Genomic DNA, 115343 nt, shown 5'->3' on the forward strand with positions numbered 1-115343 from the left:
GATATAGGAATAATTAAATCCTGAATCCGTGAGTTCAGCTCGTTGAAGTCACGGATTCAGGATTTAATTATTCCTATATCTTTGATCCAATTACTTTCAATAGTCTAAATAGATTCTTAACGCTTGCAGCATGCGCGCCCATGAAATGGAGCTGAAGGCGCAATGTAATGGGCGTCGCCGTGCCTGCACTTGTTAAATTCAGCCTGACTGATTGCCATAGAGCCTGGCCCCGTAAACGATGTGCAAATAGAAAAGAAGCGGAACAAAAAAGAGTAACGCTAAACCAACGATCCCCTGATGCTCTAGGGATTGTCGATACGTCGGTTTGATAGCTCCAAGGGAAACCGCGTAAAACACAAGTCTTGATACTGCAATGAAGGGCCAAGCCACAAGCAGAAATAGTATCCACAACACTGAAGCCACAACAAAAGCTTGGGCAAGCGACTCCAGCGTGCTGACGAGTCCCGAACTAGTGTTTTGCATAGGCTCCCTCAAATTTAACGCTGAAAGTAACCGGCGCCGAAGCGCAGCGGAGGGCACCAAAAGCACCATGCTTTTGGCGTCCGGTTGACTGCCTTGTTAGAGGCTCTGCTTGAGGTCATGCAGGTCCACGGTCCCTGGACAGATTACTGATTGCTTGTTGTCTTTCTCCGCTATTAGCTTGAAGCACGACTTCTCAGCCCCGTCTTCAATCGGCCGAACGCCGTCCAGCACACATAAAACCCCAAATAATGTCGCGTCCGCTGCCTCTCGCATTGCTCTTGCTACCATCTCGCGGTCGTCGGGCGCCAATGAATTGAACCAATTAGAGATCTGAACAAGCGTTGGATCCGGTCGCCGTCCCGGTGGAGACTCGAAGTCTTCCAGGCATCCTTCAACTGCTGAATCCCTGCATTCTCTTTCAAGGGCCGCTACGAACCGCTTTGGTTCCATGTTGCCTCTAACGCCTGCAGCATGCGCGCCCATGAAATGGAGCCGAAGGCGCAATGTAATGGGCGTCGCCGTGCCTGCATTGGTTATGTTTTTGAATACGGCTTGCCACCGTCCACCGTAGGCCAACCATATACTTTGACATGATTTATAAGCCTGCCTTTTTCCGACTGCTGTTCGGATGACAACTCGTTGCCACCCCACTCGTTGGTGAAATAGTGCTCATGGGGAAAATCCCCAGCTTTCGCTTTTCCAGCAATCTCGAGAAGCTGCTTTGCAAAATACTCAAGGCCCGCTGGATCTCCATGAACAAAGACCTGCTCACCTTCCTCGTCAGTTTCGAATGTCAGTAGGTAATCGTCCATACTTCCTCAGAAAACATAACGCTAGCGGTAACCGGCACCGGAGCGACAGCGGAGGGAACCAAAAGCGGTACGCTTTTGGTGTCCGGTTGACCGCCTGGTTAAGGGCCGGTTACCCGTGGTTTTGTTTTGGCACACGATTCCGAGTGCCTACTCCCGATACCTTGCAGCAACTCGACCCATTGCGCCAGGAACCAGAGCACCGTATGACCGGATTTGCCCAGCGGATTCGACGGATTGCCCCGCGACCTGTAAACAGATTACCGGCCAAAACCGTTGCCCGACTGAGGGCTGTTTTTTGCCTGCGGGCAACCATTGAAACCGGAGCCAAACACCATACCCAAGAACACGACAGCCAGGCCTTTAACAGCTAATTATACGAACTCGTTCGTATAACACGCATTCGTATAACTCCAAAACTCTCGGCCCGCTCAAACCCCAGCTTCACCTATAAAATCAGCAGATTACCTGAACCCACCACGGCTACCGCCGGAGTTATACGCCCGTGTTCGAGCCACCCCTGCTCCATGTTGGGGGCGTATAACTCCGCCCGCCCTGTTTTTCCTTTTCAAACTTATCAGAAGGTTAGCAACAATTTCCGGAGCCTGCCCGGGGTTTTGCGAACGCGTTCGTATAACTCCGGTTTTTAGGCCGGTTTTTGCTGCAACGCGCGGCCCAGGGAATGGAAATAGGTTCGGAAGGCGGCGTTTATCCGGTCGCGCTGTTCGCCCTGTGGATATAGCCCCAGGCGGGCTTCTTCGCTCTCTTTGGTGCCTTTCACAAGAAAGGCATTCTTCACTGCAGCGTCCTGAATAAAGGCTTCGAAGGCTCGGGCACAGAGTTCTTCTGGCTGGCTGTAGTAGTGCACGCCGGCGGCCTTGTCGGCTATTGCGGAGTTCTGGAACAGGGGGCTGGGGTTTTGGCCGGTATCGTCCAGCAGGATGACCTGGTAGCAGGCTTGCAGGCGCTGGTTCAGCGGGTGCTGGATGGCGTCCTGGCAGGTGAGCCATTGGCGGGAGGCGAACTGGCCCCGGGGTATGTTGGAAAACAGTTTGTCGCCGATGTAGTGGTCGAAGGCATGAAACCATTCGTGGGCGATGCTGCCGGGGCCGGCGTTTTTGGCCAGGGCGAAGCTGCGGGTGGCGGGGGTGTAATGGGCAGACACCCCGGGGCGGCCGCCAATGCCGTATTGCAAAGCCAGGGTACCGCGCAGGGAGATCAGGCTTTCTGTGCCGCCGAGGATGGTCATCAGGTCGCACAGAGCGTCGTAGAAAAGCGCAGCGCTGCGCTGTTTTTCAGGCTCGGTTACCCAGCGGCCAATCTCGACGGATCGAAACTGGAACCGCCGGCGCACGTCTAAAAAGCTGACCGGTGCCCCGGCGCGGTGGTCGGGGCCGGTTCTGTAGAAGGGTCTGGGCATGGCGGCATTGTACGAAGGCGCGGGCGGCTTGTCTCAGTTCAGGTGCTGCCGTTGGCGGCCAGCACCCGGTTGGCGCATTCGCCGCCGGTTTCCAGGTCCGTCAGGTTGCTGAGTGTGGTGTGTGCAATGCTTTCCAGGGCGTTGCGGGTGAAAAACGCCTGGTGGCCGGTGATGACCACATTCGGGAATGTGAGCAAACGGGCGAACACGTCGTCTTTCAGCACGATATTGGAGAGATCTTCGAAGAACAGGTCGCTTTCTTCCTCATACACATCCAGCCCCAGGTAGCCCACCTGGCCGGATTTCAGGCCTTCGATGATGGCGGCGGTGTCCACCATGGCGCCCCGGCTGGTGTTGATCAGCATCACGCCTTTTTTCATTTTGGCCACGGCCGCGGCATCAATCAGGTGATGGGTGTCCGGGGTGAGCGGGCAATGCAGGGTCACAATGTCGGCTTCCCGAAACAGTTCGTCCAGGCTCACATATTCCGCGCCCAGCGTTTGCGCCTCCGGGTTGGCGTGCAGGTCGTAACACAGCACGCGGCAGCCGAACCCGCGCATGATGCGCACCACTTCCACACCAATCTGGCCGGTGCCCACCACACCCACGGTGCGGCCCCGCAGATCGAACCCCAGCAGGCCGTCGAGGGCAAAGTTGCCATCACGAATGCGGTGGTAGGCCCGGTGGATCTGCCGGTTCAGGGTGAGAATCAGGGCCACGGTGTGTTCGGCCACCGCATAGGGGGAATACGCCGGTACCCGCACCACGGCGATGCCCAGGCGTTCGGCGGCTTTCAGGTCGACGTTATTGAACCCGGCGCAACGCAGGGCCACGGCCCGGGTGCCACCGGCGGCCAGCTGTTCCAGTACGTTGGCGTCCACCAGGTCGTTCACGAACACGCATACCGCGTCGAAGCCTTTGGCCAGTGCCGCGGTGGCCGCATTCAGGCGTGGCTCCAGGAACACCAGTTCATGCTGGTGGCTGGCCTGGTTCGCCTGTGACAGGAACTGTTCGTCGTAGGGTTTGGTGCTGAAAACCGCCACTTTCATGGGATTGGCCTCATCCGGTCTGGGTGGGTACGGGGTTCTTCAAACATAAATCAAATGCCCGGCGGCGAGCCACCGCAATTTTGTTCAATACCGGTAATAGAGCCCCGTGCACACTGGGCGCCTCCGTTGGTTCACAGAGTGCTGATGCTATGAGTCTGTCTATTATCCTGCCGATGTCGGCCTTTGCCCTGGTGGCTTCGGTATCGCCGGGGCCGGTCAATCTGGTGTGCCTGAGCAGTGGCACACGCTATCCGGTATCTCAGGGCCTGGTGTTTGTCACCGGGGCCACTCTTGGCTTTATCGCGCTGTTTATCGCGGTGGGCATGGGCCTGAATTCGCTGTTGGAACACGCGCCCGGGTTTGAGCGCTGGTTGAGCTGGGCTGGCGTCGCCTTCCTGCTGTACTTGAGCTACCAACTGGCCACCGCTGATGGCCATCTCAGTGAGGATGAGGCACGCCCGGCCCCCGGCTTTGTCACCGGCGCCCTGATGCAATGGCTGAACCCCAAGGCCTGGCTTGCTTCGGTGGCGGGTATCAGCGCGTTTACCGAGGGCGGCGACAGCACCCTGCTCTGGCTGTTTGCGGGGCTGTATCTGCCCATTTGCTGGCTGTCGCTGGCCAGTTGGGTGTATGTCGGGGTCGGGCTTCGCCGGCTGGTGCAGCAGCCGCGAATCCTGCGCGGGTTCAACCGGGTTCTGGCGCTGTTACTTGCCGGAAGTTGCGTGTTCCTGTTGCTGGACTGAGGGCTGGCGATACTGGTTCGGGGTGGCCGCCACCACGCGTTTGAAGGTTCTCTGGAAATGCGCCTGGTCGGCAAAGCCGGCGTTGAGGGCCGCGTCGGCAATACTCACGCCACGTTTCAGTTCGCTCTGCCCATGCTGTATGCGGCGGTTGATCAGGTAGGCGTGGGGCGTTAACCCGTAGCTTTGCCGAAACGCCCGCACCAGATGCCCCGGGCTGTAGCCACTGAGCCGGCACAGGTCGTCCAGCGATACCTCGTCGGTACAATGGCTGTCCAGGTACTCAGCCACCGCGGCCAGGGTGCCCGAGGGGCGCGGAATGCCCCGGGCCGGCGCTTCCGCCAGGCTCTGCATCAGGTCCAGCAGATACTCGGCAACCCGGCTCTGCTTTTCCAGCAGATCCCGGCCCGGGTCCAGCAGGCAATCGGCTATGGTGCAGTAATCCTGGTACTGGCGGGGGTCGGTGATCACTGCCGTGTCCAGGTCCTGCCAGTGTTCGCTGGGCAGCAGGCCCGCCTCAAATCTGAGCCGGGTCAGCCAGGCGGTATCCACATACAGCATCAGATACGCCCAGGGCTGGTTATCAATGGGGTTGCAGGCGTGGGGCCATTCCGGGTTCATCAACACCAGCGTGCCGGCGCTCACGTGGTGCTGGTCGGTGCGGTACAGGAACGTGCTTTCACCGCCGGTTATGGCGCCGATCGACCAGTGCCGATGCGTGTGCAGGGCATAACAGACCTCGCGCCCATCCGCGACTTTGCGCAGTTCCACATGGGGCATGCGGGCGTCGCGCCAGAAGATGGGTGTGCGAGGGTCGGTCATGGTGGTTGCCTCAAAGCGAATCGGCCAGGCCGGTGCGTATGGCACTAGCCTAGCAGAAACTTACCACTCCAGCTGCGCGCCGGTCTGATACTCAATCACCCGGGTTTCGAAGAAATTCTTCTCCTTGCGCAGGGTGGCCTGCTCGTCCAGCCAGGGCGACACGTTCTTCGCCCCCGGGAACGGTTCTTCCAGGCCCACGGTGCGGGCCCGGCGGTTGGCGACAAAGCGGAACTGTTCGCTGTGGTATTCCGCCGAGTAACCCAGAATCGGGTCCCGCAGCACGTAGTTGGCGTAGGCCATTTCCGCGGCTTCGGATTCGTCCCACATCTCACGCACCGCTTTCGGGTCCAGGGTGATTTTCTCTTCCTCGAGAATCTGGTTCACCACTTTCAGGCCGAAGGAGAAGTGCATGGCTTCGTCCCGCAGGATGTACTGCAACTGTTCGCCCGTGCCCCGCATCAGGCCCCGGCGCTGCAGGGCGAAGATGGGGCTGAAGCCGTTGTAGAACCAGCAGCCTTCGAACACGGCGGCGAAGAACAGGTAGGACATCACGAAGTCCTGCAGCTCGTCCGGGTTGCGCAGGTTCATGTCGGAGCGCATGGCGGCGTCCAGCCGGCGGTTGGCCAGCTGGATTTTGCCGTTGATCTCCGGCACCACGCGGTAGCGGTTGTAGATCTCGCTCTGGTCCAGGTTCAGGGTTTCGATGCAGTGCTGGTAGGTCCAGGTGTGCAGCGCTTCCTCGTACACCTGGCGGGCCTGGTAGATCTGCAGTTCCGGCGCGCTCATCTTCTCCATCACCGCCAGGCCGATATTGCGCATGGCGAGGATGTCGGAGGTGGTCAGGTACGCCAGCACGTTCTCGTACACGTGTTTTTCCGCCGGCGTCAGCCGGTGGTGGTAGTCGTGAACGTCCTGCGCCATGTTCACGTCCAGCGGCGTCCAGTGGTTCTTGTTGGCGTTCATGAAGTACTCCCAGGCCCAGGGGTACTTGAACGGAGCCAACTGGTTGATGTCGGTCTCGCCGTTAATCACCCGCTTGTCGTCGACATTCACGGGCGCCGGGCCGCCGGTGGCGGCGGCAGTGGTTTGCGCTTTTGGTTCGTCGTCCCAGTCCAGCATGTGGGTGCCTCCCAAATAAGTAAATGGTTACTGACAAGCTTCGCAGTCGGGATTGTCGATGCTGCACACCTGCGGCTGTGGCGCCGACACCGGCGCGGTCTTCTCGGCGCCAGTGGCCCCCAGGGAGCGCAGGTAGTAGGTGGTTTTGAGGCCACGCTCCCAGGCCAGCTGATACAGGGCATCCAGCTTCTTGCCGCTGGGCTCGGCCATGTACAGGTTCAGGCTCTGGGCCTGGTCCAGCCATTTCTGGCGCCGGGCCGCCGCTTCCACCAGCCAGCGCGGGTCAATCTCGAATGCGGTGGCGTAGCGGGCCTTGAGCTCGGCGGGGATGCGGTCGATCTGCTGCACGCTGCCATCGAAGTATTTCAGGTCGTTCACCATCACGTTGTCCCACAGGCCTTCGGCCTTGAGATCACGCACCAGCGAGGGATTTACCACGGTGAACTCGCCGGACAGGTTCGATTTCACGAACAGGTTCTGGTACGCCGGTTCGATGGACTGGGACACGCCCACGATGTTGGAAATGGTCGCGGTCGGGGCAATGGCCATCACGTTGCTGTTGCGCATGCCGTTTTTGGCAATCAGCTCCCGCACCGGGGTCCAGTCGAGGCGGCTGTTGGTATTGAGCGACAGGTCGCCGTCCCGGCGGTTGTCCTTCAGCAGGCCCACCGAATCCATCGGCAGGATGCCCTGGCTCCACAGCGAGCCGTCGTAGGTGTCGTAGGCGCCCCGCTCACCCGCCAGCGTGGCGGAGGCACGCAACGCGAAGTAGCTGAGTTGCTCCATGGCAGCGTCGGCAAATTCCACCGCTTCCGGGCTGGAGTACGGCAGGCCCAGCTGGTACAGGGCGTCCTGGAAGCCCATCAGGCCCAGGCCCACCGGGCGATGCTTCAGGTTGGAATTGCGCGCCTGCGGCACGGCGTAGAAGTTAATGTCGATGACGTTATCGAGCATGCGCACGGCGGTGTTCACGGTGCGTTCCAGGCGCGTGACGTCCAGCTCGCCATCCTTGATGTGGGCAGCCAGGTTCACCGAGCCCAGGTTGCACACCGCAATCTCATCGGCGCTGGTGTTCAGGGTGATTTCGGTACACAGGTTGGAGCTGTGCACCACGCCCTGATGCTGCTGCGGGGAGCGCAGGTTGCACGGGTCCTTGAAAGTGATCCAGGGGTGACCGGTCTCGAACAGCACGGTCAGCATCTTGCGCCACAGCTGTTTGGCCGGAATTTTCTTGAACAGCTTGATCTTGCCCTGCTCGGCCAGGGCTTCATAGTGCTGGTAACGCTCGCGGAAGGCGTTGCCGTACAGGTCGTGCAGATCTGGCACATCGCTGGGGGAGAACAGGGTCCAGTCGCGGTCTTCGCGCATGCGTTCGATCAGCAGATCCGGCACCCAGTTGGCGGTGTTCATGTCGTGGGTACGGCGGCGCTCATCGCCGGTGTTCTTGCGCAGTTCCAGGAACTCTTCGATATCCAGGTGCCAGCTTTCCAGATAGGCACAGACCGCGCCCTTGCGCTTGCCGCCCTGGTTCACGGCCACGGCGGTGTCGTTGACCACTTTCAGGAACGGCACCACGCCCTGGCTCTGGCCGTTGGTGCCCTTGATGTGGGAACCCAGGGCCCGCACCGGGGTCCAGTCGTTGCCCAGACCACCTGCCCATTTCGACAGCAGGGCGTTATCGCGAATGGCCCCGTAAATGCCTTCCAGGTCGTCGCCCACCGTGGTCAGGTAGCAGGACGACAGCTGGGAATGCCGGGTGCCGCTGTTGAACAGGGTGGGCGTGCTGGCCATGTAATCGAAACTGGACAGCAGCTCATAGAATTCGATGGCGCGGGCGTTGGGGTCGTCCTCACGCAGTGCCAGGCCCATGGCCACCCGCATGAAGAACACCTGGGGCAGTTCCAGGCGGGCCTTGTTCCAGTGCAGGAAGTAACGGTCGTACAGGGTTTGCAGGCCCAGGAAGCCGAACTGGAGATCGCGCTCCGGTTTCAGGGCGTTGCCAAGGCGTTCCAGGTCAAAGGCCGCCAGGGCTTCGTCCAGCAGTTCGTAGCGAATACCGGCGTGAACAAAGGCGCTCAGGGCCTGTGGATAAATCTCTGCCAGCGGAAAACTGTGGGGCAGGTCCAGGGCTTCCGCTGTTTCCAGCCGGAGCTGTTCCAGCAGCAGGCGGGCGGTTACGGCGCTGTAGTCGGGTTCCCGTTCAATGCGGCCCCGGGCGGTCATGATCAGGGCAGACAGGACTTCGGTCTCTTCGATGCCGTCGTAGAGGTTGCGCAGGGCGTCTTCCACCAGCGAATCGCCGTTGATGCCGTCCAGGCCGGTGGCGGCCTGTTCCACCTGCTGCTTCATCAGGCCCAGGTCCAGCGGGGCGATGCTGCCATCGGCTTTTTTCACGGTCAGATGCGGGTGCGCTTCCAGCGGCTCGTCCACGGCGCGCTGGCGGGCGTGTTCTTCACGGTACAGCACGTAGGCCCGGGCCACTTTCTGCTCTTCGGCCCGCATCAGGGCCAGTTCCACCTGGTCCTGGATGTCTTCGATGTGCACCTTGCCACCGGCCTTGAGGCGGCGGCTGATGGCCTGCACTACCTGTTCGGTAACCCGGTGCACGGCGTCGTTGATGCGGGCGGAACCGGCTGCCTGGTCCCCTTCCACCGCCAGGAAGGCTTTGGTCACCGCCACACTGATTTTGGCCGGGTTGAAACTCACCAGGGTGCCGTTTCGTTTGATAACTTGCAGGGATTGGGTATCGGTCGCGGGGGCCGGGGGTTCGGCAATGGCAGTGGCTGTCATGGTGCTCTCCTGAATTCGCGTTGGTTCCGTTTCACCCTCGCGAACGCAGTGGCACACCTTGCCCCGAATACGGGCAGGCCTGACCAATCTGCTCACCCTTGAATCGCGAAGGTGCAGTCCAGAAACCCATGGGGGGCTTCTGATCCCTGGCAGGTCTTCGGACTCAGGGGCGTGAACCTTTCAGCTCTGCCTAACGTGGCGACTTCCCGGCTTGCGCCAGTGTCATCTTGCCACGCTCGTTCCCCAATACCGCTGCGCGTCAGTTCCGGATTCTCACCGGATTCCCGACTACCTCAATGATCAAGCTTTGATCACAATATATGGTAGTTAACCAAGGACACGGTCACTATATAGGGCCGAATGCGCCAAGACAAGGCACTTTTTGCAACAGAGCCTGTCCATCTCCAGACCACCGGATTTGAGGAATGAATGTGAGAATTTCGCTGCTTTGGGCCAGTACCCTGACGCTCGGTCTCGCCGCCAGCCCGGTGTGGGCAGAAACAGACCGGCTAACCCGGTTCTCCACCATGGCCTCACTGGAAGACGGCTGGGAACCTCTGACCTTTCCGAACATTGAGACACATACCCGCTACACCCTGGAAACGGAGGACGGCCAGCAGGTGGTCCGTGCCGACGCAGACGCGAGCGCCTCCGGGCTGATTGCCCGTGTTGAGCTGGTGCCCGGCGACTCGCTTACGCTGTCATGGCGCTGGAAGGTGTCGAACATCTACGAAGCCGGCAACGCCCGCGAAAAGTCCGGTGATGACTACCCTGCCCGCATCTACGTCGCCTTTGAGTTTCAGCCGGACAAGGCCGGCTTTTTTGAACGGGCCAAGCGCAAGACCGTGGAAGTGCTGTTCGGCGAGACCCTGCCCGGCAACGCCCTGAACTACATCTGGGCCAATCAGCTACCAGAGCAGAGCATGGTCGCCAACGCCTACACCGACAAAACCATGATGATTGCCGTCAACTCGGGGCCGTCGCAGGTGGGCGAATGGGTGACCGTTACCCGGGACCTGGTGGCAGATTACCGGCAGGCCTTCGGCGAAGAACCGCCCGCCATTGTGGGCGTGGCCATAATGACCGACGCCGACAACACCGGCGTGCAGGCCACGGCCTGGTATGGTGATCTGACTCTTGTGAAATAGCCTCCCAGCAAAACTGACTGCGGGAGTACTCCGACCACCGGATTTACCGGTACTGCTCCGGAAACCCCGGCACCACATAGGTTTGCTGAAACCGTCGCACCGGCGGTACTTCGCCCTTTTCGGCCAGGCGCAGGTAAGCGTCGTCAAAGGCCTCACGCAGAATGGCCGCACGCGGATTGGCCAGGGAAAACAGCCAGGCGCCATTGCGGCTGCGCATTTCCGATTCGCGAATCTCGTTATCTTCGTTCCGGCTCAGGCTTTCCTGCACCGGTTGCCGGTAGTCCAGCAGATAATCGCCACGCTGACGTTTGAGCATGTTGAGCCCGGAGCGATGGTTCGGTGCTTCGGTAATTCGGATATCGGGTTGGGCCGTCAACCAGTCTCTGAGGCCGGCATAGGTATAGCCGCCGATCAGAATCACGGTTTTGTTGCGCAGGCGATCCATGTGATCCACCGGTGGCGCGCCCTCCAGATACCAGGCACTGAGTTCCACCGGAATTGGGCTGATCCAGCTCTCCAGAACATCGTCTTTCAGTGCAGGAATGTCGGTCATGCCCATCCACAGATCGATGGTGCCATTGGTCAGATAGAGGTAGGTACGTGCGACGGGCAGATAGATGAATTCCAGTTGGTAACCCGCCTCTGCCGCCACCTTGCGGGTGATATCCACAAACTCGCCGGCGGGCTCTCCCTGCTCGTTTCGATAGCTGATGGGCGGGAATTCAACATAGGCAACACGAACGGTTGAGGATGCTTCAGCCGATGTCTCTGAGGCGCTCAACGGTGAATGGAACAGGCTCATCCCGATGAAGACCAGGGCCACAAAAGCCAGGGGCAGTCGGGACAAACACCAAATAGATTGTTGGCAACTGCGCATGAATACCGCTTTTCGTTATCTGTTTACCTGAAGGTTAACAGATACACCCAAAACTGTGCGGTAAAATATGCAAAACCATGACTCAGAACGCGTGGGTGACCATGTACAGACCGACGCCCCCCATCACGATGGTGTAAGGCAACGCCATGATCACCATGCGCCCGTAGGACAATCGCACCAGGGGCGCAATGGCTGAGGTCAGCAGGAACAGGAACGCCGCCTGGCCATTGGGTGTGGCTACGCTCGGCAGGTTGGTACCGGTATTGATGGCTACGGCCAGGGTCTGGAAGTGCTCGTAGCTGATGCTGCCGGCGTCCAGCGCCTGTTTCACTTCGCTGATGTAGACGGTCGCCACAAACACGTTGTCGCTGATCATCGACAACAGCCCGTTGGCAATGAAGAACATGCCCGGCTGCTGGCCTTCAGGCAGCGCCAGTACGTAATCAATGATCGGTTTGAACAGGTGCTGCTCGTGAATCACCGCCACCACGGCGAAAAACACCACCAGCAATGAGGTAAAGGGCAGGGATTCCTGGAACGCCTTGCCAATCTGGTGTTCGTCCGTCACGCCGGTAAAGGAGGTAATCAGGATAATCACCAGCAGGCCAATCAATCCTACTTCGGCGATGTGGAATGCCAGACCAAACACCAGAATGACCGCGGCCACCGCCTGAATCCAGAGCGCCGCCTGATCAGACTTGGTGCGCCGAGCCTTTTCATTGTCAGCGAACTCTTCCAACACCCGTCGCACCGGCTTGGGCAGTCGACCGCCATAGCCAAACCAGCGTAGTTTCTCCAGCGCCCAGCACGTGGCCAGACCGGCGAACAAAACCGGAATACTCACCGGTGCCATGTGCAGGAAAAAGCCGGCGAAATCCCAGCCAACCACCTTGGCAATCAGCAGGTTCTGGGGCTCACCCACCATGGTGGCGACGCCACCCAGGGCGGTACCGATCGCCCCGTGCATCAGCAGACTGCGCAGAAAGGCCCGGAAGTTTTCCAGATCTTCCCGGTGCAGCTCAATCACTTCGTCGTCGCTGTTGGTGTTGTGGTCTTTCTGCTGGTAGCCCTTGCCGGATGCCACCTTGTGATAGACCGAGAAGAAACCTACCGCAACGCTGATGATGACGGCGGTGACGGTCAGGGCATCGAGAAACGCAGACAACACTGCCGCAGCGCTACAGAACAGCAGCGACAACGCCGACTTGGACCGCACCCCCACCAGAATCTGGGTGAAGGTCACCAGCAGCAGCTCTTTCATGAAGTAAATGCCCGCCACCATGAACATCAGCAGCAGGATGACCGGGAAATTGGTCAGAACCTCATGGTACACCGCATCCGCGGACGTCAGCCCGATCAGCAGGGCCTCCACCGCCAGCAAGCCCCCCGGGAGCAGTGGGTAGCATTTCAGCGCCATTGCCAGGGTAAAAATGAACTCGCCGATCAGCAGCCAGCCTGCAACGCCCGGTCCAAGCACGTACATCACGACGGGATTGGCAATCAGGAATAGCAGAATAACCTGCTTGTACCAGACGGGTGCCTTGCCAAGAAAATTATGGGTGAAGCCAGCAATTACGGTGTTGGGCATTACACAATTCTTCTGAAGATGACTGCCGGAGAAGTATGCGGCATGAAGCCGTTATCTTCCTTGATATTTGTGCCCGGGGTAATGGCCCGAAGGTGGTAGAAAGGCCCACATTCAGGTGTAGGCGGGGCGTACCCCTGGCAGGGCGCCTAGTTTACCGGGAATTGGTCAACGACGCGAGTTATCCAGCGGCGGCCCTCCGCCTTTGCCAGCGACCTTGCGGGAAGCAAGTATTCACCAACAATTTGATAAAGATCATCCCAAAGAACTATATGTCGCCAAGTTACACATAGTAAAATAGGCCGCTTTCCAGCAATACGATGTCGGCATGAAACACTCTCTGGTCCGGGTATTCCGGGCACTTCCCGTTGTTCTGATCCTGATGCTCAACCCGGCATCCGACGCTGCGGCTCAGGAACGCACGCTGGCCTATCTGGTTCCCGACATTCGTATCCCGTTCTGGGACATCATGGCCCGGGGCATTCACCAGAAGGCTACTGAACTGGGCTATGAGTTATCGGTACACAGCGCTGACAACCTGTCCCGACGAGAACTGGAAGCGACCGTTGCCGCGATTGACTCCGGCGTTGACGGCATCATCCTCTCCCCGACCCAATCCTCCGCCGCCGTCACGGTTCTCAAGCTTGCAGAACAAGCCGGTATTCCAGTGGTGATTTCAGATATTGGCGCCAAGTCGGACAACTATGTGAGCTATATCGAATCCGACAATGACCAGGGCGCCTACGATCTGGGCGAACTGCTGGTTGCCGCTCTGGACGAGAAAGGCTGGATGGACGGGACGGTGGGGATTGTCGCCATTCCCCAGAAGCGAGCCAACGGCAAGGCCCGGACCGAAGGTTTTATGCGGGCCCTGGAGGAGCATGGTGTCAGCACCGCCGGCATCTACCAGCAAGCGGACTTTTCCTACCACGAGACCTACGAATTCAGTCGACGTCTGATTCAGGACAATCCGCAGCTCCGAGCCATCTGGTTACAGGGCTCCAATCAATACCGGGGCGCGCTGGATGCCATTTGGGAATCCGGCAAAACCGGCCAGATCCTGCTGATCTGCTTTGACGCCGAGCCCGAGTTTCTGGCCATGATCCGTTCTGGCGACCTCGTGGCGGCCGGGATGCAGCAGCCATTCCTGATGGGCGAAACCGCCGTGGAGGCAATGCATCGGCACCTGTCGGGTGCACCGGTTGAAAAGGTCCAGCGGCTGCCGGTGTTACCGGTACACCGAAGTAATCTGGAGCAACTCCTGCCGACCATTCAGCGCAACGTTCTGGGTAACCGGTCGCAACCATGATGAAACAAGTGGCCGCAAACACCTCTGGTTACCCCTCGTTACTGGGCCGCACTACGTCTCTGGTAGTGGCCGTTATCGCGGGCGTATTTCTGTTGCATGCGGTCTATGTTTACAGCACCGCCCGGGCAGAGATTACGGCGGGCATCGAACAGGATGTCCACGAGACTCTTGAACGCCTGAGCCGGAGCATTGCCCCATTTATCGAAGCCTACTCGGTGCACGAATACGAAAGCCTGATTGCCACCGAGATGGCCCTGAAACAACACTTCGCGGTGATACTCGAAGACTATGAGATGGGCCGGATTCTCGGCCAGCCCTACTACCTGTATGGCCAACTGCGACAACAGAACGGCCAATACAGATTGTTCCAGGAGCGCACACCACCGGTTCAGAATGAGCTTGCCCAGGCGTTTTACCAAGCCAGTGCGCCCATAGTGGGCGGCAACGAGGAATTACTGGGTAAAATCCGGATCTACGCCTCCGATGACCTGCTGGTGGCAAAGTTGGAGCGGGTAGTGCTTGAGGAACTGCTGACGGTACTGGCCCTTGCGCTCACCCTGTCGGCTTTACTCGGCACGGTGCTTCACCGCTCGGTTTTCCGTTCGATTGTCGCCATCGATGATGCTCTCAGGAACAAGGATGCCGAGGGTATTCCGCTTCAGCCTGTGCCTCCGTTCCAGTATCGGGAGCTGGCCGTGCTGAGTGATGGCATCAACACCATGCTGGACGCCATCAAGGCCTCTCGCGAGCAACTGAAACTGGAACGGAGTCGGCTGGAAAACATTATCAGCGGCACCCGATCAGGAACCTGGACGTGGAACGTCCAGACGGGAGAAACGGTCTTTAATAATCGCTGGGCCGAGATCGCAGGCTATACCCTGGAGGAACTGGCGCCGGTATCGATCGACACCTGGATGAACCTGGCGCATCCGGATGATCTGCAGCGCAGCGCCGATCTGCTGGAGCGGCATTTCCGCGGCGAGCTGGCCTATTACGAATGTGAGGCCCGGATGCGACACAAGGACGGTCACTGGGTCTGGGTTCTCGACCGCGGCCAGGTGCAATCCTGGGATGACCAGGGCCAGCCCTTGCTTATGTACGGCACCCATCAGGACATTACGGAACGCAAGCGGGCGGAGGCCAGCCTGTCGATGGCAGCGGGTGTGTTTCGCCATGCCCGGGAAGGCATTGTACTGACCAGTGCACAGGGACGAATTCTGGACGTAAACGCCGCCTTCAGCGCGCTGACAGGATACGCCCGGGAACACGTTCTGGAGCAGTATTACGAGGATATCCTGGCCTCTGACCAGTACTCCCGGGATTTTCGGCATCAGGTGCTGGCATCGCTTGATGCCAAGGGAGTATGGAGTGGTGAGTACTGGATACGTTGCCAGAATGGCTCGTTGCTGCCCTCACTGATGACCATCGCGGCGGTGCGCAGCCGGGAGGGAGAGGTGGAGCATTATGTCACGCTGTTCGCGGATATTTCCCACCTCAAACAGACCGAAGAACAGCTTCGTCATATTGCCCACTACGATCCCCTGACCGGCCTTCCCAACCGGCTGCTGCTGGGGGAGCGGCTTCAGCACGCAGTCGCCTCTACCCGACGGCACGGGGATGTACTGGCTGTGGTGTTCCTGGATCTGGATGGCTTCAAGGCCGTTAATGACACCTATGGCCATGCCACCGGCGACGAACTCCTGGTCACGCTGGCCAGGCGAATGAAAGGCATCCTGAGGGAATGCGACACCGTTGCACGACTGGGTGGGGATGAGTTTGTGGTATTGCTGCCGGAGCTTTCGTCCGGGCCTGACTGCAAAACCATCCTGTCCCGACTGCTGTCGGCATTGTCGGAGCCGGTCGAACTGCTCGAACGAACCGTTCAGGTCTCTGCCAGCCTTGGCGTCAGTTTTTATCCACAGGTGCCGGATATTGATGCCGAAGTACTGCTAAGGCAAGCCGACATCGCCATGTACCAGGCCAAACAAAGAGGCAAGAATCAGGTGCGGTTCTTCAACGGTCTGGACCACACAGACGACACCAAAGCTGTGCCGGCCGGAGATCAGGAATAGCTCTGCCTTCAACCTTTTCGGAGCTGTTCTGCCAGCTTGGTCTGCAGCAGCTCGTTCTGTACTTCAAGCTCATGAATGCGCGCGTCCCGCGTACTTCTCTCCCAGACCAACCGATCCGCAAGCTGATCAATCTCGGCAGCAATGTCGGATACCTCATCGGTTCCGTGGTCATCCAGGCGTTGCAGGTAATCCCCCTGGTTCACGGACTTCAGAAAACGACGAATCCGGCGTAGGCGCCGGACCAGGTAATGACCGGCAAGCATGGAGAACAGCGCGGCCGTCAGCACCTCAAGCCCGGCGATCATCACGCTGTTCCGCTTAGCTCCGGCCATGGCCCGTTTCTGGCCGGATAAATCCAGTCCGATTTCCACCGACCCATAACCCAGTCCCGCCTGGGTAATCACCGCCTTCGCCATGTAAAGGTCCGGAAGTGCTTCGGCTCTGCGGGAACGCTCGAACGGCTGCTTCAAGCTCTCGGGAGAGCCCGCTTCCACCAACAGCCGGCCCTCGTAATCCAGAATACGGGCGAATTCGATGCCATCAGCACGCGCAGTGGCGCTGACCAGATCCTGCAGTCCCACTCGATTGCCAAGCAGCAGGTTATCAACGGCATTGGCTGCCAATACCCGGGCGATGGATTGAGCACGGCGATCCACCTCCTGGTGGATAGAGCCATCCATGAAGTGGAATACGGAGTACAACAGAACCACCAGTATCGCTACTTCAATGGTGCCGATACCAATGACCGCCTGGACTCGCAGTGACAGCTTCATACCCGGACCTCCGCAATTGCCCGAGCGGAATCCGGGGTGGGCCAGCGCGTTTTGGCATCCAGAAGCAAACCCAGATAGTCGTTGAATGACATCGGCTTGTGAGCGTAGTAGCCCTGCACCAGAACATCCCCGAATGACTCCACTTGCTGCCATTGGGACTCGTTCTCCACCCCCTCAATCACGCTCTTCATGAACGCCTGGTTGGCCATCGACACAATGGATGCCAGGAACCTGGCTTTGTTGGCATCCAGCTCAATGCCCTCAACGAAGCAACGGTCGATCTTCAGCCTGTCGACCTTGAGCTCCCGGACGTATTCCAGGGACGAGTGGCCGGTGCCGAAATCGTCCAGGGCAAAGGTAATGCCGAGACCATGCAACGCTTCAATCACATCATTGATGTTGCCAAACTCCAGAGCCGCGTTGTCCTCGGTAATCTCCATGCATAAGGCCGCCGCGGGGATACCGGGCTCGAGCAGTAGCCGTTCAACGTTTCCGATCAGCTTCATGGACAACATGGCTGGGTTGAGGTTGATCGAGAGGTTGCCGGTATACCGGAGCCCGGAATACAGCTGCCGGGTTTCCGCGGCAACCCTGCGGAACAGCCAACAACCCAGCTGTTCCCCCAGACCATAGCGCTCGCAGAGCTCTACCACGCGATTGGGCGGGATGAATCCCAGGCTGTCGTGTTCGCAGCGCAACAGGACTTCGGCCCCGGTTACAAGGTTCACGTCGGACGCACTGACGATGGGCTGATAGACCAGCCGGAGTATCAACGTACCAGGTTCCTCATTAAACAGGCTGAGCAGACCTGCGTGAATCTGGCGTTCTTCCAGTATCCGCCGGCGCAGAGCTTCTCCGTCAATGAAATAGGACTGGTTTTCCTCCGAGGCCTGGACCAATGCACGATGCGCCTGCTGATAGCGGATCTGCCAGTCACCTGCTTTTCCGGCGCAGGGCGGCGCCACGCCGAAAACGGCTGAGGCATGCCAGACGGAATCGCCAATCCGCCAGTCAAAGCGGGTCGCAGACACCAGCTGGTAGACCGAAGACTCAACGAACTCGGGCTCCAGGGGCGCCAGTAGAATCACAAACTCACTGGCCGACACCTGGATGAGCTGATCATCAGACGACAATTCGCGCTGGAGTTTACGAGCAAATGCCTGGGTAAGCGAAGTTGCGCCCTCCTGGCCATATTCACTGAGCACCAGCGTGTATTTCTGAATGGCGCAGGTAATGATGCTGACGCGAGGGTCCACGCCTCCGAGGGAATGCAAATAATGGCTGTTGGGCAACCCGGTGACCGGATCGGTCTTTGACTGCTTACGCAGGAATGCCATTCCCAGCGCCAGATAGCCGAAAACTACCGCCAAGGCGACCAGTGTCAGTATCCGGAGCTTGGCCAGCCTGTCCCGGGAGGCTTCCACGCTGCTCATCAACCGACTGGTTTCATCGCCCACAAAGTTATCGGTAACCAGCTGCATAACGTCCTGCCACTGCCGATGCCATGCCGCCATGGCGTCAGACCAGCCGGTAGGGTCTCCGGCGAGGCGTCGGGTAAGAGGGTCCTCCAGCGCCTGCAAACGGGTGAACAGATCCTGCAGGCGAGCCGCATTGTTGTCGTGTTCTCGGGTGGGCGCAGACTCCTTGCTGGTCAGGAGGTAATCGTAGCGGCTCCAGAGAACGTCGTACCTCAGGGTAACCTGAGCAGGCTCGCCGACACCGCGATCAAGCAGCGACAACTCCCTATCCAGGGCGCTTGCTTCGCTGCCGAGACGAACCAGGTTCCACGACGCCATTCTCAGGGCACTGAGCGAGACACTCTGCAGTTTGCGATCCTGGAGATAGGTGTAAAAACTGGCGGACAGCAAGACACCCACCACGGAGAACAACAGGACCACGGTGATGCGGGAGAAGAGTCCCGCCAGAACAGATTGGCTGTTCATTCCTGCGTGAGTTCAATCCGGTTGAGCTGCCAGACCATGTAACGGTGGAAATCCTCACTGTCCAGCTCAGGCCGCTCCGATAACGGCAACATGATCCAGTAGGGACCACGCTGGCGGATGCTCATCGGCTCGCCGTTCTGGCGGGTGGACACAATGGCGTCCAGGCTCATCAGTTCCTTCATGGACCCTGACACCTTGTAGCCATTCAGAGCCACCAGAGTGACCTCGTTGGCCCCGGTGCTGCCAAAATGCTCGATGACCCTTGCCAGCGTTGGGCCGGAGAACTCGGCGGTACCGTCGTAGTAAGGACTGGTGGTCTCGATGACTGACTGTGGAAAACTCTCCAACAGTGCCCGATCCAGCACCAGAGTCTCCTTTCCATCGGTAATTTCGAGCGTCTGGGCAGAGGCCGAGCCGAAGGTAATGAGGAGGAGAATGGCCAGGCCTAACATTGATCGGAGACGATCATTCATCGGAAACACCCATCCTGTTGATCATAATTTGGACAGGCATCATAGTGGCGGGCGCGATTTTCAGCCAGTACCACTTGGTTACACAGTGCATCTAATTTGTGAAATCGTTTAAAACACCGAGAGAACGAAAAAAGCCCGCTGGCTGATGCGCGCAACGGGCTTTTCAAACTGTGGTAATCAAATAAAGTTAGAAACTTACTGCTCTCCGAAGCCTATTAATCAATAAGATAATAGCCTTTGCAAATTAATAAAGTTGGTAACAGATTGCCCGTAAAACCCTAAAGCTATTTTTATAAAAATAATAAAGATAGTAACATTCAGAAAAATCCACTTCTACGTCACCCGATATCAGTTGACACGAATCACTTCTATTTATATAATTGACCGATCACTAAAGTAAATGGTGCTTTTATGTCTAATTTAGGTCGTCCAGTGAATTACGCGGCTCGAGAGGCCAAAATCGAAGCTATCCTTGATGCTGCCGTCCAATGCTTTGTTAAAAAGGGCTTTCATGGTGCAGGCATGGCAGAAATATCCCGTGCTGCAAAAGTCAGCCAGGCAAGTTTCTATCAATACTTTGCCTCAAAAAATGAACTCATTCTGGAAATCGCCAAGCGCTATTCTTCCAGAGATCTCGATGCTTTGAGAAGAATTGAGAGCGCTAGTGATTTCATGGATGCTTTGGAGCAAGAGGCCTATCTCACAGGCGATAAAATAGGAACTATTATGTATCTGGAGATCCTCGCAGAGTCATCCAGAAACCCAGAAATTAAGAAAGCGGTACAGGATTCAGGTCAAGAGCTCTTTGACACCTGTTGTACCATGATCAAGAAATTACAGGATAAAGATGAGACAAGTTATTTGCTCACACCCGAGCAAATAACACACTATATCTTTGCCTACATTGATGGTTTGTCCTGCCAGATAGCGACTGCGGATATCGAGTATTCGCGTGAACTTTTACGTCAGCTTGTTCAGACCCTTCTTACACCAAAAAAGTAATTAATATTTAAGCCATACCTCAAGAGGGTTTGTTATGAGTTCGCCATTTTATATACTCGAACGATCAGTTATATTATTAAGGAAATTTAGTAAATATGCATTAGTTTGCCTACTTGTCTTATTACAGGGTTGTAGCAGTGAAAGTATACCTGAGCCCACTGAACAGAACATTCGAGTGGTAACACTCAACGAAGTGGGTGCAAACGCGCATTACCAAGAATCTCGCTTTTCTGGAATAACACAAACAGAGAGCAGAGCGCAGCTCTCGTTTGGCGTTCCTGGCAAAGTGCAAAAGGTGCAGGTGGATATTGGTAGCCGGTTAAAAGCGGGCGATATCATGGCAACACTGGATTTGGAGCCTTATCAACTAGCAGTTGATAACGCCCGCTCTGAAGCCTCAAAAGCGCAGATCGCGCTTGAAGAACACCAAGCAAACTATGAACGGCTTAATCATCTCAAATCAAATAACGCAGTTTCCCAGCAAGATTTAGAGGCGGCAAGAACACTTTTCTTAACAGCTCAAGCCTCTGTGCGTGAAGCACAAAGCCGAGTCAGACTCACAGAAAGAGAACTTTCTCAAGCAGTAATAAAAGCCCCCTATGATGGTGTTGTCTCTACCAGACAAGTGGAACCCTTTGAAGAGGTGGCTCAGAATCAGGTCATATTTACTTTCGACAGTTCAGCGCAACTTATTGTTGAATCATCAATCCCCGTACCTTTGGCAAATGCTCTACGTTCTACAAATGAACAGATTATCAGTATTAGTCATCAAGGGGCGTCTTTTGAGGCTGAGTTGTCTCATATTGCAGAGCGCGCAAGTAATGGCTTGAGCTTGCCTGTTAAACTGCGTATACAAGTGCCAGAGGGAAATTTTTTACCGCCAGGTCTCGTGGTTGCAGTGAACTATCGTCTGAAAAATAGTGAAAACGTTCTCTTGGTTCCTCACGGCGCAGTTTATATTGAAGCAACAAGTAACAGCGCTTTCCTCTACTCCTTTAACGGTGAGTCCAATACCGTTAGTAAAAAACCTGTACAAATTGTCGATATTCAACCGTCAGGCTACATTATTAATGCTGAGTTGGAACTCGGAGAGAGATACGTAGCAGCCGGAGCAGCCTTTATCAGTGATGGGCAACAGGTTCGTGTTTTAGGGGAGACGCGTTAATGTCCATTACCAACTTCTCACTTGCTAACAGCCGTTTAGTGCTCTTTCTGTTTTTTATGCTTACGAGCATAGGGTTGGCGTTATACCCGAATTACCCGTCACAAGAGGAGCCCACACTCCCGATAAATGTCACTGTGATTACCGCTTATCACCCTGGTTTAGATATTTATCAAACGGAATCGCTATTGGCGCGCCCGGTTGAACGTGCTTTGCGTGAACTGGAAGAAACTAAAAATATCACCACGTCTATTCGTGCTGGAGAGATCCATATCTCTTTGGAAATTAAGGACGGAACACCAGACTACGCGCAATCATGGCTTAGAGTCAGAGCGAAAATGCAGGATGTGCAGAACTCACTTCCCGAGGGTGTATCTGGGCCTTTTGTTAACGATAGTTATGATGCTGTTGCCGTAATGACTGTTGCACTCAGTGCCCCCAATCACACGTTTGAACAACTTAGAAATAAAGCCAGTGAGTTGCGGGATTTTCTTTACGATATCCCAGGTATGGATAAAGTCACCTTGCATGGCGTTACTGAGGAGCAAGTGAACATCAATCTTAAACCGTTTGCTGCGTCGAAATTTTCGATAAAGCCTAATGATATCTACCTGCAATTACATAAAAACAATACGTTTGATGATATTGCCAGAGTGAATTTTAGCGACCAAGAGAGTCGTATTTATGTCAGAGGGAGCTATAACTCTATTGAAGATATTAAAGCGATACCTATTGTGCTGCAAGATGGCAGTCAGTTACCACTTGACACGCTAGCTGATGTGATAAGGACGACAGCACAACCGCTTAATACCGCCGCCTATTTAAACGGGGGACAGGCGATTGTTCTTGCTGGCTATATGACGCCCGGCGTAAATATGGTCGATTTCAATGATCGCCTTCGTACACAAATAGCAAAATGGGAACATGATTTACCTGCTGGCTTTCAATTGAAAATCATCACCGACCAAGGTGAAGTTGTTAATCAAGTCATATCTAAAATGATTTCAACTCTTTTGGAGACGATCCTAGTCGTGACTGTAGTCACTGTTATCGCCTTGGGTTTACGCGCTGGTTCACTGGTGGGATTAGCCGTGCCCATTACAGGGATTATGACATTAGTCGTTTTACGAGTGCTTGGTGTTGAGCTTAATGAGGTGAGTATCGCCTCGTTTATCATTGCACTTGGGATCTTGGTTGATAACCCGATGGTGATTGTTGAGGATATCTCAAAACGTATTAATCAAGGTGAGTCTGGTAAATCAGCAGCCTTACACGCCGGAAAGACACTGGGTACGCCAATGCTGATTGCTAGCCTAACGGTTATCCTGGCATTCGCCCCACCTATGTTCACCGATAATATCACTGCGATTTATATGCAGACGCTAACCATCGTTATTGGCGTCATGCTGATCATTTCCTGGTTTGTTGCCATTATGCTGGTGCCGATTTTGGCGCAGTGGTCTATAAGAAAAGGTAAAAACACTTCTGAGCAAAGTGAGCTCTCGCGCTTAATGATGATCATGTCTCGCTTTTGGGACAAAGTCATTAGCTGGCCAAAAGCATTTTTAGCAGGTGCGACAGCAAGCCTGATCCTATCGTTATTTTTATCTGCGACTATTCCAGAGGCATTCTTTCCACCGTCGGAACGCTCACAAATGCAAATATCCCTTGAGCTCCCAGCAGGTACGCCTGCAAACCGCACAGCTGAAGTTGCACAAGAAATGACGCGATGGCTTGCAGAGGAACAACGTTTTCCGCAGATTACAGGCGCTACTGCGTATGTTAGTGAAGGGGGGCCACGCTTTATCCTAGGCCTGAATCCGCCAGATCCGGCTCCGCATACCGCTTACTTTGTTATCAATCTTAGTAAAGAAACCAATGTTGCGGCTTTTGTAAGCCAACTTAGGGCTGAGATGCCTCCTGTTTTCCCCTATGCCAAGCTCGGGATTAACCCGTTTTTCATGGGCTCCACGCCTCCAGGCGAAGCAGCCATTAGAATCATCGGCAACAACCATAGTAATTTATTACAGGCTGCTGCAACGATTCAAGAGGCGCTTAGCAAAGTAGATGGAACCATTAACATCAAGCAGGACTGGGAACAACCTATCCCCAGCTTGGTGGTAAATGTAGACCAAGCCGCAGCAAGCTATGCCGGAGTCACACGAGGAGACATTTTTTCCGCTCTTAGGAAAAATACTCTCGGAGAGAGTACATCTGAGCTTCGGGAAGGAGAGTTCTTGCTGCCTATTATGCTGGCAATGCCAACAGATAACGCGTCACTGTCGCAGTTAAATAATATTCAGATTTTCTCACAATCTTCTGATAAAACCGTTTATTTATCAGAAATTGCTCGCGCTGACACAGAGTTTCATCCGTCGATTGTGAAGAAAAGAAACTTGCGGCCAACTCTGACGGTGACAGCGCTTAATCCGGCGATGACCTCTAAAGAGTTGGTTTCCAACATAGCAGAAACGTTGGAGCAGGTTCGCAATACCGGCAAAGTGCAAATCGAGTTTGGCGGAGAGATTGAGGAGAGCGAGGTCACCGCAGAAGCTATTTTTGCTTTCCTACCACTTTGTGTACTTATGATGATCATTTTATTCATCCACAAGTACAACTCGTTTCGTAAGGTGGCGATCATTGTACTAAGTATACCCTTCTGTGCCATTGGGTTACTTTTAGCACTGATCATTTTCAGGCTGCCTTTCGATTTTATGGCGAATTTAGCGATATTCGCCCTGATAGGCATTATTGTGTCGAATGCGATGCTAATTATCGAACAAATTGATATCGAGAAAGACGCAGGAAAATCTGAACTTGAATCACTCAAATCAGCTTTAATGCAACGGTTTCGCCCTATTATGTTGACACAAATAACCACTATTTTAGGGCTGCTTCCTTTGCTTATCGCCAATGATCCGCTATGGCGCTCGTTTAACGTTGTGATATTGGGCGGCCTTATTTCAGGCACCATTGCATCCTTTATCGTTGTGCCAAGCTTATATGTTTTGTTCTTCACAAAAAAAGCAGCAAGGGCAATCTAAATGAATGACTTATTACTCTATATCAGTGTCTTTGTGGGGGCGGCAATTCCGGTGCTCGAAGTTTGGATTGCCGTCCCATTGGGTGTTATTGCTGGGTTACCATGGTTTCCGTCTGCACTTGCAGGCTTTTTCGGAAATTTGCTTTCGCTGTTACCCATAATTTATGCCAGTGAAAAAGTTAAGTTATTTATGAAGCGTTGGCGAAATAAACCCGAAACTGAGCAAGCTGCCCCCGACATAATGGATCGTAAACATGTAATTATGGAAAAATTTGGTGTTCCAGGCTTGGCTTTTCTGGGGCCATTTTTGATTGGTATCCATGCCGCTGGTGCATTTGCAATTGCCATTGGGGCTAACAGAAAGGTTGTTATGTTTTGGTTTACCTTGTCACTGCTGGTCTGTTCGTTACTATTTGGATTTTTGGCGTCATTGGGGATCACTCAAATAGGAGAAGAAAAACAGCTTCCCTTTATGTAGTGGCACAAACAGAAGCTTTTCCGCTAGCCAGCCCAAGGCTGGCTAGCGTTACTTAAAAGTTACCGATGCTCATAATGGGTAACTTCACTCCTCGCCAAATTCAGGCTCATCCCCATATCTATCTCAACTATATCGGCTACACTATTAACTTAGGCTAGTATCATAGTCTAGGATAATAAGCTTCTCGATTGCTATATTGTTAAAACAGTTATGTTACGATAATCTAATCTCCTTATAAACTCGCTCAGCCCAATGTTTAATTGACTCATTTTCAAGGAATCCTTTATTTTCAGATGATGATTTTGGATGAGGCACACGCTTATATCTATCACTAAAGAGCTTTTTGATTAGCGCTGTAGGCCATGCCAGTGATTTTTTTAATAACCTGATTTCCAACTCTCGAAGAGTGCGTTCCCAATCAAATTGGACATGCGGCTTCAACAGGAGTGTCGATAGTCTGTTCTTATTATCGGAAGTATCCACTTCTATCAATGCGTACTCTTGACCATCCTTTTCAATTCGATGAAAAGCCAGACAACGTGGGTTACCATCTGCAAGCAAGTGTTTGGAGTAACCATCAATAGTGGGAAGCTTTCGGATTTCCCTGTGGATGTGGCGGTAACCCGACATGCCAACCAATTGCAGCACCATAGCGTTAAAGGCTTCAAATTTATCCGCATAGAGATGTGCGTCGTCGCTCTTGTCTTCCATGCCATCATAATCTGCTGAAGGTAATGTACCGTGAGTACTGGCCTCATCCGTACTTACTTCAAAGCCAGTATTTTCTGGAGAGTCTGACGAGTCGCCCTCCTGGCCCAAACAGCCAGTCTGTCCTTTTCCCTTACCTATGCGAGTTGTCCGAATGGGATTAGCAAACTCAAATGCGACGGCTGGCGTTTCAATCCGGATTTCTGTTTGATCAGTATCTGGCTCTTGTTCGTCATCAATTTCCAATTCTGGGCCGGATTGCGGGCCCGGTCGAACAGCATACCCCTGGCCTGCTCGCCTCTCAGCGAATCGGGGATCGATAAAATCGACATAGGCGGGACAATCACCGGTTAGATTAGAAACACCATAAATCTCATACACAAAAAACGCTTTTCGCTCCTGATCGAAATGACCTCGAAGTGTCAGCTCAGCACCTGAGAGCTTCGGTGGTTCAAACTGAAAACGCCACAGACGGTATTTGTCTGTGTCATAACCGTTCTGAAGTTGGTAACGGACAATACTTTCAAAAGATTGCCGCACATCATCATCCAATAAGATCCAAGCTAACAAACGTCTTAATGCATAGTCACCTCTGACGTACAGCGGTAGCGTGCAGATTGGTAGAATATTGATGAGCGCTTTGCTCAACTTATCTAAGCGCTGGACATCAAACTCCTGAGAGAGTCCGTTGGGGATCAAAGCTAAACGCGTTATATAGGCGTGGTGGAAGAACAGCACTCGCGCTAATTCGAGCTGAGGAAGATAATACTGCGTTCCACCAAATTCAAAATTAAAGCACCATTGCTGTCCATCATCCTGCCGATTTACCACCGGAATTGGACAGGCTTCGATAGGTTCAGTACGCCAATGACGAGTATTTTCTATCACAATACGGGACTGGAATCCGGCAGGGCGTGGTTGTTCGCTTGCATTGACCACCCTGCGTCTTGCTAAGACCGGAATTTGAGAGACACCAAAATATTGTTTCTTTTGGCCTGGTGCCAATTTGACATTAATGTGCCAATCAGGGCCATCATGGCGGCGAAATAAAGAGCCAATCTCTCGGATAACACTGTTATTTTCTACACCTTTGAACTTCATGTTCCGTATCCACTAAATTTTCCAAATACTGCCTGGCAGGCTCCATCATTCGTTCTTCACTCAATCCGGCGTTTCGCAACAATCGCCACCTTGGCGGAGAGTCAAAGAGAACCCGTAAATCGTCATAGGCATTTTGCAAACGTCGGATCTGGTACTGGGGGACACTTTCCGAATTAGCCACCAAAAATGCCGAAGTCCGTGGCAGTTGATGGAGGTTTTTCTCAAGGGTTGAGAGATTGCCAAGCAACTTAAGGTAGTTGGTTCTTGAGCGCCTGGGTCCTTGTTGATTTGCATTCAAAAACGTAGCCAGTTGTCGAAGTGCTTGCAGATATTCCCGATCCCGTTTGTCCCAATCAATACGTGGTACGTTATGGTTTGCCTTGTCTTGTGCATAACGATGGTTAACGTCCAACAGCCAGTCGCGATGACTTCGATAAAGTCTGGCATACAAGGCTGGTGATGTTTTTCTGGCTTGAAGGGGTTGACGAGATGACAACAATTCGAGCCAAGCTTCCTGATCTGGCGTTTGACTGCTCGACTGTTGCATCACAACCTTAACTTGTTGTGGCGTTTTACGTGTTGGTTTCCGGCTTACTTCATCAAGTACATCGTCTATCTGCCAGCGGCTATCCAGCAATGCCTGATGAACAACAATATGCTGAAGATAATTGAAACTTTTTCGATGCTTGCGGAAGATTGCTTTCAGCCAGTCTGAGTCATCAATATCGGAACTGAGAGGCATCAGACGGTTTAGGATTAACCAAGCGGCAGGCCACACCTTTAATACCTTATTTTTTATCGCCGAGTGGTCAACTTGAGCTTTTCCCCGGTAAAAACCCAGTCGATAAGCAAGGCTGCGATAATGCTCTGTCCATTGCTCAAAGCTGGGTGATGCTTGAGCAGGCCGAACTAACAACCGTCGCACCTGAGTGGTTATCCAGTCAGATATTCCCATTCCCTTTTGCTGTTTACTCACATGACAGTGTTCAGGTGCCGCAGCGATAAAGCGATGACGTTCAATCAAGGGGCGAGCAATCCGCGTATCCATCAGCACACCGTGTTCAGGGCACGATTCCACCCCGGCAACCTGCCATTCTCGTCGCCAAAAATACTCACCATATTGTTCACGTTGAGCGGCTATGCAACCGGGACAGTACCTGACAAAACGCGGGGATTTAATGCGAGAGGCGGCAACCCCTAATGCCAGATGAGCGGCACCCTGAGTACCCTGGTACAACCAATTCATGCACTGAAGCCGTCGAGCCTCTGGTACAAAAGGTGCGTAAAGCGGAAATAAGCTATGACTATAGATCAACCTATCAGGTGTAAACTCCTCTGGAAGCCAGCGAGAGAGCGTTGCAAGATGGTTGGGTAAGTCTATCGTTGCGATAATACTGCGAGATTCGAAGACATCATCCAACAGTTGCTTTGGGCTGGTCAGCCCTTGCCGGACACCTGCTCTGGCCACGGTGCTATACATCAACTCCTCTGTGTAAGGTATAGGAAAATTTAACACAGCCATCACCCAAAGGAATTAACCCAGTCCTGGGCATCAAAAAACAGGCCGTTGCGGCCAAGTGATTCCTGGAAGGTTTCTTCGTTTGCGGACTGAGAGAATAGGAAGCGCAAGTCTTCTGAATCCAGGGTATGCCAGTCAGCTTTCCTCACAGCCTTAAGTTTGGGTGTGGTTGACGCTGGTTCTTCTATCTCTGCATTCTGATACCAAGAGAGGATCAGCGGCATAAGGTCCTTCATCACAAGGCCCGGGTGATCCTCAAACGCTCTGTTGATCAGAGGTTCAAGCAGCTCAGAGGCATACCCCATATCAACCAGCATATTGTGCAAACGAACAGCTTGTTCATTACCCCCATACTTGACTACGGTATCAATGCTTTCCTGGTTAGAGCGCAGCAGGTGTCCCAGCTCCAGTATTTTTCTATCTACGTCGGGGATAGTCAGATCTGAGTAACGCGCTATTTTTGTTACATCACCCGACCGTAACGCATCAATCATGGGGTGGATAGGTTTTAGCTCATCCTGATATACCTTTCGCATCAAGGTGGGGGTAATGCGCTCAATTCCGGTGACAACAGCCCGGATCTGTGACAGAACAAACAACTTGATGACGACATCCATAATGCCTTGTGAAAGCTCGTACCAAGTATCTCTAATCTCATCGGTCACTTCAGGGGATGCTTTAGTCAGCCATTGATACTTCCACAAACGGCCAGTGAAGGCTCCCCACTCGGTACGGGATACCTCCTGCTCGCCTGAGGGCTTGCTTAAAGGCTCCCATAGTATTGAACCAAAACCTGCACCACGGCGAGCGGACCGCAAATCCAGTTCAAAGACAGATCTGGCCTTTGGTGTCCCCACCATGACAACCGGGACCGAAATTTCATTAACCAGTGTGACAAAGAAATTGAGCATGCGCTCGGCACCTCCTGAGTTCTTAACACTCAGATGCTGGATTTCATCAATCACTAACAGTCCAATTGCGTGGGTGTTGGCAATGTGTGCCATTACCGCAATCAAGGTTTCTACGCTATGTCGTTTTTCCACGTAGCGACGTACGTAATTCGTGGCGAGTACCGCGTCAATTTCCCGAAAGAAGTTATGACACAGGCTTTTCAACGAACCGTCATGCGGGCAGTCAATTTTAAGGAAAACGATCTGCGTGAAGTTGTAGGCTTCGTGATATATCAACTGGGGATAGGTTGCCAGAATACGGTTCAATGAGCTTGTCTTGCCTGAACCAGAACAACCGATGAAAGCCAGACTCTTAGCGGTGGATTCCACATGCTCGAACCGGAAAACAGCCAAATCCCCCTGCATGACACGCTCATAACCATTCTGGATGTGGGCATTCAGTTCGCCTGTCGCCAGATTTCTGCCAACATACCCTTGTCGAAGCATGACTGATAATTTTGACTCCAGTTCAATGTGACGGGATAGCGGCTGGAAAAAATTATCAAGTAATTGAGATATGACATGAATACGGGTCTGGCCATCAAGATAAACGTCGGTTGGGCGAAACGTAATTTGACCCGATAACCCGTCCTTTAGCTGACGCCGGTCCAGAATCGGCGGCAAAGCTTCAATGAGCGGGTTTCCTTGGTACTGACTGATCCCGGTATCATTATAAATTGCCTGCACCATGCCTTTGGGTAACGTCATTCATCATCTCCAAACAGGTCATCCAGAAAATCTGGGAAAGCCCCATCTTCGGGCTGATCAGTCAAATACCTGACATCTGCTTTGGGTTTCGGCTCAGTAGCCTTGTTATCCGCTCGACGTTTCTGGCGTTCCTGATCACGGGCTTCCCGTCGGTTTTGATTGATGCCAGCCAAAGTTCCTGTTTTTGATTCACCAAAGTAGGAAGGACGTAACTTTTCCGCGTTTTGGATGGTTTCCTGAATCACATTTTCCAGCGATCTTTTGCTTTCCCTCTCTTTCAATTTAGCTGCTGCTGTTGATTTTCGTTGTTGCTGCTGGCTGTCCCATAACTCCCACATCGACCGGCCCCTAAATTCCCTTGAGCGGTCTGTTAGCGAGCACTCCCAATAATCTGATTTTGTTGCATCTGGGAAGACATAAATGATGTCGGTTACCGCGGGGTCATACGCCGCCATAAAGGGGCCAGGTCGCTGTTGCCCGGTTCTATGGAGCCAGCCAGACGCCAGCAGCTCCCTACAGGTATAAAACGCACCGAAGCATTGAATACCGTAATCGGAAAGCGTTACTTTTTGACGAGGCAACAATGCCAGCTTCAGCGCCGACTCCGATGTGTTACGTAGCCGTCCGCTACGATTTTGAATACCCCATTGCCAGATATTAATTGGTACAGGTGCGAGTGTATCCGGCATATCCGGATCGCGGTCATACTTGACCAATACCGAACTCTGGTTGCGATGCAGGATAGAGCCGATAATTATTTTAGTGAATTCGTCCAATGTAAGTGTTGCATCCAACCGATAATCTTTCCCGCCGCGCTTTTTGATGGTGGTTCCAGCAACCACTCCTGGTGCAAACGGCTTGAAGTCTGCTTGAATAGTACGAAAATGCCGCTCAACGATACCCTTCGCATCCCCACGATAAGGTGGTGTATTTTCAATCCGAACACCAAAGGCCTGCTCCAGATATTCAATTTGATGGCCCAGCAACTCACCACGATCAGCCAAAATGACGTCCGGCAGTCCAATCGACGGCCAATCCTCTGGCTCGATGTCATAACCGAAAGACTGGCATATCTGAGATTTATCGATCATGGCGTTGACCAGTGCCAACATAGCCGTCACATAGGAGGGGTTTTCAAATCCCACATAGAAACCTGCAATCAATCTGCTATAGACATCGACAACCACGTACAAAGTTGGTCGGCCAATAATTTTTTGTCTGTCAGCGGAAAGCAGATAGATATCGGCAATAGTCGCGTCGATCTCGTACCGTGCACCAGGACCGTGAACCCCAGTTGTGGCTGTTCCTTGTAACGGTCTGATGTCCTTTTGATATTCAATTTTATTGGCTCTCAGCCGGATACGTTCAGGCCGGACATATTCCCGCTCGTAGAAATAGCGTAGTTGAGCAACTGTCGGGAAGTTCTCTTTCGGTACATCGGGATGAGCCGCTTCAAACATGTCTTCGAAGCGTCGATGAGCATAGGGTAGAGAATGATTCTTCTCCGTCAGGTAGTGGCGATCAAGTACAATGCGAAACATGCGTTCAACGCCAGTATCTACAATGGCGCCCGTACCTGGAGCTATACTCCTCGGACGCCCTAATTTTTTTCCTGAAGCTGTACGTTTCTTTCCTCGCCCGCCTGATTTATCGTAGTCCGGCAAAAGCGCGTTCGGTGTGCAACCTCGCTGCCAATATTGGCGAAGATAGGCATATATTGTTTTTTTGGCCGTTCCAGATTCAGTAACAACCTGCTGAACCAGTGCGCCTCGACCGCTGCGATAATAGATATCCAGTTGGTGTATTAAAGGCTCAATAACGGCCATACGCTTGTCCCGGATTTGCTGTGTTACCGAACCTTGTTCTGGAAGTTGTGTAGCCAGATGTGAGAAGGGATCCTCTACTATTTTTAAGGTCTCGGAGAGAATGGCTTCCTCAATCTCAGATACTTGAATCCGCTCAGGAAAGGCTTTATCAGAATCAATATTAATCCAGGTATATCGAATATCCGAAACATCAAGAATGCGATACCGAATTCCCTCAAACATTACAACATCATTGATTCGCAGCATAACGTTCCCTCAATGAATAAATATCTGATGACGCTCGTAGCTCCCCCACGGTCAGGGCTGACCAAGGTTTTCTGATATCGAACAAGAAAACCCTCAGAGCCAATAGTGAACGAATTTTTTGCAGGGATTCTCCTGGCGCAAGTGAATAAGCCTGATCAAGCATCATCGCGACTTGAGAAATTTGTAGTGTCGGGTGCTGTAAGAAGAAATTTAAATAGAGTGTTGCCAGATTCAGCGTATTTTCGAGTACATCCAGAACAAGCTGCGCGGGATAAAGCCAGGCAATATTCATTGTAACCGTTTTGGGGATTTGTTTTTCTGTCAGCAAATACCATGGAACTTCCTTTAACGCCCAATAACGCCGTTCAAGCTCCAGTTTTTCGATGGTTCTAGAATTAGAAAGATCTGAAGAGGTTTTTACCTGAATAGCCATTCTGGGAAGCTCAGGCTTATTAGTGTCCACTAGAAAATCCGTGGACATGACTTGAATTTGTCCTCGTACTTCGGGATGACGGATACGCGCTTGCGCTGCAAGCTCAATGGTATCCTCTAATCGGAGAGGGTATTGCTCCCGGATATCAGTGACAGATGGATTCCAATCAAACAGAAAGAACGCCGCCAGCTCTAGGTCTGACAACAGATGGTGGGTTCGTTGAGTCTGGAATCCCCAGATGCGGTGAGATCGTCCAGCAGAAGGCAGGTCTCTGACGGTCAACCAGGGTTGGTAGTCTTTTCCTGACCCCTTTCCGCGACCTTGTTTAACCCATTTAAGTGAACGAGAGTCAAGGGATAAGCTGGTCAAGTTCCGTACCTCCGACATTGCACATAAAGTATACGGATTAAGTTACCAGCTTTATTTGCAAGTTACCAACTATATTTATAAGTAACCTACTTTATTTGAATCCCACACAAACACCTGGAAGGGAAAGACCGGTTATTCCACCGTCACACTCTTGGCCAGGTTCCGCGGCTGGTCCACATCCGTACCCTTCAACACCGCCACGTGATAAGACAGCAACTGCAGCGGTACGGTGTACACGATGGGCGCGGTGATCTCGTGCACGGACGGCAGTTGCATCACGTGGATGCCTTCTTCCGGCTTCACGTCCGCCGCCTTGTCGGCAAACACGAACAGCTCACCGCCACGGGCGCGAACTTCCTCCAGATTGGATTTCAGCTTTTCCACCAGGTCGTTGTTCGGTGCCACCGTGACTACCGGCATTTCACTGTCCACCAAGGCTAGCGGACCGTGTTTGAGCTCGCCGGCGGGATAGGCCTCGGCGTGGATGTAAGAGATTTCCTTGAGCTTGAGGGCCCCTTCCATCGCCACCGGGAACTGGGAACCGCGGCCCAGGAACAGGCTGTGGTTCTTGTCCATAAACGCCTTGGACATCTCTTCAATGTCGGCATCCAGGGCGAGGATATCACTCACCTGCTTGGGCAACTGATGAATGGCGGCAACGATGTCTGCCTCTTTCTCTTCACTCAGGCCATTATGGCGCGCCAGCGCCAGGGTGAAGATCAGCAAGGCGGTCAGCTGGGTGGTGAACGCCTTGGTCGACGCCACACCAATTTCCGGACCGGCCTGGGTCATGATGACCAGATCGGATTCCCGCACCAGCGAGCTGCCCGGCACGTTGCAGATGGCCAGAGCCGCGCGGAAGCCAGCCTGTTTGGCCTGACGCAATGCCGCCAGAGTGTCGGCGGTTTCACCGGACTGGGAAATGCACAGGAACAGGGTGTCGGGCTGAATCACGTGTTTGCGGTAGCGGAACTCGGAAGCGACTTCCACCGAACAAGGCACGCCGGCCAGTTCCTCAATCCAGTAGCGGGCCACCATGCCGGCATGGTACGAAGTGCCACAGGCGATGATCTGCACGTGACGGACGTTATCCAGCAGGTTGGCCGCATCGGTTCCCAAGGCTTGCTCCAGGACCCGGCTGTCGGTGATCCGGCCTTCCATGGTGGCCTTGATCACTTTCGGTTGCTCGTAGATTTCCTTGAGCATGAAGTGGCGGTATTCACCTTTGTCCGCAGAGTCAGCACCGTGTTCAAAACGGGTAATGGTCCGCTCCACCGGCTGACCACTGCGATCGTGGATGCGGATGTTGTCCTTGCGGATATCGGCGATATCGCCCTCTTCCAGGAACATGAAGCGGTCGGTCACCGGCAACAGGGCCAGCTGGTCAGACGCGATGAAATTCTCGCCAATACCGACGCCAACCACCAGAGGGCTGCCCTCGCGACAGACCACCAGGTGATCCGGCTCATCGGCATGAACAACGGCCAGGGCGTAGGCACCGCGCAGACGCTGAATGGCCGACTTTACCGCCTCGTAGAGTTTGCCCTGTTCACGGAAGTATTTCTCGATCAGATGCGCGACCACCTCGGTATCGGTCTGGGAGGTGAACTCAAAACCCTCGGCCCTGAGTTCATCCCGTAGTTCCTGGTAGTTCTCGATGATGCCGTTATGGACGATGGCCAGCCGCTCGCCGGACATATGGGGATGGGCGTTTACCTGAGAGGGCTCGCCGTGGGTGGCCCAGCGAGTGTGGGCGATACCCAGGTGACCAGCCAGGGGGTTTGCTTCAATGGCATCAGCCAGGGCCGCCACCTTGCCAACTTCCCGGGCTCGCTGCACCAGGTGCTGGCCATTGATGACGGCCATGCCGGCGGAGTCGTACCCCCGGTATTCCAGGCGGCGCAGGCCCTCCAGCAGAATACCCTGGACATCCCGTTCAGATACCGCTCCTACAATCCCACACATGCTGTTATCACCTGTTCGTTAATCGTTGGTTACGCTTTTTTCGGCCGTTCCCAGCCGGCGATGTTGCGCTGCTTGCCACGGGCCACCGCCAGTTCCCCTTCGCTGATATCGCGGGTAATGGTGGAGCCGGCACCAATGGTGGCCTGTTCCGCTACGTTCACCGGAGCGACCAGTGAGGTATTGGAGCCGACAAATACCCCGTCACCCAATACCGTCTGGTGTTTGTTCACACCATCATAATTGCAGGTGATGGTACCTGCACCCACATTCACATTACGGCCCAGTGAGGCATCACCAACGTAACTGAGGTGATTGATCTTGCTGCCCTCACCCACCACGGCCTTCTTCGTTTCGACAAAATTGCCAACCTTGGTGTTGGCGGCCAGTTCAGTGCCCGGGCGCAGACGTGCGAATGGCCCGATCTGGGCGTTGGAACCCACTACCGCACCTTCAATCACGCTGTTGGCCTTGATCTCGGCACCGTCGGCGATGGTGGCGTCTTTGATCACACAGTTGGGTCCGATCACGACGTTGTTGCCGAGGCTCACCCGGCCTTCAAAGACCGCGTTTACGTCTATCCACAGGTCGTTGCCAATGGTGAGCTCACCGCGCACCTCAATGCGGGCCGGGTCCGCCAGGGATGCACCCTCGGTCATCAAACGCTCGGCTTGCTGACGCTGGTACCAGCGCTCCAGTTCCGCCAGTTGCAGGCGGTTATTCACGCCCTGAACCTCAAACGGATTCAGCGGCTGGGAAACCGTCACTGACAAGCCGTGGTCGACCGCCATCGCGATAATGTCAGTCAGATAATACTCGCCCTGGGCATTGCTGTTGGACAGAGCGGGCAGCCATTGCTTCAGATGACTGGCTGAAACCGCGAGAATGCCGGTGTTTACTTCCTGAATCTGCTGCTGTTCAGCGGTCGCGTCTTTCTGCTCAACGATGGCCTGAACCAGGCCTTGTTCGTTGCGAACGATCCGGCCATAACCGTGGGGGTTGTCCATATCCACCGTCAGCAAAGCCAGATTCCGTTCGTCCAGGTCCGCGACCATGGTTTCCAGGGTATCTTTGCGAGTCAGAGGGACATCACCGTACAACACCAGCACCCGGGCATCATCCGGCAGTGCCGGCAGCGCCTGGGCCACGGCATGGCCGGTGCCCAGCTGTTCGGTCTGCAACACCCAGTTCACCGAGTCGTCTTCCAGAGACGCCCGAACCTGATCGGCTCCGTGACCAATCACCGTGTGAATTTTCTCCGCGCCCAGTTGTTTTGCGGTATCAACCACATGGTGCAGCATGGCTTTACCCGCCACCGGATGCAGTACCTTGGGCAGGGAGGATTTCATGCGGGAGCCCTGGCCTGCGGCCAGGATCACAACGTGTAACGGGCTCATGGGGCAATCAGCTCCGGTATTCAAAACGTCCATAAATGAAAAAACCGCGTCCCGGTGGAATCGCCGACACTCCGTTTCCGGAATACCGGGCCCTCCACCTGAGGATGCGGTTCACTGTCAGGCCAGTCCGGGCGCTGACACAGGCTCTGCTTAACGCAGGTGCTTGCGCAGCTTCTGGATGGTGCGCAGCTGAGCGGCAGCTTCGGCCAGCTCGGCAGCAGCACGCGAGTACTCGAACTCGCCTGTCTTGTTCGCCAGTGCCTTCTCGGCTTGCTTCTGGGCTTCCAGGGCCGCTGCTTCGTCCACATCCTTTGCACGAACGGCGGTGTCGGCCATCAGGGTAACCAGATTGGGCTGTACTTCCAGGTAACCACCGGATACGTACAGAATCTCCTCACTGCCACCCTGCTTGATGATCCGCACTGCGCCGGGCTTCAGCTCGGACAGTAACGGAGCATGGCCATACTGGATGCCAAGCTCACCTTCGGTACCGGTGGCGATCAGCATCTCCACCAGGCCCGAATAGATTTTTTCCTCGGCACTTACGACGTCACAATGTACGGTCATAGCCATTTCTTACGCCTCTTGGGTCTGAAAGGAAAAAAGGTGTCTTACTTACCTTCCTTCTCTTTCATTGCCTTAGCTTTCTCAATCGCTTCTTCGATGCCGCCGCACATGTAGAACGCCTGCTCCGGCATGTCGTCGTAGTCACCGTTGAGAATGCCTTCGAAGCTCGCGATGGTCTCTTTCAGAGACACGTACTTACCCGGAGAACCGGTAAATACTTCAGCAACGTGGAACGGCTGCGACAGGAAACGCTCGATCTTACGGGCGCGGGATACGATCAGCTTGTCGTCTTCAGACAGCTCGTCCATACCCAGGATCGCGATGATGTCTTTCAGTTCCTTGTAGCGCTGCAGAACGTTCTGAACACCACGGGCAACGTTGTAGTGCTGCTCACCAATCACCAGCGGATCCAGCTGACGGGAGGTGGAGTCGAGCGGATCGATCGCCGGGTAGATACCCTTGGAAGCGATGTCACGGCTCAGTACCACGGTCGCGTCCAGGTGCGAGAAGGTGGTGGCCGGAGACGGGTCAGTCAAGTCATCCGCCGGTACATAGACCGCCTGGATAGAAGTGATGGAACCGGTCTTGGTAGAGGTGATCCGCTCCTGCAGCTGACCCATCTCTTCCGCCAGGGTCGGCTGGTAACCTACCGCAGAAGGCATACGACCCAGCAGTGCAGATACCTCAGTACCGGCCAGGGTGTAACGGTAGATGTTGTCAACGAACAGCAGTACGTCACGGCCTTCGTCACGGAACTTCTCAGCCATGGTGAGACCGGTCAGGGCCACACGCAGACGGTTTCCAGGGGGCTCGTTCATCTGGCCGTAAACCATGGCAACCTTATCGAGAACGTTGGACTCCTTCATTTCGTAGTAGAAGTCGTTACCTTCCCGGGTCCGCTCACCAACACCTGCGAATACGGAGAGACCGGAGTGCTCTTTCGCGATGTTGTTGATCAGTTCCATCATGTTTACGGTCTTGCCTACGCCGGCACCACCGAACAGACCAACCTTACCACCCTTGGCGAACGGGCAGATCAGGTCGATAACCTTGATGCCGGTTTCCAGCAGGTCGGCAGACGCTGCCTGATCGGCATAGCCCGGTGCTTTGCGGTGGATAGCCCAGCGCTCTTCTTCGCCGATGTCGCCCTGTTCGTCGATGGGACGACCCAGAACGTCCATGATCCGGCCCAGAGTCTGTGTACCAACAGGTACAGAGATCGGCTTGCCGGTGTTTTCTGCTTTCAGGCCACGCTTCAGGCCCTCAGTGCTGCCCATGGCGATGGTACGAACAATGCCGTCACCCAGCTGCTGCTGGACTTCCAGAGTTGTTTCGCCACCTTCAAGCAGCAGTGCGTCGTAAACGCTTGGAACGGAGTCACGTGGAAATTCCACGTCGATAACCGCGCCAATGATCTGAACGATGTGTCCGCTACTCATGCTCGGTTCCTCGTTATCTTGATAGTCAATAAAACCAGTAGGTCTGTGAGCGTTAACCAACAGATGCCGCGCCGCTCACAATCTCCGAAATCTCTTGTGTGATCGCTGCCTGACGGGCCTTGTTGTAGGCCAGTTGAAGCTCGTCAATGATGCTGCCAGCGTTATCTGTCGCGCTCTTCATGGCAATCATCCGGGCAGCCTGCTCACAGGCCAGATTTTCTACCACACCCTGATACACCTGGGATTCGATATAACGTGGCATCAGCCCGTCAAGGATCGGACGGGAATCCGGCTCGTAGATGTAATCCCACTGGTGACCGATTTCTTCATCATCGCCTTCCGGCAGCGGCAGCAACTGCAGCGCCTTCGGGCTCTGGGTCATGGTGTTGACGAATTCGTTGCTGATCAGGAACAGGCGGTCGATCTTGCCTTCCACGAACGAATCCAGCATCACCTTGACGCTACCGATCAGCTGATCTGCACTCGGGCTATCGCCCAGGTGCGTCACGGCTGCCACCACGTTCCCGCCGTAGTTGCGGAAGAAGGAGGCACCCTTCTGGCCAATAGCGCAGATATCGGTCTCAATACCTTGTTGTTTCCATTCACGCATTTCTCTGACGAGCAGCTTGAACGCGTTGGTGTTCAGACCACCGCAAAGACCGCGATCAGAGGAGACCACAATGTAGCCTACCCGCTTGACCTCGCGCTCCTGCATGAACGGATGGCGGTAATCCTTGTTGGACTTCGCAATGTGTCCGATTACCTGGCGCATCTTTTCAGCGTACGGGCGGGTTGCCTGCATACGCTCCTGAGCCTTACGCATCTTGCTCGCGGCTACCATTTCCATGGCAGACGTGATCTTCTGCGTGCTCTTGATGCTTCCGATCTGGTTACGTATTTCTTTTCCGACGGCCATATGTCACTGCCTTTTCAAGTTAGACACTCAAATGGACCAGCAGGCCCGCACAACGGCGGGCCTTTTGGATTTACCAGCTCTGAGTGGTCTTGAATTTCTCCAGAGCAGCTTTGAGGCCGGCAGTGATGTCGTCGTTGAAGTTACCTTCAGGGCCGATCTTGTCCAGAAGTTCCTTCTGCTCGGACCGCATCCAGTCCAGCAGTTGGGCTTCGAACTTCACAACCTTGTTGACATCCACATCGTCCAGGAAGCCTTCGTTCGCTGCGAACAGTACGGTACCCATTTCCGCAACGGTCATCGGGCTGTACTGGTTCTGCTTCATCAGCTCGGTGACGCGCTGACCATGCTCCAGCTGCTTACGGGTTGCTTCGTCAAGGTCAGAAGCGAACTGGGCAAACGCCGCCAGTTCCCGGTACTGGGCCAGGGCCAGACGGATGTTACCGCCGAGCTTCTTCATGATCTTGGTCTGGGCTGCACCACCTACCCGGGATACGGAGATACCGGCGTTCATGGCCGGACGGATACCGGAGTTGAACAGGTTGGTTTCCAGGAAGATCTGACCATCGGTAATGGAGATTACGTTGGTCGGTACGAACGCAGACACGTCACCAGCCTGAGTCTCGATGATCGGCAGCGCGGTCAGGGAACCGGTCTTGCCTTTCACTTCGCCGTTGGTGAACTGCTCAACGTAGTCAGCATTTACACGGGACGCACGCTCCAGCAGACGGGAGTGGAGGTAGAAAACGTCACCCGGGAATGCTTCACGTCCTGGCGGACGACGCAGCAGCAGGGAGATCTGACGGTAGGCAACGGCCTGTTTGGACAGGTCATCGTATACGATCAGGGCGTCTTCACCGCGGTCGCGGAAGAACTCACCCATGGAAGTACCGGCGTACGGAGCCAGGAACTGCATGGCGGCCGGATCGGCGGCACCAGCAGCAACCACGATGGTGTGGTCCATGGCACCGTGCTCTTCCAGCTTGCGCACAACGGCGGCAATGGAAGACTGCTTCTGGCCAACGGCAACGTAGATACACTTGATGCCGGTGTGCTTCTGGTTGATGATCGCGTCGATGGCAACCGCGGTCTTACCGATCTGACGGTCACCGATGATCAGCTCACGCTGGCCGCGGCCGATGGGAACCATGGTATCGATGGCTTTCAGACCAGTCTGTACCGGCTCGTCAACAGACTGACGGGCGATAACGCCCGGTGCAACCTTCTCGACCGGGGAAGTCAGGCTGTTGCCCAGCTCGCCCTTACCGTCGATGGGGTTACCCAGGGAGTCAACTACACGGCCCAGCAGTTCGTTACCAACGGGTACTTCCAGGATACGACCAGTACAACGTACCTTCTGGCCTTCGGCCAGACCTTCGTAGTCACCCAGAACAACCGCACCAACAGAATCACGCTCCAGGTTCAGCGCCATGCCGTATGTGCCGTTGGCAAATTCAATCATCTCGCCGTACATAACGTCGGCCAGACCGTGGATCAGCACGATACCGTCAGATACAGACAGGATCGTACCTTCGTTTTTTGCTTCGGAAGAGATGTCGAGTTTCTCGATTCTCTTCTTGATGATGTCACTGATCTCGGATGGATTCAGTTGCTGCATGCCTTTGTCCTCAAACCTTGTGCTGAAATCAGGAGCCCAGAGCCCTGGCCATTCTGGCCAGTTTGCCACGGACTGAAGCGTCGATAACCAGGTCGCCTGTTCGTACGATCACGCCACCGATCAGGGACTGATCCACGGTGGTCTCGAGTTCGACCTTGCGCTCCAGCTTTTTGGACAGTGCGTCGATCAGTTTCTGCTGCTCGTCTGCAGACAAGTCGAATGCGGTATCGATTGTCAGGTGTACAGACTTCTCGAGGTCTGCACGGTACAAACGGAACAAAGCAGAAATCTCCGGCAGCAGGGCCAGACGCTTGTTTTCAGCAAGAATCAACAGGAAGTTTCTGAGTGCTTCAGGCAGCGGCTCTTCAAAACACTCTGCGAAGAGTTCCGCCTTGCGTTGCTCAGACAGGCCGGGGTTGGCCAGGATGTTCTTTACCTCTTGGTCAGCCGCAACCTGAGCGGCAAAAGCCAGAGCCTGATCCCACTGATCAACGGCGTTCTGGTCCTGCGCGGCATCAAAAACGGCCTTCGCGTAGGGTCGGGCTAACGTTGTAAGTTCTGCCATGATGACCCTCGTTTAGAGTTCTGCGGCCAGCTTTTCCAGCATCTCGCTGTGAGCTTTGGCGTCTACAGAGGTTTCCAGAATCTTCTCGGCACCGGCAACGGCCAGGGTGGCCACTTCTGCTCTGAGTGCGTCGCGAGCCTGAACACGCTCCTGTTGAATTTCCGCCCTGGCCTGCTCAATAAGCTTTTCGCCTTCTTTGCGGGCATCCTCTTTGGAGGCTTCCACAATCTGGGCGGCACGCTTGTTGGCCTGGTCAATCAGGGCTGCAGCTTCTTCTTTCGCCTTTTGCAGTTCTTTGGTGGCTTTTTCCTGGGCCAGTTCGAGATCGAGTGATGCCCGATCGGCCGCGGATAGGCCATCTGCAATTTTCTTCTGGCGCGCTTCCATGGCAGCCGTAATCGGCGGCCATACATATTTGACGCAGAACCAGACGAAAATAGCGAAGGCAATCGATTGCCCTATCAACGTAAGGTTTATATTCACGGCGATATACCTCTTGCTATTCGTTGCGTCCTGGTTTCCGGAAGGAGGGGCGCGGCCTTAGCCGGCGCCCACAGCTCTCGGTTTAATTAACCAGCAACAACGAAGATCAGGTACATCGCGATACCAACACCGATCATGGGAACCGCGTCAAGCAGACCAGCCATGATGAAGGCTTTGGTTTGCAGTTGGTTGGCCATTTCCGGCTGACGGGCAGTGGACTCAAGCAGTTTGCCGCCCAGCAGACCGAAACCGATACCAGCGCCCAGAGCGCCCAGACCGATGATCAACGCAGCTGCGATAAATACCATTTCCATTGAAGACTCCTCAGTTTTTTCAGATAGTTAAGGGTTTGTTTATTTAAGGGTTAATCAGTGATCTTCGTGTGCCGCGCTGAGGTAAACCACAGTAAGCACCGTAAAAATAAAGGCCTGAAGCGGAATAACCAGAATGTGGAAGATCGCCCAGGGAACGTTCAACGTCCACTGAATCCACAGTGGCAACAGCGCAATCAGGATAAACACAACTTCACCAGCGTACATGTTACCGAACAGACGCAGCGCCAGACTGATTGGCTTGATGATCAGTGCCAGGATTTCCAGCAGCAGGTTGAACGGGATCATGATCCAATGATTGAACGGGTTAAAGGCCAGCTCTTTGCTGAAGCCACTGACGCCTTTCACCTTGAAGCTGTAGAACAGAATCAGCAGGAACACACCAATCGACATGCCGAAGGTAGCATTCGGATCGGTGGTCGGAACAATCTTGAAGTACTCAAGCCCCAGCGCGTGAGCGATCGACGGAATATAGTCGATGGGGATCAGCTTCAGGATGTTCATCAGCAGAATCCAGACGAAAATCGTCAACGCCAAGGGCGCAATCAGCGGATTCTTGCCGTGGAAAACGTCGCGCACGATGCCCTGAACAAATTCAAAGGTCATCTCGATCAGGTTCTGCAAGCCGCTCGGCGTGCCTTCGGTGACCCGGTTGGCCACAAAGCGGAACAGGCCCAGGAACAGAATACCCATGGCGATTGACCAGCCGAGGGTATCGACGTGGACTGCCATGAAGCCCATATCTGTGGCTTCCTGACCAGTTCGCGCGAAGGTCCAGGTGGCCTCCTGCACGACACTGCCATCCGCGCGCTCATAGCCTTCCGGGAGCTTGCCATAGGTAAGGTTGGTGAGGTGGTGTTTTATATACTCTACTGGGGTATCAGCTGCCATACTGCTCTCGTCCAGTCATCGCTGTGGTCGCGGCCGGATGAGCCAGCGCAATGCCGTACCCAACACAACCATCACAGCAAAAGTGAATAACAGAGCCGGTACGTGGACTGGCTCCATTAAAGTGAAAACGGCCGCAAAAAACACTGCGGTAAGGGCCAGCTTGATGCTCTCTGCCCTGAATATGTTGCTCACTGCCAGGTGCATCTGTCGGGCACCCTGATAACGATAAGCGCGGTGAGCAAAGTACGCGTTTGGTATGACAAAAATAAGACCGCCAATGAGGGCGGAATACCCGGCCAAACGACTTTCCAACAACCACAACAGGCTCAGAATCAGCAGAACCGCCATCTCTATAATCAACCACTTGCCAAGTGGTACGTACGTGATGGCTCTAGAAGAACGGTTCATATCACCAGCTGTCATTCCAAGCGCGCGGAATTATATGTGTTAACCGATAGGTGTTCAACATAACCGCACGGAAAAATTGGCGAAAAAGTGAGCAGATTTTGCCGCCGAAACCTGAAGTTTTACACAGGTTGTGTTGCTCATCGATCACCACAACCACATGTGGTGTTTCCGGCACCAGACGGGCCTTTAGGATGATTTTCAGGTTTTATCGGGCCGACTAGCGGATGTGGCCCAGAATGCCGTCAAGCTCGTCCAGTGAACTGTACTCAATCACCAGCTTGCCTTTGCCGCGTTTACCATGATTGATCGCCACCCGGGCACCGAGCCGGTCAGACAGATCGTCCTGCAGGGCCCGGATGTTAGGATCAAGAGCCGGCTTGGTGTTGTCTTTGTCTTCCGGTTTTTCCTGCTGAACCCGGCGCACCAGGGCTTCGGTCTGGCGTACCGACAGCGATTTGGCGACCACCTGACGGGCCACCTGCATCTGCTGCTCCGGTGGCAGGGTGAGCATGGCACGGCCGTGGCCCATTTCCAGATCACCATGCTCCAGCATTACCCTTACGTCTTCGGTCAGGCCGATCAACCGCAACAGGTTGGTGATCGTCGTTCGGGACTTGCCCACCGCCTCGGCCACCTGGGCCTGGGTCAGGCCGAACTCGTCCTGCAGGCGTTGCAGGGCGAAGGCTTCTTCAATGGGGTTCAGGTTTTCGCGCTGGATGTTCTCGATCAGCGCCATCGCAATGGCGGCTTCATCCGGGACATCGCGGACAATGGCGGGAATACGGTCCAGTTCTGCCAGTTGGGTGGCACGCCAGCGGCGCTCACCGGCAATCAGTTCATAACGGCCTTCCGACACCGGACGCACCACGACCGGCTGCATCACGCCCTGCTGACGAATGGAGTCTGCCAGTTCCTGCAGAGCGGCGGGGTCCATATCCCGGCGCGGCTGATAACGACCACGCTGGATCAGGTCGACCGGGATCTCACGCAGTTCACCATCGTGATCACTGGTCTCCTGATTGAGATTCACCTTCGAGCCCTGGAGCAGTGCCCCCAGTCCCCGTTCGCCCAAGCCTCGCTTCTTCGCCGCCATGGTAGTTGTCATTCTTCCTGTTGAAATAGTGGGTGCATGGTTGCCTGACGGCGATCTATGTTACACCGCAACCGCGGGCGATGTCTTTTTCGATCCGTGCCGGCGTACCATCTCGCCAGCCAACGCCAGATAAGCCACCGCACCTTTGGACACCCGATCATACTTGAGTGCCGGCATGCCGTAGCTGGGCGCTTCTGCCAGCCGGACATTACGGGGAATCACCGCCCGGTAAACCTTGTCACCGAAATATTCACTGAGCTGACCGGAGACATCCAGAGTCAGGCTATTGCGGGGGTCGTACATGGTGCGCAGGATACCCTCAATCTCCAAATTGGGATTGACCGTTTCCTGAATCTGCTGGACGGTGTTCATCAGTGCCGCCAGCCCTTCCAGGGCATAATATTCACACTGCATCGGGATCAGTACCGAATCCGCGGCAGACAGAGCATTCACGGTCAGCAGACTGAGTGAAGGCGGGCAATCAATCAGGATGTAGTCGTAGTTTTCCCGAACGGTGTTGAGGGTCAGCCGTAACCGGTGTTCCCGGCCAATCTCGTTCATCAGCTCCACTTCGGCGGCGGTCAGGTCACCGTTGGCGGGCAGCAGGTCAAAACCGGAGACTTCAGCGTGGACGATCACGTCCGCCGGAGTAGCCCGTTTGGTCAGCACATCGTATCCGGACAGCTCCAGGGAGTTTTTATCCACACCGCTGCCCATGGTGGCATTGCCCTGGGGATCCATATCCACCAGCAGCACCCGGCGCTTGGTGGCCGCCAGAGACGCGGCAAGATTGACGCAGGTGGTGGTTTTGCCCACACCGCCTTTCTGATTGGTCACTGCAATCACGCGCGCCATGCTTTGCCTCCTGCTGTTGAGGGTTACCGATGTCGTTCAGCCCGGGCGACGATCAGTAAATGCCGTTCGCCGTCGGCTCCGGGGACGGTCAGGGAATGGCTGGATTCTACCTGCCAGCCCGCCGGAAGGGCAGCTACTTCATCATCCGGATACTGGCCTTTCATGGCAAGGAACTCGCCGTCATTCGCGAGCAGACCACCACACCAGGTCACCAGGTTTTCCAGCGCGGTGAAGGCCCGGCTGCTGATCTGGGTGAAGGGCTGATCGGGCTGGCAGTCTTCCGCCCGGCCGTGGATAACTTCAACGTTGTCCAGCCCGAGCTCAAGCACACACTGATTCAGGAATCGGGTTTTCTTGCCGTTGCTGTCCAGCAGGGTAAAGCGTTTTTCCGGGAACACAATGGCCAGCGGAATACCCGGCAGGCCGCCGCCGGCGCCCACATCCAGCAAATGGTCTGTGGTCACCCAGGGCAGGATGCTCAGACTGTCCAGCAACTGGCGGGAGACCATGACCCGCTCATCCCGCACGGCGGTCAGGTTGTAGGCCTTGTTCCACTTGTTCAGCAGAGCCAGAAAAGCCAGCAACTGTTGCTGCTGGCTGTCGGACAAAGACAGGTTCATGGCCGCGAGGCCGTCCCGAAGCTGGCCGGGCCACTGTGGATAACTCATCTCAGGCGCTCTGCTTTTTCAACAGGTCGCGCTTTTTCAGATGCACCAGAATCTGACTGACCGCCGCCGGGGTCACACCCTGGATACGGGACGCCTGAGCCACCGTTTCCGGGCGCACGTCCTTGAGCTTCTGCTTGATTTCGTTGGACAGGCCACCGATGACGTCGTAATCCAGATCCAGCGGCAACGCGGTGTTCTCGTTCTTGCGCAGGCGCTCGATCTCGTCCGCCTGCCGGGAGATATAGCCTTCGTATTTGATCTCGATTTCCACCTGATCGGCAACGTTCGGGTCCTCCGCCCGTTCGGCCCCGATCTCGGCGATGTGATCGTAGACAATCTCCGGACGGCGCAGCAGCTCTGCCAGAGACTGGTCACGGGTCATCGGCTGTTTCAGGTAGCCATTGGCTCGCTCACCCGCCTCGGTGTTCGGATGGATGCGGGTGCTTTCCAGGCGGCTACGCTCTTTGGCAATGCCTTCGCACTTCTCGCTGAACTTCTGCCAGCGTTCGTCGTCCACCAGGCCCAGCTTGCGGCCGGTTTCGGTCAGGCGCAGGTCGGCGTTGTCCTCCCGCAGGATCAGCCGGTATTCGGCACGGCTGGTAAACATACGGTAAGGCTCCTGGGTGCCCATGGTGATCAGGTCGTCCACCAGTACGCCCAGATAGGCCTCATCCCGGCGCGGGTACCACTCTTCTTGGCCCCGGGCCCGCAGCGAGGCGTTGATGCCCGCCAGCAAGCCCTGGGCGCCAGCTTCTTCATAACCTGTGGTGCCGTTGATCTGACCGGCAAAGTACAGGCCCTGGATATACTTGGTTTCCAGGGTGTGGCGCAGGTCCTGCGGGTTCAGGTAGTCATACTCGATGGCATAACCCGGGCGCAGGATGTGGGCGTTCTCGAAACCCGGTATCGAGCGCACGGCCTTGAGCTGGATATCAAACGGCAGGCTGGTGGAAATACCATTCGGGTACAGCTCGTTGGTGGTCAGGCCTTCGGGCTCTACGAAAATCTGATGCGAATCCTTGTCGGCAAAGCGGTTGACCTTGTCCTCGATGGACGGGCAATAGCGCGGGCCCACGCCTTCAATGTTGCCAGCGAACATGGGCGAGCGGTCAAAACCACTGCGGATAATGTCGTGGGTTTCTTCGGTGGTGCGGGTCACGTAACAGCAGATCTGCTCCGGATGCTCGTCACGGCTGCCAATAAACGACATCACCGGTGTCGGATCGTCCCCCCACTGCTGCTGCATCGCGGAGAAATCCACGGTGCGAGCATCAATGCGCGGCGGCGTACCGGTTTTCAGGCGGCCGACGTTGAACGGCAGTTCCCGCAGGCGTTTGGCCAGGGCATTGGCCGGCGCATCACCGGCGCGACCACCGGCGTGATTCTGCATACCGATGTGGATAACCCCACCCAGGAAGGTGCCGGTGGTCAGGACCACGGTCTTGGCGTTAAAGCGGATGCCGGTCTGGGTCACCACGCCGACCACCTGGTCGTTTTCCACAATCAGGTCATCGGCCGCCTGCTGGAACAGGGTCAGATTAGGCTGGTTTTCCAGCATATGGCGAATGGCGGCTTTGTACAGAATCCGGTCCGCCTGAGCGCGGGTAGCGCGCACCGCCGGGCCTTTACGGCTGTTCAGCACCCGGAACTGGATGCCAGCCTGGTCGGTGGCCCGGGCCATGGCGCCGCCCAGGGCGTCGATTTCCTTCACCAGGTGGCTCTTGCCAATGCCACCGATGGCCGGGTTGCAGGACATCTGCCCCAGGGTCTCGATATTGTGGGTCAGCAGCAGGGTTTGCGAACCCATGCGCGCAGCCGCCAGGGCGGCTTCGGTGCCGGCATGGCCACCACCAATGACAATGACATCGAAACGGGTCGGAAACTCCACACTACACCTCGGAAATCGGGGAAAAAAACAGGGCGGCGAGTATAACGCCTCGCCCGGGAAATTGCAGTCAGAATGTGCAAATTTTAACCAGCGACGACAGGAATAAAAACCCTGTCAGCTGGCCATAGACGATTATCTGGGCGCCACGGCTCTCTGACAGGGTGCGTGCAGGATAAGGAAAAACCGAAAGTTTCAGGATTTCATAGCCTTGTCATTCATTGTTCAAAAAACTTTTCAAAAAGTTATCCACACAATTGATGCCTTCACTTACAGCCAAAAGCGTCGGTAAATATTTGTTAAATATAAATTTAATTAAATTACTCTGGCATTATTCGCAAATTATCCCAGTAATTATCCACAGCGTTTTTACCGAATGCCTATATACGGTGCAAAAAACCGGTACCCCTGAACGCAAGTGCACCAACAAAGGGCCAGTTTCCACGCAGGCTCGCCAGCGCGGTCGCTTGGCCCCGGTGTCAGGCGCCCAACCAGAGGTTTTGGCACAGAACTCGCTTGAGCCTGGAATGCAGTTTCTCAACCACGGCCAGGAAGGCTCGAACAAGCAGTACAAGGGTTCCTGACCATGAAGCGCGTTCTCAGACTTGCCGAGCACCGGCACCGCCCCTCTGGCAAAACCGCCAGCTTTATCGAACATCACGATTTCCGGTCGGTCTATCAACCCATTCTCAGCCCCACCCATCAGAAAATGGTCGGCTACGAGGCACTGGTTCGGGTTCGCCGTGGTAATCAGCCAGTGGCGCCGCCTTCGCTTTTTGAGCAGGCCAGCATTCAGGGCGTCACCTCGGAACTGGACCGGCACCTGCTGAACCTGCATCTGGAGAATTTCACCCAGGCCAACCTACCTATCTGGCTGTTTATCAATATCAACCCGGACACTCTGTTCCACCATAACGACTACCTGTCTGTACTGGCTGACCATTGCCATCAACTGGGTGTGCATCCGGAGAAAATCGTTCTGGAACTGGTGGAAACCGCCTCCCGGGACAGCGCCACGCTGCTGGAGTTCGTCCAGGAAGCCAAGGCCCGGGGGTTCCAGATCGCCATCGACGACTTTGGCATGGGTGATTCCAATTTTGAGCGCCTGTGGCGCATCAACCCGCTGATCGTGAAGATTGACCGGTCTCTGTTGATGAACGCCCAGGATCACACCCGGGCGCGATTACTGTTGAACAGCCTGGTCCGGATGATCCGGGAGAGTGGCAGCCTGGTGCTGATTGAAGGCATCGAGAACAATGCCCAGGCCCACATTGCGCTGGCCACCGAAGCGGATCTGCTGCAGGGCTTTCTGTTTGCCCGACCAGGGCAAGGGTCCGAAGAACTGACACAGACCGCCGAAACCGCGTTGCGACAGGTCATGTCGGAATCCGAACGCTGGTGTCAGAACGATTTCAGGACCCGCGAGACCTATCTCAAGCTGCTGAGATTCGAAATCATGGATGCCTGCCATGCCCTGGCCCGGGGCGAGGAATTTGATCGGGTCTGCCGGCCTCTGCTGCAAATGGAGGGCGTACGGCGATGCTTCCTGCTCGATCAAAAAGGGGTTCAGCAAGGTAGTCTGGCCCAATCCGGGGCTTCCCGGAATGCCGCATTCAACCCGCTGTATCAGTCCGCTGGCGCCTGCTGGAGCCATCGGGAATATTTCCGCAACGCCCTGGAGCGACCGCAACACATCAGCTGCAGTCGTCCCTACGTCGCCCTTCCGGACGCCCGACGAACCGTCACCCTGTCCACCGGCACCTCACTGGCCCAGGGCCACCGGATCTTCTGCGTGGATATCCATCCGGATGAGGTCCTGGACGGTCAGGTTCTGTTCCCGGACACCCTTTGATACCGGGATTTCACCCGGTCGGGTTCAGAAATCGTCCGCCTTGCGCTGTGGCACCGCCGCCGAACTGCTACCGCCGGATGGGCCCGCTGCCAGGCGTTCCAGCTCCTGCTCCACCGCGTTCGAGGATTTCGCAAAGCGGGCCAGAAGGTTGTACAACACCGGGATAATGAACAGAGTCAGGGTGGTGGCGAAAATCAGGCCACCCAGGATCACCATGCCGATAGCCGCCCGGCTCTCGGCCCCGGCACCAGTGGCAATCACCAGCGGAACCGCCCCGAACACCGTAGATATGGTGGTCATCAGTACCGGACGGAAGCGCAGGCTGGCGCCTTCCAGAATGGCTTCTTTCACCTCGTAGCCCTTGTCCCGAAGCTGGTTGGCAAATTCCACGATCAAAATTCCGTTCTTGGCCATCAGTCCCAGCAGCATGATGATGCCAATCTGGCTGTAGATGTTCAGACTGATGCCCGACCAGGCCAGCGCGATCAGCGCACCGGTCACCGCCAGCGGCACCGACAGCATGATAATCAGCGGGTGGATCCAGCTCTCGAACTGGGCCGCCAGCACCAGGAACACGATAATAAACGCCAGCCCGAAGGTCAGGTAGATGGCCGCCGAGGAATCCTGGAATTCCTGGGACAGGCCCTTGTAACTGAGGCGAGCCTCCGGCGGCAGGTTATCCACAGCCAGGTTATTCAGGTAGGTCAGCGCTGAACCCAGGTCATAGCCCTCGGCCAGGGACGCACTCACCACCACCGCCGGCAGCCGGTCAATCCGGCGCAGATCCGGATTGGCCCCGATCTCTTCCACAGATACCAGAGCCTTGAGCGGAATCAGTTCCCCACCTGCCCGAGGCCGCAGGAAGATCTGCTCCATATCACCGGGCGTGGCCCGGTCGGCATCGTCCGCCTGTATAATGACGTCGTATTCCCGGCCCCGATCCAGATAGGTGGTTACCTGCCGGGAAGCGAGCATGGTCTGCAGGGTGAGGCCTACGTCTTCGATGGTGATATCCAGATCCGCTGCCCGGTCGCGGTCAATGTTGACCTTCAGTTCCGGCCGGGTCAGCTCAAAATCTGTGTCGACATTCAGCAGATTCGGGTTTTCCTTTGCCCGTTCAACGATCTCCTCACTCCAGGCCTGCACCGACTCGTAGTCGGGGCCGGCAATGACAAACTCCACTGGCTGATTGAAGCCGCGCTGGCCAAGCCCCGGCGGGTTAATGACACTGATCCGCACCCCGGAAATGTCAGACAGCTTGTCGCGAATCTCGGTGGTGACCTGCTGCTGCTTGATCTCCCGCTGTTCCCAGGGCACCAACCCCATGATCATGAAGGCATTGTCTTCTTCATCCCGGAATCCGACGATGGACAGGAAACGCTCGGCGATACCGTCATCCAGGTAGGGCAACAGTCGCTCTTCGGCCTGTTTGACAAAGTGATCGGTGAATTCAACCGTCGAACCCCGGGGCGCGCTGACGGGCATGATGATTACGCCGCGGTCTTCGGTCGGGGCCAGTTCCTGGGGCAAACGGGGAAAAATCACCACCGCCACAATCAGCCCGACGATACCGAGCCCGAGCAACAGCCCGGGCTGGTTCAGGGAAAACCGCAGCATTCTCTGATAGCCGTGGGTGAGGCCGTTCAGGATGCGCTCACTGAAGGCCCAGAGCCGATGCCCCTCGGCACTTTCGGGACTGTGCCGGAGCCACTTGGAACAGAGCATCGGCGCCAGGGTCAGAGCTACCAGGCTGGAGACCACCACGGCGGCAGCCAGGGTGAAGCCGAATTCCGCAAACAACCGGCCCACGTTGCCGCCCATGAACGAGATGGGCACAAATACCGCCACCAGAGTCAGCGTGGTGGCGATCACCGCGAAAGCCACCTGCTTGGCGCCCCGGTAGGCCGCCAGCAACGGTGGTTCGCCTTCATCAATGCGACGCTGGATGTTCTCCAGCATGACAATGGCATCGTCCACCACCAGGCCGATGGCCAGAATGATGGCCAACAGGGTCAGCACGTTGATGGAAAAGCCCAGGAAACCCAGGCCGATAAACGCACCGATCACCGCCACCGGAATGGTGACCGCCGGAATCAGGGTTGCGCGCCAGGAGCGCAGGAACAGGAAAATAACCAGTATCACCAGCGATACCGCAATCGCCAGCGTGGTCAGAACCTCTTTGATCGAAGCCCGAATAAACACCGATTCGTCATAGCTCTCGGCAATACGCACTTCCGGCGGCAAGGTCTCGCGAATCTTCACCAGCTCCGCCTTCACCGCATCCGACACCGCTACCGTGTTGGCCTTGGACTGGCGGATTACCCCCATCCCGATAGCGGTTTCGCCATTGGCCCGCAAACGACCAACATCCGATTCCACCCCGACCTGAACATTGGCAACCTCGCCCAGGCGCAACAGGTCGTTGCCATCCCGGCGGATCACCAGATTGCGGAAATCTTCCACATTTGACAACCGCCCTTCCGCGCGCACGGTAAAGTTGCGGGTGGAGGAGTCCACTGAACCGGCCGGTAACTCCACGTTGTTCTGCCGCAGTGCCTGCTCCACCTCGGCAACGGTTATGTTCCGGGCCGCCAGGCGGGTGCGGTCGAGCCAGACCCGGATGGCGTAACGGCGTTCACCGCCAATCCGGACATCGGCAACACCGTCCAGAACCGATAACCGGTCTGCCAGAACCCGATCGGCGAAGTCACTGAGTTCGGCACTGTCCCAGACGTCACTGATCAGAGTTATCCACATCATTGGCCGGGCATCGGAATCGGCTTTTTGAACCACCGGGGGATCGGCCTCATCCGGCAACTGGTTCAGAACCCGGGACACCGCATCGCGTACGTCGTTGGCGGCAATGTCTACATCCCGGGAGGTATCAAATTCTATTGAGGTTCTGGATTCACCCTGTTCGGTTGAGGATTCGATGGAGCGAATGCCTTCAATGCCACTGATGGCCCCTTCAATCACCTGGGTAATCTGGGTGTCGACCACTTCCGCCGCAGCGCCGGTGTAATCGGTGGACACCGAAACCACCGGCGGATCAATATCCGGATATTCCCGAACCGGCAAGCCCAGCAAGGCGGCCACGCCGAATACGACAATCAGCAGGCTCAGAACGGTGGCAAACACCGGGCGTTTGATGGAGACATCGGACAGCACCATGGATCAGGACTCCACGGTCCGGGCAAACCGGTTTTCCGGAATCGCCTGGTCGTTACTCTGTACTTCAATGCGGTCGCCGGTACTCAGGCGATCCTGCCCGGTTACTACCACGGCATCGTCCAGGGTCAGGCCAGAGGTAATTTCCACCAGACCGGGCATGCGCGAACCGGTCGCCACCGATACCCGGCGTGCCACGCCGTCTTCGGCAACAAACACATACTTGTCGTCGCCACGAATCATCACTGCCTGCTCCGGAATCACCAGCCCTTCCCGTTCCTGCAGGGTCAGTGACGCCGACATGAACTGGCCCGGCCGCAGACGACCGTCCGGATTATCGATAATGGCTCGCACCGACAGGGTTCGGCTCAATTCGCTGATGCGGGTGGCGAGTTCCACCAGCTCTCCCCGGAAGACCTCGTCTGGGAATGCCGGCGTGGAGGCAATCACCGATTGGCCTACCCGAACCTGGCCGACAAAACGTTCTGGAACCGCAAAACCCATTTCCATTCGATCGGTGGTGTCCAGCGTGGTAATGGTGGTGCCCGCTTGCAGATATGCCCCCACGCTGATGTCGCTCAGGCCCACCACACCGGAGAACGGCGCTTCAATGCGATGGTTTTCCAGCCGCACCCGGGCAGCCTGTCGCTGGGCTTCAGCCACACTCACGGCGGTGACCAGTTCATCCACCTGGGACTGGGACACGCTATTGTTGGAGCGCAAACGCCGGGCCCGCTCCAGTTGCCGCCTGGCATCGGCCAGCTGGGCTTCAATCACCTGGAGATCGGCACGGGCCTGACGATCGTCGAGACGTAACAGGACATCGCCCTGAGATACTTTCTGTCCGGGTTCGAGGTTGATCTGCACCACCCGACCGGTGACTTCGGTGGTCAGTTCCACGGCATTCAGTGCCTTGAGGTTGGCCACCGAACGAATCTCATCCCTGACCTGCTGCAATCTGGGCGCCACTGCACTGACTTTGCTGGCCCTCGGCTCCTCACCGGCCTGTTCTGTGGACGAGGAATCCATCGCCAAAAAGAACACCGCACTTCCGGCACCCGCTGCAACCAGTACCACCGCAATCAGCCATTGCTTCCACATGGGTATCGCAAACCTTTCCGAGTTCAGTTCTGCGGGACAGCCCCGCTTTCATGTTTCTGAATCACCAACACCACTTCACCCACATCGACACCCCACTTGCTCATGGTGGTCTGGTTGATCAGGGTGTCGGGAGTAACCAGGTACATCCAGTCGTCCATCCGGACATCGATCGTGCCATCGCCGTATGCCACCCGCAGGACATAATTCATGTGTATGGCGTTGCCCTGCCAGCGCATGGTGCCGGCTTCCACCACGTCGCCGGCGCTGGCGTGATAGCTGCCGTTGTCCGGTGTCAGCGTCCAGATCCGGGTCTGGACCTCGCCGTCGTTGAAACGGAACACCTCATCCAGCGTACCGACACCGTTTTCATCCCAACTGGCCACAATGTCTGCGTCGAAGGTACGGATAACCTGGCCGGCGTAGTCCTTGACCACCCCCCGGGCCGAAAGTTCGCCCCGGAAAAACTCCGAGGGCACCAGCTCCGGTGCCTGGCCCTGATAATCCTCCAGATTCGGCCCGGCACACCCTGCCAGCATCAGGGTCATTAACAGTATAAGACCACCGCTTCGAAGACCATGGAAAAGACCGGGGAAAGGCTGCGTTTGCATGACTTTTACACTCCTTGGCGACTACCGGATAGCAACAGAACGTTTTCAGCATTACGGACCCATGGCCGTGCCCGATCAGTCCCCGGGCCCAACCGTCATTTCAGCCAATTGTCCATTCTGACATCAGCACCAGCGCTTTCCGTCAATGGCAGCCCGCCGGGAATACCGTACAACTGCACACACAGTGGCCTTTCTGGCCCAACCAATTCCGGATGATCAATGCATGTGAGGACTGGCTATGCCTGTGTATAAAGCGCCCCTGAGGGACATGAAATTCCTGCTCAATGACGTATTCGATTACCCGCGGCACTACCAGACACTGGCCTCCGGTGAGAACGCCACGCCCGACATTGTCGACGCCATTCTGAGCGAATGCGGCCGTTTCTGCGAAGAGGTGCTGAGCCCGCTGTATCAGTCCGGCGACGAAGAAGGGTGCCACCTGGAAAACGGTGAAGTGATCACCCCCAAGGGCTATAAAGAAGCCTACGAGCAATATGTGATGGGCGGCTGGCAGGGCCTGTCGGCACCGGAGGAATTCGGGGGCCAGGGCCTGCCGGCCTCCATGGGCCTGTTGAAGCAGGAAATGATGGGCACCGCCAACTGGTCCTTTTCCATGTACCCGGGCCTGTCCCTGGGGGCCATGAACACCATCTATCTGCACGGCGATGAGCAGCAGCAACAGACTTATCTGGCGCCGCTGACCGAAGGCCGCTGGGGCGGCACCATGTGCCTGACCGAGCCCCAGTGCGGTACCGACCTGGGCCAGGTCAAAACCCGGGCCGAACCCCAGGCCGACGGCAGCTACAAACTCACAGGCACCAAGATCTTCATTTCCTCAGGCGAGCACGATCTGACCGAAAACATCGTTCACATCGTGCTGGCCCGTCTGCCGGATGCCCCGAAAGGCACCAAAGGCATCAGCCTGTTTATCGTGCCCAAGTTCCTGCCCGATGCCCAGGGCGGTGTCGGTGAGCGCAACGCCGTCAGTTGCGGCGCGCTGGAGAAGAAAATGGGCATCAAGGCTTCGGCCACCTGTGTGATGAATTTCGATGGCGCCACCGGCTATCTGATCGGCCCGGAGAATCAGGGCCTGGAGTGCATGTTCACCTTTATGAACACAGCCCGCATCGGTACGGCAATTCAGGGGGTTGGCCCCGCCGAGCTGTCCTACCAGTGGGCTCTGGATTACGCCAAGGAGCGCCGTTCCATGCGGGCGCTGTCCGGCAAGAAAGAGCCGGATGAAGTTGCAGACAGCCTGATTCACCATGCCGATGTCCGGCGTATGCTGCTGACCCAGAAAGCCATCGCGGAAGGCGGCCGCTCCATGCTCTATTACGCCGCCAAGATCGCGGACCATATGGTGGAAGCGCATACCGCCGGCGATACTGCCAAGGTTGAGAAATATGACGACAAACTGGGCTTCCTGACGCCAATCCTGAAGGGATTCCTGACCGAGCTGGGCTGTGAAGCCACCAATCTGGGCATGCAGGTGTTCGGCGGCCACGGCTACATCCGCGAACACGGCATGGAGCAGATTGTCCGGGATACCCGTATTGCCACCCTGTATGAGGGCACAACCGGCATCCAGGCCCTGGACCTGCTCGGGCGCAAGGTCTTGCTGATGACCCAGGGCGGAGCGGTGCGGGAATTCACCCTCAAGGTGGCAAATTTTGCCCGCAAGCACCTGACCAACAAACAACTGCGGCCAATGGCGGTGGAGCTGCTCAAGCTGACCGCCCAGTGGAACCTGCTGACCGTGCGCGTGATGTTGGCAGCACGCAAGGATCGCGACGTGGTCAGCGCCGCCGCCAACGACTTCCTGATGTACAGCGGCTACGTGACCATGGCGTATATGTGGCTACGCCAGGCGGCGGTGGCCAGCGATAAACTGGAAAACGGCGGCGATGAATCTGACGCCTTTTACCGCACCAAACTGGCGACCGCCGAGTTCTATTATGAGCGCTTGCTGCCCCGGGCCCAGGCCCACGCCACCAGTATGCTGAGCCCGACCCGCAACCTCATGCAGGTGGCGCCGGAAGAGATGGCCTTTACCGGTTAAGCTCCGGTATTTTCCCGTCCCGGGCGCTGCCCGGGACACTTTTCCTGTTCATGACCAACCGGAAACCGGGGTTGAAATCCTGTTGATACGACCTCAACTCTCCTCCTGCCTTACCACTTTTCTCACAATGCACTGAGGTTTAACGACTTTTAGAGACATCACCATTCTCGCGCATAAAAGAAGGAGGTTCGAAAATGGACAATCGTACTGACGACTTTTATCCCACCCGTCTCGAGCGCCCGGCAGAGAGTTTCGAGCGCAAGGACCCGGTTATCCACAGCCAGGGAACCGACCGCCACAATGGGCCGTTGAGCGAAACTGAACTGGCCCGGTATGAACGGGACGGCTTTCTGGTATTCAACAACTTTCTGGATCAGGAAACGGTCAAACGTTTCCGGGACGACCTGCGAGCCTATGAGAATGACGACAGCATCCTGCGTTCCGAAGGCACTATTACCGAGCCAGGCAAGCAGGAAATCCGCTCTATTTTCGGGATCCACGAACTGTCTGATCGCTTCGACCGACTGACCCGGGAGTCCCGCCTGCTGGATATGGTGCACCAGCTACTGGGCAGTGATGCCTACATCCACCAGTCACGCATCAATTTCAAACCCGGTTTCCACGGCAAGGGCTTTGACTGGCATTCGGATTTCGAGACCTGGCACGCCGAGGACGGTATGCCGCGCATGCGGGCCGTCAGCTTTTCCATCGCCCTCACCGACAACACCCCACTCAACGGCCCATTGATGCTGATTCCCGGCTCCCACAAAACGTTTGTGCCCTGTGTCGGCCGCACGCCCGAGGACAACTACCAGTCCTCACTGAAAAAGCAGAAGCTGGGAGTCCCCAACGAACAGGACCTGCAGAAGATGGCCGATCAGTACGGCATCCAGGCGCCTACCGGGCCAGCGGGCTCTCTGATCATATTCGAGTGCAACACGTTGCATGCCTCCAATGCCAATATGTCACCCTGGCCCCGCAGCAATCTGTTCTTCGTCTACAACAGTGTGGAAAACCGTCTGGAACAGCCATTCTGCGGCAACAAACCGCGGCCCGACTTTCTGGGTAATCGCAGCCATACCGAGGCCCTGCGCCCGGTTCGTTCACCGGATCTGCGCCGCACCGGTTAAGCGATGGCCCAATAACGAAAAAGGGGAAGCCACAGGCTTCCCCTTTTGTAACGGATCAAAACTCTGATCAGAGACCGTACTTGGTCTCAATAGCCTCGTAGATTCCGTTGTTCTTGATGGTTTCCAGGCCCTGATTCAGTTTCTGGATCACCTCGTCCGGCGTTTCCATGTTCATGGCCAGGTACAGTTCGGTCTTGTTGAACGAATACACCGGAACCAGCCCTTCCACATCCTGCTGGGAGGCAAAATAGGGCCCGGCCAGCTGGTCCGCAATCCAGAGGTCAACCTGCCCCAGTTCCAGACGCTTCGGGTTCAGATCGTCGCTTTCCATCTCCGAGACCTTATAGCCGCGCTCCAGCAGGTATTCGGTCATGACGTCACCGCGATAGCCGGCATACAGCAAACCCCGGGTATCTTCCAGATCGTCGATCTGCAGGTTGGTGCCGGCCGGGGCAAAGATGGTCCACAGGTTGTTCGCCAATGGCCCTACCCACTTGAACTGCGGTGCCCGGCTTTCGGTATAGGTGGTGCAGAAGATCCCGTGGTTCTTTTTGTTCAGGGCCCGGTTGTAGCCGTAATCCCAGTTCCGGAGCTTGATGACATAGTCGAGCCCGGACGCCTGCAGCACCGCTTTCACCATCTCGGTGCACAGTCCATCAATGCCATCGCCGTTATGCTCGAAGGCACGGCCGGTGGAACTCATGTTGTACGGAGGAAAGTTCTCGGTGTAGATGTAGAGTTTGTCTGAGCCCAGAGCGGGCTGAGGGCTCCTTCCTGAATTATTTCCCGATGCAGAAACTGCTGAATATTTTCCCCAGAAGCTCATCCGGGGTCAGATGCCCGGTGATTTCCCCCAGGGCATCCTGAGCGGCCCGCAGATCTTCGGCCAGCAATTCACCGGCGCCGTAACCTTCCAGCTGAGTCTGGCCTTGCAGCAGGGAATCCCGGGCACGTTCCAGGGCATCCAGGTGCCGGCGCCGGGCCAGGAAGCCACCTTCGGTGGTGCTGGCAAAGCCGATGCATTCTTTCAGATGCTCACGCAGAACCTCCAGACCCTCCGCAGCTTTTGCTGCCAGACGAATCACCGGAGCGGTCTGATGCGACTCGGCGCTGATACCCAACGGTTCACCAGACAGATCCACCTTGTTCCGGATCACCGTCACCGGTGCACTCCTGGGCAGTTGATCAATAAAATCCGGCCAGATTTCATGGGGCTCGGTTTTGTCGGTGGTGGTGGCATCCACCATCAGCAAAATACGATCGGCCTGTCGGATTTCTTCCCAGGCCCGGGCAATACCAATCTGTTCCACTTCGTCCGGGCTGTCCCGCAGGCCGGCGGTATCAATAATGTGCAGCGGCATACCATCGATGTGGATATGTTCCCGCAACACATCCCGGGTTGTGCCCTCGATGGCGGTGACAATCGCAGCCTCCCGCCCCGCGAGGGCGTTCAGCAGGCTGGATTTGCCGGCATTGGGCCGGCCGGCAATAACCACTTTCATGCCGTCCCGCAGAATGGTGCCTTGCTGGGCTTCACCGAGAATCTGCTGCACCTGCTCCAGCAGGCCCTGCAAGTCAGAAGCAACTTTGCCATCGGCCAGGAAATCGATCTCTTCCTCCGGAAAATCGATGGCCGCTTCCACGTAGATGCGCAGATGGGTGATGGCCTCCACCAGGTTATCCACACGTTTGGAGAACACCCCCTGCATGGAACGCACGGCACAGCGGGCCGCCTGTTCCGAACTGCTTTCAATCAGATCAGCAATGGCCTCAGCCTGGGCCAGGTCCAGTTTGTCATTGAGAAACGCTCTTTCGGAAAATTCACCAGGCCGGGCCAGCCGGGCCCCCAGGCTGCAGACTTCCCGTAACAGGATATCCAGAATCACCGTGCCGCCATGGCCCTGAAGCTCGAACACATCCTCGCCGGTAAAGGAGTGCGGGTTGGGAAAGTACAGACCGATGCCCTCATCAATCAGCTCTCCCTGACGATCCCGGAACGGGCCGTAGTGGGCGTATCGGGGTTTTGGCTCAAAGCCCAGCATGGTGCGGGCAATGGCCATGGCCCTGGGTCCGGACACCCGGACAATCCCCACCCCGGCCTGGCCCGGGGCAGTGGCGATGGCGGCAATGGTGTCAGTCGCTGGCTGCATCTTGATTTTCCTGAAATAGAAATGACAAAGGCTCCACAAGGGAGCCTTTGTCAGGTCAGAAGCACTGTTGAATCAGTACTTCTTGCCTGCCGTTTCCGCTTCGATCTTGCGGGTAATGTACCACTGCTGGGAGATCGAAAGAATGTTGTTCACCAGCCAGTACAGAACCAGACCGGCCGGGAACCACAGGAAGAACACGGTGAAGATCAGCGGCATCAGCTTCATGATCTTGGCCTGCATGGGGTCCGGGGGCGTCGGGTTCAGGCTCATCTGGATGAACATGCTGGCGCCCATCAGGATCGGCAGGATGAAGTACGGGTCCATCTGGGACAGATCCTGAATCCACAGCATGAACGGCGCATGACGCAACTGGACACTTTCAAACAGTACCCAGTAAAGCGAGATGAACACCGGCATCTGCACCAGTATTGGCAGACAGCCCCCGAGCGGATTGATTTTCTCGCGCTTGTACAGCGCCATCATTTCCTGGGACATGCGCTGGCGATCATCGCCATAGAGCTCTTTCAGCCGGGTCAGTTGCGGAGCGACCGCGCGCATTTTTGCCATGGAGCGATAGCTGGTGGCGGAGAGGTGGAAGAACACCGCTTTTACCAACACCGTCAGCAGGATGATAGCGACACCCCAGTTACCGACCAGACCATAGAACCATTCAAGAATGTAGAACAGCGGCAGGGAAATGAAGAACAGCCAGCCGAAATCAACGGTGCGATCCAGGTTCGGAGCCAGAGCTTCCAGCCGATCAATGATCTTGGGACCGACATAAGCAGTGGCGCCCACTTCTGCGGTCTCACCCGGTGCTACCGTCGTGGCAGGATAAACAAAGCCCATAACATGGAGATCGCCCCGTCGGGTGGTCTGGAACTGGGCTTTCTGGTCCCGCTCGGGTATCCATGCTGTCAGGAAGTAATGCTGCAGGAAGGCCAGCCAGCCATTAGTGACCGACTGATTGACGCGCTTCTCTGACAGATCCTCGAAATCGTACTTCTCATACGGATCTTCCGGGGTACTGATCACCATGCCCAGATAAGCCCGGATTCCCATGCTGGCCTGGGAGGTCGGATCCGGCGCCTGATCACGCACGATCTTGCCGGTGAAGTTACCTTGCCATGGGCTTTCTGAACGGTTGTCGATCAGGTAGCTGACATCAATCTGATAGCTGTTGCGGGCCAGATGATAGCGTTTGGTGATGGCTACACCGCTGTCAGTGGTGTACACCAGGTTGATGGTAAGTTCATCTTCCCCTTCCGCCAGCTGGTAACTGCCGGTTTCTGCCTGAAATACCGGAGCTTCACCGGCCTGGCTGCCATCCGGGCCATCGCGACCGATCAGGCCGCTTTCCAGAAGATAGGTGCGGGTACTGGTATTGGTCAGAAGTTTCAGTGGCTGTTCGCTGTCCAGAGACTCGTCGTATTGCAACAGGGAACTGTCAACCACATTACCGCCTACGCGGTCGATCTTCAGCTCGTAAACATCCGTGGTCACGGTAATAAAACGATCTGCCAGATCCTGATCGCTGTTGGCGGAGGTTGACGCCAGTGACCCGGTCTCCGGCGTTGCAAACTCTTCGCCGCCTGCGTTGTTATCCTCAGGCAGGATCATGTCATCGGTGCTGTTGGTAGCACTGCTGTCTGAGGAAGATTGCGCCTCGGCAACCTGTTCTGTTTGAGGCTGGTGATAATCCTCGTTCCAGGCAAGTACCATCAGGTAACTGACAATGGCGAGGCCGGCAAACAAAACGATGCGTTGAATATCCATAAACTTAGTGTCTGGTCTGAGTAGTGGAATGAGTGCTTTCTGTCGGATTGCAGGCCTGGCCGGAGCGAGGCGCCGTATTCAGTTCCGTTCCCGGTACCGGATCATAACCGCCTTCTGCCCAGGGATGACACCTGAGTAGCCGGGCTGTTGCCAGGTAACCGCCTTTAAGAGGTCCGTGATGTTGGATGGCCTCGACGGCGTATTGTGAACAGGTAGGGTAATGACGGCAATGGCTGGCCATCATCGGACTGATGGCATACTGGTAGAACCGGATGGGCAAGAGCAGGAGTTGACGCATTACTCCGTACCTCTGGGATTGCCGACGGATTGATCAGGCGTGGACTGCCGGTATTTTTTCTTTACCCGATGCCAAAGATCATTCAGTGAGGAACGGACCGTATCGTTATCCAGCCGATCCAGCCCCTGGCGGCCGAGCACAATGATATCCAGGCCTGGCAGATCTGGTTGGAGCCGGAAGGTTTCCCTTACCTGACGCTTGATCCGGTTTCTCTGAACGGCGAGCCGAAGATTCTTCTTGGAGAAGATCAATCCGACCCTGGCGTGTCCCAATGAGTTGGCAGAGGCCAGGATCAGAAAATTCCTGTGCGGAACTTTCAGCGTTACGTCATTGAAGACCCTGCTGTAATCCGAAGGTTTCAACAGTCTGTGAGACTTCGGAAACGTCAAGGCCTTCATGAGGCAGGCTTCAGATTACGCAGACAGGCGTGCACGGCCCTTGGCACGGCGACGAGACAGTACCTTGCGACCATTGGCTGTCGCCATACGGGCACGGAAACCGTGAACGCGCTTGCGCTTCAGGACGCTCGGTTGGAATGTTCTTTTCATGGTGATGTTCTCACAAATCGTCGATGGACATTGATCAGTGGCTGGAAAATAGACAGCCAAAACTGGAGCGGCATTCTAGTCAAATACGGGTGCAAGTTCAATGGTTATGGTTTGGTCAGGCAAGATTCTGGCATGGGTACTAACCGACATGGCGACTAATAGAATCTGTAAGGTCTTTTAAAAATTCTTTCAAAGATATTTATTACTGTTGTTAGGCACCTTGATTTCTGTGGATAAGAGAAATTTCATCTTAGTAATCATGAAATTAACACCATGACAAAGCTTGTGACAGATACCGGTGAGCCCTGTGGATTTCGTCATCACGGATTGTGCACAAGTGGGATAGGTGATGGTGAACCGAGTTATGCAAGTATCCGTCAAGATCTTTCCCACAGGACTGACCCCTGGGTTTGCACAAGCTTCTGTGAATAACTTTTTTTCAGACATTTTCTGTACACAAGGCTGTAGATATGTCTGAAACAATCTGAAAAATATAAAGAAAAGTTTCCACAGGGTGTTTATGACAAAGGTATCCGGCCTTTTACTGAAGGCTCGTGCAGGTTAGAATCTCCGGTCACTTCAGGCACCGGTTGGCGTTGGTTTAACAGTGCCTTATCAGTCAGGTTTTCGGGAGCAGGCGGTCGTGCCGAACAGTATGTGGCATCAATGTCTTGAAGTACTCCGGGATGAGTTTCCCGCACAGCAGTTCAATACCTGGTTGAGGCCCCTTCAGTCTGATCACCGGGAAGGGCAGCTCATGCTGTTTGCCCCGAACCGGTTTGTGATGGACTGGGTCAACGAAAAATACCTTCGCCGTATAGAAGAAGTATTGAAGGATCTGAATGGTGGTCAGGCGCCACGAGTCATGATGAAAGTGGGCTCTGCGCCCAAGCCCACAGATCCGGTGGTTCGCTCCGAAGTGGCGCCGCCGGTCCGGGTCTCGGAAGAAACCGAGCAGACCGTTACGGAAGAAGAAAGAAGTGTTGCGGCTACTGTTGCGGATTCAGCACCAAGAGCGATGTCTGCGCCGGCACCCAAGGCCCAGGCCGAGCGCCGTCCGGTGCAGGTAGAAGGTGATATCAAACACCAGAGTTTTCTTAACGAAACCTTTACCTTCGATACCTTTGTCGAGGGTAAATCGAACCAGCTGGCCCGGGCTGCCTCCATGCAGGTGGCGGAAAACCCCGGTGGTGCCTACAACCCGCTGTTTCTTTATGGCGGCGTGGGCCTGGGTAAAACTCACCTGATGCATGCCATTGGCAATGAGATTGTGCGTCGCAACCCGCGCGCGAAGGTAGCCTATCTGCGTTCGGAACGGTTTGTGGCCGACATGGTCAAGGCACTGCAGCTGAATGCCATCAATGAGTTCAAACGCTATTACCGGTCGGTGGATGCGCTGCTGATTGACGATATCCAGTTTTTTGCCCGCAAGGAACGCTCTCAGGAGGAGTTTTTCCACACCTTTAACGCGCTGCTTGAAGGTGGCCAGCAGGTGATCGTGACCTGTGACCGTTTCCCGAAAGAAATCTCGGATATGGAGGAGCGGCTGAAATCCCGCTTTGGCTGGGGCCTGACGGTGATGGTCGAGCCTCCGGAACTGGAAACACGGGTGGCGATCCTGATGAAGAAGGCGGAACAGGCCAATGTGAAACTCAGCAGCGAGGCCGCGTTCTTTATTGCACAGAAAATCCGATCAAACGTTCGTGAGCTTGAAGGGGCGCTGCGTCTGGTGATAGCGAATGCTCACTTCACTGGCTCGGAGATTACCCCGCCGTTTATCCGTGAGAGCCTCAAGGATCTTCTGGCCCTGCATGAAAAGCAGGTGAGCATCGATAATATCCAGCGAACGGTGGCTGAGTACTACAAGATCAAGGTGGCGGATCTGCTGTCCAAACGCCGCACTCGCACAGTGACCCGGCCGCGCCAGGTGGCTATGTCCCTGGCCAAGGAACTGACCAACCATAGCCTGCCGGAGATTGGCGACGCGTTCGGTGGGCGTGACCACACCACCGTTCTGCATGCCTGTAAAAAGATTGTTGAATTGCAGGAAACCGATCCCGGTATCCGTGAGGATTATCAGAATTTTATGAGATTGCTGACCACCTGATTTGTGGTGGCCCGTACGAACAACACATACATTCACTTCCGATAACTGAAGCCGAGTGCCATGAAACTGACCATCAGCCGTGAATCACTGATCACCCCGCTGCAAAGCATCGCGGGCGTTGTGGAAAAGAAACAGACCATGCCGGTGTTGTCCAACGTCCTGCTGGAAGCGGAAGACAATACGCTGACACTGACCGGTACCAATATGGAAGTGGAGCTGGTGGCTCGGGTAGCACCAGTCCATGTGGATCAGCCTGGTCGTATCACGGTTCCGGCGCGGAAGTTGGCGGATATCTGCCGGGCCCTGGGGGATGAGGCGCCTATCGATCTGGCACTGGAAGGCGATCGTCTGCATCTGCGTTCTGGCAATTCCCACTTCACCCTGTCGACGCTGCCGGCGGAGCACTTTCCCAATGTCGAAGATGAGCCGGAAAGCTTCCGCCTGGCATTGCCACAGAAAGAGCTCGGTCGCATGCTGGATGCCACTGCGTTCGCCATGGCCCAGCAGGATGTGCGTTATTACCTGAACGGGTTGTTGCTGGAAGTGGATGTGAATCATGCCCGGGTTGTGGCTACCGATGGTCATCGTCTGGCCATGGCCCAGTTAGATCTGGATACCGGGTGTCCGGAGTTGCGGCAGGTTATTGTGCCTCGTAAAGGTGTGCTGGAGCTGGCCCGGCTTCTGGATGATGAAGAATCGCCGGTTACGCTGGTCATCGGTGACAATCATCTGCGGGCGACGGTGGGCAGCTATACCTTTACCTCCAAGTTGATTGAAGGCAAGTTCCCGGATTACAACCGGGTGATCCCGCGGGGCGGCGACAAGACCGTACTGGCTGATCGTTCAACGCTGAAAAGTACCCTGCAGCGGGCGGGCATTCTGTCTCACGAGAACATCCGTGGTGTGCGCCTGAACCTTTCTCCCAACCAGTTGCAGGTGTTCGCCAATAACCCTGACCAAGAACAGGCCGAAGATGCGTTGCCGGTGGAGTATCAGGGCGAATCACTGCAGATCGGGTTTAATGTAGGCTATCTGGTAGATGTCATGAATGCACTGGATGATGACCAGGTGAAGATTACGTTGTCGAATCCCAACAGCAGTGCGCTGATTGAGGCTCAGAACGACAACCGTTGCCTGTATGTTGTCATGCCGATGCGACTGTAATCAGGTTTGGAGGGCTCTATGGGTGCTGTAACGAATGGAATCAAAGGCGCGTTCAGGATCGGCCAGACCCTGTCTGTGCTTGGCCGCACCGGGGTAAACTGGGTTCGGGGCGATCGGCCCCCTGCCCCGAAACTGTTAAGGCAGACCTTCGAAAGCCTGGGCGCAACCTACATCAAGCTGGGACAATTTATTGCCAGCTCGCCGACCTTTTTCCCCAAGGAATATGTGGAGGAGTTCCAGTTCTGCCTCGACAAGACCCCGAGCCTTCCCTTCAGCGTAATCAAGAAGATCATCCGGGACGAGCTTGGTCGCCCTATTGATCAGGTGTATTCGGAAATTGATCCGGTTGCACTGGCTTCGGCATCCATTGCCCAGGTTCATGCTGCTCGCCTGCTAACGGGTGAAGAAGTGGTGATCAAGGTTCAGAAGCCGGGTGTGGAAAACATTCTGCTGACGGACCTCAACTTCCTTTACCTGTCTGCCCGAATGCTCGAGACGCTGGCCCCGAAACTGTCCTGGACCTCCATGTCCGGCATTGTTGATGAAATCCAGAAAACCATGATGGAAGAATGCGATTTCATCAAAGAGGCCAACAACCTGAAAGTCTTCTGGGAGTTTTTGCAGAATACTCACAATGAAGATGCGACCGTGCCGCGGGTGTACGAGCATTGCAGTACTCGCCGGATTCTGACCATGGAGCGTTTCCATGGGGTCCCATTGACGGATCTTGAGAGTATTCGAGGCTTTTCCCGTGATCCGGAGCGGACATTGATAACCGCCATGAACACCTGGTTTGCCAGCCTGACCCAGTGCGAGTTTTTTCACGCAGACGTTCATGCCGGTAACCTGATGGTGCTTGAGGATGGTCGGGTTGGTTTTATCGATTTCGGCATTGTCGGGCGTATCAGACCGGATACCTGGCAGGCCGTGAGTGATTTCATTTCCGCGATTATGGTGGGCAATTTTGATGGTATGGCCGACGCCATGATCCGGATTGGCGTCACCCGGCACACCGTGCGGGTGGACGATCTGTCTGCGGATCTTCAGCGTCTGTATCGTCAGATGGATCGTATGGTTCCGGATGATGTGCCCTATCAAGCGGAACAGGCCGAGGACGACGTGAATAATATCCTGATGGACATGGTAAAGGTTGGCGAAAGTCATGGTTTGCATTTTCCCCGTGAATTCGCCTTGCTGCTCAAGCAGTTCTTGTATTTCGACCGCTATGTTCACATCCTGGCGCCAGAGATGGATGTGTTCATGGACGAACGGCTAACCATGCTTCATTAACCGGTCTACCGGGGTTTCTAGTACACTAGGGCGATATCGGAAACGGTATCGCCCTTTCTCGTTTTGATCGTCCGAATTCTCAGCCTGAGCACTCCGTTAACCTATGGCGCTAGTCAAACTCCAGACACAGCATTTCCGAAACCTGTTATCTGCGCCTGTAGAATTTTCACCGTCCTTCAATCTTCTTTATGGCGCCAATGGCAGCGGTAAAACCAGTGTCCTGGAAGCGATTGGCTATCTGGGGCTTGGTCGGTCGTTTCGGGTCAGCCGGCATCAGGCAGTCGTGGCTCATGGGCAATCGAAACTGACTGTCTTCGGGGCACTGGATTCAGGTCTGTTGGCGCAAGAGTCTTCAGAGAAGGTTGAGCACAGGATTGGTATTTCCCGGGATGTCAGCCTCAAGGAAACCCAGTTGCGGGTAGATGGTGAGGCGGTTCGCAGTCTTTCGTTTCTGGCGATGCATCTGCCGGTCTCGGTCATTGATCCCGGGGTATTCGACATTGTTGCTGGTGGCCCGGGTAAGCGTCGGCAGTTTCTGGATTGGTTAGTGTTCCACGTGGAACCTTCCTTTTCTTCCCTGTGGCAACAGGTTCAGAGAGTCACGTCACAGCGGAATCAAATGCTGAGAAATGGTAGACTGGACGAATCGTTGATGCGGGTCTGGGATTCCCAGTACGGCGCCTTGGCGGAGTCGTTGAGTGACATCCGGGAAACCGTTTTCCAACGCTTCAAGATCGCTTTTGAATCGGTGTTGGCGGAGCTGGATGCGCCCTGGGTGGAAGGTCTGAAGATGGACTTTTATCCGGGCTGGGATCGAAGCACAGCGTTGACCGAAGTACTGGTTAACCATCGCGAACAGGAACGTCGTATGGGTCACACCTTGTACGGCCCGAACCGGGCGGATATCCGTCTGAAGTTTGGTGGTCGTCCGGTGGCGGAAACGTTCTCTCGGGGGCAGCAAAAGACACTGGTGATCCTGATGAAGATTGCTCAGGGCAAGGTGTTGAGTGATCTTGGCAAACAGGTGACGTTTCTGTTGGACGATATCAACGCCGAGTTGGATGTTCGTCATCGCGTTATGCTGGCTCGCAACTTACAGGAACTGCGTTGTCAGGTGTTTATCACCTCCATTGAGCATCCGGAACCGGACACGTTGTGGCACGATGGGGATACACCTGAATACAGAATGTTCCACGTGGAACATGGACAATTGACGGAAGAATAGCTGAGCCGGGCGGGTTCGCGAATGATCGTGTCGCCAGGGCTGGGCTCACCTCCAGGAGTCTCTTTTAATGAGTGAATCGAACTACAATTCCTCCAGTATCAAAGTCCTCAAAGGACTCGACGCGGTGCGTAAACGGCCCGGTATGTACATCGGTGATACCGACGATGGCACCGGCCTGCATCACATGGTCTTTGAGTTGGTGGATAACTCCATCGATGAGGCTCTGGCTGGTTACTGTTCTGAAATCGGCATCATCATCCACCCGGACGAATCCATTACCGTAAAAGACAACGGTCGCGGTATCCCGGTCGATCTTCATGAAGAGGAAGGTGTTTCGGCCGCCGAGGTCATCATGACCGTGTTGCACGCCGGTGGTAAGTTCGACGACAACTCCTACAAGGTCTCCGGCGGTCTGCACGGCGTGGGTGTGTCTGTGGTCAACGCCCTGTCTTCCTCGCTGACCCTCACCATCCGCCGGGATGGCAAGGTCTACGAGCAGAGCTACACCCACGGCGTGCCCAATGCGCCCCTGGGCGAAGTCGGTGAAACCGATGCCTCCGGTACCAAGGTTCACTTTATTCCCTCGCCGGAAACCTTCACTCATATCCAGTTCCATTACGACATCCTGGCCAAGCGCCTGCGGGAACTCGCTTTCCTGAACAGTGGTGTGCGTATCCGCCTGACGGATGAGCGTTCAGGCAAGGAGGAGATTTTTGAATATGAAGGTGGTCTGCGGGCCTTTGTTGAGCACCTGAATACCAACAAGACGGCCATCAACCGTGTCTTCCATTTCAACCGTGAGCGGGAAGATGGCATTGCGGTAGAAGTGGCCATGCAGTGGAACGACGCCTTCCAGGAAAACATCTACTGCTTCACCAACAATATTCCCCAGCGGGATGGTGGTACTCACCTGGCCGGTTTCCGGGCAGCACTGACCCGCTCTCTGAACAACTACATTGATCATGAAGGCCTGGGCAAGAAAGCCAAGGTAGCAACCTCCGGTGATGATGCCCGGGAAGGCCTGACCGCTATCATCAGTGTGAAAGTGCCCGATCCCAAGTTCTCCTCCCAGACCAAGGACAAGCTGGTGTCCTCGGAAGTGAAGACGGCCGTGGAGCAGGAACTGTATCAGAGCTTTGCGGAGTACCTGCAGGAGCAACCCAACGAAGCCAAGCAGATCGTTAACAAGATGATCGAAGCGGCCCGTGCCCGGGAAGCGGCCCGTAAGGCCCGGGATATGACCCGCCGTAAGGGCGCCTTGGACATTGCCGGCCTGCCCGGCAAGCTGGCGGACTGCCAGGAAAAAGACCCTGCCCTCTCCGAACTGTTCATTGTGGAGGGTGATTCTGCGGGTGGTAGTGCCAAGCAGGGCCGTGATCGTAAGACCCAGGCCATCCTGCCCCTGAAAGGTAAGATCCTGAACGTCGAGAAAGCCCGCTTTGACAAGATGCTGTCCTCTGCCGAGGTCGGCACCCTGATCACCGCGCTGGGTTGTGGCATCGGCCGGGAAGAATTCAACCCGGACAAACTCCGTTATCACTCCATCATCATCATGACCGATGCCGATGTGGACGGTTCTCACATCCGTACTCTGCTGCTGACCTTCCTGTTCCGCCAGATGCGGGAAATCATCGAGCGCGGCCATGTATTCATCGCCATGCCGCCGCTGTACAAGGTCAAACGTGGCAAACAGGAGCAATACCTGAAGGACGAGAAGGCGAAGGAAGCCTATCTGACCCAGTCGGCCCTGGAAGGCGCCCAGCTCTATGTGAACCCGGAAGCACCGGCCATCAAGGATTCCGCCCTGGAAACCATGGTGAAGGATTATCAGGCAGTGATGGCGATGATCGATCGCCTGTCCCGGGCCTATCCGGCCAAGGTACTGCAGCAGATGGTCTACAACAGTACGCTCAAGCCGGAACACCTGAAGGAAGAGGCTGAAGTGGCCCGTTGGGTGGCGCGCCTGGGTGAAGGTCTGGATCTGGATACCCGCACCGGCACCAAGTACACCTTCTCCGTGACTCGCGACGAGGAACGGGGCCTGTACCTGCCCAAAGTCACCATCTTTGTGCATGGCATTCCCCATGAGCATGTGTTCAGTCATGACTTCTTCGAGTCTTCGTCCTACGGGGCCATTGCCCGTCTGGGCGAGACCCTGGAGGGGCTGATTGAGGATGGCGCCTACATCCAGCGTGGCGAGCGCAAGCAGTCTGTGCTGTCCTTCGAGGGCGCCCTGGAGTGGCTGATGAAGGAAGCCCAGCGAGGCCTGAACATCCAGCGATACAAGGGGCTGGGTGAAATGAACCCGGATCAGTTGTGGGAAACCACCATGGATCCGGAAACCCGCCGGATGATGAAGGTCACCATTGAGGATGCGATTGCCGCGGACCAGATCTTCACCACACTGATGGGGGATGATGTGGAGCCACGGCGGGACTTCATCCAGAGCAACGCGCTGGAAGTGACCAACCTGGATATCTGATCAGACCAACCTTGTTGGCAATAAAAAACGGTGGCTCCTTGTGGATGCCACCGTTTTTTTATGGGTGTGTCCGGGGAACCCGGAAACCGGTGTTGTAATAACCTATTTCGAGGAGCCGGACTCTGCCCTCTTCCGTTCCTTTTCTTTTTCCTTTTCAATCAGATGTGGCGCCATCACCTCTTCCAGGGTATACCCCGTCAGGCGCCGGATGGTGCGCCAGAGGTAATAGAAGATCAGCATCATCATCACCATGGAGGGGATGGCAATCATCGGATAGCTCACCAGGGTCATGCGGCCCAGTTCCTCATTGAAGGCCTGGGTGCCCGAAGGGCTCACCACAATCCATTTCGCCAGCACATAATTCATGATGGACGAGAACAGGAAGGTGCCGGCAAAGAAATAGCTGGCCTTAAGTAGCCGCCCTTCAAACTCCTCCACGCAGTTCTTTTCTTCCAGTGAGGCCTGAATCTTGTCCACGTCCAGCACATTCGGGTTATAAAGCAGAGTACGGACCAGGGGGTACCTGGTGCGCGTAGACACCAGTACCGCCAGACCAATGACGGCGGGCACGGCCGCTTCCTTGATGGCGAGCCAGCCGGCATCCAGTTCCAGCAAACCAATGCCGCCGGTGAGGCCGACACTGATCAGGCCCAGCAAGGCGATGAAGTTTTTCTTGTGGTAGCGCACCAGCTCGAACAGGCCCCAGCCCAGGGGAAACGCCAGGCCGATGATCAGCGCATTGACGCTGCCGAGGTGTTCGTCACCACTGAACTTCATCAGAATCACCGAGGGAATGATGATACTGACCAGCAGGTCGATCCAGGGTCTGGGTTGGTGGTCTGGAGTGGGAGAATTACTCTGGGACGTCATGGTTACCGCCTGATCGGTGAATCAACGGCAGAACCCGAGGGGGCACTGCCGGAAAGAGCTTCCGGCAGTATACGACGAATAGGAAGTCAGACGTAACCGCCTGGTTCAGGCGCCCACTTCCTTCAGGCATTCCTCAACAATATTCAGCCCTTCTTCCAGCACTTCGTCTTCGATGGTCACCGGCATCAGGAATCGCAGTGTGTTGCCGTGCATACCGCAACTCAGCAGGATCAGTCCTTTCTCCTTTGCCTTTTTGGTAATGGCCCCGGCCAGTTCTGGCATGGGCTTGTGACTTTCCTTGCTTTCCACCAGCTCGAAGGCCGCCATGGGGCCCAGATTTCGAGCGTTGTCCACATGGGTGAACTGCTCCTGCCATTGGTCGAACCGGGCTCTGAGTTTCTCGCCCAGGCGCTGGCTCCTGCCAAGGATATCTTCTTCCTTGATGACATCGAACACCGCCAGGGCGGCGGCGCACGCGGTGGGGCTGCCGGTGTAGGTACCGCCCAGGGAGTTCGGGCCGGAGGAGTCCATCACCTTGTCGGTGCCGACGATGGCCGAGATGGGCATGCCATCGGCCATGGATTTGGCCATGGTCATAATGTCCGGCTCAATACCACTGTGTTCGATGGCGAACAGCTTGCCGGTGCGGCCAAAGCCACTTTGCACTTCATCCACGATCATCATGATGTCGTTTTCATCGCAGATCTTGCGGATGGCTTTCAGGAAACTTGGCGGTGCCGGGTAGAAACCACCCTCACCCAGAACCGGTTCCAATACGATGGCGGCGGTTTCATGGGCCGGGGAGTCGGCTTTCATGGTCATCGCCAGGCCACGCAGGGACTCTTCTTCGGAAATGCCATGGTAAGGCACCGGGTAAGGCGCGCGGTAGACCAGGCCGGGCATGGGCCCGAAGGAGGTCTGGTAAGGGGCGGCCTTGCCGTTCATGGCCATGGTGAAGAAGGTGCGGCCGTGGTAACCGCCGTCAAAACAGATAACGTTGTTTTTGCCGGTGGCTGCGCGGGCAATCTTGACCGCGTTTTCCAATGCCTCGGCGCCGGAGTTGGCCAGCATGACCTTGCCGTGGCCTTTTACCGGCACCACTTCGCTCAGTTTCTGGGCCAGCTTCACGTAGCCCTCGTAGGGCATCACCGTCTGGCAGGTGTGCATCAGTTTGTCGAGCTGCGCCTTGACGGCCTCAACCACCCTGGGATGTCGATGGCCGATGTTCAATACGCCGATACCGCCGGCGAAATCGATCATGCGTTTGCCATCTGCGTCCCAGACCTCTGCGTTCAGGGCGTGATCTGCAAATTGATCATTGGGGCTTGCTGCGCCCGCGGCGACGTATCGCTCTTTGAGTGCCTGCAATTCTTTGTTGCTCACTTTGCGTGTCTCCCTGTGTCAGGATTAGGAATTTCTAGTACCAGTGTAGGGAGTACGCACCCAACACACAAACCGACCAACGGGGCACTCAGTGTTCTGTCTGGCTCCCGGTGTCCCGGAATTGCAGGCTGGCCAGGCGCCGGTACAACGCGTTATCGCGGATCAACTGGTCGTGACTGCCCACTGCCAGCAGTCGGCCTTCGTCAAATACCGCGATCCTGTCGGCGTCCCGCACCGTTGCCAGCCGGTGAGCAATCACCAGGGTAGTCCGGCCCTCCGTGAGCGCCGGCATGGCCTGCTGAATCAGATGTTCGCTTTCCGCATCCAGGGCGCTGGTGGCTTCATCAAGCAGCAGAATCGGAGCGTCGGCCAACAGCGCACGGGCAATCGCCAGACGTTGTTTCTGGCCACCGGAAAGGCCCTGGCCGGCATCACCCAGGGGCGTGTCGTAACCCTGTGGCAGGGCCTGAATAAATTCGTGGGCGTGGGCAATACGGGCGGCCTGCTCGATCTCAGCCTGATTGGCCTCGGGCCGGGCGTAGCGCAGATTATCGGCGACAGTGCCATGAAACAGGGCGGGATTCTGCGGCACCAGAGCGAAACACCGTCGCAGGTCAGCCAGTGGAACCTTGGCGGTGTCTATGCCATCCAACCGGATAGAACCGTCCTGTAGCGGATAGAAACCCAGTAGCAGATCAAACAACGTGGATTTACCGGCACCGGACGGTCCGACCAGGGCAAGGGTTTCACCCGGCTGGATTTCCAGAGAGACCCTGGCAAGCGCTGGCCGTTCCGTGCGCCCGTTATAGCTGAAGCTCAGGTTATCCAGAGTAATTGCGCCGGTCACTGTGCCCGGGAGCCTGTCCGTTCCCGTCTCGGGACGCCGCTCCGGCTCGGTCTGCAGCAGCTCAAACAGGCGAGCTGCGGAACCGGCGGCGCGCTGTAATTCGCCAATCACCTCACTGATGGCTCCAGCCGCGACCCCCACCAGCAGGCTGTAGAACACAAAGGCTGCCAGCTCACCCGGTGAGATTCGGCCATGAATCACATCCAGCCCGCCAATCCAGATGACAATACCGACGGCGCCCATCACCAGGGAAATCGCCAATGTGGTCAGCCAGGCGCGCTGCCGAATCCGTTGCCGGGCAATATCGAAGGCTTTTTCAGAAACCTCGGCGAAGTAGCGGCGGTCGTGAGGCTGATGATTGAAGGCCTGTACGGTTTTGATCTGACTGAGATTCTCCCCGACATAACTGCCAACATCCGCCACCCGGTCCTGACTCAGTCGGGACAGCGCCCGCACCCGGCGGCCGTAAAACAGGATCGGCGCAATCACCAGCGGAAACCCCAGCAGGATGATGCTGGCCAGCTTGGCGTTGGTGACAAACAGAAGAATCAGCCCGCCGATAAGCATCAGCGTGTTGCGCAGCGCGATGGAGACGGTGGAGCCAATCACCGATTGCAGTACGGTGGTGTCAGCCGTAAACCGGGACTGAATCTCCAGGGCCCGGTTCTGTTCAAAGAAGCTGGGCGTGAGATCGATCAGGTGATTGAATACCCGTTTGCGAATATCTGCCACCACCCGTTCGCCAATCCAGGACACCAGGTAGAATCGGGCAAACGAACCAAAGGCCAGGCCGAGTACCAGCACGAAAAACAGGCCGATGGCTTTGGCGAGGTTGTCCGGAGACTGCGTGGCCAGGCCCTGATCGACCAGAATGCGCAGGCCCTGGCCCAGACCAAGGGTGATGCCGGCGGTAATAACCAGGGCAATCAGTGCCCCTACAACCGCACGTCGATAGGGACTGATAAACTCGATGACGAGTCTTAGAGCTTTACGAGGATTGGGGCTGATGGTCACTCTCCTGATCGATCAAAGTTTAATTAAGCCGTTTCTTTTACGATTTGTCCTCAGATGAAGACGTATCATAGCTGTTAGCAAGAGTGCACGGGATGGGGAGCCTTTCCGGGACCGTCAAAAGCCAGGGATGGCTTTTGTCGAGCGTACAGGGATGTATTTACAGCGTGTCCCGGAAAGGCTCCCCATCTCGGGCGCTCGACATCTCCAAAAGTTCAAGGATATTGCATTGAGAGCCTACGCCGACAACGACTACCCCGCCGATCATAAGCCCGACTGGTCGATTATTTCCGGGTTGTGGCCGTATCTTCTGGAATTCAGGGGGCGGGTCGTGTTGGCTATGGCGATGCTGGTTTTGGCAAAGCTGGCCACCGTCGCCACCCCGGTGGCACTGAAATACATTGTCGACTACCTGGACCAGAACCGCGGTGCCGACATGCTGCTGTGGATTCCGGTTGTGCTGGTGGTGGCCTACGGTAGCCTGCGTTTTGGTGCCACCCTGTTCAGCGAACTGCGGGATGCCGTGTTTGCGCGGGTCGCGGAGCGGGCTATGCGGCGGGTCTCTCTGCGGGTGTTTGAACACCTGCACCAGAGGGAACTGGGATTTCATCTGGACCGTAAAACCGGTGGCCTGGCCCGGGATATTGAACGCGGCACCAACGGCATCAGCTTTCTGCTGCGCTTCACCCTGTTCAACATCGTGCCTACCATCCTGGAAATCCTGCTGGTGGCGGGCATCCTGCTGGTGGTGTTCAACGTCGGGTATGTCGTCGCCATTCTGGTGGCGGTGGTTGTGTATGTGGTGTTCTCTATCAGGATCACCGAGTGGCGAACCAGGTTCGTGCGGGAAGCCAATGCCCGGGACAACCAGTCCAACTCGCGGGCCATCGACAGCCTGCTCAACTACGAAACCGTCAAATACTTCAACAACGAACGTTATGAAGCCGAGCTTTACGATCAGGACCTGGATGAGTGGGAAAAGGCTCGGTTGAAGAACCGCCTGTCGCTGGCCACCCTGAACGCTGGCCAGGCATTGATCATCGGCGTGGCGCTGATCGTCATTATGGCCATGGCGGTGGGCGAAGTGGCCAGTGGTGAAATCACCCTGGGTGATTTCACCATGATCAACGCCTACCTGATCCAGCTGTTCATTCCCCTGAATGCTCTGGGCTTTGTCTACCGGGAAATCCGCCAGGCGCTGGTGAATGTGGAGCGGCTGTTCAAGCTGTTGGGTGATGAGCCGGCAATCCAGGATGCGCCGGATGCCAGGCCGTTGGCTGTGGATAACGGTGAAGTGCGCTTTGAACACATCCACTTCGCCTACCGGCCCGACCGTCCCATTCTGCAGGATGTGAACTTTACCATTCCCGCCGGCCACACCGTGGCGGTGGTGGGCGCCAGCGGCGCGGGCAAATCTACCCTCGCCCGGTTGCTGTTCCGCTTCTACGAAGTCGATAAGGGCGCGATCCGGATTGATGGCCAGGATATCCGATCGGTTACACAGGACAGCCTGCGTTCGGCCATCGGTGTGGTGCCGCAGGATACCGTGCTGTTCAACGACACCCTTTACCGAAACCTGGCCTATGGCCGGCCTGAGGCCACCGAGGAAGAGGTGTACCGGGCGGCGAAAATGGCCCATCTGGAAAACTTTATCCACAGTCTTCCGGAAGGCTACGAAACGAAAGTCGGCGAGCGCGGCCTCAAGTTGTCTGGCGGCGAAAAACAGCGGGTGGCCATTGCCCGGGTTATCCTGAAGAACCCGCCAATACTGATCCTGGACGAGGCAACCTCCTCCCTGGACTCCTTGTCCGAACAGGCCATCCTCGGTGCCCTGAAAGAGGTCAGCCACCAGCGTACTACCCTGGTGATTGCCCACAGGTTATCCACAGTTCGCGATGCCAATAGCATTCTGGTGATGGACGGGGGCCGGATTGTTGAAAGTGGCAGCCATCACGAGTTGCTGGCCCGCGATGGTCATTACGCCCGTCTTTGGGAACAGCAACATCGGAGTGAGGATAACTGATGCCCGGGGCTATTGCTCCCCGAGCCGAAGCGCCAGTCCTGAAGCCCGCACCACCTGTTGGCTTACGCTGTCTTTGAACACCTGCGCATCGCCGGTAATCAGGCTGAACCAGTTCCTGGCCCGGGTGATGCCCGTGTACACCAGTTCCTTGGTGAGTACCGGGCTGAGGCGATCTGGCAGCACCAGGCAGGTGTGGTTGAACTCCGAGCCCTGGGACTTATGCACCGTCATGGCGTATACCGTTTCCAGCTGTTGCAAACGGCTGGGGGAAATCCAGCGAATGCCGCCGGTGCTGTCACCGCTCGGGAAGGCTACCCGAAGGGTCGCTTTTGGCTCGCCGGTTTCGGTCTTATCCCAGGGTACACTGAAGGTGAGGCCGATATCCCCGTTCATCAGGCCGAGGTTGTAGTCGTTGCCGGTGACCAGCACCGGCCGGCCGGCGTACCAGCCGTCGGTTTTGTCGATCAGTTTTTCAGCCAGCAGCTTCTGGGCGATACGCTGGTTCAAGCCCTCCACGCCCCAGGGGCCTTTGCGTAACGCACACAGCACCTGGAAATCGTTGAAGGCTTCCAGCACCTCAGCGGCGTGGGCATCCCAGGCTTCCCGGGGACTGTCGGCGGTCAAATCACAGCTGTGGATAACTTCCAGATAATGGCGATAGCCCACCGGTGTTGGCAGCGCCTCGCCATTCACCACCCGGCCCTGGCCGGCGTTGCGGAAAGCCTCCGGTGAGCCGGTGATGGCGTGGTAGCAGATCAGCTCAAGTGTTTGATCCGGATCGGGTTTTGGTGTTTGGCCGTTCAGCCAGATTACATCATCAAACCCGGCGTCCCGGATCTGACCCAGTACCTGGCTGGTGAGCTCGCTGGTGTTTACGGCTTCTGCCAGTTGACGGATACCACTGTCCTGTCCGAAGCGGTAGCTCTTGCGCAACATCGCCACCGCTTGGTCGAGTGGCTGGCCGGAGTTATCCACAAGGCTATCCGGCACCTGCGCGCCGGTGATGGCAGCCAGCCAACGGGCAGTATCCGGCGTGTAGTGGGCGTCCAGGGCCCGTTGGCAAAGTTCCCCCAGCACCGCACCGGCGTCCACTGAGGCCAGCTGGTCCTTGTCGCCCAGCAGGATCAGCTGAGCGCTGGCGGGCAGGGCATCGAATACCGAGGCCATCAGGTCGACATCCACCATGGATGCCTCATCGATGACCAGGATATCCACCAGTAACGGATTGTCTCGGTGATGTCGGAACTGGCGGGTGTCTGGCCGGCTACCGAGTAGCCGGTGCAGGGTGGTGACCTTGGTAGGAATGTCCTCCAGTTTCACGGAGCCGGGCAGGTCGGCCAGTGGCAGCTTGCTGACCGCACCGCCAATGGATTCGTTCAGCCGGGCGGCGGCCTTGCCGGTGGGTGCGGCCAGGCGGATACGGTACTTGCGCCCTGCCCGCTCCGGGCTTTCCCCGGCCACGGCCTGCAGGGCTGCCAGAAGATTCACCACGGTGGTGGTCTTGCCGGTACCCGGACCACCGGTGATCACGGCGAAGCGGTTACGGGCGGCCAGAGCGCAGGCCAGTTTCTGGTAATCCACCGGCTCTGTGGACTGGAACAGTTTGCTGAGCGCTGTGGATAAGGTTTGGGAGGCCGCCGATTGCGGGTCGGCCAGCGGCGATGGCAAGGCCAGTCGTTGCTGAATGCCCTCGGCAATGCGTTGTTCGTAACGCCAGAACCGGCGCAGGTACAGTCGGGTGCCGTTCAGTACCAGCGGTGCCGGCACGGAGCCATCGCTCACGGCCAGAGAACCCTGCAGGGCTGCGAGGCAATCGGTTAGCTGTACCCGTGACAGCAGTTCCTGTGGATAACGCCCTTGCAGGTTGGCCACCTCGCTCTCAGACAGGCCGGTATTGGCCGGTTCTTCCGGCGGCAGCGCCAGGGTCTGGCCGGCATCGTCGAGTAGCGTGGCCAGATCGATGCATACGTGCCCCCGGCCCACCTGGTGCGAGGTCAGTGCCGCCAACAGCAGCACCAGTGGTTGCGGGCCTTCGCCCTGCTCTTCGCTGAGTTCCCTGATCAGCCGGGCAAAGCCGGTATCCAGCGGGCGAATCCAGCCGGCCTGTTGCCATTGCCCTAACAGCGCCTCGGTGTCGTCAGGATGGGCCAGCAGCTGGGAGTTATCCACAGCCTCCGGTGATTCTGTGGCCGCCCGGTTCACTGGCGTGTCGTCACCCAGGTCCAGGGCAAACTGGTTTTCGGTATGGCGGGTACGGCTCATGCAGCCACCTCCCCGGACACCGGCTCGCCATCGAACAGGGCGTCCAGTTGTTCGATCAGCATCCTGGGGGGCTTGTCGGTAAAGGCGCCGCCGCTGGCGGAGTTCACCCCGCGCAGGAACAGGTACACCGCGCCGCCAATGTGCTGGTCGTAGTCGTATCCCGGTAAACGGGCCTTCAGCAGCCGGTGCAGGGCCAGCAGGTAGAGGATGTATTGCAGGTCGTAGCGTTTGTCCAGAATCGCCTGGCCCATGGCCTGGTCGGTGTAGGCGGCGTCGTCCTCGCCCAGAGCATTGGATTTGTAGTCCAGCACGTAATACTGCCCCTTGTGTTCAAACACCAGGTCGATAAAGCCCTTGAGCATGCCGTTGAAGCGGTTGGCCTCGGCCCGGGGCCGGTCCGCGCCGTTCAGGGTGTAACGGGTGACCAGTTTGTCCAGTGTATGGATGCTGACGTTACGGCTTTCAAACCAGAACTCCAGCTCCGGGCGCAGACTTTCCAACTGCGCCAGGCTGGCGGTATCCTCGCCATTACGATCCAGTCGCAGTGGTTTGCGGATCAGTTCCAGCAGCCAGTGTTGCAGGGGCTCGATCCAGTCGCCCCAGCCCCGGGTGCCGCAGCGGCGGCTCAGCTGTTCGTGCAGCAGCTCGGGGTTATCCACAACCCGCTGGAAGCCCTGCGCCGTGCACCATTCCAGTAATTCGTGCAGGAAGGTGCCGGGGCCGGCGCCCTTGGGGAAATGGTGATGGTTGCGCACCGCGGGCACGGGGGGCGCTTCATCAGTGTCGTCCTGGGCACTCTCTTCCAGCAGGTTCTGGGTCTGGGCGTCTTCCACCTCGCCGGTGAAGGTAATGCCGGTGCCGGCCATGCCGGTGTATTCGATGGTGGAGTAGCTGGCGATCCACCAGTCTTCCTTCGCTTCCCGGTTGGAGATCAGCGCCGGGCCCAGGGCTTCCGGGGCGGTTTCGGTGAATATTGTGTTTCCGGCTTCCGGCAGCGGGGTAATCCGGATTTCCGGGCGGCCCTGGGCCAGTGAGGCCAGAGCCTGGCTAATGGGCTGCTCCGGTGTTCCGGCAATCGCATAGCCCAGGCCGCTCTGATACCAGTTATCCACAGCCGCCGCGCCCACCCAGGTGGCAAACCGGGCCCGCGTCAGGGCCACATAGAGTTTACGGATGTCCTCGCCCAGGCGTTCCTGGTCGGCCCTTTCAATGTCTTCCGGAGTCGGATCGAACACGGTCACCAGCTTGCCGGTGTCGTCGTGGTAGCGAACATACGCCTGCTTCGGGTTCTCTGCCCGGAAGGCGGTGCCGAAAGGCAGGAATACCAGTGGGTATTCCAGGCCCTTGGATTTGTGCACGGTGATTACCTTTACCAGACCGGCGTCGCTTTCCAGGCGCAGGGTGCGGTGTTCGTCTTCTTCGTCTGCCGCCCGCAGGATCTGGGTGAAGTGGTGCACCAGGGCATGTTCGCCGTCCAGTTGTAGGCTGTCCTGCTGCAGCAGTTCGGCTATGTGCAGGATGTCAGTCAGTCTTCGCTCACCGTCAGGGCGTTGCAGCAGGCGGCCGGGAACCTCGAAGTCCATCAGAAAACTACGCAGCATGGGCAATACGCCCTGGCTCTGCCACTGTTGCTGGTAGCGCTGGAAGCGCTCGATTTCCCGTTCCAGTATCAGCTCGTCGGTGAGCAGCCGATCCAGTGCCTGCCAGCTCTGGCCCAGGGTCGGTGTGGCCAGCGCGGCGCGGATGAAAGCCAACTGCCGGGGTTCGGCAAAGGCGCGCAGCCAGCACAGTACCTCGTTCGCCTCCCGGGAGGTCAATACTGAATCCCGGTCCGACAGGTACACACTTTTGATACGCCGGCGGCCGAGGGCGTCCCGCACCGCAGCCGCTTCGTTGCGGTTATTCACCAGTACGGCAATGTCGCTGGGTTCAACGGGTTCGAGGTCGGCCGGGTTATCTGGCAGGACAAAGCCTGCCTGCCCGGCCTGGCCCAGGGTTAGCAAGCGGGCAATCTCGCTGGCGCAGGTTTCGGCTACATCGGCCGTGGCGGTACCTTTGGCGAGGCCTTTGGGGTTACCTTCCTTGTCCTCTTCTCCGGATTCGTGGGTCCAGAACACCAGGCTGGGCTGGATCTCTCCGTTTACGGCCCAGAGCCGTTTGGTGCCGTTGGCCGCCACGCTCTGGAACGGCAGTGGCGTGCTGTCCCCGTTGCCGAACAGGAAGGCGCCTTTCGGGCTTTGCTGGTCGCTGTACTCGAACACCCGATTCACCCCGCTGACCATAGTATCGGCGGAGCGGTAGTTGGTGCCCAGGGTGTAGGTGCGGGCCTGTACGCCCAGTCGGGCCTGCAGGTAGGTGTGGATATCGGCGCCCCGGAAACCGTAGATGGCCTGTTTCGGGTCACCGATCATCAGCAGGCAGGTGTCCGGTTGGTTGGCTTCTACGTTGTAGATCCGGTTGAAAATGCGGTACTGCACCGGGTCGGTGTCCTGGAATTCGTCAATCAGCGCTACCGGAAACTGGCGGCGGATGGTGGCGGCCAGTTGATCGCCCCGGGGGCCATGCAGGGCGTCGTCCAAGCGGGTGAGCAGGTCATCAAAGCCCATTTCCGAACGTTGCTGCTTCTCCGCTTCCAGCCGCGCGGCAACCCAGTGGCTGGCGTGGCGCAGGATATCGGATTTGGCGCTGGGCAGGTTCTGGCCGAATGCCAGCAAGGCGTCGATGGCGTCAAAGGCCGGGTGCCGGGGTGCCGGTTCGTCCCCTTTCAGGATGTTATCCAGGCCTTCGGGGGTCTGGTTTTTGTAACCGGCGGCGCTGTCCAGCTTCTCCGGCAGCAGCTCGTCGGATTCAGCCCAGGCCAGCAGGCTGTCCCAGACCTTGAGCATGGCGTTCTTGCTGCCGCCGTGCAGGCGCTTGGCTTTGTTCAGGCCGTTCAGCAGGTCTGTGACTTCCTGCTGCCACTGGGCCCAGGGGTGGGCTTTCAGTTCATTGGCCCGTGCCTGCCGTTCGCTGACCACCTGGTTGATGGCCTGGTGCACGTTCTCTGGCGGTGTGCCCAGGGCGGCTGGGTCGTCAATCAGGTTGCGCACCGCCTTGCGCAGGTCGGTGGGGGTTTTCCAGTGGCTCAGGGCTTCGTCCATCAGTGCCGGTGGCAGCGGGTAGACAAAGGTGCGCCAGTAGTCCCGGGCCACATCCTCCAACAGCTCGCTCTGGTCGGTTTCCAGGGTGAGCTTGAACAGGCTGCCGCTGTCGAAGGCGTGTTCGCTGAGCATGCGGTTGCAGAAACCGTGGATGGTCGATACCGCAGCTTCGTCCATCCATTCCGCGGCCAGCAACAGCTTTTTACGGCACTCGGGCCAACTGGCCGGGTCCGGATAGCTGTCATCCCGCAGCTTGTGGATAAGTGCGGTTTCCGGGGTCGGTTCCAGGCTGTCGGCGGCCTCGGAAAACACCTCGGCGGCCTGGGTCAGGCGGGTGCGGATGCGGTCTCGCAACTCCTTGGTGGCGGCTTCGGTAAAGGTGACCACCAGCAGGTTCGGTGGCAGCAGGTTCTGCAGCGGGCTGTCTTCACTTTGGCCATGGCCCAGCACCAGACGCACATACAGGATGGCGATGGTGAAGGTTTTGCCGGTGCCGGCACTGGCCTCGATCAGGGCGCTGCCGTTCAGGGGCAGCGTCAGCGGGTCCAGGTTCGGGTTTCGGTTGGTTCTCTGTTCCGTCATTCCATGCTCCCGATTTGCTCCGCCGCCGACTTGCCCTGTTCGGCCTCCCACAGAGGCACATAAAGCTGGTGCAGCAGGGCTTCAAACTCGCCGCTCGCCATCAGTGCCTCGGGACTTTCGAAGGCACCCAGCAGGTAGCCGGTGTCCCGGTCCAGGGCGGTGGAATAGGCCTGTTCTGCTTCGCTAATGGCCCGTTCGTGGTCGCCGACAGATTTCTTGCCGCCATAGAAACTGGTGATCCAGGCAAAGCCGGCTTCGCAGTGAATGGGCAGGGTCCGGGTGGTGGCTTCCATCCAGCGGCCCAGAATGGCTTCGAAGTGCTTTTGTGCCTGCTCCGGGGCCATGACCGGGAAGCGGAATTTACGGCCTTCTTCCTTGCCCAGGATCACGGTTTCAAAGGGCTGGCCACTGAGTTGCCCGGCCAGGTGAACCAACCAGTCCCGCAGCAGGTTGGCGTAGCGGACTTTTTTCGAGTAACCGGAGCCGGTAAGCAGGCCGGAGCTGGCGATCACCAGCCGGCACAGCTGCCCTGCGGGGTTGCAGCGCAGGTTGTCGATTAAATCGGCCACCTCCACCGCGCCTGTGCTATCCGAGTACCGAAACTCGAACGGTAAGGGCTCGGCCACTGCTTCCGGCCACTCGGCCAGCGCGCCGCGGTAGCGTTGAAACAGGTCTGGCAGGCGGCCGGCCAGCTCGGTGCGCAGGCGATGTTCGGTTACCCCCATACCCAAATCGCCCCGCCGGGCCATACGGTCCAGAGTGGCTTCCAGGCGTTCGTGCAACTCCTCTTCACTGGCCGCTTTGACGACACCCTCATGGATCAGCTCGTTGTCCAGGCGCCAGCGGTCCAGGCCGTTCAGGTCGAAGTTTTCGTTATCGGTGTCGTCTTCTTCCACCGCTTCAAAGCGTACCTGCAGCCGGCGCTGGTAGAAGGTGTCGATGGGCTTTTTCAGGAAATTCGCCAGCTCGGTCAGGCTGATGGGCTCTTCGGGCGTCTGGTACGGCAGCGCTTCCCGGCTCTGCTCCGGGTTATCCACGGCATGAGCGCTGCGCCATTCCCGTTCATAGGTGAACAGTCCCCGGGCCTGCAGCACATCGGCCAGGGGTTTGGGTTGGGTCTCTTCACCGTCGCCCACGCCGTTGGTTCTGGGGAAATAGTCCCGGCTGAAAGGCTGCAGCGGATGCTGGGTGGTCAGAGCCTTGGTAACAGAACCATCCGGTTGCCCCGCTACTTTCCACAGACTGTTCAGATGGTCCTGTAACTGGCTGATGAGCACCGAGGGTGGCCGTTCAGAGTCGTCCCTGATACTGCGCCCCACCCAACTGATGTACAGCTGTTCCCGGGCGGACAACAAGGCTTCCAGAAACAGGTAGCGGTCGTCTTCCCGGCGGGAGCGGTCCCCCGGCCGGTAATCCTGGGCCATCAGGTCGAAATCCACCGGCGGCCGGGAGCGAGGATAGTCGCCGTCGTTCATGCCCAGCAGGCATACCTTGCGGAACGGAATGGCCCTCATCGGCATCAGGGTGGCGAAGTTGACCTTGCCGGCGAGGAAACGCTGGTTCAGGCCGCCCTCATCCAGGCCCTGCAGTAGCACATCCTTGACGATATTCAGGGGCAGCGGTTGCTGTTCCAGTCCGGCGGCCAGGGCATCGTCCAGCCACTGCTCCAACTGACGGCGGAAGCGGTTTAGCAACAGCAGGTCCTGGCCTTCCACCTTGTGGAAAAACTGCTCCAGCATGGCGGAGAACAGGGCTTCCCATTCCCCGGGCGTGCGGGTGGCCTGCAGTGCCTGCCACAGGGCTTCCAGCTGGTGCACGAATTCGCCCAGGCGACCGGCCAGGCTGGCTTGCAGGCCGCCGATTTCACCATAGGGCTCTACCCCGCCCCAGGGCTGGTCATCGCCCATGCCATAACCCAGCAACATGGCGCGCAGCCCGGCTTGCCAGGTGTTGCGTTCCAGCTCTGCCGGCAGGTCCAGGCTTTCCCGGTGCTTGCCATGCAGGCCCCAGCGAATGTTGGCGCCTTCCACCCAGCGCCGGGCCAGAGGGATGTCGTCTTCGCTGATGTCAAAGCGGTCGCGGATGCCGGCTACTTCCAGCAAGCTGATGATTTCGCTCACACCGAAGCGGCTTCGGGGCAATGACATCAGGGTTTCCAGGGCAATCAGCACGGGTTCGTGGTGGCGCTGTCCCTGGTCGGAAATGGTGAACGGAATGTGGCGCTTGCGGCCCGGCGAGTAGCGACCGAACACCGCCTGAATATGAGGCGCGTACACGTTGATGTCAGGCACCATCACAATTACATCCCGGGGCCGCAGTGTCGGATCGGCATTGAACGCAGCCAGCAGCTGGTCGTGCAGAATCTCCACTTCCCGCTGGGGGCCGTGGGCGTCGTGGAACACCACGGAATGGTCGCGGGTCAGATCCACCGTGCGCTGCTGCTGGCGGATTTCCTGCAGCGGCGTCAGGTTGTGGATATCGTTCTGCAACTGGTGCAGCAGGCAGGGGTTATCCACATCGCCATGGTCGGTGAAGATGTCGATCTTCTGGCCCGGCGTCTGGAAACTGGCGCGGTAGTCGTCCGGGTTGTCGAACTCATCCAGCAGGCGAATGTAGTCCCGGCCCTGTTTTCCCCAGGCCGCCAGCAACGGGTTGGCGTGCTGGTGCAACTGGTCCGGGTCGTCAATTTGCGACAACACCGGGTGTGCTGCGCCCCGCTTGCGTTCGGCTTTTAACAGTTCCCGGTCGCTGATGATGTCGGCCCAGTAGAACTGGCAGGGGTTGTGGACGCACAGCACCACCTGGCTGAACCGGCTCAGTACATACAGGGCTTCCAGCGCCTGCCGGGGCAGCGACGATACTCCGAACACCACGATGCGCTTGGGCAAGCGACTGGCATTGGCCGGTTCGCTGATGCGCTGGCCCTGGGCCATAAAGCGGGTGTGGATTTGCGAACGGCTGGTGTGGGCCTCGCTGCCCACGTCCTCGACCAGCTTGCGCCAGAGCAGGGGCTGCCAGCAGGCTTCCGTATCCAGCGCTTTCTCCTCGCCCCGGGCCGTGATCACCACGTCCTTGCCCTGTTCCCAGGCCGCGAGCCAGTCGGCCCGGAACACCTGGTACTGATCGAACAGATCCGCCACTTTCTCCGCCAGCTGGAAATTGCGCAGATCGGTATCGCGGCCGTCCAGGAATCGCGCCAGTGGTGTGAACGCCTCATCCTGCCCCACCAGCTCCGGCAACAATCGGTACAGCCGCCAGACCAGACGGCGCTTGTCGAAGGGGGACTGCTCCGGTACTTCGCCGTCGGGCAACACCGCCCGGTAGGCCTGCCAGATGAACCGTGCCGGAAACAGGAAATCCATGCCGGCGGCAATGCCCAGGCCGCCTTCCACGCCATCCTCGGTGCGCTTCTCCGCCAGCGCCAGCTTCAGCCACTGGGCAATGCCGTTACTCTGCACCAGAAAGGTCTCGCTCTGTAGCGGCGGCATGGGGTTCTGCCGGCAGATATAGACCACGGCGCGGCGCAGGTCTTCCAGATGGTTGGCATGGATGGCGTGAAAGCCGGGTTCAATGGCTGTGGAGTCGGCCATGGTTTTCCTTGTCTGATGAACAATTCAATCCTCGGGCCACAGCTTACCGCAGTTGGCCGAGAATACGGACCGTCAGGCGCACTCCATCGTAACCTGACGGAGCGACGCGGGCAGTCGTAATTGTTCAAAAGACAGACGTTGCGAATCCGGATGTCGGCGGGCTCAGGAATGCCGCAGACAAGCCAGAAGCAGATGACGAACCAGGCTCTGGGAGGACGCATCCAGACAAGAGAAATCCTCGGCGTGCAACTGCCTGTTTTGCATTAGCCTGGCCAGACTTTTGGTATCAATGCTGATGCAAACCCGATCATGATGCCGGCTCTCCAGCCAGCTCAGATCTTCAATCTTGTGCGCCTGAACCGGGTTCGGGCGTGTGAAGGGCATACCCATAGCTCCTCCGTAAACCTGTCAGTGCATGGCCATCGCCGGGCGTGTTGTCGGCGTTGTGAACGGGAACGAGGGCCAGTTCAGGTACTCGGCAAAGAATTCCGAATGACGACGATGATCCAGCAATACCTCCAGACACTCATCGGTGCTGCATCGACCGGTTATACCCGGGCAGGGCTCGCTGGATTGCAGGCTGTCGAGAGCCCGGAAAAGCACATGCTCGGCGGCGCTGATGTCGCCACGGTCGCGCAGCGCCCGGCATACCAGTATCGCCGCCAGGGTCAGCTCTACCTGCATGCAGTCCGGGTGATGTTTGCGGGCCAGGCACGCCAGATCGAAAGCACTGCCGGTGGCGGCCACCAGCTTGTCGGAATCGTGGTTTTCGCTGAAGGTAAAGGCATATTCCATCCAGAGCAGCCATAGATCATTTTTCTCGTTCAGGGAAAGACTGGCAAACATCCGGCGGTGGCGTGGGCAGAGAAATTTCATGGCGTCCTCCTTGTCTTGATGCAAATGATAATAGTTATCATTAAATGAATTGGCAAGGCTCGTGATGATTAATTTTTGTGCATGGAACAGGTTTGAGCCTGCCCGCCTTCCGGCGTAAAGTTTGTGCCTCTCTGCCAATCCAACGTCTGCATTCCTATGATCAAGCACCGACCGGTTCCCGCCAGCCTGGATGATCCGCTCTATTATCTGGAGAACATGGATATTCTGGTGGCCTGGGTCGCGAACCACCACGCGGACCTGTTAACGGAACAGGAGCGAAACCGGCTGGCGGCCTTCAGCGGCCTGGCCACCGGGCCCCGTGCGCTGCTGACCCGAATGGTAATGCGTACCGGAGAGCTGTTCCGGGCCGACAAGCTGCGTTATCCCGAACTGCCGGTGCCGGAATCGGAAGCACTCAGGACACTGGTGCAGGCGGGCTGGCTGGATCCTGCGCCGGAGCTAAGCCTGGACGACCTGTTCCGGTTGTTTACCCTGGCCGAATTACGGCCGGTGTTCGCCGATTGGTTGCAACAGCAGGGTCACCCGAAAACTCTGGGCAAGGCCCGGATGCGGGCGCTGCTGGCGGAACCGTTCAATGCACCAAGAGCCCTGGGGGCTTGGCTGCCTGGTGGCGGTGAGGCTTCGACTGTGGTCCGGTTGCAGGACATGGCCCTGTTCGACCGCATCCGCCTGATGTTCTTCGGCAACCTGCGCCAGAGCTGGACCGACTTTGTACTGGTGGAACTGGGCGTACAGCAGTTCGAGTCTGTGCCATTTACCCCGGCATCCCGGGCCTTCCAGCAGCGGGCAGAGGTGGATTGCTACCTGCAGATGCACCGATGCCGGGAACGGCTCGACAACGGCGAACCGGCGGTCGACGTCTGGCTCGATGTCCCGGGCCCTGTGGATAATCCCTGGCTTACCAGCCGACGGGACCGGTTGTTGCTGGAACTGGGCCGGCAGGCGGAGCGCCAGGGCGAACGGGAACTGGCACTTGAGGTCTGGGAAAACAGCGGACACCGGGAAGCGCGGCTGAAACAGCTTCGCTTACTGGAACGGATGAAGCGTTTTCAGGAGGCCTGGGGCATTGCCTGTCAGTGGCGAACCAGTGAGCTGAGCGACGCCGAAGCCCAGGGCCTGGCCCGGTTGCTGAAGCGGCTGGCGCCGAAAGTAGGGGCCGACCAGCCCGAGCCTGTGGATAACCCCCCACTGCAGGAATTCACCCTCACATTGCCGAAGCCGGATACTGGTAAGGTGGAGTGGGCAGCGCTGCAACATTTGGGCACTGATGACGCCCCGGTGTTCTATGTGGAAAACACCCTGATCAACGCCCTGTTCGGTCTGCTGTGCTGGCCGGAGATCTTCCAGCCCCTGCCCGGCGCCTTCTTCCATCCTTTTCATATTGGTCCGGCAGACCTGACCCGGGAAGACTTTGTCGCCCGTCGCCAGCAGGCGTTCGAGCAACGTTTCCGTTTGCTGGACACCGGCGCCTATCGCCGGGAAATTCTCGACACCTTCAAGAACAAGCAGGGTATCGCCAATCCTTTCGTGTTCTGGCCGGTACTCGATGAAGCTCTGTTGGAGCTGGCCCTGCACTGCATTCCCTCTGGCCACCTGGAGGCCCTGTTCCGACGCCTGCTCAACAACATCAAGGAACACCGCAGCGGCTTCCCGGACCTGATCCGTCTGGTGCCAGAAGCAGACCACCCGGAACAACGCTATGAAATGATTGAGGTGAAAGGCCCTGGCGACCGCCTGCAGGACCATCAGGTTCGCTGGTTGCAGTTCTTCGCCCGGCAAGGCATCCCGGCCAGCGTGTGCTATGTGCGCTGGCAGAATGATGAGGCCAGCGTGTGAAAGTTGCTGTCCGCACCCTGTGTGAGTTCGCCGCCCGCCACGGCGACCTGGATTTTCGCTACACCCCTGCACCCACCGCCGAGGAGGGCATAGCCGGACATCAGGCCATCCAGTCAAAACGCGGTTACGGCTACAAAAGCGAGTTTTCAGTGACCGGTCTCGTTCTCGGAATGGAGCTGTCCGGCCGGGCTGATGGTTACCATCCGCACAAGAACCGGCTGGAAGAAATCAAGACTCACCGGGGCGATGTGTCCCGCATCCGCCCTCACCAGCGGGCTTTGCACCGGGCCCAGTTACGGGCCTATGGCGCTTTGCTGTGCCGGCAGGAAAACCGCAAGAGCGTGGAACTGGCGCTGGTCTACTACGACATCGGCCGGGACAAGGAAACGTTGCTCACCGAAACCGCCAAAGCCGACGAGCTCTGGCAGGAACTGGAAACCCTGTGTGGTCTGTACAAAGCCTGGGCCGAGCAGGAAGAACACCATCGGGAACAACGAGACGCCCTGCTGGCCAACCTGCGTTTTCCCTTCCCGGACTTTCGCCCCCGGCAACGGCAGCTGGCGGAAACCGTGTACAAGAACTCGGTCAGAGCCGGCACCCTGCTGCTGGAAGCGCCTACCGGCCTGGGCAAGACTCTGGGTACCCTGTTTCCGGCCCTGATGGCAATGCCTGCCGCCAAGCAGGACCGGCTGTTCTACCTCACCTGCCGCAACACCGCCCGGCAGCTGGCGCTGGATGCTGTGGATAAGTTGCAGCATGCCCGGGATGAGTTGCAGCCCTGGCCTTTGCGAGTTCTGGAACTGGTATCGAAGGACGACGCCTGTGAACACCCGGACAAAGCCTGCCACGGCGATTCCTGCCCGCTGGCCAAGGGCTTTTTTGACCGCCTGCACGACGCCCGGGCCGAAGCGGTACAGAGCAAGGAGCCGTTAACTCAAGAGACATTGGCGAACATCGCCGCCGGTCACGATATTTGCCCCTACTTCCTGGCCCAGGAAATGGCCCGCTGGAGTGACCTGGTGATTGGCGATGTGAACCGGCTGTTCGATCAGTCGGCCCTGCTGCACGGCCTGATCCGCCAGAACCACTGGCAGGCCAGCGTGCTGGTGGACGAAGCCCACAATCTGGTAGACCGGGCCCGGGGCATGTATTCGGTGCAGTTGGAGCAACAGCGCTTGCTGAAGCTGAAAAAGACCGCCCCGAAACCGGTGAAAGCCGCCCTGGATCGCACCGCTCGGGCCTGGCAGGCGCTGATCCGGGATCACGGCGAACAGGCCCAGCCGGTGTTCCTCCCGATTCTGCCGTCGCAATTGCTGGGTGCCCTGCAGGCCATGGTCTCGGTGATCACCGACTACCTGGCTGACAACCCCCCGGACCTGGCCCTGCAAGAAGTGATGTTCGAAAGTGTGGCCTTCATGAAACTGGCGGACAGCTTTGGCGATCATTCCCTGTGCGAATTCCAGCGCAGCGGCCGTGGCCGGGCCAGCCTGACCATCCAGAACCTGATCCCGGCGGATTTCCTCATTGAGCGCTTCAAAGCCGCTCACTCGGTGCTGCTGTTCTCCGCAACCCTCAGCCCCGGCGTGTATTACCGGGACTTGCTTGGTTTGCCGGAAGACGCCCGCTTCACGTCCCTGCCCAGCCCGTTCAGCGCCGGACAACTGAAGGTTGAGTTCACGCCCGGCATCAGCACCCGGCAGGTGCATCGTGAAGCCAGCCTGCAGCCCATCGCCGAACTGATCGCCAAACAGTACCGGGAACGGCCGGGCCACTACCTGGCGTTCTTCAGCAGCTTTAAATACGCCAAAGAGGTGAGCGATGCGTTGGCAAACCAGGCACCTGATATTCCCCAGCGTTCACAACAACCGGGGATGAGCGCGGAGCAGCGTCGGCAGTTCCTGGCGGACTTTCGGAAGCCTGAAGGCAGCATCGCTTTTGCGGTGCTCGGCGGCGTGTTCAGCGAAGGCATCGACCTGCCTGGTGACCAGCTGATTGGCGCCTTTGTGGCCACCCTTGGCCTGCCACCGTTTGATGCCTGGCATGAAATCCTCAAAGACCGTCTGCAACAACGATTTGGCGAAGGCTATAACTACACCTACCTGATCCCCGGCCTGCAGAAAGTGGCCCAGGCCGCTGGCCGGGTGATCCGCACTCCGGAAGACCGGGGGGTAATCTGGCTGATTGATGACCGTTTTCTGAAACGACCGGTGCGGGGCCTGTTGCCGACCTGGTGGTTCACCAACACCTGATTCAGAGAGCGTCAAATTGTCGCGATCGACGTCAGTTGTTACATATCACTATGGAAAAAACTGTTCGCTTGCTTAGAATCCGTAGCCCTTAATGACAATCCCCCCGATGATCAAGGACACTGATTGCAAATGAACCCGACCGATCTTGTTTTCCAGAGCTATGGTCGCTGCTGCCGCAAGGATGAATTCTTTGTGGATTTCTACGACTTCTTCATGTCCAGCTCCGATGCCATCCGCAACCGGTTTCTGAACACGGATATGTCTGCTCAGCGCCATCTGCTGCGTAACGGTGTGATGCAGATCATCCTGGTTGCCCGGGGTATGTCCGACCGCAAATTGCGGGATCTGGGAGAAAGCCATAATCGCCACAATTACAATATTCAGCCTGAGTGGTACGACCTCTGGCAGGAGGCATTGCTGAAAACGGTCCGCGCTCACGATCCGGAATACACGCCCGAACTCCGAGAGGCGTGGCGTAGCGTGCTCAAGCCCGGTATCGACCTGATCCGCGGCGCTTACTGAGTTCGTGGCAAGCTGACGGGCGGGATAGATTGGAAGCTATCTTGATTCCCGTCAGCCTGAACGTCACACTTCTGCTCTATACTTACCCTGTCATACCTATTCTTCCCCTCAAGGACGACACATGGCCCAGAAAAGCACCAACACCGCTCCCAAACTTTTTCTCGTTGTGCTGATCGTGGCCCTGATTGCCGTTGCAGCCTGGTACCTGATGCCGAAAGGCGATCAGGTGCCGGAGCATATTGGCTCTGGTAACGGTCGTATTGAAGCCACCGAAGTCGATATTGCCACCCGAATACCCGGACGCCTGGAATCTTTCGAAGTCCGCGAGGGCGACATGGTTGAAGCCGGCATGTTGCTGGCTGTGATGGATACCGACGAACTTGAGGCCAGCCTGGCAGCGGCGCAAGCCAGTTTGCACCAGGCCGAGCAGAGCCGGCGACTGGCCGAGGCCGTGGTGGCCCAACGGGAAAGCGAGCGTCGGTATGCCCAAGCCGAACTGGCCCGTATTGAATCGCTGGCCGATCGGGGCCATGCCTCTCAGGAGCAGTTGGACCGCGCCCGTACCGCGGCGGAAACCGCCGAGGCGGCATTGCAGGCCGCCAGAGTACAAGTGGCGTCTGCCGATGCCAGTATCGAAGCTGCCAAAGCCAGTGCCCGCCGTATCCAGACCAATATTGATGACAGTCAGTTGACCACGCCGGTGGGTGGCCGGGTTCTGTATCGGCTGGCGGAGCCGGGCGAGGTGCTGGCCGCCGGTGGCAAAGTAGCCACGGTACTGGATGTCACCGATGTGTACATGACCATCTTCCTGCCCACAGCCCAGGCGGGCAAAGTCCGGGTTGGCTCTGAAGCCCGGATCGTTCTTGATGCCCTGCCGGACTATGTGGTGCCAGCGGAAGTCAGCTTCGTCGCCGCCGAAGCCCAGTTCACGCCGAAGTCTGTGGAAACCCGCAGCGAGCGGGAGAAGCTGATGTTCCGGGTTCGTATCCGGATTGATCCGGAGTTGCTCAAAGCCTATCGGGACCGGGTGAAAACCGGCGTACCGGGCGAAGCCTACGTAAGACTGGATGAGGGCCAGCCCTGGCCCGAGAGCCTGAAAGTGGCTTTGCCCAATGACTGAGACCGTGGCCCGGCTGGAAGGAGTCAGCCATCGCTACGGGGAAACCGATGCGCTGTCTGAACTATCCCTGACGTTTCCGTCTGGCTGCATGGTTGGGCTGATCGGCCCCGACGGGGTGGGCAAATCCACACTGTTGGGCCTGCTTGCCGGTGCCCGTGAGTTGCAGACCGGCGAGTTGCAGGTGCTTGGCGGCGATATGCGCAGCCAGAGGTTTCGTAACCGGGTCGCCCCCCGCATTGCCTATATGCCCCAGGGACTGGGCGGTAATCTCTACCATACGCTGACGGTGGACGAGAACATCGCCTTCTTCGCCGATCTGTTTGGTTTGCGAGGCCCCTCCAGGAAGGATCAGATTGACCGGTTGCTTGAAGCTACTGGGTTGTTGTCTTTCCGGGACCGTCCCGCCGGCAAGCTGTCCGGCGGTATGAAACAGAAGCTGGGGCTGTGCTGTGCCCTTATCCACAGCCCCGATCTTCTGATTCTGGATGAACCCACCACCGGCGTGGACCCCCTCTCCCGCAAGCGTTTCTGGGATCTGATCGATACCATTCGCCGGCAACGCAGCGGTATGAGCGTGTTGGTGGCCACGGCCTACATGGAAGAAGCCGAACGTTACGACTGGCTGGTGGCCATGGACGAGGGCAAGGTACTGGCTACAGGCTCACCGGCAGAACTCCGTGAGCAGACCAATACCGAGACGCTGGACGATGCCTTCATCGCGCTGTTACCAGAAAACCGACAGGTGCAGGAAAGCGGCGATACGGCTAATGCTGCGCAGCGAGAGCCAACCGGGGAAAACCAGACGCCGGCCATTGAGGCTGAGCATCTGACCCTGCGGTTTGGCAGCTTTACGGCGGTCCGTAACGTCAGCTTTTCCATCCCGAAAGGCGAGATCTTCGGTTTTCTGGGATCCAACGGTTGTGGCAAGACCACCACCATGAAAATGCTCACCGGATTGCTGACCCCAACAGAAGGCGAAGTCCGGCTGTTCGGTGAACCACTGGATGCCAAAGACCTGGCCACCCGGCAGAAGGTGGGCTACATGTCCCAGGCCTTCTCGCTCTATGGCGAGCTCACCGTGCGCCAGAATCTGGATCTGCATGCCCGGCTGTTTCACCTGCCGGACACCAGAATCCCGGAGCGTATTTCGGTGCTGGTTCGGGAGTTCGGTCTTGAAGATGTACTGGACCAGCGAGCAGGCGCCCTGCCACTTGGGGTTCGCCAGCGGCTGTCACTGGCCGTGGCCGTGGTGCACGAGCCCGAATTGCTGATCCTGGATGAACCTACCTCAGGCGTCGACCCGGGGGCCCGCAACCGGTTCTGGCAATTGTTGATGCGCCTGTCGCGGGAAGATGGCGTGACCATTTTTATCTCCACCCATTTCATGAACGAGGGTGAGCGCTGCGACCGGATTTCGCTCATGCACGCGGGCGAAGTATTGGCTTGCGATACGCCCGATCGACTGGTTGAAGCCTCCGGCACCGACAGCCTGGAAGGCGCGTTCATGAAAACGCTGGAAGCGGTGGATAAAGAGCCGGAGACCGGCGCCGACCAACTGGCTCTGGAGCCCGCCAGTCATGGTGACCGGCCGACCGTGTTCAGTCCCCGGCGCTTGCTGGCGTACGCCACCCGGGAAGCGAGGGAACTGTTGCGGGACCCCATTCGAATGGCCTTCGCCTTTATCGGTTCCGCGTTGTTGATGCTGATCCTGGGTTACGGCATTACCCTGGATGTCGAAGACCTGTCGTTCGCCGTGCTGGATCGGGACCAGACACCCCAGAGCCGGGATTACATTGCGGCGGTGTCCGGCTCCCGGTATTTCCTGCAACAACCGGAGTTGCAGAATATCCAGGAGCTGGAACAACGCATGCGCTCCGGCGAGCTGAGTCTGGCTATTGAGATTCCGCCGGGCTTCGGCAAAGACCTGAAACGAGGGCGACCGACCGAAATGGCGGTTTGGGTGGATGGTGCCATGCCTTTCCGGGGCGAGACCATCCTGGGTTACGTTGAAGGCATGCACGTCAGCTACCTGACGGAGCTGGCCCAGCGCACTCTGGGCGTGGTACCCACGCTGACACTGGTCACACTGGAGGACCGGTATCGCTACAACCAGGACTTCCGGAGCCTGGATGCGATGGTGCCAGCGGTTATCCCCATTCTGCTGATCTTTATTCCGGCCATTCTGATGGCCCTGGGCATCGTTCGGGAAAAGGAACTGGGCTCCATCACCAACCTGTACGTCACTCCGGTTACCCGTGTGGAGTTCTTGCTGGGCAAACAGCTGCCCTACATCGCGTTCAGCATGATCAGCTACGTGAGCCTGGTCTTGCTGGCGGTGTACGTGTTTGATGTCGAGATCAAAGGCAGCCTGCTGACGCTCACCTTCGGTGCCCTGCTCTTTGTGACGGCCACCACGGCCCTGGGTCAGGTGATGTCGACCTTTGCCTCGACCCAGATTGCCGCCCTGGCGGCCACTGCGATTCTCACCATACTGCCGACCGTACAGTTTTCCGGCCTGACCGAACCGGTGTCCTCCCTGAGCGGCGCCGGCGCGTTGATCGGTCCGCTCTGGCCGGCGACCTGGTTCCTGCAGATCAGCCGTGGCGTGTTTACCAAAGGCCTGTCGCTGGCGGATATGCAGGGCGCGTTCCTGGCCCTGGCGGCGTTCGTTCCGGTGCTGACCGTAATGGCGGTGGCGTTGCTCAGAAAACAGGGGCGCTGACATGAATTCCTTACGCAACATCTGGCACCTCGGCATCAAGGAACTGCGCAGTCTGTGGCAGGACAAGGCATTGATGGTGTTTGTGCTGGTGGCGTTTACGGTGATGATCTATACCGCAGGTTCCGCCGGCTCCATGGAGCTTCACAACGCACCGATCGCCGTGGTGGACGAAGACCAGACAGTGTTGTCTGGCCGCATCATCAATTCGCTCCAGCAGCCGTGGTTCCTGAAACCCGATCTGGTGGCTTACAGTGCCATCGACGACCTGCTGGACAAGGGCAGTCATACCTTTGCCCTGGTGATCCCCGAAGGCTTTGAGCGGGATGTCCGGCAGGGCAACCCGGTGGCGTTGCAGCTGAACATCGACGCTACCCGCATGAGCCAGGCCTTTATTGGCACCAACTACATTCAGCGCTTTGCGATGGCGGAAGTGGCGGAGTTTCTGCAGCCGGGTAGCTCTGCCAGCACCGGGCTACCGATCGAGCTGGTCACCCGGGTGAGTTACAACCCCAACCTGGACGGAACCTGGTTTGGCGGTGTCATGGAGCTGATTACCCAGGTGACCCTGATCAGCATCATTCTTACCGGGGCAGCACTGATCCGGGAGCGGGAGCACGGCACCGTGGAGCATCTGATGGTGATGCCGTTGCGGCCTTTCGAAATCATGGCGTCCAAGGTGTGGGCCAATGGTCTGGTGGTGTTACTGGCCGCGGCGCTGTCGGTAACGCTGGTGATCCAGGGCTGGCTACAGGTGCCGGTGGCAGGGTCGGTGTTGCTGTTTCTGCTCGGCGCCCTGATTCACCTGTTTTCCACCACCGCGATCGGTATTCTGATCGGCACCGTGGCCCGAACCATGCCCCAGTTTGGCCTGCTGCTGATTCTCACCATCCTGCCTTTGCAGCTGCTGTCGGGCGGTATCACGCCCCGGGAAAGCATGCCCCAGCTGGTGCAGGATCTGATGCTGGCGGCGCCCACCACCCACTTTGTCAGCATGGCCCAGGCGATTCTGTACCGGGGTGCGGGGCTGGAGGTGGTGTGGCCACAGATGCTGGCTCTGATGGCCATTGGCGGGGTGTTCTTCACGGCGGCGTTGTTGCTCTTCCGTCGCCATCTCTCGGTGTAAGTCAGTAAGGCCACCACCCGACCGGGGTGGTGGCGGTTGACGCTTAGCCGAATTCGAAGAACGCCAGCTTGTTACCGTCCGGATCGCGCACATAGGCGCCGTAGAACATGTCCGGAATGCGCTGCCCCGGTTCGCCATCGCAGGTGGCGCCCAGTTCAATGGCCTTGTGGTAAAACTTATCCACGGCTTCTTTGGAGCCCGCCGGAATGGCCACCATGTTGCCGTTGCCGGGATGGTTAGGTTCACCGTTGAACGGGGTGCAGACGGCCAGCATGGGGGCGCCCATGCTCTTGCCAATAAACGCAATTCGCTCCATGTCCATCAGCACCTTGGCGCCCAGGTCTGCCAGCAGATCCGTGTAGAACTGCTTGGCCCGGCCCATATCGCTGACTCCGAGTGTAACGTATCCGATCATATTCGACTCCTTGGTTGGTTAGCGCTGGGTATACGAGCGCCAGGGTGTTTTGGAGCTTAACACCTGCATCACGATCTTTGCCTGCGGCTTTGCTATGGTTGGATCACGACTATTCTGGAGGAGTTTGTCATGAAGATGGTATTGGCTGTAACCGCGTTGTTGTTTCTGATGACCGGCTGCACCGGTGTGCCCAAAGGCATTGAGCCGGTGAGCGGTTTTGATCAGCAGCGCTACCTGGGCACCTGGTACGAGATCGCCCGGTTAGATCACTCGTTCGAAGAGGGCCTGAGCCAGGTTACCGCCGAATACAGTCTAAACAATGACGGCAGTATCAAAGTGATCAACCGGGGCTACAACGCCGAAGCCGGTGAATGGAAAGAAGCCGAAGGCCGGGCAAAGTTTGTCGGTGACAGTGATGTGGGCCACCTGAAAGTGTCCTTCTTCGGGCCTTTCTATGGCTCTTACGTGGTGTTCGAGCTGGATGACCAATACACCACCGCGTATATCACCGGGTATGACCGGGATTACCTGTGGCTGATGTCGCGCACGCCGGAGGTGAGCGATGAGGTGCTGGACGCGTTCAAGGCACGGGCCGAGGCGAAAGGGTTTGAGCTTGGGGAGTTGATTGTGGTGGAGCAAGCATCCACCCAATGAAAACTTGCCAGTCCGTTCGACGGGTAGCTATAGTTGACAAGATCAAATATTCACGCAGATAGCATTTCGTTTTGGTGAAAATTTGATCATTCTGGTTGGGCTCAGTAGAATACTGCGGCCTTAATAAGCTAACAGGGTATGATTATGCTGACGTTATCAGTTGCGCTAGGGATTGTCGCACTGGGAGTTTTTGCTTTCCTGGTACTGAAGTTCGCGGGTGAGTGGCAACTCCGTAACAAGATGATGGAGAAAGCCCGTCGTCTTGAGCGTCAGGGTGTAAAACCTGCCGGCTCTTCCCTGTCCCACGGAATGTGTTTGCACAAAACGACCTCCAAAATTATCCCCGATCAGATGGAATCGCTTGTCTGGTATAAACGGTTAATGGACTGACCACTATTCGATGGAATATCAGTATCTTGGCTGGATACCTTGTATCAGCGGCCATCTTGATTTCGGCTTGATGAAGCCCGGAATATCTGGCGGCTTTACGAATAAAGATATCAAGGACAACAAAACCAACCACATCAATTTTGGCTACCTGGCGCAGAAAGATCATCACGCCCGCCGGGTGATGCTGCAGTCCAAGGTTGACTGGCAAGATCGTCTCAGTGACAAGGAATACGACGGTTCCTTCCGGGTATTTGTCATCGCCGAGGCATCAGAAAGTGCCTGTATGGATAACCGGGAACTTCATGGCAGCGTCTACATTTACCCAACCAGTGAGCAGGAAGGCAGTAAAGCCCAAAATCGCGAAAAACCGTGGTTTCAGACAATCCACGAAGCGCAGGAAATCTATGACCGTTCCAACGGTAACGTTGATGGTTGGGGTGAGTCACGAAGCCAGCTTAACCGGTGTTATGAACGCCTGAAGGAAGAATTGGAGGCAATGGGTTTCTGGCGAGTGGACTTCAAGGCGACATCAGGCGGCTTGGTCTATCTTTCCACTCCCACAGAGCAGCATCGTCCCCTGTCCGATAACGAAAAATACCTGATCACCCGTCAAGCTTACTACTACATCAAGTATTCCCTGCACTCCCACAAGCACCACCAGGCAGAGCAAGATTCCCTCACCACGATTGTTCCCTACGACCCGTCCACGGATGGCAAGCGCGATGCGGCATTAAAGATGCTGTGCCAGTTGAAGCGGGAACTTACCCACATCAAGCGAACACTGACTCAGGAGCAAGGGCTGTATTCAGACGATGCTTTGGGAATCCTCAGCTACATGGGCTCGTTGTTAACGACCTTGCACACGCGAAAATTGATCGACGGTGATCTATACCAGCGAGAGGGGCGTTACATCGATTCGCTTCGCAGCTCTTTCCAGGTCCAGGAATCGAGAACCAGGAATTTCCGCTCAATTGAGGATTCGATCCGCTCTACTTACCGAGTCTATATCGGCTGGGGTTTGGCATTACTTTCACTGTTCTTCGGAATAGTCGCTCGACCGTTTTATGCACCGGTTCCGAAAAATCAACTACTAACCATTCCCTCGCTCGCAGAATTAGTAATGTTGGTGGCGTTGACTCTGTTGGTGGCTGGCATGGTGTACAGCAAACTATCGACGTACATGATTAGCACCAAGCGCGATGAGGCATCATTAAGATACTTTGTGCAGGCTAGATATCATCCGGGCAGTTGGCTGCTTGTTAGGTCATTCCTTGACGACAACAAGATCGCTATCTTCGTATTTTTGTTATTGGTGATTTCGGCATTTACTGCCTCTTTTGCCTGACCATTTTCGTGACGCCACGAAAATGGACTTCAGTAGCAAGTCGTCCAGCGCCCTTCTACACTTACAGATATGAAAAAGCTGACCTTAAAGTTGAATGACCGAACGCCTGAGACGCTCTCAATGAAGCACCTGGGGCAGTACATTACCCATCTCTCTGACATGCTTGGAAAAGTGGAGCATGTGCACTTTGATTCGGTCAGTAAGGGCAGTGCCATGCTGAATGTCGAAAGTGAAGAACTGCACTATCAGAAGGTTCTTACCCATGTGCGGGAAGTGCCAAACGGTATGGGTACGAAAAAACAGTTATCGGCCCATCGTAGCCTGAGGCAGCTTATGGACGAAGATGGCACAGGAGGTGCGATTTTGAACGATGCGGATACTCAAATACTGTCGTTCAGAAAACGGCCGGACGATGAAAAGCCCTTGATGATCAATAAGTCGGGTTCCGTACAGGGGCGTTTGTACCGTGTTGGTGGCAAAGACGACACGATACCGGTGAGCCTGGAAGGCGCTAACGGCGAAACACTGCGTTGTGAGGCATTCATCGATATTGCCCGAGGGCTGTTATCGCTGTTGTTCAAGCAGGTTAGGGTCAGTGGCCAAGGAACCTGGGAGCGTTTGCCGGAAGGTGGCTGGAAGCTCAAAAAACTAAAGATCGAATCTTACCAGGAGCTGGACACCGCCAAGGTGGGTAATGTGGTCGGCCAGCTTCAGTCGATTGGTGGTTTGAAGTGGGCGGATATGGAAGACCCGCACGGAATAGCCAGGGATCTGAGAGGCTGATTTGAGATTATTAGTCGACAACAGCACCCTGATCCAGATTCTTGCCCCGAATAAAACGGGCCTGACACATCCAGAAACGAAGGCTGCGCTGGACCGCGTTGATGAGCGAGCACAGGCTTTCGTCTCTGATGCAGAGAGGAAGAACGCCCTGATTCTCATACCGACCCCGGTGTTGTCGGAATTTCGATCGCTGCCATAGCGGATGAGGTCTGGTCGCACGCTGACTCACTCCGCAAGATTGCCAGCTCACGAGGCTTAACGGTCAAGTCACTGGCGGAGATTGAGCCGCCGGCAGTTCAGAGCCAGATGTTTCCACCTGATGATGACAGCTGAATTGCCTACGTTACTCCTATCATCGTCAACCGCCCCATCAGATTCCGAATAAGTCGATTACCATGTCGAGTAAATTTTCGGCATCGCTGGTCTTTGCCACAACTGCACACCCAACCTTGTTCCTACGCCAATAATTCGTGGCGCTAAGGCCCGGCAAATCGATATTGGCTGGCACCAGAATCAGTGACAAGGTTGGTATACGCTTAATACATCTAAGAGAATCTCGGTAGATATGAGCAGATGCCATGGAGTCCAGGATTCTTGCTTTGCTTGCAGTGTACTTACTGTCGAGACAGATAAACGTCCTCCCCTCGCCCTCCATTATCTCTAGCAGCATGTCTGGTCGCCGTTCCCTGGTAACGGAGAAGTAACCATACCGGTTGGGGGTTTCCAGGGATGGGCAAGTCATCTGGAAAAAGAGAGAAATTCGGTTTGAGCCTGAATGGCCCCGGAGCACCAGATCTGCAGATACCGGGCTCTGCTCCAATCGCCACTCATAATCCGGGTATCGGGATTGAAGTGCCTCCGCGAAAGCCACAAAACACCAAATCTCATATATCTCCCATGTGGGCGCAAGGTAGTGCTGCTCATCGCCCCCCATATCCGAGAGGCCCTGACGTAAAATTCGAAGACCAGCCCGATAGGTCATGTTGTAGTGCGGATGGCCGGAAACGGCATTGAGATCCACAACCCCTGGTTTGTCGATGCTCGCACTCACGAAGGGCTCGTTCCGTGCGATTCGCCCCAACTGCTTGTCTATGGATATTAAAAAACGAATACGCCGCGGCAACCGCACTTGTAGGTCAGTTTCCGTTTCCGATCCTGACACCCTCAAGTCTTGAAGCTCTGAAAGCATGGATCGCGCAAGCTTGCGCACTTCGATCAACTGGCGCGCCATCAGCCGGTTAGCAGGGTTATCCATGGTTGGTTCGTGAAAGGGAACGTCCAGATTGCATTGCTCCGGAGCAAGAGGTGGCTCAGCGTCAAGGTCGCCGGATAATGCTGAAAGCAAGGCGGCGTTCGCTGTCAGGCGCTGTACCGTAATTCCATCAATTCTTTTCGCCATATGAAGCGGCATCTGTTCACGGCGACTGCTCAGTCGAACGATAGGTCGGTCGTGGATAGCCCTGAGTCCAGACAGGTAACGATCAATGAACTGTCGAAGTCTGGCATAACGAAGCCACAGCGAAACGAACCCGGACCGACCGCTTAAGTTGTGCATGGCAGGTTCAGTTCCAGTGGCCAACTGGGGCATAAAGTCGATGATCTGTTGCAGGTATTGATTGAACTGGTCTCGACCGGATTTATGTGGAGCTGGGGATACGTCTACCCGATAACGGATCGGATGTGCCAATTCAGGCAACTCCAGCTCCAGGCCAACCTCGCCGGCAAAAAAGCCCGGCTCCCAGACCCAGTGTTGCCCGCTGTCATCCGCATTGAGTAAAGCATCGTCGACATAGCACCTGGCATTTTGGTCAGGAATGCCGATCAGATAGGTTTGACCTTCTCTCAGGCCCAGCAGAGCCCGCTCAGTATCCAGGTAACCAAGCGGTTCGTTTGCGACCGTTGACGCGAAAACGGGTAGTTTCATATCAGCGCCAGAATCGCATCATTCCGGTATCTGCAAGGTCAGATTTCAGTGACTCAACCTTGGCACGGCATCGCTTCAGGTCGTAGTCAGCCAGAACCGAAATCAGCTTCACCAAGGACTCGTGCAGCCTCTGGCTCTCGGAGCCCCTCAACTTCGGAAGCACCCGTGCGTAGATAACATCGTCTAGCGCTTGAGATAGCTCAATGTCCGGAGTTTTCTGTGCCAAAGAAAGGTAGGACAACACATCCTCAACGGTGCGCCAGCCAAAGTGCAGTCGCTCGGTTTCCAGTGCTGCGAGAAGATCAGTTAGGCAACTTTTCACCCGAGCCAGATCCTGCTCATTTAGTCCGAACTTTTGCCAGTTCGGATAAGCCTGCAGATTGATGTCCCAGAACTCCATGGTAAACGCACGATCCAGCACTTTGTCGGAAATGCCATGGGTGGTTTCGTCCATGTTGACGGTGCCGATGAAAGCCACGTTACTGGGGAATGGGATAGTGCTTGGCACTCCATCAAAGGATTTTCCTTCATTATGCAGCCGCAAGTGTTCCCCTGTTTCCATTGCAGACAGAACAGGGGCGAAATACTGCTCAGGGTGAGACAGGTTCATCTCGTCCAGGATCGCAATGAAAGGTTGGCCAGGAGAGTTGGCGGCTTGAAGCAGAAAGTCTAGCAATGGGGAGCGTACATAGTTGTCCGGCCTTAACGGGTTAATGTGTCCGAACAGTGGGGATGGGTCATACCATCCAGGCTGCACCGCCTGTACAAACACGTGCTTGTCTGCCGGAAGACCGAATTGCTCCGACAGTGCTTGCCCGTACCGTTGAGCCAGAAGTGTCTTACCGGACCCAGACAGGCCAGCGAGGATCGCAAAATGCCTCCGTTCGTGGGACCACAACCCAAAATGCAGCTGGCTTACGAGTCTGGCCGAAAAAGCGGTGCTTGTAGTTACGGCTTTAATCAGGGAGCCCTGATCGATACTACTTATATCCAAAGACGCGTCATCGACATCTACTGCATCACTCTCTTCCCCCAGATCTTCGGGATCGAGGAATTCCGGCTCCCAGTGAATCTGTGCTGCCCACTCCTTGCCGGTTTCAGTTAGTGAGAAAAGCCCATTTTCCGAGCTCTGGACGAGGTCAAAGCCTCTCAGCCATTTGATGATACTTCCAGGCATAAAGTTTGAGGTCCAGCCGGAATTTACCTTTCTAAGCAGGCTATAGAGCTGACGGCTGGTTTGGTCTTGCTTCCCCAAGGCCAAAAGAACGTGATCGATACCGAGTACCCGTGTCAGAAAGATCGGGATCAGTTCTCGGGGGTCTTTGGTATCCAGATATAGCTGTCCACGAGTGGTTTTCGTGATAATACCTTCGTGTTCCTCGATGACATAAAACTCATTCTTCAGGATGTTTACTATTGTTCGCAGGCTGCTTTCCCGGTAATCCGGAAATTCAGACCTGAGAAAATCGATGAGCTCGTCTTTCTGAACGCCATCCTCAACAAAGCTCAGTGCTTTGATCAGGGTAGCAATACCGCCACGAATGCTGGTCAGGCCCTTACGTCTTTGAATCGCAGGAAGCGGTTTCAGCTTCACTTCACCCTTATCATCTGCTTCTTCCGCTACCGTTTCGGTATGGGAGCCCTGAACATGCCCTTCATAGACAAACCAGGGCAGTGTCATGCGTTCGGCAAGCGCCTTGGGTGAGCTTTCTACTGGACCCAATAGTTGTTCTAAACGCCGCATCAGATCATGTTGGCAAGTGACCACTTTCGGCCGGCGGGAGGAATCGCCAAACCAGGCCCTGTGACATTCCTGAGCCATAAGGTCATAGGTGATAGTGCTGAAATAGCGCGGGTAGAGGGCGGCCATTACCCGACAGATTTTCACCCATGCAATCCGATTGGTGTACTTCTTCATCCATGCAGCGATTTCGTCATGGAAGGCTTGGAGCCGGGTGATTCGGGCTTCCGAACTTTCAGGTAGTGGCTTTAGCGACTCCTCCGCAATCCAGGATCTGAATTCAGGATCCTCAAGAGCGGCTGATATATTGACCGTACCCATTCCCACACCACTGACGGCGTTCTCCTCCCAAAGCTTCTGCTGAAATTCGAGCGTTTTGCGGGTCTCCAGATCTGCCCCTTCAACATACTCTAGAAAATCCGCCAGGCTGGAAAACCAGTCAGGATTCCGCTCACTGGGGGAGATATCTTCCAGAATGGTTTTGAGTTCTTTGTCCTTAGAGAGATCGGAGTGCACAAGCTTTTCCTTTTATTCTTGAGGAGGTGTTCGGGTACCTGGTTTGGGGAGACCAGATTGAAGGCCATCAATATGCTCAAACAAATCAGCATTGACCTCCTGCCACAGCGGATCAAGGATGAATTCAATCCCCTCACGCCTTGCCATTTTGGCGGCTGGAACAAAGTCGCTGTCCCCGGCCACCAGAATGATCGTATCCACCTGCTGCTTGAGTGTCAGTGACGCGATATCGATACCGATCCGCATATCCACACCTTTTTGATGGAGCCCCAAGCTCACGGTACCGCCATCCAGAGAGCTCCAAAGGTCTCTCAAATTTAAAAGGCTCTGTGTCTGTTCGGGGGTCAGAGTGAGGCTTGTCTCATCTGGCAAAGCATCACCTTCAGGTGACGGGATTTGATCAAGCGCAGACAGCCATTCACGGGTTTTCAGGAGCTTTTTCGTGTATCGGGGGTTGATGGTCCAGTCGCGATCTTTATTGACCTTGCCGAGCCTCAGAGCAACTTTTCGCTGCTTTCTGAGTGCATCAAACAGTTCGTGACGGTACTTGGCGACGTCGGACTTGGCAAAATCGATAGCACGATTGTCGATGGGATGGTGGGCTTTGCCGTCATAGGGCAATGCATCGTAGAAGAAGATCCGGTAGACATGCTGGTGCCACTGTCGACTGCTATCGCCAGTCAGAAACCTGATGTGCTGCTTGCACATTCGGCGGATGCAGTCGGTTACCTTGGTTACGGTATCGCAGTCATCGGCATTGACGAGTTTGGGGAGGCGTTTGAGGAAGAAGCCACCATCGATAAGGATAGCAATGTTGCGGTGGCTCATGGCTGACTCCCGAAAACGGAGATTTTCGAGAGCCCAGAAATAAGAAAGCCCCAGGGGATCGGCGCACCCTCCGGATGTATAAGGGGGCTTACTGCCAAGGGGCGGATGTGTTGCGAAGTTTGGTAGCCAAGCCGGTTGTTGTCAAGTGTACTTGACGAAAAATGCCGATAACGTCCGTGTTGCATCCTGTTGCCTTTTTTCTCAGATTATTTTTAACACCCTGAATTCTAAAGGGTAGTTCAGAGGGGTGTTAAACGGTAGTCCGTTTGTTGCGGGTTCTCTTCACCGGCTTCATTGCTGCCCGCTCTGCCTTGATCCGCTCTAGCAACGCCTCCGCACTGTTCTCCCCGCCGATCAGCTCCGGATTGTCCCTGCGCCATTGCTCGGTGAGTTCGCCCCGGAAGGCCTTGGCGAGGATGGACTGGGTGAGGTTGTTGACGCGGGCCAGGGCGCTGCTGGCCTGTTGTTCGATGCGGTCGGCGTGGGAGAAGAGTTGGTCTACTCGGCGGACGATTTCGGTTTGTTCATCGAGGGTAAAGTTAGTAATAGGCAAACCACAGAGTGACTTTTTCGTAAGTTTCGGTTGTGCGGACCCGGTAATCCATGGGGTTAAGTCGAGAGAGTTGATTGCGATCTTCACGAAATCTAAGTTCACTCCCGGTCGTTCTTTCAAAACGTGAGCATGGTTGTTAACCCACATTTTCCCTTCCACTATGAACGCAAGATCTTTTGATTTACTCAGGAGGTTTGCGCCGTCTTCGCCAACCAATAGGTAGCGACCTTCATGAGTATAGTCATTGAGGTAATCGACAATTCCAGTCGCTCCATAATAAGGGATCGTCCCCTGAATGGTTTTACGTATCGTCGCAGATACGGGTTTTCTAGCTCCGTTTTCAATATCGACTAATTCTTCCAACTTAGCTATTGATTCGGGTTGGGCATCAATCAACCGTCCACTCACCGCCGCAGCCAGCACGGACTGGCGGAAGCGTTTGAGGATTTGCGGGATGCGCTCGAGGCGGGCTTTGGTGTTTTCCACCTGGGCCAGCAGGGTGTCGAGTTTGTCGGCGATGACTTTTTGTTCGGCGAGGGGGGGTACCGGCACCGAAAGGTTTTTCAGCTTTGTACCGTTAACGTTTGGCTGTCCGATTCCTGCACTGAAGTCCGTGATTTGGCGCCAGTAATATGGAGATTGAAAATAGTTGGCCAAAAATTCTATTGAGACACCTTCCAAGCAGCGGACGCGGATTAGATATGATGCATAAACAGATTCCGGAATCTCGCCTTTTAGAAGATAGCTTTTGCCAACGGTAGCGCCGGTCCTAGCAAAAACAAGATCGCTCGGTTTCAGTCTGTATTTACCAACTTTCTCGGGTTCTATTTTGCAGTTCGGAACGTTTGGCCAGCTCACAGTATTGTTTTGTATATCTGTGATGCGCAGAAGCTTTACCCCTGTTGGCTCAGAGGTTGCCGACGCAGTGTAACCATAGGAAATATCGGAAGATATCTCTCCAAGGTTGGCCAGTTGCCAATTTGCTGGAAGAAGTTGGCTTTGCATTACTTAACCTCACCCATCACTTCCCCCAAAAGCACCCGCGCCCCATCAGCCTCCTCTCCAGCCCCCAACTCCCGCATCAACGCATCCAGCTCGCCCAACGCCTGTACCAGTTCCCCCATCGCCTCACCCGCCAATACACTCGGCTCCGGCAAATTGGCCGCATCCACACTGTCGCTGTCCTTCAGCCAGGAAATATCCAGCGAATCGCCCTTGTGTTCGGCAATCCACTGGCGGCTGAAGCTGCGCCAGCGGCTGTGGGCCAGGCGCGGGTCGATGCCTTCGTTTTCGTCGCTGTGTTCGGGCAGTTCGATGTCTTCGGAGTGGAAGCTGTATTCGCCCTCTTTGCGCTCGCTGTCGCCGTTGGGGCTGTCACCATACACGTCTTCAAATGGCTTCAGGTGTTGGTCGCCAAACGGCGTGCGTTTGCCGAAGCTGGGCATGTTGGTGCGCAAATCGTAGACCCAGACGTGTTCGGTGCAGTGTTCTTCCTGGTACTTGTCTGCCGCGCTGCCCTTGGTAAAGAACAGCACGTTGGTTTTCACGCCCTGGGCGTAGAAGATGCCGGTGGGCAGGCGCAGGATGGTGTGCAGGTTACACTTGTTCATCAAATCCCGGCGCACGTCGGTGCCCACGCCGGCTTCGAACAGCACGTTATCCGGCAGTACCACGGCGGCGCGGCCACCGGGTTTGAGGTTACGGTAGATGTGCTGCAAAAAGGCCAGCTGTTTGTTGCTGGTTTTGTAGGTGAGGTCGTCCCGGGTGATGCTGGCGTCGCCGCCTTTGCTGGTGCCGAAGGGCGGGTTGGCGAGGATCACGTCGGCCTTTTCCAGCCCGGCGCCGGTCTGGCCCAGAGCGTTGCCCAGGTGCACCACGCCTTCGGCATCCCCTTCCATACCGTGCAGCAGGCAGTTCATCAGGGCCAGGCGGCGGGTGCCGGGCACCAGTTCGATGCCTACGTAGGCCTTGGTGGTCTGGAAGGCTTTCTGTTCGGTGGTCAGGTCGTACAGGTCGTCGGTCTGGCCTTTGATGTATTCGTGGGCCGCTATCAGAAAGCCTGCCGTACCCGCCGCCGGGTCCTGGATGATTTCACGGGGTTGCGGCTTCAGGCAGCGCACCATGGTGTTGATCAGGGCACGTGGCGTGAAGTACTGGCCAGCGCCGGATTTGGTTTCGTTCGCGTTCTTCTCCAACAGGCCTTCGTACAGGTCGCCCAGGCCGTCTTTCTGGGCGCTGAACCAGTCGATCTGGTCCAGAGCTTTGATCATCTGCTCCAGATGGCGCGGCTCCCGCAGGCGGGTTTGCGCGTCGGCGTAGATGGCGCTGATCAGCGGGTCGTCGTGTACCAGCGTGCCGTCGCCATCCTTGCCGGTGGACAGGCTGAGCAGGATGCGTTTGTAGTCGTTCAGCAGGTTGATGCCGGATTTACCGTTCAGGTCGGACCAGCGGCAGCCTTCCGGCAGCGGGTGCTTTTTCAGGGTGCCGGCTTCGGTGTTCTCGTGCACCATTTTGATGAACAGCAGCAGCACCAGTTCGGTGACGTAGTCCGAGTAGTTGATGCCGTCGTCCCGCAGAACGTCGCAGAGGTTCCAGAGTTTTTGGACGATGTCGTTGTTGGTCATGGGTGATCCTTTGATAGGCGCGACGTTTTCGTCAGCGCCTCATGTATAAAAAATGCCGAAATCTTTGCACGTTGCGGGCGACATGTTAAGAAAAGCCGGTTTTCTATGCATGTCGAATGGGCTATGTCGAAAAAACACCGAAAAATCGACACAGATTAAGCCTGTGTCGATGCAGTAAACATTCTCGATGTAGGCTTGGACTAACTCAGCAATTCCGGTACATTTGATCACACTTCAGGCATGGATTGTGCCGATTAATACCTTGTGGAAACACGGACGTGACCAAAATAGCAGACCCGCACTCGCTTGCGCTTCACGAAGCGTTGATGATCGAGGGTGGCTGGGACCAGTACTCCGATAAGGAACTGGCCAGCTATCTCCCGAGTTCCAGTTATACCCCTGCCCGTATACGAGACCAGCTTGCCAGTGGCGAGCTGGTGTTGCTGAAAGAAATCCCGGCGGTTCCCGTCTTCAGGCTGATTTCCGGGAGTATTGTTCCCGCGGAAAGTGCCTCTGGAGCCATTGCCGAAAGTGCGCTCACCGCCTTAACAACACGATTCGAAAACAAGCAGCCATTTCGTTCAGGCGCCGCTGGGCAAGCCCACGCCGATAGCTTGTCGCCACCGACGAAACTCGACTATACGCCGGAAGCTCCGGTGATTGAGCCGGCCACCGCGCCTTTACCTCCGCCTGTGGTGATCTCAGAAAACTTCGGGCTCCCGCCCCTGGGTCCCAAGGTGTTTGCCAAGTCCTGCACCCGCCCCTCCGGGGATACCGACAGTAATGAGGGCGAGGAAAAGGCCAGCAACTTCGGCACATTAGCGATGCTCGCCCCCGCCACAGTCACCAGCCCTGGTGCAAACGGTTTGCGGCCGCTGGGCCTGATCTCCGGCTCGGCAATGAGACTGGCAAAAGGCTGGGCCATGGCCGCCCGCGTCGGGGCCAGTGTGCTGAGTACTGCTGCCAGTTCAGTGCTTTTGGCTCTCTGGCCATCCAAGCTCGGAGACGGCACCCTTTACACGGAGGAAGAACTCCGAGAAATGACCGAGGCGGCCATTCGGGTACGCTTTCATCTGCACGTGGATGCCACCGGGAACCTCCGGGTGGCTGGCTATCACGTTAACGACAGCACCGGATACAAAGACCGGGTTCCGGTTGCTCACGCAGAGCTCAAGGGCGAGAATTTTGAAGTGGTGGTTGATGACGACTTCACCCTTGTATGGTACCCGGATGACAGCGGCCACCGCCCGGTAGTGAGCACCGAATACCCGGCGGATTCCGGTATTGATCCCTACAGCATTCTGGTGACACCCATCCAGGAAGATGGTCAGGAACATTCGCCGCCGGGCTACCAGCGGCCCTTTGAGGATCAGGTTGAGCTGATCGTGAGTTTTCCGGCGGACAGTGGTATCGAGCCGTTGTATTTGGTTTTTCAGAAGCGGGCGGGAGGAGGAGATGGCATTTTCCAAAACGACAATGCCTCTGTTCCGAAATTAAAGTTTGATTACTCTAATGGGGTTAAAGTTTGGGAAACTCCTGCTGGACTGAAATACGGACCTGATCCAAGTCCGAAGTTTGGAAATCGACTCCAACACGTGCTCAACCACGCAAGTGACCTACCAACTCGACCAGGTAAACATGGTGTATTCGATAGCAGAAACGCAGCTTTGCAGTTGACAGAGGATGCTTGGGAGAAGGTACGCAGTGGGGATCCAAGCGTTACACACACGCTGAATCCAGCCCGAGGCAGTGCGCTGGCACGTGATGTTTATCTTGTTCCCATGAATAAAAGAACTGGTTATGTTGGTGGGCAATGGGGTAATGCTAATGGGCTTCCAGAAGCTACACACATAAGATTAGTTATTGAAAATGGTTCCAACGTTATTAGTTCATTTCCGGTGCTACCGTAGGAGACTAAATGTATTATCTTGAAAAAAATTGCAGTGTATGTGGTGATGGGATACTTGGTTTTCTCCGATGCAGTGACGGAAGAACGATAGTGGTTATGTGTGAAGAGTGCAGCTCCGTTTGGTTGACTCCGGATGAAGTGGAAGATAAATACCCTTTATATCCTGAGGCACCAAGATTTTTTTTACTCCCTAACTCTAATGTTTCTATTAGTGGAGGTGATTCCGGATGGGCTTCTCTTGAAGAGATCAGTTCAGCCGGAATGGGAGACTATGCAGACGAGGGAAGAAGTTACGATTTATAACAGAAATGTTGAAGAAAGCTGTGGTTATTAACGGTCGCGAAATTCTTTCAGAAGCTGATTTTCACAACAAAATCTCCGAGGCAATGAATTTTCCTTCCTATTATGGGAAAAACCTGGACGCTCTTTGGGATGTCTTGAGCACTGATATAGAACGCCCCGTGACTTTGGTTTGGGAAAATGCTGATTCCTCAAAGGAGTCTATGGGGAATAGCTTTGCCAAGATCGTTGATCTACTGAACAGGGTCATGGCTCAGGATGAGGAATGGGGTTTGGACGAGAGGTTTGAAGTAGTCATAAGTTGAGGGTTTCGTCCAAACTGCTGCTGAAGAGGTGAGTCCCAGGCAAATCTAGCCTACGCACTCCGCTCCGGCCAAATCCCCTCATTCAACTCCTCCAGCACCGTATCCAGCTGCTCCCCCAGCACCTTGTCCATTTGCCTGGCTCCGCCATCGTCGGCAAAGCGATGGTTCACAAATTCCCGGTCGATGATGACTTCGTGCACCAGTTGCTTGGCCAGGCGTTCCAGCCATTTGCGCTGGTTCGGAGTCCAGTTGTGCTGGGTGTAGATGCGGTCCATGGCTTCCGCTACGCGCTGTTCGAAAGGAATCAGCGGCTCGCCCAGGGCGGCGCGGCGGATGTAGCCGATGATGCTGGCGGCGATGTCCTTGTTGGTCTGGTTTCGCACGGCACTTTGCAGGCGGGCTTCGGAGTAGCCGTGGTTGTCCAGTAGCAGTTTTACTTCCCGCAGCTGTTCCCGGGTGAGGTCACGGGGTTTGTTGACCACCACGGCCAGCGCGGCAGACTGGTTGAGTTGCTGTTTGATGAATTCGTTGAAGCTGTCCAGGTAGTCTTCCGGCTTGTCGTGTACACCGTAGCTCTGGATACGTTCGCGGATTTCGTCTTCGTGGTCGGAGATCAACGGCATGTAGTCGCTGCCCACCAGTGACTTCACCTCGGCCAGCTGGTTCAGCAGGCCGCTGTGTTGTTTGATGAATTCCGAGGCTTGTCGCGGGCCGAGTTTATGCAGGTGGGTGTGCAGGGATTTGGGCTCCACGCCCCAGCTCTGGTGCAGTTCGTCCAGTTTCTGTTTCAGTTGCGGGCGGTTTTCGGCTTTGTTGTCGGCTTTGCGCAGCACCCGCATGAGTTTCTGGCTGAGCTGGCTGAGTACCACGTTGGCTTGGCTTTCGTCGGGAGCGTCGCCGGGGCTGTTGAGGGCCTTTTCCAGTTGCTCGTCGTCGGTGAGTTCGTCTACCAGTTGCTCCAGGGTGATGTTGGGGTCCTTCACCAAGGGCTTCATGGTGTTCACATCCTGTAGGGCGGCGTAGATGTCTACCGGGTCGTAGATGCGGAACACGGTCTTACCGATCTCGTCGCAGCGGCGGGTGGCGCGGCCGATCATTTGTTCGTACAGGATGCGTGAGCGTACCCGGCGCATGAACACCAGGTTGCAGATGCGCGGCACGTCGATGCCAGTGGTGAGCAGGTCTACGGTGATGGCGATGTTGGGGTAGCGCTCGTTCTTGTAGCGGCGAATGAGCTGGTCCACCTTGTCGCTCTGGCCGGTGATTTTGGCCACTGCGGCTTCGTTGTACTGGCCGTTGTACAAGTCCTTGAAGGCCTTATCGAGCTGGCTTTTCACCATATCTGCGTGCAGGTCGGTGGCGCAGAAGATCATGGTTTTCTCGTCGCCGAACGGGTCCAGTTCCTGCACCAGTTGTTCGCAGATGACCCGGTTGAAGTTCTCATTGATTACGCGGCGGTTGAAGGCATCCACCTCAAAGCTGAGCTCGTCCTCCAACTCGGTGGTGTCCACTTCTCCGGTCTGGGTGTTGATCACTTCCACCGGCTTACCCTTCTCGAAGGTAATGCCGTTCTGGGTGAGCAGGGTTTCGTAACGGATAGGCGGTTCGTGGTCGATCAGCCAGTCGTCCGCCACGGCTTCCCGGTAGGAGTAGGTGTACACCGGCTTGCCGAAGATCTCGCTGGTGTGCTTGGCGGGGGTGGCGGTGAGGCCGATTTTTACGGCGTCGAAGTAATCCAGAACCCGGCGGTAGCTGGACAGGTACTGGACGGTGTCCCGCAGGGCCAGTTCGCCCTCGGTCATTTCCTGGTCCAAGGTGTAGCCCCGGTGGGCTTCGTCGATGATGATGCAGTCAAACTGGTCGATGGGCGGCGGGTTGTCGCTCATAAAGATGCGTTTGACCATGGCTTGGACTGTGGCCACCTGAATACGGGTTTCCGCTTCGGCGGCCATATCGCCTAGCTCGGCCACGTTGTAGATCTTGCTGAGCGTGTGGTTCTGTTCCAGTGGCGCTTCGTTGAAGGCGTCGATGGCTTGCTGGCCCAGTGCGGTGCGGTCTACGAGAAACAGGATGCGGTGGAACCGTTCGGCTTTCAGGAACCGGTACATCAGCCCGATGATGGTGCGGGTTTTGCCGGTGCCGGTGGCCATGGCCAGCAGGGCTGTTCGTACGCCACGAGCCAGGGCGTGTTCGGTGGCGACAATGGCGTTCTGTTGATAGTCCCGCAGTTTCAGGTAGCCGAAGGGCTCGTCCTTTAACAGCTTCTCGGCATTTTCCTTATCCCTTTCCAGCAGATCCAGCAGCCCGCCGGGGGTGTGAAACTGCGGCAGTGCGCGGCGCAGGTTGCTGGGTTCGCGCACATCCCGGAACCAGGTGCCGGACTGTTCTGCCAGTTGTGGCACATAGGGCCGGCCGTTGCAGGAATACACGAAGGGCACGTGGTAATGGCCGCTTTCATCGGCAGGCCAGGCGATGGTACGGCCCATCAGTTCCCAGGCGCCGACTAACGGTGCGTCTACCTTGAAGCCTTTGCTGTAGCGCTCGGCCTGGCGAATTTTGCCGGCCACGTTGGTGTTTTCTTTCTTGGCTTCGACAACGGCGATGGGTGTAAGGCCTACAAAGAGCACGTAATCCGCCCGGCCCTTCTCGCCGTTATGGTTGGTGGGCCATTCGGCAATCGCGCGATAGGTGCCTTTCTCCGGGCGGGCGCCTTTCCGGAAGGTGATGTCCTGGCTGTCGGCTTCCCAGCCCGCGTCCTGCAGTTGTTGGTCGATGAGGATGCGGGTGAGTTCTTCGTTCAGTACCAGGGTGTCGGTAGCGGCTTTGGTCTGTTTGGCTACCTGCTGGCGCTGCTGATTGACGGTTTGCTCGCCCTGCTCCGTGAGCTGTTGTTGCAGCGCTTTGATCTTTTGCTCGTAGGCTTGTTGTTGTTGGCTCAGGGCTTGTTCGTGCTGGCGGGCCTGTTCCGCCAAAGCGCGGGATTCTTCATCCATGGCGAGCGCCAGGGCTTCGTATTCGGCTTTTTCTTTCTCAATCAGCTGGCTGAGCTGCTGGCTGCTGTCCAGCGCCATGTTGGCGTGTTGCAGATCGTGCCGGAGCTTTTCGATGTCGCTCTGAAGCTGGCGTAACTGTGCGCTGGGGTCTGCTGGCGGTATAAAGGGGCCGGGCTTGAAGCTGGCACCGGCTTTACCGAAGGAGCGGTGAAACCAGATGGCCAGGGCCCGCGCTACTTTCAGGCCATCCATCGCCTCTTTGTGTTGGGTGCGGAACTGGTGGGTGGCCTTGTTACCCTCAATGCGCAGGATGTGGAACAGCTCTTTGATCTGCGGTTCCAGCCGCAGTTCCCGGTTCAGGCGATAGAGCAGTTCGGACTGGCTGGTTTGTTCGTCAAACTCGATACCGGAGAGTGCGGCCAGATGTTGGGCCAGGGCTTCGCCGAGCTGGCGGAGTTTGATCAGAGTGGTGTTAGGGTCACTGGCGAAGGCTCGTTCGGCGGATTCAGCCAGTTCCACGAATAAAGAATCGTGCTCTGACAAAAACGAAAAGTTGCCGGACTTGAATTCCGTTGCCTTGTTCAATGTATCCCTCCGCGACAGTCTTACGGCAGAACATTAGCAGACTTATTAAAGATTCAAAATGTAGGTAGTAAAGAACTAGAGGGGATAGTTGGATAAAAGGTCAGGTCGCAGTCAGCGGAATGATTGTGATGTTTCGGTGGCAAGTAAAGAAGAGGGCCCAAGTGGGCCCTCCAAAAATAGCCTATACCGAAATGACTGACTCTGGATGGCCATGTTGACCACAATCAGAAAGAGTTAACTGCGTGAAGATATAGATCAGCGGGCGCTCCGCCGTCCCATTTTTTCGAAAAACTTCACCGCTAATCTCTGC

General features: G+C 56.5%; 86 protein-coding genes and 1 riboswitch (1 of these 87 running past the window's edge). Of the genes, 30 read left to right on the forward strand and 56 right to left on the reverse strand.

Annotation, left to right across the window (positions count from 1 at the left end; translation table 11 throughout):
• Positions 1 to 1016 precede the first annotated feature (1016 nt).
• The 3 genes from Q669_RS12935 to Q669_RS12945 form a co-directional block, all read right to left on the reverse strand.
• Positions 1017 to 1295, reverse strand: coding sequence for an Imm32 family immunity protein (locus Q669_RS12935; RefSeq protein WP_014421853.1), 279 nt, complete (start codon positions 1293 to 1295; stop codon positions 1017 to 1019).
• 643 nt (positions 1296 to 1938) lie between these two features.
• On the reverse strand, positions 1939 to 2712 hold the full coding sequence (locus Q669_RS12940) for a CLCA_X family protein (protein ID WP_022992586.1): 774 nt from the start codon (positions 2710 to 2712) through the stop codon (positions 1939 to 1941).
• A gap of 38 nt (positions 2713 to 2750) precedes the next feature.
• On the reverse strand, positions 2751 to 3761 hold the full coding sequence (locus Q669_RS12945) for a 2-hydroxyacid dehydrogenase (protein WP_022992587.1): 1011 nt from the start codon (positions 3759 to 3761) through the stop codon (positions 2751 to 2753).
• A 149-nt stretch (positions 3762 to 3910) separates the two neighbouring features.
• On the opposite strand from Q669_RS12945, the gene Q669_RS12950 reads away from it, so the two are divergent.
• Positions 3911 to 4504: a LysE family translocator gene (locus Q669_RS12950; RefSeq protein WP_022992588.1), complete on the forward strand. Its 594-nt coding sequence runs from the start codon at positions 3911 to 3913 to the stop codon at positions 4502 to 4504.
• Here Q669_RS12950 and Q669_RS12955 read toward each other — a convergent pair.
• From Q669_RS12955 to Q669_RS12965, 3 genes are read right to left on the reverse strand one after another with little or no spacing between them, the layout of a single operon-like run.
• Complete coding sequence (locus tag Q669_RS12955) at positions 4466 to 5323, reverse strand: helix-turn-helix transcriptional regulator (protein WP_031211699.1); 858 nt, start codon at positions 5321 to 5323, stop codon at positions 4466 to 4468. The genes Q669_RS12950 and Q669_RS12955 overlap by 39 nt on opposite strands.
• A 60-nt stretch (positions 5324 to 5383) precedes the next feature.
• On the reverse strand, positions 5384 to 6442 hold the full coding sequence (locus Q669_RS19545; protein WP_011787257.1) for a ribonucleotide-diphosphate reductase subunit beta: 1059 nt from the start codon (positions 6440 to 6442) through the stop codon (positions 5384 to 5386).
• Positions 6443 to 6469: 27 nt separating this feature from the next.
• The gene (locus Q669_RS12965; protein WP_022992590.1) at positions 6470 to 9232 is read right to left on the reverse strand and encodes a ribonucleoside-diphosphate reductase subunit alpha; all 2763 of its coding nucleotides are present in this window, start codon (positions 9230 to 9232) and stop codon (positions 6470 to 6472) included.
• Between the two features lie 130 nt (positions 9233 to 9362).
• Positions 9363 to 9552: riboswitch (cobalamin riboswitch) on the reverse strand.
• 105 nt (positions 9553 to 9657) lie between these two features.
• On the opposite strand from Q669_RS12965, the gene Q669_RS12970 reads away from it, so the two are divergent.
• Positions 9658 to 10380, forward strand: a complete 723-nt coding sequence (locus Q669_RS12970) for a DUF3047 domain-containing protein (RefSeq protein WP_022992591.1) — start codon at positions 9658 to 9660, stop codon at positions 10378 to 10380.
• 43 nt (positions 10381 to 10423) lie between these two features.
• Here Q669_RS12970 and Q669_RS12975 read toward each other — a convergent pair whose 3' ends face one another.
• Together Q669_RS12975 and nhaB are read right to left on the reverse strand one after the other, a co-directional pair.
• Entirely contained in the window at positions 10424 to 11227 is an 804-nt protein-coding gene (locus tag Q669_RS12975; protein WP_022992592.1) for a substrate-binding periplasmic protein, read from the reverse strand.
• Positions 11228 to 11339: 112 nt separating this feature from the next.
• Positions 11340 to 12845 (reverse strand): sodium/proton antiporter NhaB, encoded by a 1506-nt coding sequence (nhaB, locus tag Q669_RS12980; protein ID WP_022992593.1) that lies wholly within the window; start codon positions 12843 to 12845, stop codon positions 11340 to 11342.
• A 325-nt stretch (positions 12846 to 13170) separates the two neighbouring features.
• Here nhaB and Q669_RS12985 point away from each other — a divergent pair, with 325 nt between their 5' ends.
• Positions 13171 to 14151, forward strand: coding sequence for a substrate-binding domain-containing protein (locus Q669_RS12985; protein WP_022992594.1), 981 nt, complete (start codon positions 13171 to 13173; stop codon positions 14149 to 14151).
• Complete coding sequence (locus tag Q669_RS12990) at positions 14148 to 16223, forward strand: sensor domain-containing diguanylate cyclase (protein ID WP_022992595.1); 2076 nt, start codon at positions 14148 to 14150, stop codon at positions 16221 to 16223. Before Q669_RS12985 ends, Q669_RS12990 begins: the two co-directional genes overlap by 4 nt.
• 8 nt (positions 16224 to 16231) lie before the next feature.
• On the opposite strand, the gene Q669_RS12995 is transcribed toward Q669_RS12990, so the two are convergent.
• Genes Q669_RS12995 through Q669_RS13005 form a run of 3 tightly spaced genes read right to left on the reverse strand, consistent with a single transcriptional unit; the run spans position 16232 to position 19412 of the window.
• Positions 16232 to 16996: a HAMP domain-containing protein gene (locus Q669_RS12995; RefSeq protein ID WP_022992596.1), complete on the reverse strand. Its 765-nt coding sequence runs from the start codon at positions 16994 to 16996 to the stop codon at positions 16232 to 16234.
• A complete protein-coding gene (locus tag Q669_RS13000) occupies positions 16993 to 18939 on the reverse strand; it encodes a bifunctional diguanylate cyclase/phosphodiesterase (protein WP_022992597.1) in 1947 nt (648 codons plus the stop codon). Before Q669_RS13000 ends, Q669_RS12995 begins: the two co-directional genes overlap by 4 nt.
• Positions 18936 to 19412, reverse strand: coding sequence for a molybdopterin-dependent oxidoreductase (locus tag Q669_RS13005; RefSeq protein ID WP_223268740.1), 477 nt, complete (start codon positions 19410 to 19412; stop codon positions 18936 to 18938). The genes Q669_RS13000 and Q669_RS13005 overlap by 4 nt, the downstream gene beginning before the upstream one ends.
• Before the next feature lie 411 nt (positions 19413 to 19823).
• On the opposite strand from Q669_RS13005, the gene Q669_RS19110 reads away from it, so the two are divergent.
• The 4 genes from Q669_RS19110 to Q669_RS13025 are packed head-to-tail and all read left to right on the forward strand — an operon-like array spanning position 19824 to position 25097.
• Positions 19824 to 20414 (forward strand): TetR/AcrR family transcriptional regulator, encoded by a 591-nt coding sequence (locus tag Q669_RS19110; RefSeq protein ID WP_022992599.1) that lies wholly within the window; start codon positions 19824 to 19826, stop codon positions 20412 to 20414.
• 34 nt (positions 20415 to 20448) lie between these two features.
• On the forward strand, positions 20449 to 21579 hold the full coding sequence (locus tag Q669_RS13015) for an efflux RND transporter periplasmic adaptor subunit (protein WP_028867968.1): 1131 nt from the start codon (positions 20449 to 20451) through the stop codon (positions 21577 to 21579).
• Positions 21579 to 24620 (forward strand): efflux RND transporter permease subunit, encoded by a 3042-nt coding sequence (locus Q669_RS13020; protein ID WP_022992601.1) that lies wholly within the window; start codon positions 21579 to 21581, stop codon positions 24618 to 24620. The genes Q669_RS13015 and Q669_RS13020 overlap by 1 nt, the downstream gene beginning before the upstream one ends.
• Positions 24621 to 25097, forward strand: a complete 477-nt coding sequence (locus Q669_RS13025; protein ID WP_022992602.1) for a small multi-drug export protein — start codon at positions 24621 to 24623, stop codon at positions 25095 to 25097.
• A gap of 213 nt (positions 25098 to 25310) precedes the next feature.
• Here Q669_RS13025 and Q669_RS13030 read toward each other — a convergent pair whose 3' ends face one another.
• The 20 genes from Q669_RS13030 to mnmG all read right to left on the reverse strand — a co-directional run bounded on the left by Q669_RS13030 (position 25311) and on the right by mnmG (position 48036).
• The gene (locus tag Q669_RS13030; protein WP_036149710.1) at positions 25311 to 26906 is read right to left on the reverse strand and encodes a Tn7-like element transposition protein TnsE; all 1596 of its coding nucleotides are present in this window, start codon (positions 26904 to 26906) and stop codon (positions 25311 to 25313) included.
• A complete protein-coding gene (locus Q669_RS19360; RefSeq protein ID WP_022992604.1) occupies positions 26881 to 28428 on the reverse strand; it encodes a TnsD family Tn7-like transposition protein in 1548 nt (515 codons plus the stop codon). Before Q669_RS19360 ends, Q669_RS13030 begins: the two co-directional genes overlap by 26 nt.
• Positions 28428 to 30083, reverse strand: coding sequence for an AAA family ATPase (locus Q669_RS13040; RefSeq protein ID WP_022992605.1), 1656 nt, complete (start codon positions 30081 to 30083; stop codon positions 28428 to 28430). The genes Q669_RS19360 and Q669_RS13040 overlap by 1 nt, the downstream gene beginning before the upstream one ends.
• Positions 30080 to 32155: an integrase catalytic domain-containing protein gene (locus Q669_RS13045; protein ID WP_022992606.1), complete on the reverse strand. Its 2076-nt coding sequence runs from the start codon at positions 32153 to 32155 to the stop codon at positions 30080 to 30082. Before Q669_RS13045 ends, Q669_RS13040 begins: the two co-directional genes overlap by 4 nt.
• On the reverse strand, positions 32139 to 32957 hold the full coding sequence (locus Q669_RS13050; protein WP_200861804.1) for a TnsA endonuclease N-terminal domain-containing protein: 819 nt from the start codon (positions 32955 to 32957) through the stop codon (positions 32139 to 32141). The genes Q669_RS13045 and Q669_RS13050 overlap by 17 nt, the downstream gene beginning before the upstream one ends.
• A 132-nt stretch (positions 32958 to 33089) precedes the next feature.
• Complete coding sequence (gene glmS / locus Q669_RS13055) at positions 33090 to 34922, reverse strand: glutamine--fructose-6-phosphate transaminase (isomerizing) (protein ID WP_022992608.1); 1833 nt, start codon at positions 34920 to 34922, stop codon at positions 33090 to 33092.
• A 29-nt stretch (positions 34923 to 34951) separates the two neighbouring features.
• Positions 34952 to 36316, reverse strand: coding sequence for a bifunctional UDP-N-acetylglucosamine diphosphorylase/glucosamine-1-phosphate N-acetyltransferase GlmU (gene glmU / locus Q669_RS13060; RefSeq protein WP_022992609.1), 1365 nt, complete (start codon positions 36314 to 36316; stop codon positions 34952 to 34954).
• Positions 36317 to 36466: 150 nt separating this feature from the next.
• Entirely contained in the window at positions 36467 to 36889 is a 423-nt protein-coding gene (locus Q669_RS13065) for a F0F1 ATP synthase subunit epsilon (protein ID WP_011787275.1), read from the reverse strand.
• A gap of 38 nt (positions 36890 to 36927) precedes the next feature.
• A complete protein-coding gene (atpD, locus tag Q669_RS13070) occupies positions 36928 to 38322 on the reverse strand; it encodes a F0F1 ATP synthase subunit beta (protein WP_011787276.1) in 1395 nt (464 codons plus the stop codon).
• 52 nt (positions 38323 to 38374) lie between these two features.
• Positions 38375 to 39238 (reverse strand): F0F1 ATP synthase subunit gamma, encoded by an 864-nt coding sequence (gene atpG / locus Q669_RS13075; RefSeq protein ID WP_011787277.1) that lies wholly within the window; start codon positions 39236 to 39238, stop codon positions 38375 to 38377.
• 70 nt (positions 39239 to 39308) lie between these two features.
• Entirely contained in the window at positions 39309 to 40853 is a 1545-nt protein-coding gene (gene atpA / locus Q669_RS13080) for a F0F1 ATP synthase subunit alpha (RefSeq protein WP_011787278.1), read from the reverse strand.
• Positions 40854 to 40881: 28 nt separating this feature from the next.
• Positions 40882 to 41418: a F0F1 ATP synthase subunit delta gene (locus Q669_RS13085; RefSeq protein ID WP_011787279.1), complete on the reverse strand. Its 537-nt coding sequence runs from the start codon at positions 41416 to 41418 to the stop codon at positions 40882 to 40884.
• A 12-nt stretch (positions 41419 to 41430) separates the two neighbouring features.
• Positions 41431 to 41901 carry a F0F1 ATP synthase subunit B gene (locus tag Q669_RS13090; protein WP_011787280.1) on the reverse strand — a complete coding sequence of 157 codons (471 nt, stop codon included), beginning with the start codon at positions 41899 to 41901 and terminating at the stop codon, positions 41431 to 41433.
• Between the two features lie 86 nt (positions 41902 to 41987).
• Positions 41988 to 42215 (reverse strand): F0F1 ATP synthase subunit C, encoded by a 228-nt coding sequence (atpE, locus tag Q669_RS13095; protein WP_014423137.1) that lies wholly within the window; start codon positions 42213 to 42215, stop codon positions 41988 to 41990.
• A 54-nt stretch (positions 42216 to 42269) separates the two neighbouring features.
• On the reverse strand, positions 42270 to 43124 hold the full coding sequence (gene atpB / locus Q669_RS13100) for a F0F1 ATP synthase subunit A (RefSeq protein WP_022992612.1): 855 nt from the start codon (positions 43122 to 43124) through the stop codon (positions 42270 to 42272).
• A gap of 15 nt (positions 43125 to 43139) precedes the next feature.
• Entirely contained in the window at positions 43140 to 43532 is a 393-nt protein-coding gene (locus Q669_RS13105) for an ATP synthase subunit I (protein ID WP_036149719.1), read from the reverse strand.
• 217 nt (positions 43533 to 43749) lie between these two features.
• A complete protein-coding gene (locus Q669_RS13110; protein WP_022992614.1) occupies positions 43750 to 44625 on the reverse strand; it encodes a ParB/RepB/Spo0J family partition protein in 876 nt (291 codons plus the stop codon).
• Positions 44626 to 44685: 60 nt separating this feature from the next.
• Complete coding sequence (locus tag Q669_RS13115; protein ID WP_022992615.1) at positions 44686 to 45480, reverse strand: ParA family protein; 795 nt, start codon at positions 45478 to 45480, stop codon at positions 44686 to 44688.
• A gap of 23 nt (positions 45481 to 45503) precedes the next feature.
• Positions 45504 to 46148: a 16S rRNA (guanine(527)-N(7))-methyltransferase RsmG gene (gene rsmG / locus Q669_RS13120; RefSeq protein WP_022992616.1), complete on the reverse strand. Its 645-nt coding sequence runs from the start codon at positions 46146 to 46148 to the stop codon at positions 45504 to 45506.
• Position 46149: 1 nt separating this feature from the next.
• Entirely contained in the window at positions 46150 to 48036 is a 1887-nt protein-coding gene (gene mnmG, locus Q669_RS13125) for a tRNA uridine-5-carboxymethylaminomethyl(34) synthesis enzyme MnmG (protein ID WP_022992617.1), read from the reverse strand.
• Between the two features lie 583 nt (positions 48037 to 48619).
• On the opposite strand from mnmG, the gene Q669_RS13135 reads away from it, so the two are divergent.
• Positions 48620 to 49885, forward strand: a complete 1266-nt coding sequence (locus tag Q669_RS13135) for an EAL domain-containing protein (RefSeq protein ID WP_022992619.1) — start codon at positions 48620 to 48622, stop codon at positions 49883 to 49885.
• A gap of 24 nt (positions 49886 to 49909) precedes the next feature.
• On the opposite strand, the gene Q669_RS13140 is transcribed toward Q669_RS13135, so the two are convergent.
• From Q669_RS13140 to Q669_RS13150, 3 genes are read right to left on the reverse strand one after another with little or no spacing between them, the layout of a single operon-like run.
• Positions 49910 to 53056, reverse strand: a complete 3147-nt coding sequence (locus tag Q669_RS13140; RefSeq protein WP_022992620.1) for an efflux RND transporter permease subunit — start codon at positions 53054 to 53056, stop codon at positions 49910 to 49912.
• Positions 53057 to 53059: 3 nt separating this feature from the next.
• Entirely contained in the window at positions 53060 to 54154 is a 1095-nt protein-coding gene (locus tag Q669_RS13145) for an efflux RND transporter periplasmic adaptor subunit (RefSeq protein WP_022992621.1), read from the reverse strand.
• A gap of 23 nt (positions 54155 to 54177) precedes the next feature.
• Complete coding sequence (locus Q669_RS13150; protein WP_374730301.1) at positions 54178 to 54690, reverse strand: DUF3833 domain-containing protein; 513 nt, start codon at positions 54688 to 54690, stop codon at positions 54178 to 54180.
• Positions 54691 to 55000: 310 nt separating this feature from the next.
• On the opposite strand from Q669_RS13150, the gene Q669_RS13155 reads away from it, so the two are divergent.
• Complete coding sequence (locus Q669_RS13155) at positions 55001 to 56821, forward strand: acyl-CoA dehydrogenase C-terminal domain-containing protein (RefSeq protein WP_036149721.1); 1821 nt, start codon at positions 55001 to 55003, stop codon at positions 56819 to 56821.
• A 194-nt stretch (positions 56822 to 57015) separates the two neighbouring features.
• Complete coding sequence (gene thpD, locus Q669_RS13160) at positions 57016 to 57951, forward strand: ectoine hydroxylase (protein ID WP_022992624.1); 936 nt, start codon at positions 57016 to 57018, stop codon at positions 57949 to 57951.
• 67 nt (positions 57952 to 58018) lie between these two features.
• Here the strand turns inward: thpD and Q669_RS13165 are convergent, their stop codons facing one another.
• From Q669_RS13165 to rpmH, 6 genes are all read right to left on the reverse strand, one after another.
• Entirely contained in the window at positions 58019 to 58777 is a 759-nt protein-coding gene (locus Q669_RS13165; RefSeq protein WP_036149724.1) for a substrate-binding periplasmic protein, read from the reverse strand.
• Entirely contained in the window at positions 58731 to 60101 is a 1371-nt protein-coding gene (gene mnmE / locus Q669_RS13170) for a tRNA uridine-5-carboxymethylaminomethyl(34) synthesis GTPase MnmE (protein ID WP_011787295.1), read from the reverse strand. The genes Q669_RS13165 and mnmE overlap by 47 nt, the downstream gene beginning before the upstream one ends.
• A gap of 72 nt (positions 60102 to 60173) precedes the next feature.
• A complete protein-coding gene (gene yidC, locus Q669_RS13175) occupies positions 60174 to 61877 on the reverse strand; it encodes a membrane protein insertase YidC (RefSeq protein WP_011787296.1) in 1704 nt (567 codons plus the stop codon).
• 4 nt (positions 61878 to 61881) lie between these two features.
• On the reverse strand, positions 61882 to 62175 hold the full coding sequence (gene yidD / locus Q669_RS19365) for a membrane protein insertion efficiency factor YidD (protein WP_011787297.1): 294 nt from the start codon (positions 62173 to 62175) through the stop codon (positions 61882 to 61884).
• Positions 62175 to 62573 carry a ribonuclease P protein component gene (gene rnpA / locus Q669_RS13180; RefSeq protein ID WP_011787298.1) on the reverse strand — a complete coding sequence of 133 codons (399 nt, stop codon included), beginning with the start codon at positions 62571 to 62573 and terminating at the stop codon, positions 62175 to 62177. Before rnpA ends, yidD begins: the two co-directional genes overlap by 1 nt.
• 15 nt (positions 62574 to 62588) lie before the next feature.
• Positions 62589 to 62723 (reverse strand): 50S ribosomal protein L34, encoded by a 135-nt coding sequence (gene rpmH, locus Q669_RS19370; RefSeq protein ID WP_008940054.1) that lies wholly within the window; start codon positions 62721 to 62723, stop codon positions 62589 to 62591.
• 643 nt (positions 62724 to 63366) lie between these two features.
• On the opposite strand from rpmH, the gene dnaA reads away from it, so the two are divergent.
• The 5 genes from dnaA to gyrB all read left to right on the forward strand — a co-directional run bounded on the left by dnaA (position 63367) and on the right by gyrB (position 70991).
• Positions 63367 to 64830 carry a chromosomal replication initiator protein DnaA gene (dnaA, locus tag Q669_RS13185; RefSeq protein ID WP_011783582.1) on the forward strand — a complete coding sequence of 488 codons (1464 nt, stop codon included), beginning with the start codon at positions 63367 to 63369 and terminating at the stop codon, positions 64828 to 64830.
• A 60-nt stretch (positions 64831 to 64890) separates the two neighbouring features.
• Entirely contained in the window at positions 64891 to 65994 is a 1104-nt protein-coding gene (dnaN, locus tag Q669_RS13190; RefSeq protein WP_011783583.1) for a DNA polymerase III subunit beta, read from the forward strand.
• 18 nt (positions 65995 to 66012) lie between these two features.
• A complete protein-coding gene (locus Q669_RS13195; protein ID WP_011783584.1) occupies positions 66013 to 67284 on the forward strand; it encodes an ABC1 kinase family protein in 1272 nt (423 codons plus the stop codon).
• A 103-nt stretch (positions 67285 to 67387) separates the two neighbouring features.
• Positions 67388 to 68509 (forward strand): DNA replication/repair protein RecF, encoded by a 1122-nt coding sequence (recF, locus tag Q669_RS13200; protein WP_011783585.1) that lies wholly within the window; start codon positions 67388 to 67390, stop codon positions 68507 to 68509.
• A gap of 67 nt (positions 68510 to 68576) precedes the next feature.
• Entirely contained in the window at positions 68577 to 70991 is a 2415-nt protein-coding gene (gene gyrB, locus Q669_RS13205; RefSeq protein WP_011783586.1) for a DNA topoisomerase (ATP-hydrolyzing) subunit B, read from the forward strand.
• 102 nt (positions 70992 to 71093) lie between these two features.
• Here the strand turns inward: gyrB and Q669_RS13210 are convergent, their stop codons facing one another.
• The 3 genes from Q669_RS13210 to Q669_RS13220 form a co-directional block, all read right to left on the reverse strand.
• Entirely contained in the window at positions 71094 to 71861 is a 768-nt protein-coding gene (locus Q669_RS13210; RefSeq protein ID WP_011783587.1) for a VC0807 family protein, read from the reverse strand.
• Between the two features lie 105 nt (positions 71862 to 71966).
• Complete coding sequence (locus Q669_RS13215; RefSeq protein ID WP_022992627.1) at positions 71967 to 73244, reverse strand: aspartate aminotransferase family protein; 1278 nt, start codon at positions 73242 to 73244, stop codon at positions 71967 to 71969.
• A gap of 88 nt (positions 73245 to 73332) precedes the next feature.
• A complete protein-coding gene (locus Q669_RS13220) occupies positions 73333 to 75105 on the reverse strand; it encodes an ABC transporter transmembrane domain-containing protein (RefSeq protein ID WP_022992628.1) in 1773 nt (590 codons plus the stop codon).
• 226 nt (positions 75106 to 75331) lie between these two features.
• On the opposite strand from Q669_RS13220, the gene Q669_RS13225 reads away from it, so the two are divergent.
• Complete coding sequence (locus tag Q669_RS13225) at positions 75332 to 77125, forward strand: ABCB family ABC transporter ATP-binding protein/permease (RefSeq protein ID WP_022992629.1); 1794 nt, start codon at positions 75332 to 75334, stop codon at positions 77123 to 77125.
• A 9-nt stretch (positions 77126 to 77134) separates the two neighbouring features.
• On the opposite strand, the gene recD is transcribed toward Q669_RS13225, so the two are convergent.
• From recD to Q669_RS13250, 5 genes are all read right to left on the reverse strand, one after another.
• Complete coding sequence (gene recD, locus Q669_RS13230; RefSeq protein ID WP_022992630.1) at positions 77135 to 79387, reverse strand: exodeoxyribonuclease V subunit alpha; 2253 nt, start codon at positions 79385 to 79387, stop codon at positions 77135 to 77137.
• On the reverse strand, positions 79384 to 83109 hold the full coding sequence (gene recB, locus Q669_RS13235) for an exodeoxyribonuclease V subunit beta (RefSeq protein ID WP_011783592.1): 3726 nt from the start codon (positions 83107 to 83109) through the stop codon (positions 79384 to 79386). Before recB ends, recD begins: the two co-directional genes overlap by 4 nt.
• Positions 83106 to 86699, reverse strand: coding sequence for an exodeoxyribonuclease V subunit gamma (recC, locus tag Q669_RS13240; protein ID WP_022992631.1), 3594 nt, complete (start codon positions 86697 to 86699; stop codon positions 83106 to 83108). The genes recB and recC overlap by 4 nt, the downstream gene beginning before the upstream one ends.
• Positions 86700 to 86861: 162 nt before the next feature.
• Entirely contained in the window at positions 86862 to 87083 is a 222-nt protein-coding gene (locus Q669_RS13245; protein ID WP_147232528.1) for a hypothetical protein, read from the reverse strand.
• 24 nt (positions 87084 to 87107) lie between these two features.
• Positions 87108 to 87575, reverse strand: coding sequence for a hypothetical protein (locus Q669_RS13250; RefSeq protein WP_022992633.1), 468 nt, complete (start codon positions 87573 to 87575; stop codon positions 87108 to 87110).
• Positions 87576 to 87731: 156 nt separating this feature from the next.
• Here Q669_RS13250 and Q669_RS13255 point away from each other — a divergent pair, with 156 nt between their 5' ends.
• The 6 genes from Q669_RS13255 to Q669_RS13280 all read left to right on the forward strand — a co-directional run bounded on the left by Q669_RS13255 (position 87732) and on the right by Q669_RS13280 (position 97168).
• Positions 87732 to 89432 (forward strand): VRR-NUC domain-containing protein, encoded by a 1701-nt coding sequence (locus tag Q669_RS13255; RefSeq protein ID WP_022992634.1) that lies wholly within the window; start codon positions 87732 to 87734, stop codon positions 89430 to 89432.
• A complete protein-coding gene (locus tag Q669_RS13260; protein WP_022992635.1) occupies positions 89429 to 91681 on the forward strand; it encodes an ATP-dependent DNA helicase in 2253 nt (750 codons plus the stop codon). Before Q669_RS13255 ends, Q669_RS13260 begins: the two co-directional genes overlap by 4 nt.
• A 129-nt stretch (positions 91682 to 91810) precedes the next feature.
• A complete protein-coding gene (locus tag Q669_RS13265; RefSeq protein ID WP_011783597.1) occupies positions 91811 to 92203 on the forward strand; it encodes a globin domain-containing protein in 393 nt (130 codons plus the stop codon).
• A 121-nt stretch (positions 92204 to 92324) separates the two neighbouring features.
• Positions 92325 to 93323: an HlyD family secretion protein gene (locus Q669_RS13270; protein WP_022992636.1), complete on the forward strand. Its 999-nt coding sequence runs from the start codon at positions 92325 to 92327 to the stop codon at positions 93321 to 93323.
• Positions 93316 to 96045 (forward strand): ribosome-associated ATPase/putative transporter RbbA, encoded by a 2730-nt coding sequence (rbbA, locus tag Q669_RS13275; RefSeq protein WP_022992637.1) that lies wholly within the window; start codon positions 93316 to 93318, stop codon positions 96043 to 96045. Before Q669_RS13270 ends, rbbA begins: the two co-directional genes overlap by 8 nt.
• Before the next feature lies 1 nt (position 96046).
• The gene (locus Q669_RS13280) at positions 96047 to 97168 is read left to right on the forward strand and encodes an ABC transporter permease (RefSeq protein WP_022992638.1); all 1122 of its coding nucleotides are present in this window, start codon (positions 96047 to 96049) and stop codon (positions 97166 to 97168) included.
• A gap of 43 nt (positions 97169 to 97211) precedes the next feature.
• Here the strand turns inward: Q669_RS13280 and Q669_RS13285 are convergent, their stop codons facing one another.
• On the reverse strand, positions 97212 to 97583 hold the full coding sequence (locus Q669_RS13285) for a VOC family protein (RefSeq protein WP_022992639.1): 372 nt from the start codon (positions 97581 to 97583) through the stop codon (positions 97212 to 97214).
• 129 nt (positions 97584 to 97712) lie between these two features.
• Between Q669_RS13285 and Q669_RS13290 the strand changes: the two genes are divergently transcribed.
• From Q669_RS13290 to Q669_RS13305, 4 genes are all read left to right on the forward strand, one after another.
• The gene (locus Q669_RS13290; protein ID WP_011783602.1) at positions 97713 to 98237 is read left to right on the forward strand and encodes a lipocalin family protein; all 525 of its coding nucleotides are present in this window, start codon (positions 97713 to 97715) and stop codon (positions 98235 to 98237) included.
• A 144-nt stretch (positions 98238 to 98381) separates the two neighbouring features.
• Positions 98382 to 98627, forward strand: a complete 246-nt coding sequence (locus Q669_RS13295) for a hypothetical protein (RefSeq protein ID WP_022992640.1) — start codon at positions 98382 to 98384, stop codon at positions 98625 to 98627.
• Positions 98628 to 98637: 10 nt separating this feature from the next.
• Positions 98638 to 99972, forward strand: a complete 1335-nt coding sequence (locus Q669_RS13300; protein WP_011783604.1) for a hypothetical protein — start codon at positions 98638 to 98640, stop codon at positions 99970 to 99972.
• A 120-nt stretch (positions 99973 to 100092) separates the two neighbouring features.
• Entirely contained in the window at positions 100093 to 100755 is a 663-nt protein-coding gene (locus tag Q669_RS13305) for a hypothetical protein (protein ID WP_022992641.1), read from the forward strand.
• A 370-nt stretch (positions 100756 to 101125) separates the two neighbouring features.
• Here the strand turns inward: Q669_RS13305 and Q669_RS13315 are convergent, their stop codons facing one another.
• From Q669_RS13315 to Q669_RS13335, 5 genes are all read right to left on the reverse strand, one after another.
• Positions 101126 to 102679, reverse strand: a complete 1554-nt coding sequence (locus tag Q669_RS13315; RefSeq protein ID WP_022992642.1) for a nuclease domain-containing protein — start codon at positions 102677 to 102679, stop codon at positions 101126 to 101128.
• A 1-nt stretch (position 102680) separates the two neighbouring features.
• Entirely contained in the window at positions 102681 to 104936 is a 2256-nt protein-coding gene (locus tag Q669_RS13320; protein WP_011783609.1) for an McrB family protein, read from the reverse strand.
• A 12-nt stretch (positions 104937 to 104948) separates the two neighbouring features.
• Positions 104949 to 105764: an NYN domain-containing protein gene (locus tag Q669_RS13325; RefSeq protein WP_011783610.1), complete on the reverse strand. Its 816-nt coding sequence runs from the start codon at positions 105762 to 105764 to the stop codon at positions 104949 to 104951.
• A gap of 250 nt (positions 105765 to 106014) precedes the next feature.
• Positions 106015 to 107322 carry a restriction endonuclease subunit S gene (locus tag Q669_RS13330; protein WP_011783611.1) on the reverse strand — a complete coding sequence of 436 codons (1308 nt, stop codon included), beginning with the start codon at positions 107320 to 107322 and terminating at the stop codon, positions 106015 to 106017.
• Positions 107322 to 108941 (reverse strand): N-6 DNA methylase, encoded by a 1620-nt coding sequence (locus Q669_RS13335; RefSeq protein ID WP_022992643.1) that lies wholly within the window; start codon positions 108939 to 108941, stop codon positions 107322 to 107324. Before Q669_RS13335 ends, Q669_RS13330 begins: the two co-directional genes overlap by 1 nt.
• A 278-nt stretch (positions 108942 to 109219) precedes the next feature.
• Here Q669_RS13335 and Q669_RS13340 point away from each other — a divergent pair, with 278 nt between their 5' ends.
• The 3 genes from Q669_RS13340 to Q669_RS13345 are packed head-to-tail and all read left to right on the forward strand — an operon-like array spanning position 109220 to position 111455.
• Positions 109220 to 110851 carry an S-type pyocin domain-containing protein gene (locus tag Q669_RS13340; RefSeq protein WP_152525049.1) on the forward strand — a complete coding sequence of 544 codons (1632 nt, stop codon included), beginning with the start codon at positions 109220 to 109222 and terminating at the stop codon, positions 110849 to 110851.
• Between the two features lie 8 nt (positions 110852 to 110859).
• Positions 110860 to 111153 (forward strand): hypothetical protein, encoded by a 294-nt coding sequence (locus Q669_RS19550; protein WP_152525050.1) that lies wholly within the window; start codon positions 110860 to 110862, stop codon positions 111151 to 111153.
• Between the two features lie 5 nt (positions 111154 to 111158).
• Positions 111159 to 111455 (forward strand): barstar family protein, encoded by a 297-nt coding sequence (locus tag Q669_RS13345; RefSeq protein WP_022992645.1) that lies wholly within the window; start codon positions 111159 to 111161, stop codon positions 111453 to 111455.
• Positions 111456 to 111505: 50 nt separating this feature from the next.
• On the opposite strand, the gene hsdR is transcribed toward Q669_RS13345, so the two are convergent.
• Positions 111506 to 115033 carry a type I restriction-modification system endonuclease gene (gene hsdR, locus Q669_RS13350; protein ID WP_022992646.1) on the reverse strand — a complete coding sequence of 1176 codons (3528 nt, stop codon included), beginning with the start codon at positions 115031 to 115033 and terminating at the stop codon, positions 111506 to 111508.
• 181 nt (positions 115034 to 115214) lie between these two features.
• Positions 115215 to 115343, reverse strand: the 3' portion of a protein-coding gene (locus tag Q669_RS13355) for an HIRAN domain-containing protein (RefSeq protein WP_011783615.1). The gene runs 624 nt beyond the window's last position; the window shows 129 of its 753 coding nt (coding positions 625-753); the start codon falls outside the window, past its right edge; its stop codon occupies positions 115215 to 115217.

Source organism: Marinobacter sp. C1S70 (genome assembly GCF_000475355.1).
GTDB lineage: Bacteria > Pseudomonadota > Gammaproteobacteria > Pseudomonadales > Oleiphilaceae > Marinobacter > Marinobacter nauticus.

Excerpts from the sequence above, each read along its gene's own strand:
- Q669_RS12935 (WP_014421853.1), bottom strand. The coding sequence starts at position 1,295 with ATGGACGATTACCTACTGACATTCGAAACTGACGAGGAAGGTGAGCAG.
- Q669_RS12940 (WP_022992586.1), bottom strand. The coding sequence starts at position 2,712 with ATGCCCAGACCCTTCTACAGAACCGGCCCCGACCACCGCGCCGGGGCA.
- Q669_RS12945 (WP_022992587.1), bottom strand. The coding sequence starts at position 3,761 with ATGAAAGTGGCGGTTTTCAGCACCAAACCCTACGACGAACAGTTCCTG.
- Q669_RS12950 (WP_022992588.1), top strand. The coding sequence starts at position 3,911 with ATGAGTCTGTCTATTATCCTGCCGATGTCGGCCTTTGCCCTGGTGGCT.
- Q669_RS12955 (WP_031211699.1), bottom strand. The coding sequence starts at position 5,323 with ATGACCGACCCTCGCACACCCATCTTCTGGCGCGACGCCCGCATGCCC.
- Q669_RS19545 (WP_011787257.1), bottom strand. The coding sequence starts at position 6,442 with ATGCTGGACTGGGACGACGAACCAAAAGCGCAAACCACTGCCGCCGCC.
- Q669_RS12965 (WP_022992590.1), bottom strand. The coding sequence starts at position 9,232 with ATGACAGCCACTGCCATTGCCGAACCCCCGGCCCCCGCGACCGATACC.
- Q669_RS12970 (WP_022992591.1), top strand. The coding sequence starts at position 9,658 with ATGAATGTGAGAATTTCGCTGCTTTGGGCCAGTACCCTGACGCTCGGT.
- nhaB (WP_022992593.1), bottom strand. The coding sequence starts at position 12,845 with ATGCCCAACACCGTAATTGCTGGCTTCACCCATAATTTTCTTGGCAAG.
- Q669_RS12985 (WP_022992594.1), top strand. The coding sequence starts at position 13,171 with ATGAAACACTCTCTGGTCCGGGTATTCCGGGCACTTCCCGTTGTTCTG.
- Q669_RS12990 (WP_022992595.1), top strand. The coding sequence starts at position 14,148 with ATGATGAAACAAGTGGCCGCAAACACCTCTGGTTACCCCTCGTTACTG.
- Q669_RS12995 (WP_022992596.1), bottom strand. The coding sequence starts at position 16,996 with ATGAAGCTGTCACTGCGAGTCCAGGCGGTCATTGGTATCGGCACCATT.
- Q669_RS13000 (WP_022992597.1), bottom strand. The coding sequence starts at position 18,939 with ATGAACAGCCAATCTGTTCTGGCGGGACTCTTCTCCCGCATCACCGTG.
- Q669_RS13005 (WP_223268740.1), bottom strand. The coding sequence starts at position 19,412 with ATGAATGATCGTCTCCGATCAATGTTAGGCCTGGCCATTCTCCTCCTC.
- Q669_RS19110 (WP_022992599.1), top strand. The coding sequence starts at position 19,824 with ATGTCTAATTTAGGTCGTCCAGTGAATTACGCGGCTCGAGAGGCCAAA.
- Q669_RS13015 (WP_028867968.1), top strand. The coding sequence starts at position 20,449 with ATGAGTTCGCCATTTTATATACTCGAACGATCAGTTATATTATTAAGG.
- Q669_RS13020 (WP_022992601.1), top strand. The coding sequence starts at position 21,579 with ATGTCCATTACCAACTTCTCACTTGCTAACAGCCGTTTAGTGCTCTTT.
- Q669_RS13025 (WP_022992602.1), top strand. The coding sequence starts at position 24,621 with ATGAATGACTTATTACTCTATATCAGTGTCTTTGTGGGGGCGGCAATT.
- Q669_RS13030 (WP_036149710.1), bottom strand. The coding sequence starts at position 26,906 with ATGAAGTTCAAAGGTGTAGAAAATAACAGTGTTATCCGAGAGATTGGC.
- Q669_RS19360 (WP_022992604.1), bottom strand. The coding sequence starts at position 28,428 with ATGGCTGTGTTAAATTTTCCTATACCTTACACAGAGGAGTTGATGTAT.
- Q669_RS13040 (WP_022992605.1), bottom strand. The coding sequence starts at position 30,083 with ATGACGTTACCCAAAGGCATGGTGCAGGCAATTTATAATGATACCGGG.
- Q669_RS13045 (WP_022992606.1), bottom strand. The coding sequence starts at position 32,155 with ATGCTGCGAATCAATGATGTTGTAATGTTTGAGGGAATTCGGTATCGC.
- glmS (WP_022992608.1), bottom strand. The coding sequence starts at position 34,922 with ATGTGTGGGATTGTAGGAGCGGTATCTGAACGGGATGTCCAGGGTATT.
- glmU (WP_022992609.1), bottom strand. The coding sequence starts at position 36,316 with ATGAGCCCGTTACACGTTGTGATCCTGGCCGCAGGCCAGGGCTCCCGC.
- Q669_RS13065 (WP_011787275.1), bottom strand. The coding sequence starts at position 36,889 with ATGGCTATGACCGTACATTGTGACGTCGTAAGTGCCGAGGAAAAAATC.
- atpD (WP_011787276.1), bottom strand. The coding sequence starts at position 38,322 with ATGAGTAGCGGACACATCGTTCAGATCATTGGCGCGGTTATCGACGTG.
- atpG (WP_011787277.1), bottom strand. The coding sequence starts at position 39,238 with ATGGCCGTCGGAAAAGAAATACGTAACCAGATCGGAAGCATCAAGAGC.
- atpA (WP_011787278.1), bottom strand. The coding sequence starts at position 40,853 with ATGCAGCAACTGAATCCATCCGAGATCAGTGACATCATCAAGAAGAGA.
- Q669_RS13085 (WP_011787279.1), bottom strand. The coding sequence starts at position 41,418 with ATGGCAGAACTTACAACGTTAGCCCGACCCTACGCGAAGGCCGTTTTT.
- atpE (WP_014423137.1), bottom strand. The coding sequence starts at position 42,215 with ATGGAAATGGTATTTATCGCAGCTGCGTTGATCATCGGTCTGGGCGCT.
- atpB (WP_022992612.1), bottom strand. The coding sequence starts at position 43,124 with ATGGCAGCTGATACCCCAGTAGAGTATATAAAACACCACCTCACCAAC.
- Q669_RS13105 (WP_036149719.1), bottom strand. The coding sequence starts at position 43,532 with ATGAACCGTTCTTCTAGAGCCATCACGTACGTACCACTTGGCAAGTGG.
- Q669_RS13110 (WP_022992614.1), bottom strand. The coding sequence starts at position 44,625 with ATGGCGGCGAAGAAGCGAGGCTTGGGCGAACGGGGACTGGGGGCACTG.
- Q669_RS13115 (WP_022992615.1), bottom strand. The coding sequence starts at position 45,480 with ATGGCGCGCGTGATTGCAGTGACCAATCAGAAAGGCGGTGTGGGCAAA.
- rsmG (WP_022992616.1), bottom strand. The coding sequence starts at position 46,148 with ATGAGTTATCCACAGTGGCCCGGCCAGCTTCGGGACGGCCTCGCGGCC.
- Q669_RS13135 (WP_022992619.1), top strand. The coding sequence starts at position 48,620 with ATGAAGCGCGTTCTCAGACTTGCCGAGCACCGGCACCGCCCCTCTGGC.
- Q669_RS13140 (WP_022992620.1), bottom strand. The coding sequence starts at position 53,056 with ATGGTGCTGTCCGATGTCTCCATCAAACGCCCGGTGTTTGCCACCGTT.
- Q669_RS13145 (WP_022992621.1), bottom strand. The coding sequence starts at position 54,154 with ATGTGGAAGCAATGGCTGATTGCGGTGGTACTGGTTGCAGCGGGTGCC.
- Q669_RS13150 (WP_374730301.1), bottom strand. The coding sequence starts at position 54,690 with ATGCTGGCAGGGTGTGCCGGGCCGAATCTGGAGGATTATCAGGGCCAG.
- Q669_RS13155 (WP_036149721.1), top strand. The coding sequence starts at position 55,001 with ATGCCTGTGTATAAAGCGCCCCTGAGGGACATGAAATTCCTGCTCAAT.
- thpD (WP_022992624.1), top strand. The coding sequence starts at position 57,016 with ATGGACAATCGTACTGACGACTTTTATCCCACCCGTCTCGAGCGCCCG.
- Q669_RS13165 (WP_036149724.1), bottom strand. The coding sequence starts at position 58,777 with ATGAGCTTCTGGGGAAAATATTCAGCAGTTTCTGCATCGGGAAATAAT.
- mnmE (WP_011787295.1), bottom strand. The coding sequence starts at position 60,101 with ATGCAGCCAGCGACTGACACCATTGCCGCCATCGCCACTGCCCCGGGC.
- yidC (WP_011787296.1), bottom strand. The coding sequence starts at position 61,877 with ATGGATATTCAACGCATCGTTTTGTTTGCCGGCCTCGCCATTGTCAGT.
- yidD (WP_011787297.1), bottom strand. The coding sequence starts at position 62,175 with ATGCGTCAACTCCTGCTCTTGCCCATCCGGTTCTACCAGTATGCCATC.
- rnpA (WP_011787298.1), bottom strand. The coding sequence starts at position 62,573 with ATGAAGGCCTTGACGTTTCCGAAGTCTCACAGACTGTTGAAACCTTCG.
- rpmH (WP_008940054.1), bottom strand. The coding sequence starts at position 62,723 with ATGAAAAGAACATTCCAACCGAGCGTCCTGAAGCGCAAGCGCGTTCAC.
- dnaN (WP_011783583.1), top strand. The coding sequence starts at position 64,891 with ATGAAACTGACCATCAGCCGTGAATCACTGATCACCCCGCTGCAAAGC.
- Q669_RS13195 (WP_011783584.1), top strand. The coding sequence starts at position 66,013 with ATGGGTGCTGTAACGAATGGAATCAAAGGCGCGTTCAGGATCGGCCAG.
- recF (WP_011783585.1), top strand. The coding sequence starts at position 67,388 with ATGGCGCTAGTCAAACTCCAGACACAGCATTTCCGAAACCTGTTATCT.
- gyrB (WP_011783586.1), top strand. The coding sequence starts at position 68,577 with ATGAGTGAATCGAACTACAATTCCTCCAGTATCAAAGTCCTCAAAGGA.
- Q669_RS13210 (WP_011783587.1), bottom strand. The coding sequence starts at position 71,861 with ATGACGTCCCAGAGTAATTCTCCCACTCCAGACCACCAACCCAGACCC.
- recD (WP_022992630.1), bottom strand. The coding sequence starts at position 79,387 with ATGAGCCGTACCCGCCATACCGAAAACCAGTTTGCCCTGGACCTGGGT.
- recB (WP_011783592.1), bottom strand. The coding sequence starts at position 83,109 with ATGACGGAACAGAGAACCAACCGAAACCCGAACCTGGACCCGCTGACG.
- recC (WP_022992631.1), bottom strand. The coding sequence starts at position 86,699 with ATGGCCGACTCCACAGCCATTGAACCCGGCTTTCACGCCATCCATGCC.
- Q669_RS13245 (WP_147232528.1), bottom strand. The coding sequence starts at position 87,083 with ATGCCCTTCACACGCCCGAACCCGGTTCAGGCGCACAAGATTGAAGAT.
- Q669_RS13250 (WP_022992633.1), bottom strand. The coding sequence starts at position 87,575 with ATGAAATTTCTCTGCCCACGCCACCGCCGGATGTTTGCCAGTCTTTCC.
- Q669_RS13255 (WP_022992634.1), top strand. The coding sequence starts at position 87,732 with ATGATCAAGCACCGACCGGTTCCCGCCAGCCTGGATGATCCGCTCTAT.
- Q669_RS13265 (WP_011783597.1), top strand. The coding sequence starts at position 91,811 with ATGAACCCGACCGATCTTGTTTTCCAGAGCTATGGTCGCTGCTGCCGC.
- Q669_RS13270 (WP_022992636.1), top strand. The coding sequence starts at position 92,325 with ATGGCCCAGAAAAGCACCAACACCGCTCCCAAACTTTTTCTCGTTGTG.
- rbbA (WP_022992637.1), top strand. The coding sequence starts at position 93,316 with ATGACTGAGACCGTGGCCCGGCTGGAAGGAGTCAGCCATCGCTACGGG.
- Q669_RS13280 (WP_022992638.1), top strand. The coding sequence starts at position 96,047 with ATGAATTCCTTACGCAACATCTGGCACCTCGGCATCAAGGAACTGCGC.
- Q669_RS13285 (WP_022992639.1), bottom strand. The coding sequence starts at position 97,583 with ATGATCGGATACGTTACACTCGGAGTCAGCGATATGGGCCGGGCCAAG.
- Q669_RS13290 (WP_011783602.1), top strand. The coding sequence starts at position 97,713 with ATGAAGATGGTATTGGCTGTAACCGCGTTGTTGTTTCTGATGACCGGC.
- Q669_RS13295 (WP_022992640.1), top strand. The coding sequence starts at position 98,382 with ATGCTGACGTTATCAGTTGCGCTAGGGATTGTCGCACTGGGAGTTTTT.
- Q669_RS13300 (WP_011783604.1), top strand. The coding sequence starts at position 98,638 with ATGGAATATCAGTATCTTGGCTGGATACCTTGTATCAGCGGCCATCTT.
- Q669_RS13305 (WP_022992641.1), top strand. The coding sequence starts at position 100,093 with ATGAAGCACCTGGGGCAGTACATTACCCATCTCTCTGACATGCTTGGA.
- Q669_RS13315 (WP_022992642.1), bottom strand. The coding sequence starts at position 102,679 with ATGAAACTACCCGTTTTCGCGTCAACGGTCGCAAACGAACCGCTTGGT.
- Q669_RS13325 (WP_011783610.1), bottom strand. The coding sequence starts at position 105,764 with ATGAGCCACCGCAACATTGCTATCCTTATCGATGGTGGCTTCTTCCTC.
- Q669_RS13330 (WP_011783611.1), bottom strand. The coding sequence starts at position 107,322 with ATGCAAAGCCAACTTCTTCCAGCAAATTGGCAACTGGCCAACCTTGGA.
- Q669_RS13335 (WP_022992643.1), bottom strand. The coding sequence starts at position 108,941 with ATGACCAACAACGACATCGTCCAAAAACTCTGGAACCTCTGCGACGTT.
- Q669_RS19550 (WP_152525050.1), top strand. The coding sequence starts at position 110,860 with ATGTATTATCTTGAAAAAAATTGCAGTGTATGTGGTGATGGGATACTT.
- Q669_RS13345 (WP_022992645.1), top strand. The coding sequence starts at position 111,159 with ATGTTGAAGAAAGCTGTGGTTATTAACGGTCGCGAAATTCTTTCAGAA.